Origin of the sequence: Streptomyces varsoviensis (assembly GCF_000718635.1) — a bacterium.
Taxonomy (GTDB): Bacteria; Actinomycetota; Actinomycetes; order Streptomycetales; family Streptomycetaceae; genus Streptomyces; species Streptomyces varsoviensis.
Window position 1 is genome coordinate 1 of the sequence record NZ_JOBF01000005.1, and the last position, 112,851, is coordinate 112,851.

General features: G+C 72.8%; 102 protein-coding genes and 1 riboswitch (1 of these 103 only partly in view). Of the genes, 63 read left to right on the forward strand and 39 right to left on the reverse strand.

Annotated elements, in window-relative coordinates; translation table 11 throughout:
• Both IF55_RS10035 and IF55_RS10040 read right to left on the reverse strand, forming a co-directional pair.
• On the reverse strand, positions 1–208 hold a 208-nt coding region (locus IF55_RS10035; RefSeq protein WP_048831833.1), incomplete at its 3' end, for a hypothetical protein.
• 1,106 nt (positions 209–1,314) lie between these two features.
• Entirely contained in the window at positions 1,315–2,361 is a 1,047-nt protein-coding gene (locus IF55_RS10040; protein WP_078644046.1) for an EamA family transporter, read from the reverse strand.
• Between the two features lie 69 nt (positions 2,362–2,430).
• Here IF55_RS10040 and IF55_RS10045 point away from each other — a divergent pair, with 69 nt between their 5' ends.
• From IF55_RS10045 to IF55_RS10060, 4 genes are all read left to right on the forward strand, one after another.
• Positions 2,431–3,291, forward strand: coding sequence for a LysR family transcriptional regulator (locus IF55_RS10045; RefSeq protein WP_030880954.1), 861 nt, complete (start codon positions 2,431–2,433; stop codon positions 3,289–3,291).
• Between the two features lie 1,099 nt (positions 3,292–4,390).
• A complete protein-coding gene (locus tag IF55_RS10050) occupies positions 4,391–5,305 on the forward strand; it encodes an NADP-dependent oxidoreductase (RefSeq protein ID WP_030880958.1) in 915 nt (304 codons plus the stop codon).
• 732 nt (positions 5,306–6,037) lie between these two features.
• A complete protein-coding gene (locus IF55_RS10055; protein ID WP_030880960.1) occupies positions 6,038–6,517 on the forward strand; it encodes a MarR family winged helix-turn-helix transcriptional regulator in 480 nt (159 codons plus the stop codon).
• Positions 6,518–6,984: 467 nt separating this feature from the next.
• The gene (locus IF55_RS10060; RefSeq protein ID WP_030880962.1) at positions 6,985–8,073 is read left to right on the forward strand and encodes an alkene reductase; all 1,089 of its coding nucleotides are present in this window, start codon (positions 6,985–6,987) and stop codon (positions 8,071–8,073) included.
• 146 nt (positions 8,074–8,219) lie between these two features.
• Here the strand turns inward: IF55_RS10060 and IF55_RS10065 are convergent, their stop codons facing one another.
• Entirely contained in the window at positions 8,220–9,119 is a 900-nt protein-coding gene (locus IF55_RS10065; RefSeq protein WP_030880965.1) for a LysR family transcriptional regulator, read from the reverse strand.
• A gap of 263 nt (positions 9,120–9,382) precedes the next feature.
• On the opposite strand from IF55_RS10065, the gene IF55_RS10070 reads away from it, so the two are divergent.
• The 3 genes from IF55_RS10070 to IF55_RS10080 all read left to right on the forward strand — a co-directional run bounded on the left by IF55_RS10070 (position 9,383) and on the right by IF55_RS10080 (position 13,063).
• Complete coding sequence (locus tag IF55_RS10070; RefSeq protein ID WP_030880968.1) at positions 9,383–10,273, forward strand: NAD-dependent epimerase/dehydratase family protein; 891 nt, start codon at positions 9,383–9,385, stop codon at positions 10,271–10,273.
• A gap of 96 nt (positions 10,274–10,369) precedes the next feature.
• Positions 10,370–11,578 (forward strand): DMT family transporter, encoded by a 1,209-nt coding sequence (locus IF55_RS10075; RefSeq protein WP_245661137.1) that lies wholly within the window; start codon positions 10,370–10,372, stop codon positions 11,576–11,578.
• A gap of 114 nt (positions 11,579–11,692) precedes the next feature.
• The gene (locus tag IF55_RS10080) at positions 11,693–13,063 is read left to right on the forward strand and encodes an amidohydrolase family protein (protein ID WP_030880973.1); all 1,371 of its coding nucleotides are present in this window, start codon (positions 11,693–11,695) and stop codon (positions 13,061–13,063) included.
• A 98-nt stretch (positions 13,064–13,161) separates the two neighbouring features.
• On the opposite strand, the gene IF55_RS10085 is transcribed toward IF55_RS10080, so the two are convergent.
• Complete coding sequence (locus IF55_RS10085) at positions 13,162–16,056, reverse strand: FAD-binding and (Fe-S)-binding domain-containing protein (RefSeq protein ID WP_078644050.1); 2,895 nt, start codon at positions 16,054–16,056, stop codon at positions 13,162–13,164.
• A 157-nt stretch (positions 16,057–16,213) separates the two neighbouring features.
• Between IF55_RS10085 and serC the strand changes: the two genes are divergently transcribed.
• From serC to IF55_RS40010, 4 genes are all read left to right on the forward strand, one after another.
• Positions 16,214–17,332 (forward strand): phosphoserine transaminase, encoded by a 1,119-nt coding sequence (gene serC / locus IF55_RS10090; RefSeq protein ID WP_030880980.1) that lies wholly within the window; start codon positions 16,214–16,216, stop codon positions 17,330–17,332.
• Between the two features lie 193 nt (positions 17,333–17,525).
• The gene (locus tag IF55_RS10095) at positions 17,526–18,206 is read left to right on the forward strand and encodes a GDSL-type esterase/lipase family protein (protein ID WP_030880981.1); all 681 of its coding nucleotides are present in this window, start codon (positions 17,526–17,528) and stop codon (positions 18,204–18,206) included.
• 124 nt (positions 18,207–18,330) lie between these two features.
• Positions 18,331–19,071, forward strand: coding sequence for an RNA polymerase sigma factor (locus IF55_RS10100; protein WP_398244803.1), 741 nt, complete (start codon positions 18,331–18,333; stop codon positions 19,069–19,071).
• Entirely contained in the window at positions 19,068–19,637 is a 570-nt protein-coding gene (locus IF55_RS40010; protein ID WP_063763935.1) for a hypothetical protein, read from the forward strand. The genes IF55_RS10100 and IF55_RS40010 overlap by 4 nt, the downstream gene beginning before the upstream one ends.
• Before the next feature lie 23 nt (positions 19,638–19,660).
• On the opposite strand, the gene IF55_RS10110 is transcribed toward IF55_RS40010, so the two are convergent.
• The gene (locus tag IF55_RS10110; RefSeq protein WP_063763940.1) at positions 19,661–20,356 is read right to left on the reverse strand and encodes an eCIS core domain-containing protein; all 696 of its coding nucleotides are present in this window, start codon (positions 20,354–20,356) and stop codon (positions 19,661–19,663) included.
• Between the two features lie 904 nt (positions 20,357–21,260).
• Between IF55_RS10110 and IF55_RS10115 the strand changes: the two genes are divergently transcribed.
• A complete protein-coding gene (locus IF55_RS10115; RefSeq protein WP_030880990.1) occupies positions 21,261–22,259 on the forward strand; it encodes an aldo/keto reductase in 999 nt (332 codons plus the stop codon).
• A 270-nt stretch (positions 22,260–22,529) separates the two neighbouring features.
• On the opposite strand, the gene thpR is transcribed toward IF55_RS10115, so the two are convergent.
• Positions 22,530–23,096, reverse strand: coding sequence for an RNA 2',3'-cyclic phosphodiesterase (gene thpR, locus IF55_RS10120; RefSeq protein ID WP_030880993.1), 567 nt, complete (start codon positions 23,094–23,096; stop codon positions 22,530–22,532).
• Positions 23,097–23,115: 19 nt separating this feature from the next.
• Here thpR and IF55_RS10125 point away from each other — a divergent pair, with 19 nt between their 5' ends.
• Entirely contained in the window at positions 23,116–23,616 is a 501-nt protein-coding gene (locus IF55_RS10125) for a GNAT family N-acetyltransferase (RefSeq protein ID WP_106980351.1), read from the forward strand.
• Between the two features lie 522 nt (positions 23,617–24,138).
• On the opposite strand, the gene IF55_RS10130 is transcribed toward IF55_RS10125, so the two are convergent.
• Complete coding sequence (locus IF55_RS10130; protein ID WP_030880999.1) at positions 24,139–25,515, reverse strand: MFS transporter; 1,377 nt, start codon at positions 25,513–25,515, stop codon at positions 24,139–24,141.
• A gap of 29 nt (positions 25,516–25,544) precedes the next feature.
• Positions 25,545–26,015 carry a MarR family winged helix-turn-helix transcriptional regulator gene (locus IF55_RS10135; RefSeq protein ID WP_048831834.1) on the reverse strand — a complete coding sequence of 157 codons (471 nt, stop codon included), beginning with the start codon at positions 26,013–26,015 and terminating at the stop codon, positions 25,545–25,547.
• Between the two features lie 142 nt (positions 26,016–26,157).
• Between IF55_RS10135 and IF55_RS36970 the strand changes: the two genes are divergently transcribed.
• Entirely contained in the window at positions 26,158–26,346 is a 189-nt protein-coding gene (locus IF55_RS36970; RefSeq protein ID WP_078644053.1) for a ribbon-helix-helix protein, CopG family, read from the forward strand.
• Between the two features lie 54 nt (positions 26,347–26,400).
• On the opposite strand, the gene IF55_RS10140 is transcribed toward IF55_RS36970, so the two are convergent.
• Positions 26,401–27,867, reverse strand: a complete 1,467-nt coding sequence (locus tag IF55_RS10140; protein WP_030881004.1) for an NCS2 family permease — start codon at positions 27,865–27,867, stop codon at positions 26,401–26,403.
• Positions 27,868–28,140: 273 nt separating this feature from the next.
• Between IF55_RS10140 and IF55_RS10145 the strand changes: the two genes are divergently transcribed.
• The 3 genes from IF55_RS10145 to IF55_RS10155 all read left to right on the forward strand — a co-directional run bounded on the left by IF55_RS10145 (position 28,141) and on the right by IF55_RS10155 (position 32,295).
• Positions 28,141–28,413, forward strand: a complete 273-nt coding sequence (locus IF55_RS10145; protein WP_030881007.1) for a DUF2530 domain-containing protein — start codon at positions 28,141–28,143, stop codon at positions 28,411–28,413.
• Positions 28,414–28,594: 181 nt separating this feature from the next.
• Positions 28,595–30,982: a cation-translocating P-type ATPase gene (locus tag IF55_RS10150; RefSeq protein ID WP_030881011.1), complete on the forward strand. Its 2,388-nt coding sequence runs from the start codon at positions 28,595–28,597 to the stop codon at positions 30,980–30,982.
• 125 nt (positions 30,983–31,107) lie between these two features.
• Positions 31,108–32,295 (forward strand): GDSL-type esterase/lipase family protein, encoded by a 1,188-nt coding sequence (locus tag IF55_RS10155; protein WP_078644115.1) that lies wholly within the window; start codon positions 31,108–31,110, stop codon positions 32,293–32,295.
• A 137-nt stretch (positions 32,296–32,432) separates the two neighbouring features.
• Here IF55_RS10155 and IF55_RS10160 read toward each other — a convergent pair whose 3' ends face one another.
• From IF55_RS10160 to IF55_RS10170, 3 genes are all read right to left on the reverse strand, one after another.
• Positions 32,433–33,917, reverse strand: a complete 1,485-nt coding sequence (locus IF55_RS10160) for a helix-turn-helix domain-containing protein (protein WP_030881017.1) — start codon at positions 33,915–33,917, stop codon at positions 32,433–32,435.
• Positions 33,918–34,716: 799 nt separating this feature from the next.
• A complete protein-coding gene (locus IF55_RS10165; RefSeq protein ID WP_030881020.1) occupies positions 34,717–37,929 on the reverse strand; it encodes a sacsin N-terminal ATP-binding-like domain-containing protein in 3,213 nt (1,070 codons plus the stop codon).
• 529 nt (positions 37,930–38,458) lie between these two features.
• A complete protein-coding gene (locus tag IF55_RS10170; RefSeq protein WP_030881024.1) occupies positions 38,459–39,436 on the reverse strand; it encodes a DUF3027 domain-containing protein in 978 nt (325 codons plus the stop codon).
• A 532-nt stretch (positions 39,437–39,968) separates the two neighbouring features.
• Between IF55_RS10170 and IF55_RS10175 the strand changes: the two genes are divergently transcribed.
• From IF55_RS10175 to IF55_RS10190, 4 genes are read left to right on the forward strand one after another with little or no spacing between them, the layout of a single operon-like run.
• Positions 39,969–41,414 carry an MFS transporter gene (locus IF55_RS10175; RefSeq protein WP_030881027.1) on the forward strand — a complete coding sequence of 482 codons (1,446 nt, stop codon included), beginning with the start codon at positions 39,969–39,971 and terminating at the stop codon, positions 41,412–41,414.
• A gap of 26 nt (positions 41,415–41,440) precedes the next feature.
• On the forward strand, positions 41,441–41,938 hold the full coding sequence (locus IF55_RS10180) for a hypothetical protein (protein WP_030881029.1): 498 nt from the start codon (positions 41,441–41,443) through the stop codon (positions 41,936–41,938).
• A gap of 23 nt (positions 41,939–41,961) precedes the next feature.
• Positions 41,962–42,807, forward strand: a complete 846-nt coding sequence (locus IF55_RS10185; protein WP_037964263.1) for a futalosine hydrolase — start codon at positions 41,962–41,964, stop codon at positions 42,805–42,807.
• Positions 42,804–43,664 carry a 1,4-dihydroxy-6-naphtoate synthase gene (locus IF55_RS10190; protein ID WP_030881033.1) on the forward strand — a complete coding sequence of 287 codons (861 nt, stop codon included), beginning with the start codon at positions 42,804–42,806 and terminating at the stop codon, positions 43,662–43,664. The genes IF55_RS10185 and IF55_RS10190 overlap by 4 nt, the downstream gene beginning before the upstream one ends.
• A gap of 68 nt (positions 43,665–43,732) precedes the next feature.
• Here the strand turns inward: IF55_RS10190 and IF55_RS41175 are convergent, their stop codons facing one another.
• Positions 43,733–44,116: a cold-shock protein gene (locus IF55_RS41175; RefSeq protein ID WP_030881035.1), complete on the reverse strand. Its 384-nt coding sequence runs from the start codon at positions 44,114–44,116 to the stop codon at positions 43,733–43,735.
• A 192-nt stretch (positions 44,117–44,308) separates the two neighbouring features.
• Here IF55_RS41175 and IF55_RS10200 point away from each other — a divergent pair, with 192 nt between their 5' ends.
• Positions 44,309–44,581, forward strand: a complete 273-nt coding sequence (locus IF55_RS10200; protein ID WP_030881037.1) for a hypothetical protein — start codon at positions 44,309–44,311, stop codon at positions 44,579–44,581.
• Here IF55_RS10200 and IF55_RS10205 read toward each other — a convergent pair.
• Complete coding sequence (locus IF55_RS10205) at positions 44,560–45,153, reverse strand: HAD family hydrolase (RefSeq protein ID WP_037964265.1); 594 nt, start codon at positions 45,151–45,153, stop codon at positions 44,560–44,562. The two genes, IF55_RS10200 and IF55_RS10205, sit on opposite strands and share 22 nt — an antisense overlap.
• A gap of 314 nt (positions 45,154–45,467) precedes the next feature.
• Here IF55_RS10205 and IF55_RS10210 point away from each other — a divergent pair, with 314 nt between their 5' ends.
• The 7 genes from IF55_RS10210 to IF55_RS10240 all read left to right on the forward strand — a co-directional run bounded on the left by IF55_RS10210 (position 45,468) and on the right by IF55_RS10240 (position 54,167).
• The gene (locus IF55_RS10210) at positions 45,468–46,496 is read left to right on the forward strand and encodes a FecCD family ABC transporter permease (protein WP_030881041.1); all 1,029 of its coding nucleotides are present in this window, start codon (positions 45,468–45,470) and stop codon (positions 46,494–46,496) included.
• Positions 46,497–46,539: 43 nt separating this feature from the next.
• A complete protein-coding gene (locus IF55_RS10215) occupies positions 46,540–47,625 on the forward strand; it encodes a FecCD family ABC transporter permease (protein WP_030881042.1) in 1,086 nt (361 codons plus the stop codon).
• 296 nt (positions 47,626–47,921) lie between these two features.
• A complete protein-coding gene (locus IF55_RS10220) occupies positions 47,922–48,809 on the forward strand; it encodes an ABC transporter ATP-binding protein (protein ID WP_037964268.1) in 888 nt (295 codons plus the stop codon).
• A 210-nt stretch (positions 48,810–49,019) separates the two neighbouring features.
• The gene (locus IF55_RS10225; RefSeq protein WP_030881047.1) at positions 49,020–50,024 is read left to right on the forward strand and encodes an ABC transporter substrate-binding protein; all 1,005 of its coding nucleotides are present in this window, start codon (positions 49,020–49,022) and stop codon (positions 50,022–50,024) included.
• A 365-nt stretch (positions 50,025–50,389) separates the two neighbouring features.
• On the forward strand, positions 50,390–51,085 hold the full coding sequence (locus IF55_RS10230) for a type 1 glutamine amidotransferase domain-containing protein (protein WP_030881444.1): 696 nt from the start codon (positions 50,390–50,392) through the stop codon (positions 51,083–51,085).
• Between the two features lie 188 nt (positions 51,086–51,273).
• Positions 51,274–52,788, forward strand: a complete 1,515-nt coding sequence (locus tag IF55_RS10235) for an NAD-dependent succinate-semialdehyde dehydrogenase (RefSeq protein WP_211269974.1) — start codon at positions 51,274–51,276, stop codon at positions 52,786–52,788.
• Positions 52,785–54,167: a class-II fumarase/aspartase family protein gene (locus IF55_RS10240; protein WP_030881053.1), complete on the forward strand. Its 1,383-nt coding sequence runs from the start codon at positions 52,785–52,787 to the stop codon at positions 54,165–54,167. Before IF55_RS10235 ends, IF55_RS10240 begins: the two co-directional genes overlap by 4 nt.
• 229 nt (positions 54,168–54,396) lie before the next feature.
• Here IF55_RS10240 and IF55_RS10245 read toward each other — a convergent pair whose 3' ends face one another.
• From IF55_RS10245 to IF55_RS10255, 3 genes are all read right to left on the reverse strand, one after another.
• Positions 54,397–55,491: a hypothetical protein gene (locus IF55_RS10245; RefSeq protein WP_030881056.1), complete on the reverse strand. Its 1,095-nt coding sequence runs from the start codon at positions 55,489–55,491 to the stop codon at positions 54,397–54,399.
• A 199-nt stretch (positions 55,492–55,690) separates the two neighbouring features.
• Positions 55,691–56,089 carry a hypothetical protein gene (locus IF55_RS10250; protein WP_030881059.1) on the reverse strand — a complete coding sequence of 133 codons (399 nt, stop codon included), beginning with the start codon at positions 56,087–56,089 and terminating at the stop codon, positions 55,691–55,693.
• A 192-nt stretch (positions 56,090–56,281) separates the two neighbouring features.
• Positions 56,282–57,154, reverse strand: a complete 873-nt coding sequence (locus tag IF55_RS10255; protein WP_030881062.1) for an SAM-dependent methyltransferase — start codon at positions 57,152–57,154, stop codon at positions 56,282–56,284.
• A gap of 329 nt (positions 57,155–57,483) precedes the next feature.
• On the opposite strand from IF55_RS10255, the gene IF55_RS10260 reads away from it, so the two are divergent.
• The gene (locus tag IF55_RS10260) at positions 57,484–59,964 is read left to right on the forward strand and encodes a helicase-associated domain-containing protein (RefSeq protein ID WP_048831836.1); all 2,481 of its coding nucleotides are present in this window, start codon (positions 57,484–57,486) and stop codon (positions 59,962–59,964) included.
• A 55-nt stretch (positions 59,965–60,019) separates the two neighbouring features.
• On the opposite strand, the gene IF55_RS10265 is transcribed toward IF55_RS10260, so the two are convergent.
• Positions 60,020–60,565: a cupin domain-containing protein gene (locus IF55_RS10265; RefSeq protein ID WP_078644060.1), complete on the reverse strand. Its 546-nt coding sequence runs from the start codon at positions 60,563–60,565 to the stop codon at positions 60,020–60,022.
• A 187-nt stretch (positions 60,566–60,752) separates the two neighbouring features.
• On the opposite strand from IF55_RS10265, the gene IF55_RS10270 reads away from it, so the two are divergent.
• A complete protein-coding gene (locus tag IF55_RS10270) occupies positions 60,753–61,880 on the forward strand; it encodes a helix-turn-helix transcriptional regulator (RefSeq protein ID WP_157854329.1) in 1,128 nt (375 codons plus the stop codon).
• A gap of 42 nt (positions 61,881–61,922) precedes the next feature.
• Here IF55_RS10270 and IF55_RS10275 read toward each other — a convergent pair whose 3' ends face one another.
• From IF55_RS10275 to IF55_RS10285, 4 genes are all read right to left on the reverse strand, one after another.
• On the reverse strand, positions 61,923–63,224 hold the full coding sequence (locus IF55_RS10275; RefSeq protein WP_030881073.1) for a wax ester/triacylglycerol synthase domain-containing protein: 1,302 nt from the start codon (positions 63,222–63,224) through the stop codon (positions 61,923–61,925).
• 425 nt (positions 63,225–63,649) lie between these two features.
• On the reverse strand, positions 63,650–64,504 hold the full coding sequence (locus tag IF55_RS10280; protein WP_030881075.1) for a class I SAM-dependent methyltransferase: 855 nt from the start codon (positions 64,502–64,504) through the stop codon (positions 63,650–63,652).
• Positions 64,505–64,957: 453 nt separating this feature from the next.
• A complete protein-coding gene (locus tag IF55_RS36975) occupies positions 64,958–65,224 on the reverse strand; it encodes a hypothetical protein (RefSeq protein WP_078644065.1) in 267 nt (88 codons plus the stop codon).
• A gap of 112 nt (positions 65,225–65,336) precedes the next feature.
• Entirely contained in the window at positions 65,337–66,110 is a 774-nt protein-coding gene (locus tag IF55_RS10285) for a TetR/AcrR family transcriptional regulator (protein ID WP_106980361.1), read from the reverse strand.
• Between the two features lie 230 nt (positions 66,111–66,340).
• On the opposite strand from IF55_RS10285, the gene IF55_RS10290 reads away from it, so the two are divergent.
• From IF55_RS10290 to IF55_RS10315, 6 genes are all read left to right on the forward strand, one after another.
• On the forward strand, positions 66,341–69,379 hold the full coding sequence (locus IF55_RS10290; protein ID WP_048831838.1) for a Tn3 family transposase: 3,039 nt from the start codon (positions 66,341–66,343) through the stop codon (positions 69,377–69,379).
• A 22-nt stretch (positions 69,380–69,401) separates the two neighbouring features.
• Entirely contained in the window at positions 69,402–70,397 is a 996-nt protein-coding gene (locus IF55_RS10295) for a RimK family alpha-L-glutamate ligase (RefSeq protein WP_051776148.1), read from the forward strand.
• Between the two features lie 434 nt (positions 70,398–70,831).
• On the forward strand, positions 70,832–71,899 hold the full coding sequence (locus IF55_RS40495) for a tyrosine-type recombinase/integrase (RefSeq protein ID WP_030881088.1): 1,068 nt from the start codon (positions 70,832–70,834) through the stop codon (positions 71,897–71,899).
• Between the two features lie 77 nt (positions 71,900–71,976).
• Positions 71,977–72,429: a nitroreductase/quinone reductase family protein gene (locus IF55_RS10305; RefSeq protein WP_245661138.1), complete on the forward strand. Its 453-nt coding sequence runs from the start codon at positions 71,977–71,979 to the stop codon at positions 72,427–72,429.
• A gap of 34 nt (positions 72,430–72,463) precedes the next feature.
• Positions 72,464–72,946, forward strand: coding sequence for a nuclear transport factor 2 family protein (locus IF55_RS10310; protein WP_048831840.1), 483 nt, complete (start codon positions 72,464–72,466; stop codon positions 72,944–72,946).
• Positions 72,947–72,964: 18 nt separating this feature from the next.
• Complete coding sequence (locus tag IF55_RS10315) at positions 72,965–73,531, forward strand: DUF3291 domain-containing protein (RefSeq protein WP_030881097.1); 567 nt, start codon at positions 72,965–72,967, stop codon at positions 73,529–73,531.
• Between the two features lie 14 nt (positions 73,532–73,545).
• Here IF55_RS10315 and IF55_RS10320 read toward each other — a convergent pair whose 3' ends face one another.
• From IF55_RS10320 to IF55_RS10330, 3 genes are all read right to left on the reverse strand, one after another.
• On the reverse strand, positions 73,546–73,770 hold the full coding sequence (locus IF55_RS10320) for a DUF397 domain-containing protein (protein ID WP_030881099.1): 225 nt from the start codon (positions 73,768–73,770) through the stop codon (positions 73,546–73,548).
• A 175-nt stretch (positions 73,771–73,945) separates the two neighbouring features.
• Positions 73,946–74,158, reverse strand: a complete 213-nt coding sequence (locus IF55_RS10325) for a DUF397 domain-containing protein (RefSeq protein WP_030881102.1) — start codon at positions 74,156–74,158, stop codon at positions 73,946–73,948.
• Entirely contained in the window at positions 74,155–75,027 is an 873-nt protein-coding gene (locus tag IF55_RS10330) for a helix-turn-helix domain-containing protein (RefSeq protein ID WP_030881103.1), read from the reverse strand. The genes IF55_RS10325 and IF55_RS10330 overlap by 4 nt, the downstream gene beginning before the upstream one ends.
• A gap of 330 nt (positions 75,028–75,357) precedes the next feature.
• Between IF55_RS10330 and IF55_RS10335 the strand changes: the two genes are divergently transcribed.
• The 4 genes from IF55_RS10335 to IF55_RS10350 are packed head-to-tail and all read left to right on the forward strand — an operon-like array spanning position 75,358 to position 76,502.
• Positions 75,358–75,813, forward strand: a complete 456-nt coding sequence (locus IF55_RS10335; protein WP_245661139.1) for an ATP-binding protein — start codon at positions 75,358–75,360, stop codon at positions 75,811–75,813.
• Positions 75,797–75,997 (forward strand): hypothetical protein, encoded by a 201-nt coding sequence (locus tag IF55_RS10340; protein ID WP_030881109.1) that lies wholly within the window; start codon positions 75,797–75,799, stop codon positions 75,995–75,997. Before IF55_RS10335 ends, IF55_RS10340 begins: the two co-directional genes overlap by 17 nt.
• The gene (locus IF55_RS10345) at positions 75,994–76,236 is read left to right on the forward strand and encodes a hypothetical protein (RefSeq protein ID WP_030881112.1); all 243 of its coding nucleotides are present in this window, start codon (positions 75,994–75,996) and stop codon (positions 76,234–76,236) included. Before IF55_RS10340 ends, IF55_RS10345 begins: the two co-directional genes overlap by 4 nt.
• Positions 76,233–76,502 carry a hypothetical protein gene (locus tag IF55_RS10350; protein WP_030881114.1) on the forward strand — a complete coding sequence of 90 codons (270 nt, stop codon included), beginning with the start codon at positions 76,233–76,235 and terminating at the stop codon, positions 76,500–76,502. Before IF55_RS10345 ends, IF55_RS10350 begins: the two co-directional genes overlap by 4 nt.
• 71 nt (positions 76,503–76,573) lie before the next feature.
• Here IF55_RS10350 and IF55_RS10355 read toward each other — a convergent pair whose 3' ends face one another.
• Positions 76,574–77,254, reverse strand: coding sequence for a TetR/AcrR family transcriptional regulator (locus IF55_RS10355; RefSeq protein WP_245661140.1), 681 nt, complete (start codon positions 77,252–77,254; stop codon positions 76,574–76,576).
• Between the two features lie 173 nt (positions 77,255–77,427).
• Here IF55_RS10355 and IF55_RS10360 point away from each other — a divergent pair, with 173 nt between their 5' ends.
• On the forward strand, positions 77,428–78,282 hold the full coding sequence (locus tag IF55_RS10360; protein ID WP_030881119.1) for an NAD(P)H-binding protein: 855 nt from the start codon (positions 77,428–77,430) through the stop codon (positions 78,280–78,282).
• Positions 78,283–78,323: 41 nt separating this feature from the next.
• Here the strand turns inward: IF55_RS10360 and IF55_RS38365 are convergent, their stop codons facing one another.
• Entirely contained in the window at positions 78,324–79,337 is a 1,014-nt protein-coding gene (locus tag IF55_RS38365) for a hypothetical protein (protein ID WP_157854331.1), read from the reverse strand.
• 429 nt (positions 79,338–79,766) lie between these two features.
• On the reverse strand, positions 79,767–80,804 hold the full coding sequence (locus tag IF55_RS10370; protein WP_078644080.1) for an NmrA family NAD(P)-binding protein: 1,038 nt from the start codon (positions 80,802–80,804) through the stop codon (positions 79,767–79,769).
• 101 nt (positions 80,805–80,905) lie between these two features.
• On the opposite strand from IF55_RS10370, the gene IF55_RS10375 reads away from it, so the two are divergent.
• The 4 genes from IF55_RS10375 (at position 80,906) to IF55_RS10390 (ending at position 84,997) form a co-directional block, all read left to right on the forward strand.
• Positions 80,906–81,490, forward strand: a complete 585-nt coding sequence (locus tag IF55_RS10375) for a TetR/AcrR family transcriptional regulator (RefSeq protein WP_030881127.1) — start codon at positions 80,906–80,908, stop codon at positions 81,488–81,490.
• Between the two features lie 49 nt (positions 81,491–81,539).
• Positions 81,540–82,448, forward strand: a complete 909-nt coding sequence (locus tag IF55_RS10380; protein ID WP_030881129.1) for a bifunctional helix-turn-helix transcriptional regulator/GNAT family N-acetyltransferase — start codon at positions 81,540–81,542, stop codon at positions 82,446–82,448.
• A gap of 262 nt (positions 82,449–82,710) precedes the next feature.
• Entirely contained in the window at positions 82,711–83,082 is a 372-nt protein-coding gene (locus tag IF55_RS10385; RefSeq protein WP_030881131.1) for a hypothetical protein, read from the forward strand.
• A 268-nt stretch (positions 83,083–83,350) separates the two neighbouring features.
• Complete coding sequence (locus tag IF55_RS10390) at positions 83,351–84,997, forward strand: DNA repair helicase XPB (protein ID WP_245661141.1); 1,647 nt, start codon at positions 83,351–83,353, stop codon at positions 84,995–84,997.
• 30 nt (positions 84,998–85,027) lie between these two features.
• Here IF55_RS10390 and IF55_RS39715 read toward each other — a convergent pair whose 3' ends face one another.
• On the reverse strand, positions 85,028–85,201 hold the full coding sequence (locus tag IF55_RS39715; RefSeq protein WP_169767195.1) for a hypothetical protein: 174 nt from the start codon (positions 85,199–85,201) through the stop codon (positions 85,028–85,030).
• A 371-nt stretch (positions 85,202–85,572) separates the two neighbouring features.
• Here IF55_RS39715 and IF55_RS10400 point away from each other — a divergent pair, with 371 nt between their 5' ends.
• On the forward strand, positions 85,573–87,666 hold the full coding sequence (locus tag IF55_RS10400; RefSeq protein WP_398244880.1) for a HelD family protein: 2,094 nt from the start codon (positions 85,573–85,575) through the stop codon (positions 87,664–87,666).
• A 54-nt stretch (positions 87,667–87,720) separates the two neighbouring features.
• Here the strand turns inward: IF55_RS10400 and IF55_RS10405 are convergent, their stop codons facing one another.
• Together IF55_RS10405 and IF55_RS10410 are read right to left on the reverse strand one after the other, a co-directional pair.
• Positions 87,721–88,617 carry a helix-turn-helix domain-containing protein gene (locus IF55_RS10405; RefSeq protein ID WP_030881140.1) on the reverse strand — a complete coding sequence of 299 codons (897 nt, stop codon included), beginning with the start codon at positions 88,615–88,617 and terminating at the stop codon, positions 87,721–87,723.
• Between the two features lie 306 nt (positions 88,618–88,923).
• Positions 88,924–89,628 carry a copper homeostasis protein CutC gene (locus IF55_RS10410; RefSeq protein ID WP_030881142.1) on the reverse strand — a complete coding sequence of 235 codons (705 nt, stop codon included), beginning with the start codon at positions 89,626–89,628 and terminating at the stop codon, positions 88,924–88,926.
• A 58-nt stretch (positions 89,629–89,686) separates the two neighbouring features.
• Between IF55_RS10410 and IF55_RS10415 the strand changes: the two genes are divergently transcribed.
• The gene (locus tag IF55_RS10415) at positions 89,687–90,358 is read left to right on the forward strand and encodes an HD domain-containing protein (protein WP_030881144.1); all 672 of its coding nucleotides are present in this window, start codon (positions 89,687–89,689) and stop codon (positions 90,356–90,358) included.
• Positions 90,359–90,481: 123 nt separating this feature from the next.
• The gene (locus tag IF55_RS10420; protein WP_106980363.1) at positions 90,482–91,756 is read left to right on the forward strand and encodes a Cmx/CmrA family chloramphenicol efflux MFS transporter; all 1,275 of its coding nucleotides are present in this window, start codon (positions 90,482–90,484) and stop codon (positions 91,754–91,756) included.
• A 127-nt stretch (positions 91,757–91,883) separates the two neighbouring features.
• On the opposite strand, the gene IF55_RS10425 is transcribed toward IF55_RS10420, so the two are convergent.
• Positions 91,884–92,147 (reverse strand): DUF4031 domain-containing protein, encoded by a 264-nt coding sequence (locus IF55_RS10425; RefSeq protein ID WP_030881149.1) that lies wholly within the window; start codon positions 92,145–92,147, stop codon positions 91,884–91,886.
• Complete coding sequence (locus IF55_RS10430; RefSeq protein ID WP_048831846.1) at positions 92,144–92,536, reverse strand: hypothetical protein; 393 nt, start codon at positions 92,534–92,536, stop codon at positions 92,144–92,146. Before IF55_RS10430 ends, IF55_RS10425 begins: the two co-directional genes overlap by 4 nt.
• A gap of 94 nt (positions 92,537–92,630) precedes the next feature.
• Here IF55_RS10430 and IF55_RS10435 point away from each other — a divergent pair, with 94 nt between their 5' ends.
• The 9 genes from IF55_RS10435 (at position 92,631) to IF55_RS10475 (ending at position 101,414) form a co-directional block, all read left to right on the forward strand.
• Positions 92,631–93,557, forward strand: a complete 927-nt coding sequence (locus IF55_RS10435; RefSeq protein ID WP_078644132.1) for a MurR/RpiR family transcriptional regulator — start codon at positions 92,631–92,633, stop codon at positions 93,555–93,557.
• 265 nt (positions 93,558–93,822) lie between these two features.
• A complete protein-coding gene (murQ, locus tag IF55_RS10440; RefSeq protein ID WP_030881155.1) occupies positions 93,823–94,773 on the forward strand; it encodes an N-acetylmuramic acid 6-phosphate etherase in 951 nt (316 codons plus the stop codon).
• A gap of 96 nt (positions 94,774–94,869) precedes the next feature.
• A complete protein-coding gene (locus IF55_RS10445; protein WP_078644082.1) occupies positions 94,870–96,672 on the forward strand; it encodes a PTS transporter subunit EIIC in 1,803 nt (600 codons plus the stop codon).
• Positions 96,673–96,990: 318 nt separating this feature from the next.
• A complete protein-coding gene (locus tag IF55_RS10450) occupies positions 96,991–97,425 on the forward strand; it encodes a DinB family protein (RefSeq protein ID WP_030881161.1) in 435 nt (144 codons plus the stop codon).
• A gap of 60 nt (positions 97,426–97,485) precedes the next feature.
• Positions 97,486–98,100: a maltokinase N-terminal cap-like domain-containing protein gene (locus IF55_RS10455; protein WP_030881164.1), complete on the forward strand. Its 615-nt coding sequence runs from the start codon at positions 97,486–97,488 to the stop codon at positions 98,098–98,100.
• Between the two features lie 179 nt (positions 98,101–98,279).
• Positions 98,280–98,837 carry a GNAT family N-acetyltransferase gene (locus tag IF55_RS10460; protein ID WP_037964303.1) on the forward strand — a complete coding sequence of 186 codons (558 nt, stop codon included), beginning with the start codon at positions 98,280–98,282 and terminating at the stop codon, positions 98,835–98,837.
• Positions 98,838–98,936: 99 nt separating this feature from the next.
• A complete protein-coding gene (locus IF55_RS10465) occupies positions 98,937–99,614 on the forward strand; it encodes a class I SAM-dependent DNA methyltransferase (protein ID WP_030881170.1) in 678 nt (225 codons plus the stop codon).
• Positions 99,615–99,879: 265 nt separating this feature from the next.
• Positions 99,880–100,770 (forward strand): hypothetical protein, encoded by an 891-nt coding sequence (locus IF55_RS10470; RefSeq protein WP_245661142.1) that lies wholly within the window; start codon positions 99,880–99,882, stop codon positions 100,768–100,770.
• Between the two features lie 65 nt (positions 100,771–100,835).
• Positions 100,836–101,414: a Uma2 family endonuclease gene (locus IF55_RS10475; RefSeq protein ID WP_030881175.1), complete on the forward strand. Its 579-nt coding sequence runs from the start codon at positions 100,836–100,838 to the stop codon at positions 101,412–101,414.
• A 716-nt stretch (positions 101,415–102,130) separates the two neighbouring features.
• Here the strand turns inward: IF55_RS10475 and IF55_RS10480 are convergent.
• Positions 102,131–102,376 carry a hypothetical protein gene (locus IF55_RS10480; RefSeq protein ID WP_245661143.1) on the reverse strand — a complete coding sequence of 82 codons (246 nt, stop codon included), beginning with the start codon at positions 102,374–102,376 and terminating at the stop codon, positions 102,131–102,133.
• A gap of 109 nt (positions 102,377–102,485) precedes the next feature.
• On the opposite strand from IF55_RS10480, the gene IF55_RS10485 reads away from it, so the two are divergent.
• Positions 102,486–103,145, forward strand: coding sequence for a TetR/AcrR family transcriptional regulator (locus tag IF55_RS10485; RefSeq protein WP_048831848.1), 660 nt, complete (start codon positions 102,486–102,488; stop codon positions 103,143–103,145).
• Here the strand turns inward: IF55_RS10485 and IF55_RS10490 are convergent.
• Complete coding sequence (locus IF55_RS10490; protein WP_037964219.1) at positions 103,117–103,695, reverse strand: TetR/AcrR family transcriptional regulator; 579 nt, start codon at positions 103,693–103,695, stop codon at positions 103,117–103,119. The two genes, IF55_RS10485 and IF55_RS10490, sit on opposite strands and share 29 nt — an antisense overlap.
• Before the next feature lie 114 nt (positions 103,696–103,809).
• On the opposite strand from IF55_RS10490, the gene IF55_RS10495 reads away from it, so the two are divergent.
• Positions 103,810–104,859 carry a zinc-binding dehydrogenase gene (locus IF55_RS10495; protein ID WP_030881186.1) on the forward strand — a complete coding sequence of 350 codons (1,050 nt, stop codon included), beginning with the start codon at positions 103,810–103,812 and terminating at the stop codon, positions 104,857–104,859.
• Positions 104,860–104,979: 120 nt separating this feature from the next.
• Here IF55_RS10495 and groL read toward each other — a convergent pair whose 3' ends face one another.
• The 4 genes from groL to thrC form a co-directional block, all read right to left on the reverse strand.
• Positions 104,980–106,605 carry a chaperonin GroEL gene (gene groL, locus IF55_RS10500; RefSeq protein WP_030881188.1) on the reverse strand — a complete coding sequence of 542 codons (1,626 nt, stop codon included), beginning with the start codon at positions 106,603–106,605 and terminating at the stop codon, positions 104,980–104,982.
• A 353-nt stretch (positions 106,606–106,958) separates the two neighbouring features.
• A complete protein-coding gene (locus tag IF55_RS10505) occupies positions 106,959–107,162 on the reverse strand; it encodes a cold-shock protein (protein ID WP_005315736.1) in 204 nt (67 codons plus the stop codon).
• Between the two features lie 501 nt (positions 107,163–107,663).
• Positions 107,664–107,942 carry a ubiquitin-like small modifier protein 1 gene (locus IF55_RS10510; RefSeq protein WP_030881193.1) on the reverse strand — a complete coding sequence of 93 codons (279 nt, stop codon included), beginning with the start codon at positions 107,940–107,942 and terminating at the stop codon, positions 107,664–107,666.
• A gap of 38 nt (positions 107,943–107,980) precedes the next feature.
• Positions 107,981–109,273: a threonine synthase gene (gene thrC / locus IF55_RS10515; RefSeq protein ID WP_030881197.1), complete on the reverse strand. Its 1,293-nt coding sequence runs from the start codon at positions 109,271–109,273 to the stop codon at positions 107,981–107,983.
• A gap of 17 nt (positions 109,274–109,290) precedes the next feature.
• A riboswitch (SAM riboswitch) is annotated at positions 109,291–109,433 on the reverse strand.
• A 215-nt stretch (positions 109,434–109,648) separates the two neighbouring features.
• On the opposite strand from thrC, the gene IF55_RS10520 reads away from it, so the two are divergent.
• The 3 genes from IF55_RS10520 to IF55_RS10530 form a co-directional block, all read left to right on the forward strand.
• Positions 109,649–110,602 carry a glucosyl-3-phosphoglycerate synthase gene (locus IF55_RS10520; protein WP_030881200.1) on the forward strand — a complete coding sequence of 318 codons (954 nt, stop codon included), beginning with the start codon at positions 109,649–109,651 and terminating at the stop codon, positions 110,600–110,602.
• A 180-nt stretch (positions 110,603–110,782) separates the two neighbouring features.
• Positions 110,783–112,234, forward strand: coding sequence for an alpha,alpha-trehalose-phosphate synthase (UDP-forming) (locus IF55_RS10525; RefSeq protein WP_030881205.1), 1,452 nt, complete (start codon positions 110,783–110,785; stop codon positions 112,232–112,234).
• A gap of 193 nt (positions 112,235–112,427) precedes the next feature.
• Positions 112,428–112,851: the 5' portion of a cytochrome c oxidase assembly protein gene (locus IF55_RS10530; RefSeq protein ID WP_048831850.1), read on the forward strand. Its footprint extends 530 nt past the window's final position; 424 of the gene's 954 nt are visible here — the first part of the coding sequence; its start codon is at positions 112,428–112,430; its stop codon lies beyond the right edge, outside the window.

Below are 112,851 nucleotides of genomic sequence, written 5' to 3' on the forward strand. Positions count from 1 at the left end.
GCCGGGCCGCCGCCCCGGCCGGCGCGGCGCCGGCGTCGGCGGCCCGGGCCGTGGCCGGCAGACCCGCCGCGAGCACCCCCGCCGTGACCGCTCCGTACTGGAGCACGTTCCTGCGCCGTACGGTGGGTTCGGCCTCGGCCGCTTCCCCCGCGCCTTGCGCGTCCCCCGCGCCCGGGCCCCGTACGTCCAGTGGATCTGTCTTGCTCATGACATCTCCTCTTCCTTGAGGCGCCCCTGAGGCTTTCCTGAGGCTTTCCTGAGGCTTCCATGGGGCTTCCATGAGGTTCGTGACCGCCAGACCGTAGCCGCGCCCCCGCCACACCGGAACAGCGCCGCCCGTCAAAAACTGACGCCCCACCAGTTTCCGCGCCCGGCACACTGCCCGTACCAAACGCACCGCGCGTACCAAACGCACGGCGCCTACCGAACGCACCGCGCGTACCGCGACCGACGACGACAGGCCCGGGGCCGTCCCGCCCCGGGCGGTGCGGGGGCGGGTGCAGGCCGCACCACGCCCCGGGCGGTGCCGGGCGCAGGTCGCGCCCCTCCCCGGACGGCAACGGATCGGACACAGGCCCCCGTCACTCCCCGACGGCGCCGGGCAGAGGGGAGACCCGTCACATGCCCGACGGCACTGGTCCGGGCTCAGGCCGCATCGCACCCCCGACAGCACCAGGCCGGGGGCAGGCCCCCGTCACTCTGCGGACGGCGCCGGGGCAGGTGCAGGCCCCCTCACTCCCTCACTCTCCGGGCGGCATCGGGCCGGGCGCAGGCCGCGTCACATCCCGGACGACGCCGAGCCGGGCGTAGGCCGCATCACACCCCCGACGGTGCCGAGCCGCAGGCCACGTCACTCACCGGCCGACGCCGGGCCGGGCTAGGCCGCGTCACACCCCGGACGACGCCGGCCGGGTCGGGGGGCAAGCCCCGTCACATCGCGGACGGCACCGCATCGGCTGTATGTCGCGCGCCACCCCCGACGGCACCGGGCCGGGCACAGGCCCCCTCACACCCACGACGACGCCGGGCCGGGCGCAGGCCGCATCACACCCCCGACAGCAACGGGGGCAGGCCCCGTCACACCCCCGACGGCGCCGGGCAGGGGGGAGGCCCCGTCACACCGCGGACGGCACCGCATCGGCCGTATGCCGCGCGCCACCCCCGACGGCACCGGGCCGGGCACAGGCCCCCTCACACCCACGACGACGCCGGGCCGGGCGCAGGCCGCATCACACCCCCGACAGCAACGCGCCGGGCCGGGCACAGGCCCCGTCACTCCCCCGACAGCAACGGACCGGGCGCAAGCCCGCTCCGTCACTCCTCGGGCGGCACCGGATCGGGCGTGGGACGCGATGGTCCGCCCCGGCTCGAAGACGTGCGAACGGCGCCGACGCTCGCGACCACTACCAGGAGGATGGCGACGCCCTCGGCGGCGGACAGCGACTGGGAGAGGAGGAGGAAGCCGGCGGCGGCGCCCGCGGCGGGTTCGAGGCTCATCAGGACGGCGAAACCCGAGGCGGGCAGGCGGCGGAGGGCGAGGAGTTCCAGCGTGTAGGGGAGAACAGAGGACATCAGGGCGACGGCGGCGCCCAGCCCGATGGTCACCGGGTCGAGAAGTGCGGCACCCTTGCTCGCCACGCCGAGCGGGATGCTGAGCACCGCCGCGACGCTCATCGCCAGGGCCAGCCCGTCCGCCTTGGGGAAGCGCTGGCCGGTACGGGCGGACAGCAGGATGTACGAGGCCCACAGCGCCCCGGCCGCGAGGGCGAAGCCCGCGCCCGCCGGGTCCAGGGAGTCGAAGCCGCTGCGCCCCAGCAGGAACACCCCGCCCAGGGCCAGCGCCGCCCACACCAGGCTCACGAGCCGCCGCGAGGTGGCCACGGACAGCACCAGCGGGCCGAGGAACTCCAGCGTGACCGCCGCGCCCAGCGGAATCCGGTCGATGGCCTGGTAGAAGAGGGTGTTCATGCCCGCGAGGGCGGCCCCGAAGACGCACACCAGCAGCCAGTCGGCGCGCGCGTGGCCGCGCAGCCGCGGCCGGCAGGCCACCAGCAGCACCACGGCGGCCAGTACGAGCCGGAGCGTCACCACGCCGAGGGCGCCCGCGCGCGGGAAGAGCAGCACCGCGACGGCCGCGCCGAACTGGAGCGAGACGACCCCGCCGATCACCAGCGCCACCGACGTGAGCCGCCCGCCGCCACCGGTTGCGGCGGGGACGGCGGACGCGGACGCGGCGGAGGCGGCGGAGGCGGCCGACGAGGCGGTCGCGTCGGGAGCGGTGGACGCGGCACCCCCTGGCGGCTCGGGCAGGGGCGCCCCCGGGGCGTCAGCGGTACGGGCGTCGAGACGTGCACGATTCATGCACCCCACGCTAAGTACCGCCCGGCACCGCGTGAAATGCCTATTTCCCTGCCTTTATGCTCCATGGACATGACCATCGAGCTGCGCCACCTCCGGTGCTTCCTCGCCATCGCCGAGGCCGGCAGCGTCACCCGGGCCGCCGCCGGCCTGCACCTCACCCAGCCCGCCGTCTCGCGCACCCTGCGCCGCCTGGAGACGGAACTGGGCACCCGGCTCGTGGACCGTTCCACCCACCACCTCGAACTCACCGAGGCGGGCCGCGCCTTCCGCACCAAGGCCGCGGCGGCCGTCGCCGCCTTCGACGACGCGGTCGACGCCGGGCGGCTGCGGCCGTGGCCGCTACGGCTCGGCCACGCCTGGTCGGCGTTCGGCGCGTACACGACGCCGCTGCTCCTCGCGTGGGGCCGCGCCCACCCCGAGACGCCGCTCGAATTCCTGCGCATCGACGACCGTACGGCCGGCCTGGCGCGCGGTGCCGTGGACGTGGCCCTGCTGCGCGGCGAGGTACGGGCCCCCGGCCTGGTCACCGAGGTGATCCTCACCGAACCCCGGCTCGCGGCCGTACCCGCCGGCGACCCCCTGGCCGCCCGCGCCGAACTCACCCTCGCCGACCTCGCCGCCCGCCCCGTCGCCCTGAACACCGTCGCCGGCAGCACGACTCTCGACCTCTGGCCGCCGGACCGCCGCCCCACCGCCACGGTGACGGTCGCCAACAACGACGACTGGCTCGCCGCCATCTCCGCCCGCCGGGCGGTCGGCGTGACCACCTCCGCCACCGCCGTGATGCACCAGCACCCCGACGTCGTCTACGTCCCGCTCACCGACGCCCCGGAACTCCCCCTCTCCCTCGCCTGGCGCGACGGCCCGAGCCACCCCGCGATCCCAGAGCTAGTAGCCCTCGCCCACCAGGTCTCACTACGGGCCGACTGAGCGGCTGGCTGCCTGGCCGTCTGGTCGCCGGGCCTTCTGATCGCCTGGCCACCTGATCGCCTGGCCGTCTGGCCGTCTCGTCTCCGGATCGCCTGACCGCGTGGTCTCCTGACCGCCGGACCACCTGACCGTCAGGCCGCCCGGCCGCCGGGCCACCTGGCCGCCTAGCCGCCTGGCCGCCTGGTCGCCTGGTCGCCTGGTCGCCTGGTCGCCTGGCCACCGGACCACCTGACCGCCTGGTCGTCTTGTCGCCTGGCCGCCGGACCACCTGGCCTCCTGGCCCTCTGACCGCCTGGACACCTGACCGCCCGACCGTCCGACCGTCGGACCGCCTGGTCGTCTTGTCGCCTGGGCGCCTGACTGCCTGATCGTCCGACCGCCTGAGGGCCTGAGGGCCTGGCCCTCTGACCACCTGGCCGCTTGACCGCCTGGGCGCGCCGCCCGCAGCCGCACTCCACCCGCCGGCCGCACTCCCCACGGGCCGCCGGGCCCCGCCGTGCCGGCGCCCGACCCGTTGGCCTTGGCCGCCCATAGCGGCGCGTCCCTGACCTGCCGTGTCTCCGGCCCGGCTACCGCTCGTAGCCGCCCTGCGCTGCATGGCCGGACCGCCGGGCCCCGTCGCGTCGGCGCCTGAGCCCGACTGCCCCTGGCCACCACTCGTAGCCGCTTGCCGCTGCGCGGCCGGACGGTCCGGCCCTATCGAGGCGTCAGCCGCCGCACTCCACCCGTCGGCCGCGCTCCCCGCCCGCCGCCGCGCTCCCACCCGTCATCGCGCGCCGGCCCCGCCGCCGCGGGCTGCCTCCCGCTGCGTGCCGCCCGCGCCGCCGCACCCCCGCCTCCCCACCGCGCGCCGACACCGCCGTCGCGGGCTGCCCACGCCACACGCTGACCCGCCGCACTCCCCCGCCCCCCACCGCGCCCCGACCCGCCGCGGCACGCTGCCCCGCCGCCCCGCGGCGTACGGGACAGGGCCCCGCAATCACCGCCGCCGGGGGCATTACTTGGCTAGCCACACAACTGGTGTTAGCTTTTAAGTGGCTAGCCACTTAAAGCCATCCGGTACCGGCATTCCCTTGAGGAGACAGAGGAGAGAGCAGTCATGAAGGCCATCGTTTTCGACACGTTCGGCGGCACCGAGGTCCTGCACGAGGCGGAGATCGCGACGCCGGAGCCCGGCCCCGGACAGGTCCGCGTCCGCGTCAAGGCCGTCGGCGTCAACCCGGTGGACGGGAAGATCCGCTCCGGCGCCTTGGAGGCCGTCTTCCCGACGCCGCTGCCCGCCACCCCCGGCGGGGAGGTCGCCGGAGTGGTCGACGCCGTCGGTGAGGGCGTCGACCAGTTGAAGGAGGGCGACGAGGTGCTGGGCTGGCCCGACACCGGCGCGTACGCCGAGTACGCCCTGGCGTCGGCGGCCGTCCTCGCCCGCAAGCCGGCCGGCCTGGCCTGGGCGCACGCCGCCGCGCTGCCGGTGGCGGGCGACGCCGCCGACCGCGTACTTGACCTGCTCGGCGTCGCGTCGGGCGAGACGCTGCTGATCCACGGCGCGTCCGGCGGGGTCGGCACCATCGCCGTACAGCTCGCCGTCGCCCGCGGCGCCCGCGTCATCGGCACCGCCGGCCCGGCCAACCAGGAGTACGTCGCCTCGCTCGGCGCGACCCCGCTGGTCTACGGCGAGAACCTGGTCGAACGGGTCCGCGCACTCGCCCCCGAGGGGGTGGACGCCGTCTTCGACGCCGCGGGCAAGGGCGCGCTGGAGGACTCCATCACCCTGCGCGGTGGCACCGACCGGATCGTCACCACCGCCGACTTCCGCGCCGGCGAACTCGGTGTCGTCTTCGCCGAGGGCCCCCAGCGCCGCTCCGCCGCCCGGCTGGCCGAACTGGCCCAGCAGGCCGCCGACGGCACGCTGGTGACCGCGGTCGGCACCACCTACCCGCTGGCGGATGCCGCCAAGGCCCAGCAGGCCAGCGACGCCGGCCACAGCCGAGGCAAGATCGTTCTCACCGTCGGCTGACGGAACTGGCCCGGCTGAACCGGGCCGGACTGACCCGGCCGGACTGAACTGGCCGGAGTGGTCTGGCCGAACCGACCGGACTGAACTGACCGGGCCGGCCGGACTCAACTGGCCGAACCGGCCGGACTGAACCGGTCGGACCGAACCGGTCGAACCGGCCGGGGCGCACCGAACTGACCGGGCCGAACAGGCCGGACCGCCGAACACGCCGTACCGAACCAGCCGGACCACCGAACACACCGAACCCAACCAGCCGGACCACCGAACACACCGAACCCAACCAGCCGGACCACCGAACACACCGCACCGAACAGGCCGTACCGAACAGGCCGGACCCAATCGGCCGAACCACCGAACAGACCGAACCCCAACCGGCCGAACACACCGGAGCGACTGATGGGGGGCCGCCCCCGGGGCGGCTTGGCGGCGTGGCGCGAACCTTGCCTGGCACACGGCCCAGCCGCCTGCTCCCGCCGTCACACGCCCCCGACCTCCACGCCCCCTCACGCCCCCGGAGCCCTCACCCCCGGAGAGTCCTCGCCCCGGAGCCCTTACGCCCCGGACCCCTCACCCCCGGAACCCTCACCCCCAGAGCCCTTACGCCCCGGAGCCCCCGGCCCCGGTTCACACACGGCCCCCGCCCCCCGTGCCGTCGGCGCGCCGCACGACGATGGTCTGCGCCTGTCCCTCTCACTCAGATCTCACATTGGTCAAGGAGCAGCGATGTCCGCGATGCCCGACAGCACCTCGCCCGAACCGCCGGCCACGGCGCGCGACGCGCAAGTGAGCTACGCCATCTTCCAGCTCGCCCGCGCCCACCGCGGCCACGCCGCCGCCATGCTGCGCGCCATGAACCTGCACCCGGGGCAGGAACTGCTGCTGATGCAGCTCTTCGACCAGGACGGCCGGACGCAGGCCGAGCTGCTGGAACGGGTCGGCCTCGACCACTCCACCGTTTCCAAGTCGCTGCGGCGCATGCAGGAGTCCGGGCTGATCACACGGGAGCCCGCGCCACACGACAGACGGGCCATGGTGGTCAGCCTCACCGACGCCGGCCGCGCCCTCCGGCAGCCCATCACCGATATGTGGCGCGCCCTGGAGGACATCTCCGTCCGCGACCTGACGGCCGAACAGGCCGAGATGTTCACCACGGCCGCGTACACGATAGAGAAATCGCTCCGGGACCACGGCCGCCAAGCCCCGGCCGAATAGCCGGATACCCGCCCAAAGGCAAGTGTCCGCCGAGTAGTTGAGCGCCCATCGATAGTCAAGCACCCGCCAAATAGCCAGGCACCCGGCCGAATAGCCACGCACCCACCGAATAGCCACGCACCCGCCGAATACCCGGGCGCGGCCGACCCCCTCGCGCCCCGCCCCGCACCACCGATCCCGCGCCCGCCCCCGCACCACCGATCCCGCGCCCGCCCGGCGCCCGCCCCGCACCGGCCCCGCCCCCGGCGAGGGCGCCCCAAGGCTGCTCCCCGCCGTCCGCGGCGGCACGGCGGCATGCACTGCGCCCCGTAACGCGTTATGCGACGCACGGCCCTCGCTTCCCTGCCGGCCGCGGCTTCATCAGAACAGCCCGCCGAGCGGCCCGGGAACGCCGCAGCCACCTGCCCCCTTCCCTTCACTCCCCAACTCCCCAACTCCCCATCCATCGTGACCACACGGAGATTCCCATGACGAACCCTTTCGCCAAGATCGACGTGGCCGGACGGCCGCTGGCCAACCGCATAGTGATGGCTCCGATGACCCGTAGCCGCGCCTACGGTCCGGGGGCCACCCCGACCGACTTGATGGCGACTTACTACAGCCAGCGCACGAGCGCCGGCCTCATCGTCACCGAAGGCATCCAGCCCTCCGCGGTCGGCCAGGGGTACCCCGACACGCCGGGCCTGCACTCACCGGAGCAGGTGGCCGCCTGGCGGAAGGTCACCGACGCCGTCCACCGCGACGGCGGGGTGATCTTCGCGCAGTTGATGCATACGGGCCGTATCGGCCACCCCAGCCTGCTGCCGGACGGCCTGAGCCCCGTCGCGCCGTCGCCCGTCGCCGCGAAGGGGCAAGTGTTCACCCACCAGGGGCCGTTGGACTTCGTCACCCCGCGGGAGCTGGACGCCGCCGCCATCATCCGCACCATCGGCGACTTCGCCGACGCGGCGCGCAACGCGATCGCCGCCGGGTTCGACGGCGTGGAGGTCCATGGCGCCAACGGCTACCTGATCCACCAGTTCCTCGCGCCCAACTCCAACCGGCGCACCGACGGCTGGGGCGGCGACGCCGCCGGACGGGTCCGCTTCGGCGTGGAGGTGGCCGCCGCCGTCGCGGCGGCGATCGGCGCCCACCGCACCGGCTTCCGCATCTCGCCCGGCAACCCCTTCAACGACATCGCCGAGACGGACGCGGCAGACGTCGAGAACACATACACCACCCTGGTCACCCGGCTAGCTGAACTGAACCTCGGCTACCTGCACATGGTCGAGGGAGCCGACCGGACACTGACCACCCGTCTGCGCGCGGCCTGGCCCGGGCCCTTCATCCTCAATCCGTTCACCTACCCCGAGCCCACCGGCCCGGAGACGCTCGCCCTGATCGAGGACGGCACCACGGACATGGTCGCCTTCGGCGCGCTGTTCCTCGCCAACCCCGATCTGCCCGCCCGCCTGGCCGCCCAGGGCCCGTACAACACGCCGGACCGCGCCACGTTCTACGGCGGTGACCACCGCGGCTACACCGACTACCCGTACCTGTCCGACGCGCCGGCGTAACCGGCCGAGCCCGCCCCCGCCGGGCCACTCACCCGCCCCCGGCCACTCACCCGCCCCCGCCCGGCTGCCGGGCGGGGGCGGATCAGAACGCCCTGGGGGCGGATCAGAACGCCCCGGGGGGCGGAAAGGCACGCCCCGGGGGCCGATCAGAACGCCCGGTCCCGCCGGATGTGATGCGGGATGAGGTCGAGGAACGCGTGCAGCGCGCGCGTCGGGGGCCGGGTCGCCGACGCGACGACGCTGAGGGGCCAGGTGAGCCGGGCGTCGGCGAGCGGTACGGCGCGTACCGCGTCCCCGGCCCGTTCCGCGAGGTCGGGAGGGAGCAGCGCCACGCCGAGGCCGTGGGCGACGTAGTCCGCGATGGTGGTGATATCGGACACCTCGATGCCGACCCGGCGGGACAGGCCGGCCTTCGTGAAGGCGTCGTCCACGAGCTGCCGCTGCCCGAACCCTTCCGGCATGTCGACGAACGTCTCCGCGGCGATGTCCCTGAGCCGCGCCTTCTCCCGCTGGGCCAGCGGGTGCCCGGCCGGGACCAGCAACTGCACGTGGTACCGCTTGATGGGCCTGGCCCTCAGGTGCTCGTCCCGGATCTCGGCCCCGGCGAAGGCCACGTCCACGTGGCTCTCCTTGATCCGGTCGAGCAGCCCCGCGGTACCGCGCTGCGACGTCTCGGTGCGCAGCAGCACTTCGGGGTGGCGCCGGTGGAACTCCCCCGCGAGGGCGGGGACGTCGACGACGGTGAGCCCGCTGAGCACGCCCACGGTGAGGCTTCCGCGCAGCCCCGTGGCCAGTGGCTCGACCGCGGCCCGTGCCCGGTCGAGGGCTTCCAGCGCGGTACGCGCCTCGGGGAGGAAGGCCGAACCGGCCCCGGTGAGCCTGACCGAACGGGTCGAGCGGGCGAGCAGTTCGACCTTGAGGTCCGCCTCCAGCGTCTTGACGCCCGCCGAGAGCGTCGACTGCGTGATGTGCAGCCGCTGGGCCGCCCGCGTGAAGTTCAGCTCCTCGGCGACCGCGATGAAGTACTCCAGCCGCTTCTGATCCATCCGCCGCACCCGCCCTCATTCTCATCCATCGCGCATGCCACTTATCGCGAATGGCGATTACGTCTTCGAAAACATTCGTTGGACACGATAGCCCGCCGCTGTGACCTTTGACGTACGGGCCGCCACCGGCGCCCAGCCCGCCCCGGCCAGGACCGGCCCCACCCGGCCGAGACCGGCCCCACCCGGTCAGGACCGGCCCCACTCGGCCGACCCCCGCCGGGGCCGGCAAGGAATCCGTACGGAAGAGGAAGAGAAAAAAAACCATGCGCGTACTGCTCACCGGCGGCACCGGATACATCGGATCGTCGGTCCTCGACCGCCTCGTCGCGAAGGGCCACCAGGTGACCGCCGTGGTGCGCACCGCGGATAAGGCCGCGGCCGTCCAGGCCAAGGGGGCCGCACCGGCGGTCGCCGACCTGTCCGACGGCGCGACCCTGCACGGCCTGGCGGCCGCGAGCGACGGCGTCGTACACGTGGCCTCGCCCGGCGACGGGACGAGCGCGGCCGTGGACGAGACCGCGGTCACCGCGTTCCTCGACGCCCTGCGCGGCAGCGACCGGCCCTTCGTGCACACCACGGGCGTCTGGGTGCACGGCAGCGGTTCGGCGATCAACGAGTCGTCCGCCATGAACGCCCCGCGCCTCGCCGCCTGGCGGGTGCCGCTCGCCGAGCGGGTACGCGAGGCGGCGGGCGTCCGCACGTCGGTGATCGCGCCGGCGGTGGTGTACGGGCGCGGCGGCGGCCTGCTGAACCTCGTCGCCGCCGGCGCGCGGACCACGGGCGAAGCCCCCGCGCTCACCATGATCGGCCCCGGTGACCAGCACTGGAGCACGGTCCACGTGGACGACCTGGCCGAGCTGTACGCGCTCGCCCTGGAGCAGGCCCCGGCCGGCTCGTACTTCCTCGGGGCGAGCGGGCTCAACCCCACCGTGCGCGAGATATCGGAAGCGGTCAGCCGTGCCCTCGGCCTCTCCGGGCGGGTCGAGCCCGAGCCCGTCGTCCAGACGCTCGACCGCCTCGGGCTGCTCGGCGAGGCGCTGCTGCTCGACCAGCAGGCCACGGGCGACACCGCGCGCCAGGTGCTCGGCTGGGCCCCCGAACAGCCGTCGATCCTGGACGACATCGCGCGGACGCGCTTCACGACGGCCCTCTGACGCGGGCCGCCTTACAGGGCGGCCCCGGCCCTCTCCCCCTCAACAGCCCCCAGATGGCGGCCTCCTGAGAAGCCCCGCCCCTTCCAGAGGAAAGACATGAGTTCTCCCACCGCACCCACGGGGCCCGGCAGACGATCTGAGTCCGGCGCCCCAGGTGGCGCCCGCCCCCGTGGTACGGACTCCACGCCTCGTGCGGACTCCCCGCCTCGTACGGACCCCACGCCCCGTACGGACGACGCCACACCCCATACGGACGCCAATCCCCGTACGGACCCCACGCCCCGTACGGACGACGCCACGCCCCGGCCGGGGTCGGCCGCCGCCCGGCGCGGAACATGGCCCGTCGTCGCGGCCGTGGTGGCCGGCATGGTGATGCCGGTCCAGGCCCGGCTCAACGGCGAACTGAGCCATCGGCTCGACGACGGGATCGCCGCGGCGGCCATCAGTTTCTCGGGCGGCCTCGTCCTCATCACCCTGATCGCGGCCTTCTCGCCTCCGCTGCGCGCGGCGCTGCGCACGCTGGGCGGCGCCGCGCGGGACCGGCGGCTGCCCAGGCGTTATCTGCTGGCGGGTGTCCTGGGCGGTACGTTCTCGCTCGCGCAGTCCACCGCCGCGCTGGCCACCGGCATCGCCGTGTTCACCGTCTCCGTCATAGCGGGCCAGACGCTCGGCGGGCTCACCGTGGACGCGCGGGGCATCGGCGGCGGGCCGCGCCGGCGGCCGGGCGGGCGCCGGCTGCTGGGGGCCGCCGTCATCCTCGTGGCCGCCGTGGTCTCGGCGCTGCCCCGCCTGGCCGGCACCCCCGCGCCCGCCACCATCCTGCTGCCCGCGCTCGCCGCCGTCGCCGCCGGTTTCCTGCTCGGTCTCCAGCAGTCGCTGAACGGGGCTGCCACGGCCGCCTCGGGTTCACCGCTGGCCGCGACCTGGCTCAACTTCCTGGTCGGAGCCGTGTTCCTGGGCGCTGCCCTGGGCGTGAAGACCCTCTTCCAGGAGGGGCAGGGCGGGGCGGGCCTGTCGGGCCACGCGCTGCCGGCCGACTGGTGGGTCTACCTCGGCGGCGCGTGCGGCGTGCTGTTCATCGGCGCGTCGGCCTTCCTCGTACGGCGCATCGGGGTACTGCTGCTGAGCATGGCCTTGATCGCGGGGCAGTTGGCCTGCTCGATCACGCTGGACTTCGCCGTACCGGCCGGCAGCCGCTCGCCCTCCCTCCTCACCGTTCTCGGGGCGCTGCTCACCTTCCTCGCCGTCTGGATCGCTTCCCGGCGCCCAAGGGGAGCCACCGCGCGGAGCGAGGGGCGCCCCTGACCACCCGCCTCCCCCAACTCCCCCAGCTCCCCCAGCTCCCCGGCAAGCTCAACCCACAAGAAGAACAAGAACCCGAGCAAGACAGTGCCGCACCCGGCGCGAAAGGAACCTCCGTTGTCCCCCAACCAGCCGCAGCACAAGGACCGCATCCTGATCAAGGGCGCGTACGTGATGACGCAGGACGACCAACTCGGCAACCTCGTAGGCGACATCCTGATCGCCGACGGCAGGATTCTCCGGATCGGCCAGGACCTGACCGACGACCGGGCCCGCGTCGTCGACGGCGCGGGAAAGGCCGTACTCCCCGGCTTCATCGACACCCACCGCCACAACTGGCAAGGCGCGCTGCGCAACCTCGGCCCCGCCTGGACCTACCAGGAGTACCGCGACCAGGTGCAGATCGGCCTCGGCCAGCACTTCGAACCCCGGGACGTCCACATCGGGAACCTCGCGGCGGACCTGCTGTCCCTCGACTCCGGGGTGACGACCGTCCGGGACGAGTCGCACATCAGCAACAGCCCCGAGCACTCCGACGCGGCGATCGCGGCGCACTGGGAGTCCGGCATCCGGGCCGTCTTCGACCACGGCTGGCCGTCCACGGAAGCCGAGCAGTGGCAGTTCGGCAGCGACCGTACGCACCCCGAGGACATCCGGCGCATCCGCGAGGAGGTGCTGTCCGACGACTCGGCGCGGGTGACGCTGAACGCGATGCTGCGCGGCCCCGAGCTGTCGACCGCCGACGTCGCGGCGCGGGACATCCACCTCGCCCGCGAGCTCGGCCTGCGCATCAGCATGCATGTGGGGCTCGGCGAGTGGGGCGCGGAACAGCAGGCCGTACGGCAGCTAGCCGAGTCGAAGCTGCTGGACTCGGACATGACCTTCATCCACCTCTGCACGTCGACCGATGACGAACTGCGGATGCTCGCCGCGCACGGGGCGACCGCCTCCGTGGCCGGGGCGCTGGAGGTCTTCATGCCGGGGCTCGGCCAGCCGGCGACCAATCGGCTGCTCGCCGCCGGCGTGCGCCCGAGCCTGAGCGTCGACACCGAGACGATCGTGAGCGGCGACATGTTCGGCGTCATGCGGGCCACCCTCGCCTACCAGCAACTGGTCGTCGCCGGGGCCGCCGGGCCCATGGACCGTGCCCCCGGGCTGCCGACGTTCGACGCCGCCGACCTGCTGTCCTTCGCGACCATCGAAGGCGCGCGGGCCTGCGGGATCGACGACCGCACCGGCAGCCTGACCCCGGGCAAGGAGGCCGACCTGATCATGGTCCGCCTCGACCACCCCAACCTCCTCCCCGCGACGGACGTGGCGGCGTCCATCGTCGCGGGCGGGCACGCCGGCAACGTCGAACTGGTCGTCGTGGCCGGCGAGGTCCGGAAGGAGAACGGGGCGCTGAAGAGGGCCGCCTCCGTCTTCGCGGAGGCCGCGGCCTCCCGGGACCGCCTCTTCCACGCGGCCGGCCTCCCGCTCCCCTCCTGAGCCTCCCCTCCTGAGCCCTCCGGCTCCCCTCCTGAGCCTCCCGCTCCCTTCCTGGCCTTTTCCCTGCTTCCCTGCCCCCTCCCGAATCGCGACGGCGGCTACGCCCCGCGCGCCCCCGGTTCCAGCCCCTCCGCCAGTACCTCGGCCAGGTGGCGCCCCCGCACGTTCCCCAACTGGCCGAGCTGCGTGCGGCAGGAGAATCCGTCCGCCAGGACTTCGGTTCCGGGCGCCGCGCCCCGCACGGACGGCAGCAGTTGCTCTTCCGCGCAGGCGGCCGAGATGGCGTAGTGGCCGCGTTCGAAGCCGAAGTTGCCGGCGAGGCCGCAGCAGCCGCCGCTCAGTTGGCCTGTCAGGCCCGCTCGTTCGCGCAGCCGGCGGTCGGGGGCGTCGCCCAGTACGGCGTGCTGGTGGCAGTGGGTCTGGCCGGCGACGGGGCGATCGATGCGGGGCGGGGTCCAGTCGGGGGCGTACTCCTCCAGGGCCTCGGCGAAGGTTCGTACCGAGGAGGCCAGGCGGGCGGCGGCGCGGAGGTCTTCCGGGCCCAGGAGTTCGGGGAGGTCGGTGCGGAGGGAGGCCGTGCAGCTCGGTTCGAGGCCGACCACCGGGGCGCCCTCGGCCAGGGCGGGGGCCAGGGTGCGCAGGGTGCGGCGCATGACGCGGCGCGCGCCGTCGAGCTGGCCGGTCGACACCCACGTGAGGCCGCAGCAGACGGGGCGCTGCGGCACCACGACGCGCAGGCCCGCCGCCTCCAGGACCGCGACAGCCGACCGGCCCACCGACGGCGTCAGGTAGTTGGTGAACGTGTCCGGCCACAGGACCACCGTCCGGCCGTCGCCCGTCGCGGGGGATTCCCCGCGCCTGCGCCACCACCTCGTGAACGGCTCCCCCGCCAGCTTCGGGATCGTACGTTCCGCAGCGATGCCGCCCGCCCGCTTGGCCAAGGCCGCCAACGGCCCCACCCCCGCAGCCGCGTTGGCCGCCCCCGTCAGCCGCAGCGCCGCCGCCCCCCGCAGCCACAGCGGCAGCCGGCCCATGGCGTAGTGGGCGGCCGGGCGGGGGCGCCCCGCGTAGTGGTGGTGCAGGAACTCCGCCTTGTACGTGGCCATGTCGACGCCCACCGGGCAGTCGCTGCGGCAGCCCTTGCAGGACAGGCACAGGTCGAGGGCGTCCCGTACCTCCTCCGAGCGCCAGCCGTCCGTGACGACCTCACCGGCAAGCATCTCGTGCAGCAGCCTCGCCCGGCCCCGCGTCGAGTGCCGTTCCTCCCCCGTGGCGCGGAAGGACGGGCACATCACATCGGCGCCGGGCGACGGGGCGCGGCACTTGGCGACGCCCACGCACCTGCGCACCGCCGCCCCGAAGTCCCCGCCGTCCTGCGGGTAGCCGAACTCCACGTCCACCGGGCGGCTCGGCAGCACGTCGAAGCGCAGGTTCTCGTCCAGTCGCGCCGGGCGGGCCAGGACGCGGGGGTTCATGCCGCCGTCCGGGTCCCACAGGTCCTTGAAGCGTTCGAAGAGCCGGACCATCTCGGGCCCATACATCCTGGGCAGCAGTTCGGCACGCGCCATGCCGTCGCCGTGCTCGCCGGAGAGGGAGCCGCCGTGCGCTACGACGAGTTCGCCGAGCGCTTCGGAGAAGTCCCGGAACCGCCGTACGCCCTCCGCGCTCAGCAGGTCGAAGTCGATACGGACGTGGATGCAGCCGTCGCCGAAGTGCCCGTACGGCGTGCCGCGCAGCCGGTGGTCGACGAGCAGCGCGCGGAAGTCGCGGAGGTACGCGCCGAGCCGGGCTGGCGGCACCGCGCAGTCCTCCCAGCCGGGCCACGCCTCGCTCCCGTCCGGCATGCGGGTCGCCGTGCCGCTGGCGTCCTCGCGGATGCGCCACAGGGTGCGCTGCGCGGCGGGGTCGGTGACGACGAGGCGGTCGACGGTGCCGTCGGCGGCCCGTACGAGCGCGTCGGCGTGCGCCCGCGCCGCGTCCGGGGACTCGCCGCCGACCTCCACGAACAGCCACGCCCCGCCGCCCGGCAGCCCGGCCGCGTCCCGTACGAGGTCGGTGGCCATGCCCTCGACGGTCAGCGGCCCGTACGGCAGCAGCCCGGCCGCCGCCTCCGCCGCCGCGCTCTCGTCGGGGTAGCCGAGGACGGCGAGGGCCCGCGCGCGGGGCGCCTCGACCAGCCGGACGGTCGCCTCGGTCAGGACGCCGAGGGTGCCCTCGGAGCCCGTGAAGGCGCGCGCGACATCGGCGCGCTTCTCCGGGAGCAGTGCGTCGAGCGCGTAGCCGGAGATGCGGCGCGGCAGTTCGGGGAAGCCGGTACGGAGCCGGGCGAGGTCCCCGTCGACCAGGCCCCGCAGCCCGTCGCGGAGGCGTGGCGGGAGGCTGTCGAGGCCCTGACCGAGCCGCAGCCGCTCCCCGCCGTACGTGAGGACGTCCAGTTCATGGACGTTGTCGGCGGTGGTGCCCCAGGCCACCGAGTGGGAGCCGCAGGAGTTGTTGCCGATCATCCCGCCGAGGGTGCAGCGGCTGTGCGTGGAGGGGTCGGGGCCGAACGTCAGGCCGTGCGCGCCCGCCGCCGCCCGCAGGTCGTCCAGGACGACGCCGGGCTGGACGACTGCGGTACGGGCCTCAGGGTCCAGCGCGACGATCTCGCGCATGTGCCGGGTGAAGTCGAGAACGACGCCGACGCCGGTCGCCTGCCCGGCGATGGACGTGCCGCCGCCGCGCGGCACGACGGGCACGCTGCGGGCCCGGCAGACGGCCAGCGCGGCGGCCACGTCGTCGGCGTCGCGCGGGGCGACGACGCCGAGGGGCACCCGCCGGTAGTTCGAGGCGTCCATCGTCGCCAGGGCGCGGCTCGCGGCGTCGAAGGAGACCTCGCCGCGCACGGCGGCGCGCAGCTCCCCCTCAAGCTCCCGCTCCAGGGCCCCCTCCAGCGCCCCGGCAGCACCGGCGCCCGGCTCACGTCCCTCTCGTCGCACACCCATGCCAGTCATGGCACTGAGCCTGCCCACTGATCGCCGCCCTCATCGCGCCCCGTCCGCCGTCCGCCGTCCGAGGGCGACACGGGACACCCTTCGGCCGCCCGCGGGAATCCGTCTCGGGAGATGGACCCCGGTATGTCCCCGGCCCCGGACGGATTACGCTTCGCCCGTGGCCGAGATCCAGATTCCCGCTGACATCAAGCCCGCCGACGGTCGTTTCGGCGCTGGCCCGTCCAAGGTACGTACGGAGGCGCTCAGCGCCCTTGCTGCCACCGGCACCTCACTGATGGGCACGTCGCACCGCCAGGCCCCGGTCAAGAACCTGGTCGGCAAGGTGCGTGACGGCGTGCGCGACCTCTTCTCCCTGCCCGAGGGGTACGAGGTCGTCCTGGGCAACGGCGGTTCCACCGCCTTCTGGGACATCGCGACCCACGGGCTGATCGAGAACAAGTCTCAGCACCTCACGTTCGGCGAGTTCTCGTCGAAGTTCGCGAAGGCCGCGAAGCTCGCCCCCTGGCTGGCCGAGCCGTCCACGATCGGCTCGGAGCCCGGCAGCCACCCGGAGCCGGCGGCCGAGGCGGGCGTGGACGTCTACGCCCTCACCCACAACGAGACCTCGACCGGCGTCGCCGCCCCCATCAAGCGGGTCGCGGGCGCCGACGAGGGGGCGCTCGTCCTGGTGGACGCGACGTCCGGCGCGGGCGGCCTGCCCGTGGACATCGCCGAGACCGACGTCTACTACTTCGCGCCGCAGAAGTCCTTCGCCGCCGACGGCGGCCTGTGGCTGGCGGTGTTCTCGCCCGCCGCCCTGGAGCGCGCGGCCCGCGTGCACGCGTCCGGCCGGCACGTACCGGAGTTCTTCTCGCTGCCGACGGCCATCGACAACTCCCGCAAGAACCAGACGTACAACACCCCGGCGCTGGCCACCCTCTTCCTCCTCGCCGACCAGCTCGACTGGCTGAACGGCCAGGGCGGCCTCGACTGGGCCGTGCAGCGGACGGCCGACTCCTCGTCGCGGCTGTACGGCTGGGCGGAGAAGTCCGGCCACGCGAGCCCCTTCGTCACCGACCCGGCCAAGCGCTCGCAGGTCATCGGCACCATCGACTTCGCCGAGTCCGTCGACGCGGCGGCCGTCGCCAAGGCGCTGCGCGCCAACGGCATCGTGGACACCGAGCCCTACCGCAAGCTGGGCCGCAACCAGCTCCGGATCGCGATGTTCCCGGCGGTCGACCCGGCGGACGTCGAGGCGCTCACCGCGTGCGTCGACTACGTGATCGAGAAGCTGTAGCAGCAGCCGCCGCTTTACGGGCGTGAGTACGGGCCTCCGGCGCCGAGCCGGGGGCCCGTACGCGTGCGCGGGCGGATGGGGGACGGGACGGCCGCGTGGGCAAGGTCACGTACCGGCCCGGCTGCCGCATCCGGAATACTCCGATACGCGGCCCCCGTTCCCGCTCCCACCCCCGACCAGGAAAAACACCACCGTGCGCATCATGTTCGTCGGCGACTCGCAGACCATCGGGGTCGCCGGTGACTTCACCTGGCGGTACCGGATGTGGCAGCACCTGGAGGCCGCGTACGACGGCCCGTACGAGATCGTCGGCCCGCGCCACGGCCTGTACGACAGGGCGGCCGACGCCCCCGTCTCCCACGACTACGCGGACCCGGCGTTCCCCCGCTCCGCGCGGGCGCACCTCGCGGGGTGGGGCGAGGGCTGGCTGCACATGGCACCGGTCATCGGCGACGCGGTACGGGCCGGGCGCGCCGACACACTGCTGGTGGCGCTCGGCCTGATCGACCTCGGCTTCTACACGGACGCCGACCAGACGGCGGCCAACGTCCGCCGCTTCCTCGCGGCGGCCCGCGAGGCCAACCCGCGGCTGCGGGCCGTACTCCTGCCCGTCATCCCCAACACCCGCGCCGAGACGGACCCGCCGTTCGCCGCCGCGTGCGAGCGCTTCAACGAACTCCTCGCCAAGACCGTCGCCGACCTCTCCTCCCCCACCTCCCCCCTCCTCCTGGCCTCCCCGCCCACCGACTACGCCCTCCCCCACGCCACCTACGACGGCACCCACCCCAACCCCCACGGCGAACACCGCATCGCCGCCGCCTTCGCCACCGCCCTCCACCAGGGCTGGGCCGTGGGCGGCCCGTACCGTTCCTGAAGCGACGCGTGGCGCTCCGCCGTCGGTCGGTTCGTTGGAAATCTCTCGGTGGGTGGCCGCAACCGGGGGGCGGGTTGTGCGTCTGGTGGGGTGAAGGCGCCTTCGACCGAGGTGAACGAGGTCTATGCACCCCATATCCGTGCCGTCCGCGCCGCTGCTCCTGTCGGAGGCGGCGGCGCCGGCGGGTCATGCCCCGTGCGGCCGGGGGATTCTGGCCCGGGCCCGGGCGCTGCTGCGGCGTGCGCGTGTGGCCGAGGAGCGGCCCGGGCCCCGGACGGCCGCCGAGACGCCCCTGTACGGGCGCCGGCTGCGGGCCATGCGGCGGCCCGCCGAAGGCGACGGGCCGGGAGAGGGCGACGGGCCGGGAGAGGGCCGGCGGCCCACGCTGGCGGATCTCTACCACGCGCGGCGGCTGGAGATGGTGCGGCTGGCGGTGTTCCTGGTGGACGACCGGCACACGGCGGAGGACGTCGTGCAGGACGCGTTCACGGCGGTGTGCCGCCGGCACGGCGCGGCGCTGGACGATCTCCAGGACGCGGCCGCGTATCTGCACACGGCGGTGGTCAACGCCGCCCGCTCCGTACTCCGCCGCCGCCGTACGGCACGGGCGTACACGCCGCCGCACGAGGGGTACGGGCCGCCCGTCGACGAGCGGCTGCTGCTCGCCGAGGAGCACCGGGAAGTACTGGACGCCCTCGCCGAGCTGACCGAGCGTCAGCGCGAGGTGCTGGTGCTGCGTTACTGGTCGGAGCTGTCCGAGGCGCAGATCGCGGAGGCCCTCGGGCTGTCCCGCGGCACCGTCAAGTCCACCGCGAGCCGCGCGCTGGACGCACTGGAGAGAAGACTGCTGGAGGCGGACCGTTGAGCCCACGCCACCCCGGCGCGGCGGCCGACCGCCACGCCGAGACCGAAGCGCGGCTGCGCGCGGCCCTGGAGGCCCGTGCCGAGCTGATCACCCCGCACGACCTGGCGCCCGCACCCCCGCCGGCCGGCCGGGCCTGGGGCACGCGCCGGGTGCGGCGGGCCGTCCTCGCCGCCGTCGGCGCCGTCGCGGCGTCCGCGGCCCTGTGGCTGCTGCTGCCCGGCAGCCCGCTGCGGACCCACCAGGCGCCGCCCGCGTACGGTCCGGCCGCCACGCCCACGCCCCCGCCCGCCCCGAGCGACGCGCCCCACCCGAGCGCCGACCCCGCCGCCCCCACCCGGGCCAGGCCCAGCGGCTCCCCGCGCTCCACCGCCGACCCGACCCCGACTCCGGGCCGGGGCCGGGACGCGGACTCCGATTCGGGCGCGGGCTCGGACGCGGGCTCCGATTCCGCCCGGGTCCGCCGCGACCTCGACCGCCGTACGGGCTCGGGCCCGGGCCCGGATCGTACGAGCCCCGCCGACGGCGGTACGGGCCGTACGGATCGCGCCGGTCAACAGCGCGGGTGATCGCACTCCGACCCCCCGGCGTCCTAACCCAGCATCCGCGCCACGGCCCTGTTGCCCGCCACGCCCTGCAAGGAGCGCATCCGCGCCACCGCCGCCCCGTCGACCGAGCGCTGGACGGACGGCGCCGTCTCGGCGCCGGCGGCGAACGCGGCGCCGTCGGCCTCCGCCGTCCGCTCCGAACTCTGCCGCGGGTCGGTCACGCTGACGCCGGCGCCGTTGTCGTTCCCGGTCTCCCGGATGCCGCGCAGGTTCTTGTCGACGTGGCCCAGCTCATGGCCCATGACCGCCTTGTTGCCGGCCGCCCCCCGCCCCAGGAAGACGTGGGAGCCGACCGTCATCGCCTGCGCGCCCATGGCCTCGGTCGCACGCTGCGCGACGGGGTTGTCGTGAACGCGGGCGGCGGAGAAGTCGTTCTGGTAGAAGGAGTCCGCCTCGGCGCGCAGTCCGCCGGACAGCGGACGGCTGGAGGAGGACATCGCCGCGTTCAGCAGCTCGCTCTGCGCGGCGGCGCCGCCGTCGTCCCCGCCGTGCCCGCAGCCGGCGCCGTGCACGTGCTGCTCCCGCTCGGAGGAGCGGGCGACGGTCCCAGAGGCGGCCAGCCGCTGGATCGACGTGACCTCGGCCGCGGTCAGCGGGCGGAGGTCGGCCGCGCTCCGGGCGGGGCTCCGCCGGTTCGCGCCCGGAGTTCCCGCGTCGGCCTTTTCCGACTGCGACCGCATATGGTTCCGCCTCCGTGGGTGGTGGGTGAGGTTATACCTCGTTCCATTCCTTCACTCACGGCCCAGCGGCACCAGGGTCTGCCGGGCATCGGCTCGGGCAGAGAGCGGTGCCCCATAGGCCCCTTGCCAGACGCCGTACGCGAAGCGGCGCGCCTACCCGCGCCGGGCGACTCGGCAGGCGGCGAGCCGGCAAGGCTCCCGTACCGCGCGTAAGACGCACCGCACCGGCACGGGAGCCCCGTCAGTCACCCGCCCATGAAGGACGGGCCTCATGGAGGACAGGCTCAGCGCATCCACTCCGCGTAGAGGTTGGGAAGGCCCTGCTGGGGGGCGCTGACGCAGGTGGCCTCGTGGTACTGGGGGTTGAGCTTCAGGTCCTCCTGCATCTGGTCGTAGCACGCCTGCCAGGAGTCGTACGACTCGGCGCCGACCTGCTCCCAGCCGTCACCGGCCGGGGGGGTCGGCGGCGAAGGCGGAAGAGGCGGTCAGCGGGACGGCGATCACCGCGGCGCCCACGGCGAGACCGAGGGCGATACGAGTACGCATCGACTTCATGGATTCCTCCATCGGTTGTCTTAATGATGTTGTCGTCGTGACGTCCTCGCACAGTTCGCCCGGCGCCCGCCGGGGCCGAAAGCCGCCTGTCCCCCGCGCAGTTCACCAGGTTCTGTGCGTCATGCACCCGGTTGGATGCGCGCACCGGGTCGCGAGTTCACCGGGTGACGGGAGTTTCGGAAGCTCGCGCTCCGGAGTGCGCGGCGGGTCGGTTCGCGATGCACGGGCGGGCAGCCAGGAGCGCCCGGCCGCTCCTTGACCGTGCGGCGGCGGAACGGCCGGGGCGCCGCACCCGCCACGGCATGGCTGTCTTGATTCGAGTGTGCTCGAAGGCGTTGGCTATGGCCCCATGGAGTACACGCAGCTCGGACGCACTGGTCTCAAGGTCAGCCGCCTCGTCCTCGGGACGATGAACTTCGGCCCTCAGACGGACGAAGCGGACAGTCACACCATCATGGACGCCGCGCTCGGCGCGGGCGTCAACTTCTTCGACACGGCCAACGCCTACGGCTGGGGCGCCAACAAGGGCCGTACGGAGGAGATCATCGGCAGTTGGTTCGCGAAGGGCGGCGACCGGCGGGACAAGACCGTCCTCGCCACCAAGGTCTACGCGAACATGTCCCTCGACGACGGCCCCGCCTACCCCAACCACGACAAGCTCTCCGCCGTCAACATCCGCCGCTCGGTCGAGGCGAGCCTCAAGCGGCTCGGCACCGACCGCATCGACCTCTACCAGTTCCACCACGTCGACCGGGACACCCCCTGGGACGAGATCTGGCAGGCCATCGACGTTCTCGTGCAGCAGGGCAAGGTCCTCTACGCGGGGTCCAGCAACCACGCGGGCTGGCACCTCGCCCAGGCCAACGAGACCGCCCGGCGCCGCGGCTCGTACGGGCTGGTCAGCGAGCAGTGCCTATACAACCTCGCCGAGCGCCGCGCCGAGATGGAGGTCGTACCGGCCGCGCAGGCGTACGGGCTCGGCATCATCCCCTGGTCCCCGCTGCACGGCGGGCTGCTCGGCGGCGCGCTCCGCAAGGAGCGCGAGGGCGGCACGGGCCGTACGTCCGCCGGGCGGGCCTTCGACGCCCTCCAGGACCCGGCCGTGCGCGAGCGCGTCCAGGCGTACGAGGATCTGCTGGCCAAGCACGGTCTGGAACCCGGCGAGACGGCGCTGGCCTGGCTGCTGACCCGGCCCGGCGTGACCGGCCCGATCGTCGGCCCGCGCACCACCGACCAGCTCGCGTCCGCGCTGCGCGCCGTCGAGCTGGAGCTGTCCCCGGAGCTGCTGTCCGCGCTCGACGAGATCTTCCCGGGCCCCGGCCCGTCCCCGGAGGCGTTCGCCTGGTGACCCGGCGGGCGGGCCCGGCCGCGCGCCGCGCCCGCCCCACGCCGCTTCCTGTACGCCGCCCCGTACCGCCCGGTCAGCGCGTCACTTGACCGCCGCCATCACGACAACGACGACGAGCAGCACGGCGAGCACACCGGTCATGATCCGGTTGCGGGTCTTGGGGTCCACACCCCTGAGGTTAACCGGAGCCCCGGGCAACCGGACGCCGAGGCCCCGCCGGGCCCGGCCCTCCGGCGGTCCGGCCCGTCCCCGCCCGTCCCCCCGCCCCCGTCAGCGGCTGCCCAGCCGCCACACCGCCAGCGCCTCGTAGCGCGGCCGCTCGCCCTTGATCCCGGAGGCGGGGAGGTGGCTGCGTACGAGCGTGAGTTCCCGCGCCGTCCACGGCGCGCCCTCGAAACGGGCCAGCTCGCTGACGTACGGGCGCAGGTCGGCGTCCGCGCGGTTACGGGCGAGGGTGAGGTGCGCGCGGAACGCGCGGGCGTCGGCCGACAGGGCGGCGGCCCGGCGGCACCCCGCCGCCACGGACTCGGCCAGCCGCCCGAGCGCCGCCGTCTCACCCGCGGCCCCCGCCCACAGGGCCCGGTCCCCGAACCGGCCGCCGCGCGAGAGCCGCAGCCCCGGCGGCCGGTGCCGCGCCGCCGCCCGCCCCAGCCGCTCCCGCAGCTCCGGCAGGACGGCCTCGTCGGTCTCGCCGAGGAAGGCCAGCGTGAAGTGCCAGCCCGCGGCCTCGGTCCAGTGCAGCCGGTCGGCCCCCGGCAGGGCCTTCAGCCTGCGGACCTCCGCGGCCAGTTCCGCGACGATCTCGGCGGGAGGAATCACGGCGACAAACAGCCTCATGCGGCTTAGTCTGACGCAAATGGAGATCAGGGAGGGCGGGGCCGAGGACATCCCCGCGATACTCGCGATGATGGACAGCGCCGTGGAATGGCTGGTCGCGGAGGGGCGTACGGGCCAGTGGGGCACCGAGCCGTTCTCGTCGCGGTCGACGTCCGTGGACAAGATCAGGGAGACGGTGGGGTCCGGCCCCACGTGGATCGCCGAGGTCGACGGCGAGGCGGCCGGCGCGATGACGATCGCTTCGCGCCCGTCGCCCTACATCGCCCCGGCCGACGAGCCCGAGGTGTTCGTCCGCCTCCTCGTCACCGACAGCCGCTTCCGCGGCCACGGCGTGGGCAGCGCGCTGCTCGCCCACGCGGTCGAGGAGGCCCGCCGCCAGTCCGTCCGCCTGCTCCGCGTCGACTGCTACGCGGGCGGCGAGGGCCGCCTCGTCGACTACTACCGCCGCAACGGCTTCACCCCCACGGAAACCTTCGACGTCAACGGCTGGCCGGGCCAAGTGCTCGCGCAGCGCGTCTGACGGCCGGGCACTCGCCTTACCCTCCCCCGGACGCCGGGGCCCCACACCGTACGGGCACCCGCCCAAGGAGAGGGCCCCGCGCCCGCACGGCCGCTGAAACCAACGGCCCGTCCGTACCATCGCCGAGGCCCGCCCATGGGCCCCACCCGTACGCCACCGCACAAGCCACGGCGCCCACTCGCGAGCCACCGGCCCGGCCCCCGTACAGCCGCCGATGACCGCCCGTAGGCCGCAACGGTCTCCCGCCAGCCGCCGCCCCGGGCGGCATCGGCACCGGTCCCGCGCCCGTAACGCCCCTCCGTAGCAACGCCAATGGCCGGGGCCCCTCGCGAAGGACTCGCGATGAAGGGCCCCGGCCATCGGCGTCGTACGGCGGAGCGGGGACGAACAACGCCCCGCTTTCAACCGACCGGCCCGCCGCCAGGCGAACCGACATCAGCCAACCCGCCGTGAGACGACCCGCCGTCAGGCGAACCACCGTCAGCCGGCCCGACATCAGCCAACCCGCCGTCAGGCGAACCGTCAGGCGACCGTTGCCAGTTCCTCCTGCCGGCCGGCTGAGGCTGATCGTGCTCGGGGGACGAAGGCCACGTGGCGGTGGCCGGGGCGGAGGTCTATGCGGAGGCGGAGGCCGCCCACGCGGGCGAGGGCGAGGCCGACGCCGACCGCGGCGAGGAGGGAGATCAGGCCGCCGGTGAAGAAGCCGACGCGCGCGCCGAACTGGTCGGTGACCCAGCCGACGAGCGGTGCGCCCACCGGCGTGCCGCCCATGAAGACCATCATGAACAGGCTCATCACACGCCCCCGCATCGCGGGATCGGTGGCGAGCTGCACGCTGGAGTTGGCGGTCACGTTGACCGTGAGGCCGACCATGCCGATCACCACCAGCAGCACGGCGAAGACGCCGAAGGAGGGCGACAGCGCCGCTGTCATCTCCAGCAGGCTGAAGATCACGGCCGCGCCGACCAGCAGCCGCAGCCGCGAGGTGGTGCGCCGGGCCGCGAGCAGCGCGCCGGCCAGCGAGCCGGCCGCCATAAGGGTGTTGAACAGGGCGTACGTACCGGCGTCGGAGTGGTAGACGTCATTGGCGAACGCGCTGAGCCACACCGGGAAGTTGAAGCCGAAGGTCCCCACGAAGCCGACGAGGACGATGGGCCAGATCAGTTCGGGGCGCCCGGCGACGTACCGCAGGCCCTCCTTCAACTGGCCCTTGCCGCGCGGCACCTGGTCGACCTTGTGCAGCTCGCTCGTGCGCATCATCAGCAGGCCGGCCAGCGGCGCGACGAACGAGACGCCGTTGAGCAGGAACGCCCAGCCGCTGCCGACGGCGGTGATCAGCGCGCCCGCGACGGCGGGGCCGATCAGCCGGGCGGACTGGAAGTTGGCGGAGTTGAGGCTGACCGCGTTGCGCAGGTCGTCCTGGCCGACCATCTCGACGACGAACGCCTGGCGGGCGGGGTTGTCGATGACGGTGACGAGGCCGAGGACGAACGCGGTCACGTACACGTGCCAGACCTGGACCTGGCCGCTGAGCGTCAGGGCGGCCAGGGCGAGGCCGGTGAGGCCCATCGCGGACTGGGTGATGAAGAGAAGCTTGCGCTTGGGGTAGCGGTCGGCGAGGACGCCGCCGTACAGCCCGAAGAGCAGCATGGGCAGGAACTGCAGCGCCGTGGTGATGCCGACGGCCGTGGAGGAGCCGGTCAGGCTGAGTACGAGCCAGTCCTGGGCGACGCGCTGCATCCAGGTGCCCGTGTTGGACACCACCTGTCCGGTGGCGAAGAGCCGGTAGTTACGCACCCTCAATGAGCTGAAGGTCCCGCCCCGTGGCTTTGGCTCGGCGGGTATGTCGTCGTCGGTGTTCGGTGCGGGTGCGGAGTCTGCTCCGTGTCCCGTACTCAAATGGGGTCGCCTCCTACGGCATGGTCGTCTTACAGATGCGCGAGCTTCTCCAGTACGGGCGCGGCGGCGCGCAGCGTCGCCCACTCGTCCTCGTCCAGCTCCCCCACCAGCTCGGCGAGCCAGGCGTTGCGCTTGCGCCGGCTCTCCATGAGCATGGCCTCGGCCTGCTCGGTCTGGGTGACCACCTTCTGCCGGCGGTCCTCGGGGTGCGGTTCGAGCCTGACCAGCCCCTTGGCCTCCAGGAGCGCCACGATGCGCGTCATCGACGGCGGCTGTACGTGCTCCTTGCGGGCCAGCTCACCGGGGGTGGCGGAGCCACAGCGGGCGAGCGTGCCGAGCACCGACATCTCGGTGGGGCTCAGCGACTCGTCGACCCGCTGGTGCTTGAGCCGACGGGACAGGCGCATGATGCCGGAGCGCAGCAGGCTCACGGCTTCGACGTCGTCCGGGGGGTCGGGGGTCTCCTCCGCCACGGGGAGGGGGCTGGACAGTTCCGGCATGGTCTTTAGCATAACTCATTACTCCGTCTAAGGAAAACCGGAAAAGGCCGGGGCCCGGCATGTCACGGCGGCTTCACCCGTACGGGTGAGCGCACGCGGGAAAAGAGCCGTCGGACCGGCCGCCCCCTGGACCCTGGCACGCATGGGATCAAGGGTGCTCAGCCTGCGGATGGACGGCGACCTGCTGGACCGGGTCCGGCAGCACGCCGAGAAACGAGGAATGAGCGTCCAGGACTACGTGGTCCGGACGCTCATTCGGGACGACTTCGACGAGCGGTTCCAGCGCTCGGTCGACGCGACGGAGGCGTTCTACTCCGCCCCGCCGCCGTGAGGGACCTCTCGCTCTCCCCTGCTCCTGCTCCTACTTCTGCTTCCGCTTCTGCTTCTACTTCACGCCGAGCACCTGCTCGATCGGGTTGAGCAGGAAGTAGACGAGGAAGCACGCCCCCACCACGTTCAGCAGCCACGGGATCTCCCGCGCCCGCCGGTCCGCGATCCGCAGCAGGATGAAGGCGAGCACGCCGAGCCCGATGCCGTTGGTGATGCTGTACGTGAACGGCATCGAGATGATCGTCAGGAACGCCGGGATCGCGATGGTGAAGTCGCTCCAGTCGATCTCCCGGACGTTGGCCGACATGATCAGGAAGCCGACGACGAGCAGCGCGGGCGTCGCGGCCTGCGAGGGCACCACCGTCGCCAGCGGCGTGAAGACCAGCGCCAGCAGGAACAGCCCGCCGGTCACGAAGTTCGCCAGGCCCGTACGGGCGCCCTCGCCGACACCCGCCGTGGACTCCACGAAGCAGGTGTTGGCGGAGGCCGACCCGAGGCCGCCGGCCGCGACCGCGACGCCGTCCACCATCAGGATGCGGCCCATGCCCGGCAACTGGCCGCGCTCGTCCGTCAGCCCGGCCTCCTCGCCGACGCCGATGATCGTGCCCATCGCGTCGAAGAAGCCGGACAGCAGCACGGTGAAGACGAAGAGGCAGCCGGTGAGGATGCCCACCTCGTGGAAGCCGCCGAACAGGCTGATGTCGCCGATGAGCGAGAAGTCCGGCGCGCCCACCACGTTGTCCGGGACGGTCGGCACCGACAGGCCCCAGCTCGCGTCCGGGATGGTGGCGATCGAGTTGATGATGATCGCGACGACGGCCATCGCCACGATGCCGATCAGGATCGCGCCGCGCACCTTGCGCACGGTCAGTACGAACATCAGCCCCAGGCCGATCACGAACACCAGCACCGGCCAGCCCTGGAGCTGGCCGCCCGCGCCGAGACCGAGCGGGACGGTGGTGTGCGCGGCGTCCGGGTTGCGCGAGACGAAGCCGGAGTCGACCAGGCCGACCAGCGAGATGAACAGGCCGATGCCGATCGCGATGGCCCGGCGCAGCCCGCCCGGGATCGCGTCCATCACCCGCTGCCGCAGTCCGGAGGCGACCAGCACGATCAGCACCAGGCCGGCCAGCACCACCATGCCCATCGCCTCCGGCCAGCTCATCTTGGGCGCGAGCTGGAGCGAGACGACGGCGTTGATGCCCAGGCCCGCGGCGCAGGCGATCGGCACATTGCCGATGGCGCCCATCAGGATCGTGGTGAGCCCCGCCATGAGGGCGGTCGCGGTGACGAGCTGGGCGTTGTCGAGCTGGTGGTGGAACTTGTCCTGGCCGCTGCCCAGGATGATCGGGTTCAGGACGATGATGTAGGCCATCGCGAAGAACGTGGCCAGCCCGCCGCGCAGCTCGCGGCCGACGGTCGAGCCGCGCTGGGAGATCTTGAAGAACGCGTCGAGCCAGTTCTTGGGCGGCGTCGGGAGCGGCGGCTTGGCGTCGACCGGAGCGGTGGCCGAGGGGGACATGCGGGACCTCAGTCGTACGGGCCTCCGGGGAGGCGCGGAAAGGCGAGCGGGACTGCGGAGACCGATAGCGCCGATAACTCTGCACACTCTGGAAGCCGAACAGACCCTGTTTGGATGATCCAACGAAAGAAACAAGTCAGATACGAGCGGTTTCAGTATGAATAAACAAGGCATCAATTGCTATCTCCGCGCGTAGACCCCTATGAACCACCGGTTCCGCTCGTGTCCCGGCCACGCGGGGCCCCCGCGACATCACCGTCTAGGCTGGAGCCCATGACGAAGTGGACACCGCGGCACGAGGCGCCGGAGCCCTACGAGGGCAATGTCGTCGCCACCATCACCGGCGGCACCATCGCGTGGTTCATCCTCTTCCTCGCCCAGCTCCCGTTCTACGGGTGGTTCCACGACAACGGGCACCTGTGGTGGGTGTGGACCTGCCTGGCGGGGGCGGCGCTGGGGCTGCTGGGGGTCTGGTACGTACGCAAGCGCGACGCCGCCATTCGTAGGCACTCGGCCAAGGCTGCGGAGTCGCGGGAGGACGCGTAGTTCTCGGGGCTCCGCCCCGGACCCCGGTCCTCAATCGCCGGACGGGCTTGGAGTGGCCGGACTCCCAGGTTGCGAGTGCGGGACGCTCAGCGCCGGTGGGTGGTTGATGAGATGTCTGCCACGCCGCCGAACGCGTATATCCAAGGGGTGAACCGGACGTGAGCCCCGTACCGTCGTTGGCATGACCGATCCGGCGCAGACCGCAGTCGAAGAGCCCGTACCACCGTCCGCGCACCCCGGGCTGACCACCGCGCAGGTGGCCGAGCGGGTCTCGCGCGGGGAGGTCAACGACGTACCGGTCCGGTCCTCGCGCTCCACCACGGAGATCATCCGCGCCAACGTCTTCACCCGCTTCAACGCCATCATCGGCGTCCTCTTCCTGATCATCCTGATCGTCGGGCCCATCCAGGACGGCCTCTTCGGCTTCGTGATCGTCGCGAACACGGCGATCGGCATCATCCAGGAGCTGCGGGCCAAGAAGACCCTGGACAGCCTGGCCGTCATCGGCGAGTCCCGGCCCACGGTGCGCCGGGACGGCAGGGCGGCGGCGATCCCGACCGGGGAGATCGTCCTCGGCGACACGATCGAGCTGGGGCCCGGCGACAAGTGCGTGGTCGACGGCGAGATCCTGGAGGCCGACGGGCTGGAGATCGACGAGTCGCTGCTGACCGGCGAGGCGGACCCGGTGCTGAAGCACCCCGGCGACAAGGTGATGTCGGGGTCCTTCGTGGTGGCGGGCGGGGGTGCGTTCACCGCGACGAAGGTCGGCCGGGAGGCGTACGCGGCGCAGCTCGCCGAGGAGGCGTCCCGGTTCACGCTCGTCCACTCCGAGCTGCGCACCGGCATCAGCCAGATCCTCAAGTACGTGACCTGGATGATGGTCCCGACCGCGATCGGGCTGATCGTCAGCCAGCTCGTGGTGCAGAACCACGACTGGCGCGAGGCTGTGCGCCGGGTGGTCGGCGGCATCGTGCCGATGGTCCCCGAGGGGCTGGTGCTGCTGACGTCGGTGGCGTTCGCGATCGGCGTCATCCGGCTCGGCCGCAAGCAGTGCCTGGTGCAGGAGCTGCCCGCCATCGAGGGGCTGGCCCGCGTCGACGTGGTCTGCCTCGACAAGACCGGCACCCTCACCGAGGGCGGCATGGACGTCACGGAGCTGCGGCCGCTGGACGGCGCCGAGGAGCCGTACGTACGCCAGGTGCTCGGCGCCATCGGCCAGTCCGACCCCCGGCCGAACGCGTCCCTCCAGGCGATCATCGACGCCTACCCCGCCCCCGACGGCTGGCACTCCACCAACGCGCTGCCGTTTTCCTCCGCCCGCAAGTACAGCGGCGCGGCGCTCGGCGGCCCGGACGGCGAGGAGAGCACCTGGCTGCTGGGCGCCCCCGACGTGCTGTTGCCGGACGGCGACGCGTCCCTCGCCGAGATCGACGACCTGAACGCGCAGGGGCTGCGGGTGCTGCTGCTGGCCCGTACGGAGCGGGCACTGGACGATCCGCGCGCCGCACAGGGCGTACGGCCCGCCGCGCTCGTCATCCTGGAGCAGCGGCTGCGGCCGGACGCCGGGGACACCCTCGCCTACTTCGCCGAGCAGAACGTGGCGGCGAAGGTCATCTCGGGCGACAACGCGGTGTCGGTGGGCGCCGTCGCCGGGAAGCTCGGCATGTCCGGCGCGGAGCGCCCCGTCGATGCCCGGCGGCTGCCGTCCGAGCGGGACGAGATGGCGGCCGTACTGGAGGACGGCGCGGTCTTCGGCCGGGTCAGCCCGCAGCAGAAGCGGGACATGGTGGCGGCCCTCCAGTCGCGCGGCCACACCGTCGCGATGACGGGCGACGGCGTCAACGACGTGCTGGCGCTCAAGGACGCCGACATCGGCGTCTCGATGGGCTCCGGCTCCGAGGCGACGCGGGCCGTCGCCCAGATCGTGCTGCTGAACAACAGCTTCGCGACGCTGCCGTCCGTGGTGGCGGAGGGCCGCCGCGTCATCGGCAACATCACCCGCGTCGCGACGCTCTTCCTGACGAAGACCGTGTACTCGGTGCTGCTGGCGATCCTCGTCGTCTGCTCCCAGGTCCCCTACCCCTTCCTCCCCCGCCATCTGACGCTGCTGTCCACGCTGACCATCGGCGTGCCCGCGTTCTTCCTGGCGCTGGCGCCCAACAAGGAACGGGCCAAACCGCACTTCGTCCGCCGGGTGATGCGCTACTCCGTGCCCGCGGGCGTCATCGCGGGCGCCGCCACCTTCGCCGCGTACCTGCTGGCCCGGCACTACTACACCGGGCCGGGCGCGCTCGACGCCGAGACGAGCGTCGCGACGCTGACCCTCTTCATCGTCTCCATGTGGGTCCTGGCGATCATCGCCCGCCCGTACACCTGGTGGCGGATCGGGCTGGTCCTGGCGATGGGGGCCGGGTTCCTGATCGTCCTCATCACTCCCTGGCTCCAGACGTTCTTCGCGCTCAAGCTCGTCGGCACCACCATGCCGTGGGCCGCCGTCGCCATCGCGGCGATCGCGTCCGCGGTGCTGGAGGTCGTCTGGCGCTGGGTGGGCCGGCGCTTCCCGGTCTGACGGCCCTCGGCCCGACGGCACCGGCCTGACGGCCCGCGTCAACGGCGTGCCCGCGCCTGACTCGTTGGAGGGGCGGCGCGGGCGGCGGCACATATCCGCCGCCCGCCATGGCAATCCAGCACCTCATGACAATTTCTCGGGTACGAGGCCGGCGCCGCCTCGCCGTCGCGACCGCCGCCGTGGCCGCCCTCTGCGGGGCCGGGCTCACGCAGGGCGGCGCCGTACAGGCGCAGGGCAAGGCCGCGGAAACACCGTGGGTGGTGTCCGTCGGCGACAGCTTCATCTCCGGCGAGGCGGGGCGCTGGGCGGGCAACAGCAACGACAGCGAGGGCGGCTACTCCGGCACGGACCGCGCCTTCGACGCCACCGACGGCACGACGGACGAGCACCGGGTGTACGGCACGTCCTACGACGACCACTGCAACCGCTCCGACAGCGCCGAGGTCCACTCCGCGCGGCCCCAGGCCCGGGCCCAGCGGCTCAACGTCGCCTGCTCCGGGGCGACCTCCACCGCGATCCTGCTGCCCGAGCACGGCGGCAGCCCCTTCAAGACCGAGCCGTCCCAGGCCCAGCAGCTCCAGGACGCCGTCACCGGACACCCGGTGCGGGCCGTCGTCGTCTCCGTCGGCGGCAACGACCTCGGCTTCGAGGACGTCATCACGGCCTGCGCCAAGAACTTCCTCCAGCCCATCGGCGCCACGCCCTGCGCCCCGGACCAGGCCCCGGAGGTCAAGAAGCGGCTGCCCGCGATGCGCACCGCGGTCGTCAACACCCTCGCCGACGTCACCACGGCCATGGCCCGGGCCGGCCACCGGGCGGGCAGCTACCGGCTGATCCTCCAGTCCTACCCCTCGCCGCTGCCCGACGGCGCGCGGGTGCGCTACCCCGGGGACGGGTACGACCGCCTGACGCAGGGCGGCTGCCCGTTCTTCGACAAGGACCTCACCTGGGCCCACGACGAACTCGTCCCCGAGATCAGCACCACCCTCGCCTCCGCCGCCCGCGCGTCCGGCGCCGAATTCCTCGACCTGTCCCGCTCCTTCGAGGGCCGGGAGGTCTGCGCCTCCACCACCGCCCAGGCCGGCCCCGACCAGCGGCCGTCGGGCCGCACCAGCGAATGGGTGCGCTTCGTGACCACCGGCCACGGCCAAGGCCAGCGCCAGGAGTCCCTGCACCCCAACTACTACGGGCAGCTCGCCCTCGGCACCTGCCTCGGCCTCCAGCTCGACCGGGCGCCGGGCGACCGGCGCTGCACCAACACCGCCGGGGCGGGCCCGCGTGACATGCGGCTGAGCCCCGCGCCCACGGCCTGAGCCGCCGGGGCCGCGCCCGTATCGCCCATACCTCACGTATCGCCCGTACCGTACGTACGCACCGCCGACAGCCGCGGCCGTCCCGCTCCCCGCGGGGCGGCCGCGGCTCAGTTCTGCGCGAGGTGCTACGTGAGGTGCTACGCCAGGAGGCCCGTGGCCCGGAAGGCGAGCCACAGGTCGTGGCGGGCGCTCGGGGCGTGCAGCAGGGAGCGTTCGAGGAGCGCTTCGAGGCGGGTGAGGCGCTTGCGGGCGCCGGGGATGGAGATGCCCAGTTCGGCGGCGGTCCGGCTGAGCTGGGCGTCGTGCTCCAGCCAGGTGCGCAGCGTCGACGACGGGTCGGCCGGGCAGCCCTCGGCGGTCAGCGGCCGCAGTTGGATGCGGGCCCAGCGCTGGACGGCGGGGCGGTTCAGCAGGTCGTCGAGGGTGTGGGCGGGCTCCGTGTCCGGGTCGCCGGGCCGGCGGTCCGGCGGCGGTACGGGCGCGGCGTGCACGCGCAGGGCCAGCGCGAGGGCCGACTGGTCGGCGAGCCGGTCGAGGTCCATGCCGAGCAGGTGGCCGATCAGCCGCAGCCGGGCGGCGAGGGTATTGCGGTGGATCTTCAGGTGGGCGGTGGCGCGGGAGAAGAACGCGAGCCAGGACGAGGCCGTCGCGATCAGCTCCTGGCCGCTGGGGTCCTGCGGCCGCTTGGGGGCGTGCGAGGTCAGCGGCGCCAGCAGCGCCCGGGCCCAGGGCGCGGCCACGCCGCCCGCCACCAGGGCCAGTTCGGGAGCGGCGCCGAAGCTCGCGTAGCGGTCGGCGTGGGCGCGGGCGATGGCCAGGGCGTGGAACGCCTGCGCGTAGCCGACGGCCGTCTCCCGCAGCGGCACGTCGTCGCTGACCCCGACGACGCAGTCGCTCGCCATGGAGGTCAGCGCCCGGTCGAGGGGCCCGGCGGGGCCGGGCGGCGGGGGCGAGAGCGCGATCACATGGCCGGAGTAGACGGGGCAGCGCACCACCCAGGCGCGCCCCTCGGAGGCGTCCGCGCACATCCGCACCACCTCGTCGCGACGGCCCGGCGGGCACTCGGCCACGTACACCCGCATCAGCTCGGGGAGCCGGGGCCGCAGCGCGCCCGCGATCTGGTGGGCGGTCGCGAGCTGCCCGATCATCAGCAGGTGCAGCACCGCCTCGCGGCCGCGGGACTCCGCGAGGTCCACCCGCCGCCGCTTGCGCTCCGCGCTCTCCGCCTCCCAGCACAACGCCAGCGGCAGCGTGACATCGGCGAGCAGCGCGGACAGCCGGTCGGGCAGCGGCCCGGCCACGACCACGCCGAGGGCGAGTCCCTGCTGGTGGCGGGGCCCGCCGAGCGCTAAGAGGACGGCCGTCCCGGCGTCCCCGTCGAGGGTCACCGAGCGCAGCCCCCGCTCGGTGAGCTTGCGGGCCGCCCCGGCCGCCAGGGCGGTCGCCTGGCCTCCGGACGCGGCCGCGCCCTGCCCGTCCGCCGCCCGTATCGCCGTGCGGTGGTGCATGGCCGCGCACAGCACGGTGCCGGAGGAGTCGAGCAGCCCCGCCCAGCCGCCGGCCCGCGCGGCGAGCCAGCGCAGCAGCGCCCGACTCCCGCCGGAACGCGCCAGGCTCTGCATCCGCAGCACGTCCTCGGCCCGTTCGACGCGCCGCCGCGCCCCGACCGCGCCCCCGGTGTCCGTACTCTCCCGCGTCTGCACCCGGCCTCCCGATGTTGATGAATGTGGTTTCTGAAACCCGCGGCCCGCCCCGCAGTGCAAGGTGAACCTCGTCGCCGCGCCCGCCCCGCCCTAGGGTGCTGAGCCAGGTGATCCGGCCGCCGGCGCCGGCCAACAGTGGCTGACGGGGGTGGTCACTGCGGCCGAGGCGCCACGGCGCTGGATCACCCGCGGACCCCCGCGGGCGCCCACGGACGACGGGCGCGCGGGCGAGCACCTGTGAGCGTGTGGTGAACAGGGAACATCACACGCTCACAGGGCTGTTCACTTTTTCGTACACACGTACACGGACGCGCCGACAGACGCAACGCCAGGGGGCGGCGGGGCCGCGACGGGGGCGGCCAGGGACGTGGCCGTGCGGACGGGCCCCGGCCCGCCCCCGTGCCCTGGCCGCCGGCCGGGCCGACGGTCGGCCTCGGCCCGTTCCCGCGGCGCGGAAGAGCCGCTGATGAGCCTGGCCGGCCTCAGTCGGCTCACGCGGCTGCCCCGCCGGCCGGCCCAGCCCGCCGACCTCGGCCGGCACCCGCGGATGCCCCGCCGGCGGGACCGGCCCCCGCGCCGGGAGCTCCACGCGAACGAGCGGCCCTCGGCCGGCTCCGCTGCCCGGGCCATCGGCCGAGCTCGCCCCGGAGTCGACTGGCTCTGCCCGAACCGCCGGTCGAACCAGCAGGCCGCCCGGCCGGCGGCCGTCTCCCTGCCGCTAGTCGAACCAACGGGCCTCGGCCAGTTCTTCCGTCCGGGAGGGGTCTTCCAGCAGCGCCGCCGCCTCGAAGCGGCGGTTCCATTGGCCGGCGGCCCAGGCCAGGCCGGCGGCGACGCCCTCCAGGGTGGAGGCGTGGAGGACGTTGTCCGGGCCGTAGCGCCAGTCCAGTTGGACGCCGTCGACCGTCAGTTCTTCGTGTTCGATGTACGCGTCCGGGGCCCCCGGGAGGAGGACCCGTACGCCCTCCGGGACCTCGCGCCGTTCGCCGCCGGTGGGGGCGGGGGCGGTGAACTCCTCGCTCAGCCGGGGCACCTGGAGCAGGTCGGCGAGGTCGGCGGCGAGCGCGGGGCGTACGGGCAGCAGCGCGCGGCCCGCCGTCAGGGGCAGCAGGTCGGGGGCGTCGGCGATCAGCGCGTCGGCGGCGTCCACGACCCGCACCTCGCCGTCGACGACGGCCCGCAGTTCGTCGGGGAGGGTGACCTGCTCGGGGTCGAGGGCGGCCAGCGCGCCGTAGAGGCCGTGCAACTGGGCCGCGCCGACCGGCAGTCGGCTGTCCGCGAGCCGGGCCAGCAGCTCGGCCGCGCCGCCGGGCTCGTCCAGGAGGGAGGCCGCGGAGGTCCGTACGCCCAGGGCCCGCAGCACCTGCTCGTCGCCGCCGCCGAGGAGCTCCGCCGCGTCGGCGGCCTCGTACAGCCCCGCCAGCAGCGGGTCGCCGCCCGCAGCCCGGAGGCCGGCCGGGCGCCGGCCGTCCAGAACGGGGTGGCCGCGCAGCCACCACGCCGTGTACGGGCGCACCGACTCCGTCGTGCCGTCCGGCAGCAGAACCCGTACGGGCGCGGTCAGCGCGTCCCGCAGCGGCGGCCGGGCGAGCATCCGCAGCGCCCGCGGCCACGCGTCGTCGTCGACGAGGTCCAGGTCGCGCACGGCGACGATCTCGGTGGCGACCGGCGGCACCGCGGTCTGCGGCAGCCCGTCGAGCACGTCCTCGCACCACACGTCGACGGCGTCCAGCAGCCCGGCGTCGTCCGGCTCCGCGTAGTCGCCGTCGCGGGGCTCCAGTTCGTCGGGGTCCAGCACGACGTCCGTGGCCCGTACGAGCGCGAAGGTGGCGAGCACGCCCACCGCGGTCAGCGGCTGCTCCCCCCACCGTTCGGCCAGCTCGGCATCGCAGGCGGCCAGCTCACCGGCGCGTACGACCTGCTCGAACGCGCTGCCCGGCAGCATCAGTTCGCCGGCCGGCGCCAGCTCGCCGTCCTCGTCGGGCAGGGCCAGCGCGGCCAGCCACGGCTCGTCGCCGGGGGCCAGGCCCGCGTCGCGTACGAGCGCCAGCACCGTCTCCGCCAGCTCCTCGCTGCCCGGCGCGTCGCCTTCGAGCAGCCCGTACGCGTCCTCGTCGGCGTCCAGCGAGGCCGCGACCGCCGCCCGTACCTGAGGGGTCGTCAGCACGGCGCGCGGGGACGCGGGGAGCGCGCCCAGCTTCTCCAGCAGCGGATGCGCGGCGTCGGGGTGTGCGACCTTCAGCCCGAGCCGGGCGAGCGCCGCGTGCCGCTCCCCGTCCTCGCCGCCCGGCAGCAGCACCTGGCGCGGACCGATCGTCGTACGGCCGTCCGCGAGCGGCACCGGCAGCCCGGAGAGCCGGTCCGGGTCGACCCCGGCCAGCGAGTCGTACAGCCGCCGCCACCAGGCGGGGTCCCGCTCGACGCCGGCCAGCCGGTCGACCATCTCCCCCAGCGGCACCCGCTCCACGCCGAGGACCCGCAGCTCGACCCGCCGCTCCAGCCCGGCCGGCAGCAGGCTGGGGAACAGTTCGGCCAGCACGGCGACGGTGTCGGCCCCCGCGCCCTCCACGATCTCGGCGTCGGCGGGGCGCAGGACGTACGCGCTCCCGGCGGCGGCCCCGCTGAGCGCGGTCGGATCGTCGAACGCGGCGTCGGGAACACGGTCCGCCGCGGGCTCCCCGCCCTGTTCGGCCGCCGCGCTGGGCAGGAACGGCACCCTCGGCAGCCGCTCCAGCAGCAGCCGGCGCAGCTCGCCGTCGAGTTCGCCCTTGCCCAGCGGGCCGGGCACCAGGTCGACGGTGCCGGTGCCGACCGGCCGCCAGTCGCCCAGCAGCTCCGCGTACCCCTCGGCCGCGCGCGCCGCCAGGAAGTCCGTCAGCGCGCCGGGCGCGGTGTGGCGGCGGGTGGGCTCCAGCGGGAACGAGGCGATGAGCAGGGCGGGCAGGCCCAGCGGCTCGTCCGTCGGGGTGGGCGCGTGCAGCACGGGCGCGGTCGTCGGCCGTACGGGCGCGCCGTCCGCGTCCACCGGCACCGCCCACGTCACCGACCAGCTCGGGCGCAGCCGCTCCTCCACCGGCCGGCCGGCGAGCAGCGCCGCGTCCAGCGGGCCGCCGGTGCGCGCGACGCGCCAGCGGGCGGGGGCGGGGCGGGCGCTGTCCTCGATGACGGTGTACGGTCCGTCGGCGCGGCGGGTCACCGTCCGCACGCCGTCCGCCGTCTCCACGACGACCTCCGACAGCCCCGGCAGGGTCAGCAGCAGCGCGTCGTCGACCTCCGCCAGGAGACGCGCCGTCAGGTCCTCGGCCGCGCCGTCGCGCAGCGGCAGCACGACGACGGTGTCGTACCCCTCGGGCGCGGTGCCCTCCGCCGGCAGCGGCAGCCGCAGCAGCGGTACGTGGCCGTCGCGGCGGCGGATCTCCGCGCCGAGGCCGGGCGCCGACGCGGCGGCGTCCGCCGCGATCAGCCGGGCCTCGGCGAGCGAGAACCGGACGCCGCCGGACCGGCCGACGACGGCGGGCTCGTCGCTGACGGCGAGCACGGCGGAGAACCCGACCCCGAAGCGCCCGACGGCGCCGCCGCTTCCCTCCTCGTCCCGCTTCGCGCTCGCCCTCAGCGTGGACAGCGACTCCACCCCGGCGGCGTCGAGGGGGGCGCCGGTGTTGGCGGCGGCGAGGACGGCGGGCGCGCCGTCCCGGCCGGGGTGGAGGGTGAGCCGCAGCCGGCCGGGGACGCCGGCGCGGGCGGCGGCGTCGGCGGCGTTCTGCGCCAGCTCGACGACGAGCCGGTCGCGGTAGCCGCCGAGCGCCAGGTCCTCCTCGGCGTTGGCGTCCTCCCGGAACCGCGCGGGCGACGCGGCCCAGGCGTCCAGCACCCCGCGCCGCAGCCGTCCGGTCCCGAACGCGTCCGCGTCCTCGCCCACGCCTCGCACCATCGCCGCGCCGCTCACGTGTCGTCTCCCCTGCTAGCCGCCGCACTCCTGCCGCGAAACGTACAGCGCTTCCGCCCCTACCTGCTCTCCACACCCCCACACCGCAAACAGCGAGCCCCCCGCAGAGCCCGAAAGAACCGGTGATTTTCCGGGCACTCCACACCACACCCATAAGGGCGCGGGGACGCTGCGATCAACCACGCGCGACCCCACAGGGGCGCGGGGGCGGCGCGATCAACCACGCGTGGCCCCACAGGGGCGCGGGGAACTGCGCGCCCAGCCGAAACCGACCCGGCGGCCGACCGCCACCCCCCGGCCACCCCAGGGGCGCGGGGAACTGCGCGCCCAGCCGAAACCGACCCGGCGGCCGACCGCCACCCCCCGGCCACCCCGGGGGCGCGGGGAACTGCGCGCTCAGCCCCCACCGGCCGGCGGCCGACCAACAACACCCGGCATCCCCAGGGGCGCGGGGAACTGCGCGACAAACCCCCACCGGCCCGGTGGCCGAATCCGAAAAGCGACGGCTACGCCGTCAGGAGTGCCCCAACTCCTCGGCAGGAGCGTCCGGCTCCACGGACCCACCCGTCCGATCCGGCCGCAACGGCAACGGATCGACCAACGTCTCATCGATCACCGGAGGCGCCGGCCGCAAAGGCTTAGGCATGACGGCGGCCTCGGAATGCCCCCCGCACCCGAACCCGAGCGACACGACATGCCCGTCCGCCGGCCCGAACTCATTGGCGCAGACGCCGAACGCCTGCCGCAGCGACCCCGCCAGCGGCACCAGGAACCCGCAGCTCGCGCAGGAGGCGGGCGCGGCCTGCGCCATGGCCGTCTTGGGCCCGTACAGCTCGTCCCAGCGGTCGGCGGCGACGTGGAGCCCGTAGCGGGAGAGGACCCGCGCCCGCCGCATGCCCAGCTCCTCGGCGACGGCGGCGATCCGGCCGCGCTCCGTGGTGACCGCGGGTCCGGCGGCCGGGGCGGCGCCGCCCGAGGCGGCCTCGGCGGACGACTCGGCCGAGTCGTCCGTGAGCTCGGCGTCCTCCGCGTCCGCGAGATCCGTCAGCCGCCGCCCGGCAGTGGCCTCGTCCGCGAGGACGGAGCTGGGCGGCGGCGCGTCCTCCCCGGAGAACCCCGGCTCCAGCCGCAGGTCATCGGCGTCGGTGGGCAGCAGGTCCCCCGGTCCCATGTCCCCGGGGCGCAGCCGCTCGCTCCACGGCACCCATTCGGGGGCGAGCAGCGCGTCGGGGCCGGGCAGCAGCACGGCCTCGTCGAGGGTGACGATCTTCGCGCGGGAGGCGCGGGCGACCGTCACGGCCCAGCGCCAGCCCCGGTAGCCGGGTTCCCGGCAGGCGAAGAAGTGGGTGACGACGCGGTCCCCCTCGGCGGCGACCTCGACGTGTTCGCCGACCATTCCGGGGAGCGCCGCTTCCTCGGCCGCCGCACGGGCCAATTCGACCGCCTCGGCGCACAGGCGGTCAGGGGTCCGGCTTCGCATCGCAGCACTCACAGGATCGATTCTCTCTTCCACGCCGTCTCACGAGTGCGCCGGCCGTACGGCCGGGTCGGCGGACGGAGCGGACCTGGGGACCGCGTCGACGTCCGCGCCCGAACGGTCAGGGGCGCACCTTGTATGACCCATTCTGCGGGATCGAGACTCGGCGCGCGGCCAAGAACGACCGCCGGAGGCGCGCTACGCACGCTACCCCGCTCGGCCGCGCCGGGGATAGCCGGGCCGCGGCGAGCCTCACTTCCGTATGCGGCCGGGCCCGTGCCCGTACGGCCGTACCGGCCCGTACCCGCCGGGCGCCCCGGTGGAGATCTCCCCGTGCCCGACCTGATACGGAAAGGACACCCGCGAAGCGGACACCCCGGCGAAACCCCGGCGAAACCCCGGCACCCCCATGAGCACGCGCCCCGGCCGGCGACCGGGCGGCGACCGACCGACGACTGGACGGCGACCGGACGGCGAATGATCGTGTCCTGACCGACAGATAGCCGGAACACGCCATCTTCCGCACGACTTGGGGCAGTATGGCGTGGTGGGAGCCATCCGGTCCGCTCATGGCAGCCCGCTCCGCCGGGCGGGACGGGCTGCCGGACACGCCCTGCGCGCGCCGTTCACCGGGGCGGCCCGCGGCATCCGGCGGGCCACGCACGCGCACGGCGCGGGCGAGTCCGGACTCGGCAAGCTGATCGAACTGCACGCGGTGCACTCGGCCGGCGACATGCTGATCACCGTCGCGCTGGCCTCCACCGTCTTCTTCTCCGTCCCCACGGACCAGGCGCGCGGCCGGGTGGCCCTCTATCTGGCCGTCACCATGGCCCCCTTCGTGCTGCTCGCGCCGGTGATCGGCCCGCTCCTGGACCGGTTGCCGCACGGCCGCCGGGCCGCGATGGCGAGCGCGATGCTGACCCGCGCGCTGCTCGCGCTGACGATGACGGGCGCGGTGGCGAGCGGCGGTCTGGAGCTGTATCCGGCGGCGCTGGGCGTGCTGGTGGCGTCCAAGGCGTACGGCGTGGTGCGGTCGGCCGTCGTGCCGCGGCTGCTGCCGCCGCGGATCTCGCTGGTCAAGGCGAACTCGCGGGTGACGCTCGGCGGGCTGCTGGCCACCGGGGCCGCCGCGCCCATCGGCGCGGGCCTGCATCAGTTGGGCCCGGCCTGGCCGCTGTACGGGGCGTGTGTGCTGTTCCTCGTCGGCATGGTGCTGTCGTTCTCGCTGCCGCACAAGGTCGACTCGGCGAAGGGCGAGGCGCGGGCCCGCCTGACGACCCGCGAGCACCTGCCCGTACGCGCCCCCGCGCTGTCCCTGGCGAAGCGGGACCGACGGGACCGGCGAGACCGGCGAGACCGATGGGAGCGGCGACGGCAGCAGCGGCGGCCGCGGCCGCTGGGGCTGCGTACGGTCGGCTCGTCCGTGCTGCACGGGCTCCAGGCGAACAGCGCGTTCCGGGTGCTCTCCGGCTTTCTCACCTTCTTTCTGGCGTTCATGCTGCGCGAGCATCCGATGAGCGGGCTGAGCGCGGCGATCTCGCTGGGTGTCGTCGCCGTCGCGGCGGGCGCGGGCAACGCGCTCGGCACGGCCATCGGCGCGCTGCTGCGCTCCCGCGCCCCGGAGTCGACGATCGCGCTGATGCTGACGGCCGCGCTGGCCGCGACCGTCGTCGCCGCCGTCCTCTACAGCCCGGTGGCGCTCGCGGTGGTCGCGGCGACGGCGGGCATCGCGCAGGCGCTCGGCAAGCAGTCGCTGGACTCGATGATCCAGCGCGATGTGCCGGAGGAGGTCCGTACGTCGGCGTTCGCGCGCTCGGAGACGCTGCTCCAGATGTCGTCGGTGCTGGGCGGGGTGATCGGCATCCTGCTGCCGCTCAACGGGGTGCTCGGCATGTCGGTCGCCGCGGCGGTCGTCGCGCTGGGTGTGGCGGCTTCCGTACGGGGCCTGCTGGCCGCCGCCCGGCGCGGCACGCCGCACCCCCGCGTGGCGTGAGCGGGGGCGACCGATAACCTGCCCGCATGACCGCTCTGTTTTCCCGGGGTAAGGGCCGCCGCGCCGCTGCCGCCGTCGGTGCCGTGACCTTGGGGCTTGTCGCCCTTACCGCCTGCGACAAGCCGACTCCGCTGGCCACCGTGACCGTCGGCTCGACCTCCGTCAGCTCCGAGGCCACCGACGGCTGCTTCGGCGACGGCAAGGCGCTGGACAAGTCCGTCATGGAGAAGTGCCTGTCGAAGAAGGACGGCAAGACCGTCAAGGTCGGCGCCGGGGAGAAGGTGCGCATCGGCGTCGAGCCGAAGATCGCCGACACCGGGTGGGTCGTCGTGGCGGGCGGGCCGGTCATGCCGGAGCCCACCAACAACACGTACCGCACCTTCGACACGGACACCCTCTTCACGCAGAAGAACCAGATGGGCCAGGCCACCCTGATGGACAAGGTCACCGTCACGGTCATCGAGCTGAACAAGGGCGAGGCCAAGGGCATGTGGCACTTCAACCTGGAGCGCGACGGCTCCTGACGCGGGCCGGGGTGCTGGAACTGATGCGCGTACTCGTCGTCACCGCCGTCACCGCCGAGCGCGACGCGGTCGTGCGCGGCGCGTCGCCCGCCGGGGACCTCCAGGAGGTCCCCGTGCCGGGCGGGCTGCTGCACCGGGTGCACCACCCCGCCGGGCCGGTGTTCGACGTGCTGGCGGCGGGCGTCGGCCCGGGCGCCGCCGGGGCCGGTGCCGCCGCCGCGCTCGCCGCCGCGGAGCTCCGCTCGCACCCGTACGACCTCGTGTTCTCCGCCGGGATCGGCGGCGGCTTCCAGCCCGCCGCGCCGGTCGGTTCGCTGGTCGTCTCGGCCGCGGTCGTCGCCGCCGACCTGGGCGCCGAGACGCCCGACGGATTCCGCTCCACCGCCGAACTCGGCTTCGGGGCCGTGGCGCACCAGGCTCCCGAGCATCTTGTACGGGCCGTGGCCGAGGCGACGGGCGCCGCGCCCGGCACCGTGCTGACCGTCTCCACCGCGACCGGTTCCGCCGAGCGCGCCGCCGAGCTGGCGGCCCGTCACCCGGGGGCGCTCGCGGAGGCGATGGAGGGGTTCGGCGTCGCCGAGGCCGCCGCCGCGCACGGCGTGCCCGTGCTGGAGCTGCGGGCCGTCTCCAACCCGGTGGGCCCCCGCGACCGGGCGGCCTGGCGGATCGGGGAGGCCCTGGCCGTACTGGGCCGGGCCTTCGACCGGCCGGCGGCGGGCCTCGCGGACCTGCCGGACCCGGCAGACGCTGCGGACACAGCGGACGCTGCGGACGCGGCGGACGCGATGGACGCGATGGCGGACCGTCTCGAAGCGGACCCGGCGGACCCGGCGGCCCGTCCCGAAACCGAAGAGGAGAGGATCCCATGAACGAGCCTCTGCAGATCGCGTACTCGCCGTGTCCGAACGACACCTTCGTCTTCGACGCGTGGGCGCACGGCCGCGTCCCCGGCGCGCCCGCCCTCGACGTCACGTTCGCGGACATCGACATCACCAACGGCATGGCGGAGCGCGGCGAGTTCGACGTGCTCAAGGTGTCGTACGCGGTGCTGCCCTGGGTGCTCGGCGACTACGCCCTGCTGCCCTGCGGCGGCGCACTGGGGCGCGGCTGCGGCCCGCTGGTCCTGACCAGGGAGTCCGCGGACGCCGGGGAGCCGGCGAGCCTGCGCGGGAAGACCGTCGCGGTGCCCAGCGAGCGCTCGACGGCGTATCTGCTCTTCCGGCTCTGGGCGGCCGCCGAGGTGCCGGGCGGCGTCGGCGACGTGGTCGTGCTGCCGTTCCACGAGATCATGCCCGCCGTACGGGACGGCAAGGTCGACGCGGGCCTGGTCATCCACGAGGCGCGGTTCACCTACCAGGACTACGGGCTGCACCGCCTCGCCGACATGGGCGAGCACTGGGAGGCCACCACCGGCCTGCCGATCCCGCTCGGCGCGATCATCGCGAAGCGCTCGCTGGGCGCGGAGCGGCTGCGCGAGCTGGCCGAGGCCGCGCGGACGTCCGTACGGATGGCGTGGGACGACCCGGAGGTCTCCCGCCCGTACGTGCTGGAGCACGCGCAGGAGATGGACCCGGCCGTCGCGGACCGGCACATCGGGCTGTACGTCAACGAGTTCACCGCCGACCTCGGCGAGGACGGCTACGCGGCGGTGCGCGGGCTGCTCACGCGCGCCGCGGCCGAGGGGCTCGTACCGCCCCTGGGCCCGGACGCGCTCGCCTTCGCGTAGACGGGAAGCCGCCGCGTACGCGGGGAGCCCTCGCGTACGCGGAAGGGCCGCGGGTCGGGTCGGTACAGCTAGACGTCGAGCTGGTCCGCGACCGCCCGCAGCATGCCGGCGATCTTCGCGCCGTGCGCCTTGTCGGGGTAGCGGCCGCGCTCCAACTGCTGGGTGACGTTCTCCAGGAGCGTGGTGAGGTCCTGCACGATCGACGCCAGCTCGTCGGGCTTGCGGCGCTGCGCGGCCGCGACGGACGGCGCGGGGTCGAGGAGCGTCACCGTGAGCGCCTGGTCGCCGCGCTGGCCCGCCACGACGCCGAATTCGACGCGCTGGCCGGGCTTGAGCGCCTCGACTCCGTCCGGGAGTACTGAGGAGTGCACGAAGACGTCGCCGCCGTCGTCGCGGGAGAGAAAGCCGAAGCCCTTCTCGCTGTTGAACCACTTGACCTTGCCGGTAGGCACGTCTGTCCTCGTCCTCGTACTCGTCGGGAAGCAACTGAAAACGGCTCTGGATAGCACTACAGCGGGCCGCAGGACCCGCCAGTGCCAAGGCTAATGGTCCCGGGCCCGGTGACAAGACGTCCTCGGGTGGTTCCGCTGTGCTTTGGCCCATGGGGACAAACGCCCCGGGGCTAGGGGACCTACCCTGTTCAGGTGAGTGATACTCCTTCCGCCGGGGGCCGGGCCCCCGCGCCCGACAGCCCCGCCCGCGCCGGTGACCTGCTCGTACGGATCGGCGCCATCGTCTTCCTCGTCGGCGCGGTGGCCACACTGGCCACCGTCGCCCCGCTGTTCCTCGGCCTGCGCCCGCTGCCGTCGATCGCCTATGCCGTCTGCATGCTCATGGGCGTCGGCTTCGTGATCGCCGCGGCGGGCGTGCTGCGTTCGATCGCGCAGGAGCGCCGTCAGGCCCGCTCCCTGACATAGCCGACGTGGCCGCGCACCCATTCGGGGAACGCCGTCAGGTCGTCGAGGACCACGTCCGCGCCCGCCGAGCGCAGTTCGTCCGCGCCGCACGGCCCGGTGGCCACCGCCACGGACAGCGCACCGGCCGTACGCGCCCCGCGCACGTCGCCGGTGTGGTCGCCGACGTAGACGCCCGCGCCGTACTCGCGCAGCGCCTCCGCCTTGGCCTCGGCCCACAGCGAGCCGATCACGGCGTCCGCCTCGATGCCGAGCCGCTCCAGGTGCAGCTTGGCGTTGGGCTCGTACTTGGCGGTGACGACGATGGTGCGGCCGCCCAGCGCCCGGACGGCGGCCAGCGCGGCGCGGGCGCCGGGCATGGCGAGCGTCGGCTCGATGGCGTGCTCGGGGTACAGCGCGCGGTAGCGGTCGGCGACCGGCTCGATCTGGTCGGCGGGGAACCAGTGCGCGAGCTCCAGTTCCAGCGGCGGGCCGAGCCGGGTGGTGGTGAGGTCGACGTCGATGTAGACGCCGGTCTCGGCGGAGAGCGCCGAGAACGCGGCCCGGATGCCGGGCCGGGAGTCGATCAGGGTCATGTCGAGGTCGAAGCCGACGGTGAAGGCGGGGCCGCTGCTCTTCGTACGGCCGGTGTCGGCGCCGGTCTCCGTACGGCCGGTCTCCGTGCGGCCGGTGCTGAGGCCCGTGAGGCCGGCGGGGCGGGCGGGGTTCTCGTGGTGCGAGGTATGCGGGGACATGCCGAACATTGTGCCGCGCCCCTGCCCGTACACTTAGCCTCGCCTAACCACAACTCCCAGCCGCGTCGACCGACGCGATTCAGCCGATCGGCGGGTGTCCAGAAGCCCGGCGCGGGGCGCAGCGCCGACCGCACCGAAACCGCGAAGTGGAAGCGATGCCAGCCGTTCCGACCAGCAGCCCCAGATCGCGTCTGGTGCGGCGCCGCGTCGGCCGGACGGCGGCCGCCGTCGCCGCCCTGCTCGTCGCCGTCCTGCTCAGCCTCTCCATCGGCAGCAGCCAGATCGCGCCGGCCAAGGTCGTCGACGCGCTGCTGCACGGCGGTACGAGCGACAGCGCCGAGATCGTACGGTCCATGCGGCTGCCCCGTACCGTCGTCGGCCTGATGGTCGGCGCGGCCCTCGCCATGGCCGGCACGGTCCTCCAGGGCATCACCCGCAACCCCATCGCCGACCCCGGCGTCCTCGGCATCAGCCAGGGCGCGTCGGTGGGCGTGGTGCTGGCCATCGCCTTCGCCGGGGCGCACACGCTCACCGGCTATGTGTGGTTCGCCTTCGCGGGCGCCGGGATCGCCTCCGTCGCGGTCTACGCGGTGGCCACGAGCGGGCGCGGCGGCGCGACGCCGGTGAAGCTCGCGCTCGCGGGCGCCGCCATCAACGCGCTGCTCGCCTCCGTCTCGCACGCCGTCCTCACCACGCGGGCGGCGGCGCTGGACGAGTTCCGCTTCTGGCAGGTCGGCTCGCTCGCCGGCCGGGACGCCGCTCTGGTCGGCCAGGTCTGGCCGTTCCTGCTGGTGGGCCTGGTGCTGGTGTTCTCCGTGGCGCGCGGCCTCGACGCGCTGGCCCTCGGCGAGGACGTCGCCAAGGGCCTCGGCCAGAACGTCGCCGTCGTACGGATCGTGGGCGGCCTCGGCGCCACCGTCCTCACCGGCGTGGGCGTCGCGGCGGCCGGGCCCATCGCCTTCGTGGGCCTCGCCGTGCCGCACATCGCCCGCGCGATCGTCGGCACCGACCACCGCTGGGTGCTGCCGATGGCGGCCCTCGTCGGCCCGGTCATGCTGCTCTTCTCCGACGTCGTCGGCCGGATCGTCTTCCCGCCGAGCGAGGTGCCGGCGGGGGTGATGACGGCGCTGATCGGGGTGCCGTTCCTGGTGACGCTGGTGCGCCGGAAGGCGGTGGCCTCGTGACGACGGCCTTCCCGGCCCCGGCCCGTCGAAAGGCGGCGGCCTCGTGACGACGGCCCCCACGACGCCCTCCGCTCCCCCCTCGGCCGCTCCGGTGCGCCCCGCCGGGTACACGCTCGTACGGGCCGGGCGCGGCTCCTTCCTGCTGCACCGGCGGGCGGCGGCGACCGCCGTGGCGCTGGCCGTGCTGCTGGCGGCCGGGTGCGTGGCGTACCTGTGCGTCGGCGAGTCCTTCGTGGCGCCCGGCGAGGTGGTCAAGGTCCTCCTCGGCCGGCCGTCGCCCGACGAACTGGTCGTCGGGACGCTGCGGCTGCCGCGCATGACGGTGGGCCTGCTGGTCGGCGCGGCCTTCGGGATCGCCGGGGCGCTGATCCAGACCGTGGCGCGCAACCCGCTCGCCAGCCCCGACATCATCGGCGTCACACAGGGCGCGAGCGCGCTGACGGTGGGCGCGATGACGCTCGGCGTCACCTCGTACGCGGCGCTGCCCTACCTCTCCGTCGCGGGCGGCCTGGTGGCGGCCGCGCTCGTGTACGTCTTCGCCTGGCGCGGCGGGCTGCACGCCGCGCGGTTCGTCCTCATCGGCATCGGCTTCGCGGTCGCGCTGCGCTCCGTCACCCAGCTCTTCCTGACCAAGGGCGACTACCTCGTCGCCCAGCAGGCCCAGGTGTGGATGACCGGCTCGCTCAACGGGCGCGGCTGGGACGAGGCGGCACCGCTCGCCTGGGCGCTGCTGGTGCTCAGCCCGTTCGTGCTCTGGGCGGCCAGGGCGCAGCGCACGGTCTCGATGGACGACGACACCGCGACGGCGCTGGGCGTACGGCTCGGCCGGGTCCGGCTCGGCCTGGTGGCGCTCGGCGTGGTGCTCGCGTCGATGGCCACGGGCGCGGCGGGCCCCGTCGACTTCGTCGCGCTGCTCGCCCCGCAGATCGCCCGCCGCCTGACGCGCACCGCGCAGATCCCCCTGCTCTGCTCGGCCCTGCTCGGCGCCTTCATCGTGGTCCTGGCGGACCTCCTCGCCCGCAGACTGTTCGCCCCCACGGAACTCCCCGTCGGCGTACTGACGGCCGTCATCGGAGCCCCCTACCTGATCTGGCTCATCATCCGCAGCCGCACCGGAGGAAAAGCGTGACCGAGAGCCCGAACAGCACCGCCGCCGGGCCCGAGCCCGCGGCCCCGGCAGCCTCCCCCGTCACCCCCGGCACCGCGAGCGCGACCGGACCGACGGACGAGAACGCGGGCACGGGTACGGGCGGGGGCATGGGCGTGAACGGGCCGACTGGCCGGGACGGACGCGTGGCGGACACGGCGGACCACACCGCGGGCGCGAGCCCGAGCGGACCGGCGGGCGACACCACGGTCGCGAACCCGAGCGGAGCGGCTGGCGGCGGCGCGGCGGCGGATGCGGGCCCGGCCGGGGCGCGGCCCGTGAGCAGGCTCGGGGCCCGGGGGCTGACGCTCGCCTATGAGGAGCGGACGGTCGTCGACGGGCTCGATCTGGACGTGCCGGACGGCGAGGTCACCGTCATCGTCGGGCCGAACGCGTGCGGCAAGTCGACGCTGCTGCGGGCGCTCGGGCGGCTGCTCAAGCCGCGCGGCGGCGCGGTGCTGCTGGACGGGGCGGAGCTGAGCCGGATACCCACGCGGAAGATCGCGCAGGCGGTCGGCCTGCTGCCGCAGACGCCGGTGGCGCCCGACGCGATCACTGTGGCGGACCTCGTGGCGCGCGGCCGCCAGCCGCATCAGCACTGGTGGCGGCAGTGGTCGGACGAGGACGAGCGCGCCGTCACGGACGCCATGGCGCGTACGGACACCACGGCGCTCGCCGCCCGGTCGGTGGACGAGCTGTCGGGCGGCCAGCGCCAGCGCGTGTGGATCGCGATGGCGCTGGCGCAGGAGACGGATCTGCTGCTCCTCGACGAGCCGACGACCTACCTGGACATATCGCACCAGGTGGAGGTCCTGGACCTGGTCCGCCAGCTCAACCACGAGCGCGGCCGCACCGTCGTCGCGGTCCTGCACGACCTCAACCAGGCGGCCCGCTACGCCGACCACCTCGTCGCCATGAAGAACGGCCGGATCGTGGCCTACGGCCGCCCCTCGGAGGTCGTCACGGCGCGGCTGGTGCGCGAGGTCTTCGGCCTGGAGTCGGTCGTGGTCCCCGACCCGGTCACGGGCAGCCCCCTGGTGGTCCCGGGCGCGCCCTGGCAGGCGGGTGCGGGCGCCCGTACGGCCGTACGGGACGGAGCGGGCGCGGACGACGCAGCGAGCGTAGAGGGCGCAGAAGGCGTAGAAGGCGGCGGTCTGCCGGGCTAGGCGCGGCGCGGGCCACGGTAAGGCGGCGGGCAAGCCGCGTACGGCCCGGCGCACGGCGCCGTAGCCGAATGGCCCGGCGCGGGCCGCGGTGAGGCGGCGTACGGGCCGCATACGGGCCCAGCGCGCGGCGCCCCAGCCGAATGGCCCGGCGCCGGCCGGGGCAGCCTCAGCTCGCGGCGCGCAGCCCGCCCCACCGACGAGAGGCCCCGGATGGACACGCAGCGCACTCTCCGCCGTCGCGGCGCGGCAGCCGGCTTGCCGGTCCTGGCCGCCGCCGCCCTCGCACTGTCGGCCTGCGGCGCGGGCTCGGAGCCGGGGTCGGGGTCGGGCAACAGGACGACCCCCGGCCCCGGCACGCACACCGTGCGTACGGCCATGGGGGACGTGACGGTCAAGGACCACCCCCAGCGCGTCGTCGTCCTCGACACCGCCGAACTCGACTCCGCGATCACCCTCGGCGTACGGCCGGTCGGCGCGACCCACGCCGACGTCGCGACCGGGTTCCTCGACTACCTGCCGAAAGACAAGGTCTCCGGCATACGGGACGTCGGCAAGATCGCCGCGCCCAATCTGGAGGCCGTCGCGGCGCTCAAGCCGGATCTGATCCTCACCAACAAGGACCGGGACGCGGCGCGCTACCAGGAGCTGTCGCGGATCGCCCCGACCGTGATGACCGGCGCCACGGGCTTCCCGTGGAAGGCCAACTTCGCCACGCACGCGGCGGCGCTCGGCAGGACCGGCGAGGCGCGGAAGGTCGTCGCCGACTACCTCGCGCATGCGAAGCGGGTCACGGCGGCGCTGGGCGGCACGGCGAAGGCGGAGGCCACGGAGGTCAACGTCGTACGGTTCGTGGAGGGCGCGAACATCCGCGTCTACGGCCGGCAGAACTACATCGGCACGCTCCTCGCCGACGTCGGCCTCGGCCGCCCCGCCATCGTGGACAAGGCGAAGGACGGGTTCTCGTACGACATCAGCCCCGAGCAGATCGGCCGGGCGGACGCCGACGCCGTGTTCACCGCCACCTACGGCGACCCGGAGAAGTCGAAGGAGACGCAGGTCACCGGCGGCGCGCTCTGGAAGAACATGAAGGCCGTGCGGAACGGCAGAGTCTTCAAGGTCGACGACCAGTTGTGGATCCAGGGCATCGGCTACACGGCGGCCGGCAAGATCCTCGACGAGCTGCGGACGGATCTGACGGCGAAGAGCGAGCGGTAGGCGGCGCACGCGTCGGGCCCGCCGCCGGGCCCCCCGCCTCCGCCGCCGGGCCCCCGCCTCCGCCGCCGGGCCCCCCGCCCCAGCTTCCACTCTGTCTCCGCCCACGCCTCCGGCCCCGCCTCACCGCCGAGCCTGGCCCTCCGCGTCCTAGGCAGCCGAGTCCCAGGTTCCGCAGGGCGCGAGATGGGCCCCCGCGGCGGCCCCCGCCCCGGCACGCTGGAGCCATGTCCGAAACGGGCCCGCCCGGACGGCACGGCCGGACCGGTGGCCCGACCGGGCGGCCGGACGGCGTGCCCCCATGGCACGCGCATGGCACGGCCCGTACATCGGCGCACATCGTCAACAGACAACACAGGAGACTTTTCGTGAGCAAGGTCCTGATCGTCATGTCCGCAGCGAACACCTGGGAGCGCACCGACGGCTCCTCCTACCCGACCGGCTACTGGGCCGAGGAACTGGCCGCGCCGCACGAGAAGTTCGTGGCGGCCGGCTACGGGGTCGACTTCGCGTCCCCCGGCGGTGTGCTCCAGGAGCTCGACAAGCACAGCGCCGACCCGGCGCTCGCCGGCCCGGACTGCGCCCGTTATGTGGCGCACGCCGAGAAGGCGCTGCGCGAGTTCGGCCCGCTGCTCAAGCTCGACGAGGTGAGCATCGACGACTACGTCGCGGTGGTGCTGCCCGGCGGCCACGGCCCGGTGGTCGACCTCTTCCAGGACGCCGACCTCGGCCGTCTGCTCTTCGCGGCGGACGCCGCCGGGAAGCTCATCGGCGCCGTCTGCCACGGCCCGGCCGCCCTGCTGTCCGCCGTGGACGAGGACGGCAAGTGGCTGTTCGCCGGGCGCGAGCTGACGGCGTTCACGGATGAGGAGGAGCAGATCTTCGGTACGGCCGAGGGCGCGCCGTGGCTGCTCGCCAGCCGGCTGCGCGAGATGGGTGCGAAGCACTCCGGCGGCACCGCCTACGAGGCGTTCACCATCCAGGACGGCAACCTCTTCACCGGCCAGAACCCCGCGTCGAGCGCCCCGATGGCCGACGCCATGGTCGCCGCCCTGGGGAAGTGACCTCCGTGGCCACCTCCACATCCGAGGCACCCGACGCGCCCCAGGGCCCCGACGCGTCCCAGGGGCACGTCGCCCAGGGGCACGTCGCCCAGGGGCACGTCCCCCAGGCGCCCGGCGCTCCCCAGGCGTCCGGCGCTCCCCAGGGACCCGCCGTTGCCGTATCCGACCTGCCCGACGTCGTCGGCCGGGTGGAGAAGCGTCTGCTCATCGCCGGCCAGTGGCGCCCGGCCACCGGCGGCGGCACCTTCGCGGTGGAGGACCCCGCCACGGGCCGTACGTTGTGCGAGGTGGCCGACGGAACCCCCGCCGACGCGATGGCCGCCCTCGACGCGGCGGACGGGGCGCGGGCGGCGTGGTCGGCCGTGCCCCCGCGCCGCCGCGCCGCGATCCTGCGCCGCGCCCATGACCTGCTGATCGAGCGCCGCGAGGAGTTCGCGCTGCTGATCACGCTGGAGATGGGCAAGTCGCTCGCCGAGTCCCGGGCCGAGGTCGACTACGGCGCTCAGTACCTGCGGTGGTTCGGCGAGGAAGCCGTCCGGATCGACGGCGGCTGGAAGGTCAGCGAGGACGGCTCGGCCCGCGTGCTGGTCATGCGGCAGCCGGTCGGCCCCTGCCTGCTGATCACGCCGTGGAACGCGCCGCTCGCCATGCCGGCCCGTAAGATCGCGCCGGCCGTCGCGGCGGGCTGCACCATGATCGTCAAACCGGCTCCGCAGGCGCCGCTGACGACGGCCGCGCTGGCCGAGGTGCTGATCGAGGCGGGCCTGCCCGCCGGGGTGCTCAACATCATCCCCACCCTGGACGCGGCCGGGGTCACCGAACCGCTGCTGCGGGACGGGCGGCTGCGCAAGCTGTCCTTCACCGGGTCCACCCCCGTCGGCCGGCTCCTGCTGGCCCAGGCGGCGGACACCGTCCTGCGCACATCGATGGAGCTGGGCGGGAACGCGCCCTTCGTCGTCTTCCCGGACGCCGACCTCGACGCGGCCGTGGACGGCGCGATGACCGCCAAGCTCCGCAACATCGGCGAGGCGTGCATCGCCGCCAACCGGTTCCACGTGCACGCCGACGTCGCCGAGGAGTTCGCGGCGAAGCTCGCCGCCCGCATGGGCGCGGTCACCCTCGGCCCGGGCACCGACCCGGCCGCCGGGCTCGGCCCGCTCATCGACGGGCGCGGGCGGGGCAAGGTCGCCGAACTGGTCGACGACGCCGTCGCGGCCGGTGCCCGGGTCCGTACCGGCGGCCATGTCCCGGCGGGGCCGGGGTACTTCTACCCGCCGACCGTGCTCACCGACGTGCCCGCGGGCGCCCGTATCACCCGGGAGGAGATCTTCGGCCCGGTGGCGGCGATCCAGACGTTCACCACCGAGGCCGAGGCCCTACGGGCCGCCAACGACACCGAGTTCGGCCTGGTCAGCTACGTCTACACCCGCGACCTGGGCCGTGCCCTGCGGGTGAGCGAGCGGCTGGAGACGGGCATGGTCGGCCTCAACCGCGGCTACGTGTCCGACGCCGGGGCCCCCTTCGGGGGGATGAAGCAGTCGGGCACGGGCCGGGAGGGCGGCCGTACGGGCATCGACGAGTACCTGGAGCAGAAGTACATCGCCGTCGACGCCCCGCCGGAGCCCGACATGGACGGTCCGGAGGGGGCGGCCGCCGACGGTGCGCGGGGCCCGGCCGCCGGCCGTCCGGAGGGCACGCGATGAGCAGCACCGTCTTCGACTCGTTCCTCTTCCGGGATCTGTTCGGAACGGCCGGGATGCGCGCGGTCTTCGCCGACGACGCGTACGTACGCGCCGTGGTCCGCGTCGAGGTGGCGCTGGCCCGTGCCGAGGCACGGGTCGGCGTCATCCCCGGCCCGGCCGCCGACGCCATCGCCGCGTCCTGCGACGCCGCCCGCCTCGACCGCGAGCGGCTGCGCCGGGACACCGACACCGTCGGCTATCCGATCCTGCCGGTGGTCACCCAACTCGCCGAGCAGTGCGGCGAGGCGGGCGGCTATCTGCACTGGGGCGCCACGACCCAGGACATCATGGACACGGCGACGGTCCTCCAGTGCGCGGAGGGCCTGACGCTCGTCTCCGACGCGCTGGACCGGCTGCGGGAGCGGCTGCGGGACGTGGCGCTGGCCCACGTCGACACCGTTACCGCCGGGCGCACCCACCTCCAGCACGCGCTGCCCGTCACCTTCGGCTACCGGGCGGCCGTCTGGCTGTCGGCCCTGGACCGCCACGCCGAGCGGCTGGCGGCGGCCCGGGAGCGGAACCTGATGGTGCAGTTCGGCGGCGCGGCGGGCACCCTGGCCTCCCTCGGCCCGGGCCCGGAGGGGCTGCGGGTACGGGCGGCGCTCGCCGAGGAACTGGGCCTGCGGGACCCGGAGATCACCTGGCACGTCGCCCGCGACGGCTTCGCCGAGATCGTCGGCCTGCTCGCCGCGATCGGCGCGTCGGTCGGGAAGATCGGGGTCGACGTGGCGGCCATGACCTCGACCGAGTTCGGGGAACTGGCCGAGCCCTTCGTGCCGGGGCGGGGCGCCAGCTCCACCATGCCGCAGAAGCGCAACCCCATCTCCAGCGAACTCATGATCGCCGCCGCCAGGCTGCTGCGCGACAAGTCCTCGGCCATGCTGGACGCGATGCTCCAGGACTTCGAACGCGCCACCGGCCCCTGGCACATCGAATGGGCCGTCGTCCCGGAGGCGTTCCTCCTGCTGTCCTCCTCCCTCGACCAGGCCGAACACACCATGTCCGGCCTGCACGTCGACACGGAGCGGATGCGCGCCAACCTGGACCTCACCGGCGGACTCATCGTCGCCGAGGCGGTCATGATGGCGCTCGCCCCGGCCCTCGGCCGCCAGCGCGCCCACGAGGTCGTCTACGCCGCCTGCGCCCGCGTCCTCGACTCCGCCCCCGGCGCCACCGACCTCGCGTCCGAACTACGCGCGGAACCAGAGGTCCTGGCCAGCCTCGGCGCGGACCGCATCCGCCGACTCTGCGACCCGGCCGGCTATCTGGGCAGCGCCCAGGCCATGGCCAGGTCGGTCGCCGAACGGCGACCGCCGGAGGATGAGGCAGGCGTGAGGTAGAGGTAGAGGCCGCCCTGCCGGGAGGGCGGCGCGGCGGGGTCCGCGGGCCCCGGCGGCATCCTGCCGGGAGGGCGGTGGCGGAGGCCGCTGGGCAGGCGGGCATCCCTGCCGGCGGGGGCCCACTGGGCCGCGCGGCCCGGCGGCGTCCTGCCGGTCCAGCCGCCGTGGCCGCGCTGCCCAGTGGGCCCCGCCGGCCCGGCGGCCGAGGCCGCGCGGCCCGGCGCTGGTGTCAGACCTGTCGGCGGGCGCGCCAGACGAGGAAGGCTGCCGAGGCGATGGCGGCGACTCGTACGACGACGGGCCAGGTCTCGGAGAGGGCCGGGCCCATCTGGCCCTGCGGTATCGGGGCGCCCCAGTGACCGGCGGAGCGGCCCCAGAGCCATACGATTCCGCCCGCCGCCGTGAGCCCTGGTACGACCATCACGGCCCACTGCGACTCCGTACGGGAGAGCCGGCGCGTGGTGTAGGCGAGCAGCCAGCCCAGGCCCAGGACGATCCAGTTGCCGAGTACCGCGCCCACCACGAGGAGGACGGCGGCGAGGACGATCAGCGGGCTCATCCGGACGCCGGAGCCCTCGCCGCGGCGCGGCAGGATGCGCAGCCGCCGCCGGGCCGCCGTCTCCTCGGCCGCGCCTTCGGCCTCGTCCTCGGCGTCCGCCGCCTCGTCGTCCTCGGCCGGCGCCTGCTCTACGGGCCCGCGCCCCGAGGCCGTCGCCTTGGCCCCAGCTTTGGTCCCAGCTCCCGGTTCGGAGTCCGGTTTCGGCGGGGGTTTGAGTATCTCGGGTATCTCGATGCCGCCGACGAAGCCGTGTACGGTCTCGCCCTCGGTGAAGGGCCCCGGCTCGATCCGCCACCAGTCCGGGGCGGCGAGGCCCGGCCCCAGTTCGTCCTCGCCCGCGAGGTGCGGCGGCAGCGCGGCCGTAGGGGAGCGCTCGGGCTCGTCCTCGACGCGCGGCGTAGGCACCTTGGCCGCGGAATCGCCGCGTCCGCCGCGCCCCGCGAGGCCGGTGAGCCCCGACAGCTTCTCGCGCGCGGAGGTCCGCGGCCGTCCCGTGACGGGCGAGTGCACGGGCGCGGCTCCGGCGGCGCCGGCGGTGCCGCCCTCGCTCTCCACGATCTTCTCGGGGGCGCCCAGCTTGGCCAGGATGCGCTTCACAGCGCTGGGGTTCTCCGCCATGCCGAGCGCCGCGCGCTGCTGATCGATGTCCGTACGCAACCGCGCGACCAGGCGCATCCGCTCGCCGGACGGCAGTCCGCGCTGCTGAGCCAGGTCGCCGACCCGGCTCAAATAGTCATAAACGAGCTGATCGCTCTCGATCCCCACCAAAACCCCTATGGGCCCGTCCGGTTGCCGCCCCCGACGGTATCGCGCCCACCCCGCCCCCGCAGTGCCCACCACGCCACCCGGCGCGCCCGCCGGCCGCGCTGAAGTGCCGGTTCCCGACAGCCGCGCCCCCCGGCGCGCACGCCGAGGGCCCGGCCGCCCCGCGAGAACGCGGAGCGGCCGGGCCGCCGGGAAGCCGTCAGTCCCAGGTGATGGTGTAGTGGGTGAGCGGCTGGCCGTCCTCGAAGAAGTAGACGATGCAGTTCACGCCCTTCGCCGTCGGCAGGAAATCGGCGTCCTTCCAGGTGGTGCCGGCGGCCACCCGCTGTTCCTTCTTCGCGGTCCGGCCGTCCATGTACTCGATCTCGACGCGTACCGTGCGGTCCTCGGTACAGCTCACGTTCCACTCGGTGAGCGCCCGCCAGCCGTCGGCGGTCTTGGCCTCGTTGCCGTCGGCGATGGCCTCGCACACGGTCGCGGCCCGCGCCTGGGGGGCGTTGGCGGGCGAGGCGTTGGCGGGGGAAGCGCCCAGCATGGCGGCGGAGGCCAGGGCGAGGGCGGCGGCAGGGGCGGCGACTAGCGACGTGATTCTCTGCATGGTCGTGAACTCCTCGGTGCTGGGCCGGGGTTCAGGTTTCCCCCGGCCGTCGCCGACAGCCTTGCAGAAGCGAATCGAGGCAAGTTCAACGCTGCTTCGAGGCGAACGCCGGATATGGCGCCGCCCGCGCCCCCTCAGCCCCGAAGCCACACTCGGCCCCGGAGGCCCCACGAGGCCCCAGAGAGCCCCCCCTCAGTCCTTGCGCAGCAACAGCAGGTAGTAGTCCACGTGGTCCCGGCAGAAGTCGCGGAACGGCCGCATCAGCGGGTCCGTGCGGAAGGTCGTCTCCTTCCCGTACCGCTCCTCGATCTCGTCCCGCCGCTCCCGGTAGAGCGCGTGCATCAGCTCGCCGGACAGCACCGCGTTGGACGTCATGCTCTGGACCTTCGTGATAAGGAACCCGGCCTCCGCCACCTCCGTGAGGAGCTGCGGGAAGGGCCGGGGCGGCGGGCAGGTCCACAGTTCGGAGTAGGCGGCCACACCCGCCGGGTCCGGGACGCCGCGCAGCGCGAACTCCGTCATCAGGAAGCGGCCGCCGGGGCGCAGCACGCGGTACGCCTCGCGCAGCCCGGCGGGGCGGTCGGAGAGGTGCGGGAAGCAGTCGATGGACCAGGCGGCGTCGAAGGAGGCGTCCGCGTAGTCGAGCCGCATGGCGTTCGCCCTGGCGAACTCCACCCGTCCCGCCGCCGTCGACTCCCGCAGCCGCTCCTCGCAGCGGGCGAGCTGCCCCCGGCTGACGGTGATCCCCGTGACCCGTCCCCCGGTGCGCTCCGCCAGCCGGATGGCGGGCCCTCCCGTGCCGCAGCCGATGTCGAGCAGGTGGTCGTCCGGGCCGAGGTCGATGGTGTCGATCAGGAACTCGGTCTGCTGGTCCTGTCCGACGTCGGCCAGGCCGATCAGCGAGGTGACGGGCGGCCGGTCGCCGTGCGGTACGTACATGCCGATGTGCACGGCGGACCCGCCGAGCAGCATGGCGAGCATGTCGCCGAACTCGTCGTACATCTCCCCGACCTCGTCGGGGGTGGGGCCGGAGGTGTTGTCTGCGCCGGGTGCTGCCGCTGGCATGGTCAATCCCCTCAACTCGACGTCGGGCCCCGATCAGAACTCGATCAGAACTCGATCAGAGCGCCATCAGAGCGCGATCAACGGGGCCGGAACGTGGTCGGAACCTGGTCGGGACGTGTCAGAACCAGGGAGTGCGAAGGTGCGCGCGTGCCACAGGCGACGCTAGCCGAGCGCCACCGTCGCGAACACCCCGTGCGGTCCGTACGAGGGTGCTCCCGGCCACCGCCGCCCCGCTCCCCGCCCGCCAGGGGCCGGAGGCCCGGCCGCGAGCCCCGCCCGCTCAGCGCGAACCCCCGGGCCCGACGGGGTGCTCCGGTACCGTTGGCAGAATGACCACCGCGCGGCACCGGGACCCCGCCCACAGCGCCACACCCCCAGGCGCGCCCCGCACGCTCGCCGAAGAGCTGCGCACCCGCCCCGACGACGGCCTCGCCACGCTGCTGCACGCCCGCCCCGACCTCCTGACGCCCGTGCCCGGCGACCTGACCCAACTGGCCACCCGCGCCGGGACCCGCGCCTCCGTCGTACGGGCGCTGGAGCGCCTGGACCGGTTCGCCCTCCAGACCGCCGAGGCGCTGGCGGTGGCCCCCGACCCCTGCTCGTACGGACGGCTCGCCGCGCTCATGACCGGCGAGGACCCCGGACCGGACGCGGCGGAGACGGCCCGGCGGCTGCCGGAGGCCGTGGCGGCGCTGCGCGCGCGGGCGCTCCTCTGGGGCGCGGACGACCGCCTGCGCCTGGTCCGTACGGCCCGTGAACTGCTGTCGCCGTCCCCCACCAGCCCGTCGCCGACGGGGCTGGGCCCGACCGTGGCCGAGGCGACGTCCGGGATGTCGCCGGGGCGCCTCCAGTCGATCATCGTGGCGGCCGGGCTGCCGCCGACGCACGACCCGGTGTCGGCGGTCGCGGCGCTGACCGAGCTGTTCGAGGACCGTACGCGCATGGCGGCGCTGCTCGGGCAGGCGCCGCCGCAGTCCGCCGAGGTCCTGGACCGGCTGGTGTGGGGCCCGCCGTACGGTTCCGTGACCGCGCGCCCGGCCCCGCACCTCCAGTGGCTGCTCGACCGGGGCGTGCTGCTGCCCGCCGCGCCCGGCAACGTGGTGCTGCCGCGGGAGGCGGCGCTGCACCTGCGCGGCGGGCGGGCGCACCGTGCGCCGGAGCCGACGCCGCCGGAGCTGGTGCCGGCCGCCGAGTACGGCGCGGCGGCGGTGGACGCGTCGGCCGCCGGCCAGGCGTTCACGGCGCTGGCCACGGTCGAGGAACTGCTCAAGGAGTGGGAGACGGGCGCGGGCCCCCTCGTGCTGCGGGCGGGCGGCCTGAGCGTGCGCGACCTCAAGCGGACGGCGGCGGCCCTGGACGCGCCGGAGCCGGTGGCCGCGTTCTGGGCCGAGCTGGCGTACGGGGCGGGGCTGCTGGCCTCGGACGGCGAGGCCGACGAGCGGTACGCGCCGACGCCCGCGTACGACGACTGGCTGGCGCTGCCCGCCGAGGAGCGCTGGCTGCGGCTGGCGACGGCGTGGCTGGCGGGAACCCGCACCGCCGGGCTGGTGGGGACGCGCGACGCGAAGGCCCGTACGCTCGCGGCGCTCGGCCCGGACCTCGACCGCTCCCCGGCGCCGGAGGTACGGGCCCGGGTGCTGCGGCTGCTCGCCCAGGCGCCGGAGGGCACGGCGGTGACCCCGGATTCGCTCCTGGACCGGCTCCGCTGGGAGCGCCCGCCGCGCGGCGGGGCCGCCGCCGCGCAGACGCCGGACCTCCGCTCGCGCCTCGCGCGCTGGACGCTGACGGAGGCGGAACTGCTCGGCGTCACGGGCCGGGGCGCGGCGACGGCGCACGGCCGGGCGCTGCTGGGCCCGGACCCGCGGGAGGCGGCCGAGCGGCTGGCCCCCCTGCTGCCGACCCCGCTCGACCACGTGCTCCTCCAGGCCGACCTGACCGCCGTCGCGCCGGGTCCGCTGGAGCGCCCGCTGGCCGCCATGCTCGGCGTGGTCGCCGACGTGGAGTCGAAGGGCGGGGCCACGGTCTACCGCTTCACGCCCGGTTCGGTCCGGCGGGCCCTGGACGCGGGCCGCACGGCCGCCGACCTCCAGTCGTTCCTCGCGGAGCACTCCCGGACGCCGGTGCCGCAGCCGCTGGCGTATCTGATCGACGATGTGGCCCGTAAGCACGGCCGGCTGCGGGTCGGCGCGGCCTCCGCCTATCTGCGCTGCGACGACGACGCGCTGCTCGCCGAGATCCTGGCCGACCGCCGCTCCGCGAACCTGCGGCTGCGCCGCCTCGCCCCCACGGTCCTGGCCGCGCAGGCCGCCCCGGACGCGCTCCTGGAGGGGCTGCGGGCCATGGGGTACGCGCCGGCCGCCGAGTCCGCTGAGGGCGACGTCGTGGTCGCCCGCGCCGACGCGCACCGCACCCCGGCCCGTACCGCGCCCACGCCCGTACCGGACGGCCCGCCCGTACCGGACGAGACGCTGCTGGCCGCGGCCGTACGCGCCATCAGGGCCGGAGACCTCGCGGCCACCGCCGAGCGCAAACCGCCCCAGACCCCCGCCGCGCCGCCCCCGGCCGACGGCCGCCTCCCCCGCACCACCTCCGCCGAAACCCTCGCCACCATGCAGGCCGCCGCCCTCACCGGCTCCGCCGTCTGGATCGGCTACGTCAACGCCGACGGCGCGGCCAGCCAGCGCGTCATCGCGCCGGTACGGGTGGAGGGCGGCTTCGTGACGGCGTACGACCACACGGCCGACGAGGTCCGTACGTACCCGCTGCACCGCATCACGGGCGTGGCGGAACTGGCGGACGACCCGGCCTGAGGCGCGGGAGCCGGCGGTTTGTGATCGTCGTCGGCGGTCGTGGTCGGCGGCGGGCTCACATCGTCTGTTCGAGCCGCTGCCCGTCGATCAGGATGGGCTCGGACTCGATCATCGAGACGACGAACCGGCACGGGGTGTCCTGGCTCGGGTTGCGCCAGAGGTGGTTGGTGCCGCGCTGGACGGCGACATCACCGGGGCGCAGCCGTACGACGCTGCCGCCGTCCAGTTCCAGCTCCAGTTCGCCGGAGAGCATGGCGATGTAGTCGATGGACAGGGTCCGGTGCATGAGCGAGGTGAACCCGGGGCCCAGCTCCGTCACCCGCAGCACCGACCCCCCGGAGAGCGTCGCGCCGGACGGCCGGTCGCCGCCCACCAGGTCGCCGGCGTTGTCCGCCGGGACGGCGCCGGTCGTCCAGAGGACGGCGCTCCTGGCGTCCCACTCGGAGGCGCCGGGGAAGTCGGCCATCGGGACCTGGTCGTCCGTGTGCACGACCGCCTTGCCGTCGGCGTCGTGCGTGGTGACCACGCGTCGGATCGTGTCGCGAACGTCGCTCGTCTCGCTGTTCGCGCTCGTCTCGCTGGTCGCGTTCGTCTCGCTCATCGTCGCTCTCTGCTTTCTGGTCCGTGCCGGCGCGGTTCGTCGCGAAGCCCGCCGCGAAGGCGCCGACCGGTGGTGTGACCTGCGGTTTCGTCGCTTTCGACAGTAGGAAACGGAAGACCGGGGCGCCATACCAGAAACCTGGTATCCGGGCTCGGGGCGCCGCGGGGCGTGCCGTAGCCTTGCGGCCATGGCTGGGCACATATCCGACAGAGCGGTCGACGCGATCGCCGGCCTGGCGAGGGAGCCGCGGGACCCGGTGTCCTTCTGGCGGGCGTGCACCGCCGTCGTCGCCGATGTGATCCCCCACTACAAGTCGCCCTGCTGGCTCACCGTGGACCCGGAGTCCCTGCTGGTCACCGGCCACTTCCACGAGGAGTTGCGAGCGGTGCCGCCGGACTGGCTCGCCACCGGCTACGCGGACGACGGCGCCGGGCGCGGCCTGGGCATGCTGAAGTCCGGTACGGGCGTGACCACGCTGCACGAGGCGACGGGCGGCGACCCGACGCACAGCCCCCGCTGGCACGTCAACATGCGCATCGGCGCCCATCAGGAGATGCTCACGCGCCTGGGGCTGCCGACGGGCGAGGTATGGGGCGCGCTCGGGCTCTACCGCGAGCAGGGCACCGAGATGTTCACGGACGCCGACAAGGGCTTCCTGGCGGCCGCGGCACCGTATCTGGCCGAGGGCACCCGGCGCGCCGTACTGCTGGGGCAGGCGTCGGCGGCGAGTCCGCCGGACGCGCCCGCCATGGTCGTGCTGTCCGAGGGGTGGGAGATCCGTTCCCGCACGCCCGGCATCGAGTACTGGCTCGCCGACCTGCCCGGCGGGGACCCGGGCGCGGGGCAGTTGCCCTCCGCGCTGGCGGCGGTGGCGGCCCACGCCCTGCACAAGGCGCGTACGCCCCAGTCCCGGGACGGCAGCGGGCCGGCGCGGGCGCGCGTGATGGGGCGCAGCGGGAACTGGGCCGTCGTGCACGGTTCGCCCCTCGAATCGTCCCTCGACTCGCCCTTCGACTCGTCCCTCGGATCGTCCCTCGGATCGTCCCTGGACGAAGGCGGCGAGCGGCGCGTCGCGGTCATCGTCGAACGGGCACGCCCCCAGGAGCTCTTCCCGATCCTGATGTCGGCCTACGAACTCACGCCCCGCGAGCGGGACATCACGCGCCTGGTGCTGGACGCGGCGACGACCGCCGAGATCGCCCAGTCCCTGTTCATCTCGCCGCACACGGTGCAGCAGCACCTCAAGAACATCTTCGCCAAGACGGGCGTACGCAGCAGGCGGGCCCTGGTCGGCAAGGTCTTCTCCCACGCCTGAGCGGGGCGGGCGCGCGTGCCGTCCCGCTCAGGCCGCAGGAACTCACCGACGGATACGGGGAGTTGGCGGGGGCAGCGTCGGCGGCAGGGGGCTGCGGGCCGTGGCGGCCTGTTCGTGGACGATCCGCTGCCAGTGCTGGTGGGCCTTGTCCATGCCGGGGAGGGCCGGGTCGCTGACGAAGACGGCCGAGGCCCGTTCCTGATAGGTGATCAGGAGGACGGAGAGGGGGACTCCGGGCGGCAGGGCGGTCACGCCGTCCACCGCGTGCACGGGGTCGTCGCGCCACCGCAGGGGGTTGCGGAGCACGAAGTTGGAGCACAGCACGGCGGCCCGTTCCGGGCTGAGGAAGGCGCGCGCCGACAGGTCCATGAGCCGTGGCGGCAGGCTGCGGACCAGCCGCTGCGAGCCCCGGACGAGTCGCCGCACCGCCGCCCGGCGGGCCGGGGACTTCAGCGGCGCGGTGCCCCGGAGCGTGGCGGCGAAGACCTGTTCGGGGGAGGCTTCCTGGCCCGGCAGCATCAGCCGGCCGCTCACGACGTGGTTCCCCAGGATGTCGGCCTCGCCGGGGCTCCGGAGGTTGACGGCTACGTTCATGGGGACGCCGCGCCCGTACGCGTGTGGGGCGTACTCGGCGAGCCACGCGCCCGTGACCCGTGCGAGCGCCGCGATGTAGGCGTCATTGCAGGTGCCGCCGTAGGGGCGGGCTCCGTCGCGCAGCGCGTCGCGGGGCACGTCGGCCCAGGCGTAGGCGCGCTTGGCCGAGAACGGGTGGTCCGGATGGGGCCAGACCCCGGACTTGGCGGTGGCACCGGCGAGGAGGCGGGCCGCCACGACCGCGTGCCGGGCCGTCCCGCCGGGGCTCCCCTCCAGGCCGCGCGCCACGGCGGAGGACCGCTCGGGCGGCAGCGCCCCGGGGCCGAACAGCGCCTCCACGGCGTGGGCGACCCCGCCCATGTCCAGCACGCCATGGCTGACGCGGTAGACGAGCGCGTAACGGCCGGGCGCGTAGCCGTACAACAGCGTCATGTCCCACGGCGGCCCGCCCCGCGGGAACTCGGCATCCGCGAGACCGCTCACCGCGTCCTCCACCGCGCCACCGCCCGGCAGCTCCAGCCCCCGCACATGCGCGGCCAGATCCAGCGGCAACCGCGCCCAACGGGGGCCCCGGCCACGGTCGTTGCCGTTGCCATTGCCATTGCCGCTGCCGATGGCCCCGCCGATGGCCGCCGAGAGGGCGGGAATGCAGCGCGCCCGCTCGGCGATATGGGCCCGCAACTCGGGCAGGCTCAACGGTTCGCCGGTGAAGTGGAGAACTATCCCGATCTTCAGTATCTGCGTGTGCATGACGCAGTCCAGTGGAGAAGGACGGTGGTGATCGCGGCTGCCCAACAGACCCATCAGACCCTTCTTCCCGCGCCTCTTCCCGCGCCCGGGGGCACCGAGGACCTGGCGCCGTTTGGGTCATTTCCACGGATGATCGCCGTGAAACAGCTCTTTTACGGGAGAAGTCGGATTCGTCATCAGAATCACCCCGAGGAGTCGCCCCAACATCACACAGCCCGGCCCGCAGCCAGCCCCACCCCTGGCCACCACGGAGCACAGCAAGTCCCATCCCTGGCCACCACGAGCACTGCTCCGCCGGAGTGGTGGGCGGGCTTGGGGCGCGCTGTTCGCACCTACACCCGGCCGGCGGCCCACGGCGACCTCCAAGCTCCGCTCTTGGGAGCAGCCTGTCGGGCCCACAGCCGCCAGATCGATTGGCGGATCAGCTACCGGGCTGGAGCCGCCTGGCGGGTGGGGACGCTCGCGCGGGCGAGGACGGACAACTCGAACGGGCGGAGCGCGTCGGTACGTTCCCACTCTGCGGGGTCGATCATCTCGCGTTGCCGGGCGTACTCGATCGGCTGGAGCCGGTGCTCAAGCAGGAGGGCGTCCATCTGCTCGATGCTGAGGAACGTGCGCCAGGGCTCGCCCTGCTCGGCCGCCGCCGCCATGACCAGCTCCGCATACGACTGACCTGCCTCGTCGCGGAGTCCGGCGGGGAGGAGGTGCTCCACGATGAGCTCTGTGCCGGGCGCGAAGCCGCTGATGACGGCCAGAGTCTGCCTGATCGCCTGCGAGGTCAGGTACATCGTGACCCCGAGCCAGCCGACGAGCGAGGGGCGACCCGGGTCGAAGCCGGCCCGGACGAGGTGATCGGTAAGTGACCGGGCGGACTCCTTCTCGAAGTCGACCGGGACGAAGAAAGCGGACGGTGGCACCGTCGTCCCCGTCTCGGCCAGCAGCGCCCGCTTCCAGTGCTGGGTCGCCGGCTCGTCCACCTCGAACACCCGGACGGCGTCGGCAAGTTCCGACCGATAGGCGAAGGAGTCCAGCCCCGCACCGAGGAGCACGTACTGGTCGACGCCCCGCCCGGCCAGCTCGGCCAGTCGGTCCTCGACGTAACGGCTACGGGTAACGGCCGTCGTCCGCGCACCGGACAGGACCGGGTGCCCGCCATAGGACCGGTGGTAGCCGAGGAGTTCTTCAGCACGCTCACCGAGGAAGGTCTGCGCCAGGGTGTCGGTGAAGATCGGGGGACTCTCGTCGACGAGGAGGTGCGCCGCGCGTGCCGCGGCCGACATGAGAGCTGTCTGGCTGGGTTGACCCTTGTTCATCATGATGGCGGACATTAACCCAACAATTTGACAGAATATCACAAAAGCAAAACTTTCGGAAGGGCTTCCGAGTCCTGTTTTGGTAACGAATGCGACCTCCGCAAGAAGGCCAACGACCAAATGTCGCCCGGTCAATTACGGGACGACCTACGGGGCAGAACCACTAGCTTCACCCCGCCCTGGAGCCCCCTTTAGACGCCGTCGTTGCATTTAGCGCCGACGGGCAGCGTTCGGGCGCGAAGACTGCGGAGCGTCTGGTCCCGGACAGGCTATGGGAGCTGTTTCAGCGGGTGGTGCCAATGGCGGCGCCAGTGCGTCCGTACGGCGGCGGTGGTGCCGGTGGCGGCGCCAGTGCGTCCGTACGGCGGCGGCCGACAGCGTTACGGAGAACGGTAGGCACTGACCGCGGTCTTGTTCGGGTCAACGCCATTCGGGAGGCAAGTCGGCCATCTGCTTCAGCAGGTCCCAACCTTCCGGCTTGTCCTCTGGGTGAAACCACGGCGCACCCTGGCCTATCCAGTACCCCCGCAGCTCACGCACGCCTTCCAGCAGGTTGTCATTGAGGCCGGACTGGGCTGCGCACGCACGGCAGATCACGCTGCAGGCGCATCCGTTCACCCATCGAGGTTCGCCTTCGTCATATCCGCAGACCCGGCAGATGGTCTCGATCTCGTCTTCCATGCTCATCTCGGCAGAAATCTATTGGCAGGCACCAAACGCAACAACGCGTTGACGCGCGCATATGGGAGCCGTCGAATGCGGCCCGGAAGAAGCCCGGGGCGGGCGGCAGGCCGTACGTTCACCGGCGGTCCGGGTGGTTGGCGCCCCGGTGGCCGGCGTCCGGGGCCGGTGCGGCGGCAGGGTTCCGGGCAGCGGCAGGGTTCCGGGCGGCGGCAGGGCCCCGGGCGGCGACAGGGGCCCGGGTGGCGACAGGGCTCGGTACGGCGTCCGTGGGGAGCGGATCGCGGTGGTCGGTGCGCAGGCCGTCGAGGGAGACGCGGAGCAGCCTGTTCCACATCTGGGGGCGGCACTGGTCGGTGAGATGGACGGCGTGTCCCAGTGAGACCAGCAGGAGCAGCAGGTCGTCGGTGGTCACGTCGGGACGCAGCAGCCCGGCGGCCGCGGCGCGGGCGCACAGTTCGTCGATGACGAGGCGAAGCTGCTGGATGCCCTCCAGGTTGGGGGACGACCAGGTCAGCGCGAAGTTCTCCATGATCGCGCATTGGCGTGCGTACCCGGTCAGGGCCTGCTCGTAGAACTCGGTCAGCGCCGCCCAGGGGTCCTCGGCGTCGATCGCCGCGCGGCGCGCGGACTCCGCCCATTCGGTGAATTCGTTGCGCAGGACCGTCTGGACGAGATCTTCCTTCTTCGGGAAGTGCCGGTAGAGGGTGCCCATACCCACCCCGCTACGGCGCGCGATCTCCCGTACGTCCACCGCGGTGCCCTGCGCGGCCAGCACTTCGGAGGCCGCCTCGATGATCGCCTCGCGGTTGCGGATCGCGTCCACGCGCGGCGCACGGCGCCGGGCGGTCTGCTCCGGCCGTTCGGCCACTGCTCGTTCAGCCTCTGCCATGCGGCCGAGCATATCGGCCTTATCCGGAGCACGCGCTCCACCTCGTGCTACTTTGTGGAGCACCTGCTCCGCTTAGCGAAGGAGACGCCATGCCAGACCCCTCGGGGTGCCGGTAAGAACGCTGTCACCAGCCGCAAACGGCGGTGATCTTGCGAGGGTGTCACTCGTGTGGGTGAGTCCGAGGCCGTACGGCTGCGGCGGGTGAAGCTCTGCGAGGACGATCGTCGACCGTGGCCCGTACTCCGCTGGACCTGGATGAACTCGTCGAACACTGGACGCTCTTGAAGGACGAGCAGGCGCTCGTGTCCGGCAAGCGTGGTGCGACGCGCCTGGGCTTCGCCGTGCTGCTGAAGTTCTATACGCAGTACGGCCGGTTTCCCCGGGGCCGCGCCGAGTTGGCGGGTGAGGCGGTGGAGTTCATCGCCCGGCAGGTGCAGGTACCCGCCTCGGAGCTGGGCTTCTACGACTGGACGGGCCGCACGGTCGAGTACCACCGCGCGCAGATCCGGGAGCACCTCGGGTTCCGTGAGTGCAGCGTCGCGGATGCGGAGAAGCTGACGGCGTATCTGGCCGAGCACGTCGCGCACAAGGAACGCAGGCCCGAGCAGGTCCGGGTGGAACTGCTGGCCCGCTGCCGCACGGAGAGCATCGAGCCGCCCACGGCGGGCCGGTGCGACCGCATTGTGGGGGCCGCTCTGCGGGCGGCTGAGGAGTCGCTGACGGCCCTGATCTCCTCTCGGCTGACCGTGGAGAGCGTGGAGCGGATCGTGGCGCTGGTGGCCGGCGGCGTCGACCAGGACGATGCCGGACCCGGGGGTGGCGGTACGGAGGGCGAGGACGCGCCGCCGGTGCTGGCGAAGGTGAAGGAAGCGCCGGGCAACGTGAGCCTGGAGACGATGCTGACCGAGATCGACAAGCTCCTGGCGGTGCGGGCGATCGGCCTGCCACGGGATCTGTTCATCGACGTCGCGCCGAAGGTGGTGGCTGGCTGGCGGGCGCGGGCCGCGGTGGAGTCGCCTTCCCACCTGCGGACGCACCCGGTGCCGCTGCGGGTCACCTTGCTGGCCGCGCTGCTGCACGAGCGGGAGCGGGAGATCACCGACACGCTGGTGGAGCTGCTGATCTCCACGGTGCACCGGATCGGTGCGCGGGCGGAGAGGAAGGTCACCGAGCAGCTCATCAACGCGTTCAAGAAGGTGTCGGGCAAGGAGAACATCCTCTTCAAGCTCGCCGAGGCGTCGCTCGGCACCCCGGAGGGAACCGTGCGGCAGGTCGTGTTCCCGGCGGTGTCCGGGGGCGAGGCGACGCTGCGGGAGCTGGTGCACGAGTTCAAGACCCGAGGGCCGGTCTACCGGCGCACGGTGCAGACCACGTTGAAGGCGTCGTACACCAATCACTACCGGCGCGGGCTGATCAGGCTGCTGGACGTGCTGGAGTTCCGTTCCTCCAACCACACACACCGGCCGGTGATCGAGGCGTTGGCGCTGGTGGCGCGGTACGCGAGCGCGGGGAACACCACGTACTACCCGCTGGGCGAGACGGTGCCGGTCCACAAGGCGATGGGCGGGGACTGGGCGGAGGTCGTGCACCGCACCGACAAGCGGGGCCGACGCCGGGTGGTGCGCATGGTCTACGAGGTCGTCGCCTTCCAGGCCCTGCGCGATCAGCTCAAGTGCAAGGAGATCTGGGTGGTCGGCGCCGACAAGTGGCGCAACCCGGACGAGGACCTGCCGTCCGACTTCGAGGCCCGGCGGGCGGAGAACTATCGGGAGCTGCGCAAGCCGCTGGACGCCGCGGTGTTCGTCGACGAGCTGCGGGGGCAGATGACGGCCGAGCTGACCCTGCTCAACGACCAGATGCCGAAGCTGTCCTGGCTGGACATTGCCGAGCGGAAGTCGGGGGCGATCCGGCTTACGGCGGCCGAGGCCCAGCCCGAGCCGCGCAACCTGCGCAGGGTCAAGGCCGAGGTGCAGAGGCGTTGGGGCATCGTGCCGCTCGTCGACATGCTGAAGGAAGCGGTGCTGCGGACCGGCTGCCTGGACGCGGTCACCTCTGTCTCGGGCGGCGGCAGCCTCGCGCCTGAGGTGCTGGCCGAACGCCTGCTGCTGGTGATCTACGCGTACGGCACGAACACCGGGATCAAGGCCGTGGCGTCCGGCGGCCACGGCCACACCGAGGATGAACTGCGCTACGTGCGCCGCCGCTACCTGTCGGCGGAGGCCGCCCGCGCCATCGCCGTCCAGATCGCGAACGCCACCTTTGCCGCCCGCAGCACCGAGTTGTGGGGTCAGGGCTCGACCGCGGTCGCCTCCGACTCCACGCACGTGCGTGCCTACGACCAGAACCTGTTCACGGAGTGGCACTCGCGCTACGGCGGCCGTGGGGTGCTCATCTACTGGCACGTGGAGAAGAAGTCGCTGGCCATCCACTCTCAGCTGATCAACTGCACCGCGTCCGAGGTCGCCGCGATGATCGAGGGCGCGATGCGGCACGGCACCACCATGGACGTGGAGGCCAACTACACAGACAGCCATGGCCAGTCGGAAATCGGGTTCGGCGTCACGAGGCTGCTGAACTTCGACCTGCTGCCGAGGATCAAGCGGATCAACAAGGTGAAGCTGTACCGGCCGGTGGCCGGCGAACCGGACGCCTACCCGCAGCTGACCCCGGCACTGACCCGTCCAATCCGCTGGGAACTCATCGCCCAGCAGTACGACCAGATGATCAAGTACGCCACCGCGATCCGGACCCGTACCGCGTCCACCGAGGCGATCCTGCGCCGCTTCACCCGCAACGCCTCCCACCCCACCTACGCGGCGATGCTGGAGGTCGGCCGCGCCCAGAAAACCATCTTCGTGGCCCGCTACCTGCGGCTACGGGATCTCCAGCGGGACATCGAGGAGGGCCTGAACGTGATGGAGTCCTCCAACGGCGCGAACTCCGTGATCGCCTACGGCAAGGGCGGTGAGATCGCCTCGAACCGGCGCGACGAGCAGGAGATGTTCGTGCTGTGCCTGCGGATTCTGCAATCGGCCCTGGTCTACGTGAACACCCTCATGCTCCAGGACATCCTCGGCGAACCGGAGTGGGCCGACCTCCTCACGCGAGCCGACCGGCGCGGCCTGACCCCGCTGTTCTGGTCCCATGTCCGGCCCTACGGCGAGGTAAATCTCGACATGGGCGCGCGCCTCGACCTTGCCGCGGCAACCATTCCCCGCCCCCGGGCCCCTGCCGACAGGGCCGAGCGAGCAACCGTGGCGGACGAATGAACTCGGGCTGGACCGCAAAACCATGTTCAACCAGCTCAAGAAGTCAGCCCAGTGGGGCGATCTGTTCGAAGGAGGAATGCGCGTGTCGGTTAATGACTGTGGTGCCGAGTCCGTATGGCTGGTGTTCGGACCCGGGCTCGACCAGAACCGGACGTCGGAGGAGTTGAAGGATGGCTTCCGTGCCCGGTTCGGGAAGGCGTGCGAGATGGTGCGCATGCAGGACCTGTTCCTGGGAGTCATTGCGGGGCGGCTGTCCCTGTTCGACGGCCAGGGCCGGGAACTCGCCGCGCCGCGGGTGGCCTACGCGCGGCTGTCGACGCCGGTACTGTCCCTAGAGCGGGAGATCACACTGCTCCGGCACCTGGAGGCCATGGGCACCGTTCTGGTGAACCCGATCTCCTCGGTACTCAGCTGCGCCAACAAGTTCTGGCATCTGCAGGACCTGGCCGCTGCCGGAATCCCGGTTCCTGACACCCGCACTCATCTGGACGCCACGCTGGAGTCGCTGGTCGCGAGCGGCATGCCCGAGCCGTGCGTGGTCAAGGCCGTACGTGGCCACCGCGGCAAGCAGGTCTTCCTAGCCCCCGACGCCGCTATGCTCCAGGGCGTCATGGGCAGTCTGCGCACCGAGGTTCCTTATCTCATGCAGGACTATATTGCTTCCTCCCACGGCCGGTCCTTGCGAGTGGTGGTCGTGGACGGGCGGGCAGTGGCGGCGCAGTCACATCGGGCCACCGGCGGGCGCATGGTCTCGAACCTGGCCCAGGGTGCAGAGGTCACCGTCTGCCCAGGCCAGTACCCTCGCGGCGAGGAACTGGCGATCGAGGCAGCGCGGATCCTGGGCATTAGAGTTGCCGGCGTCGACCTGATGTTCCTGCCCAGCGGTGAGTTCCTGGTCTGCGAAGTCAACCCCAACGTCACCTGGAACGCCGACCTCACCACAGTCACCCCCGCCATCGTCACCGCCTGCAACGAACTGCTGCAGACGGGGGCAGCAATGCAACCCGATTCGGTCTGACGCCCCCTGCCGCAGCTCACGCCCGCATACCCGGAGAGGCCGACCTGTACCTGAACACCGTTGTCCGGTCTCAACCAAGGTGACCCACGATCACGGCCTGACCTGCGGTGGTTCAGGTTGAGTGAGACGTTCCGTACGGCGGCGTCTCACTCAACCTGAACCACCACCGCGAACTCTGAAACCGGCGCGGGCCGAGGGCCTGCGACGTCTCAACCGACCTGGGCCATCAAGGGCAGATGGTCCGGATCGACTGCGACTGGCCCACGTTCAGCGAGACCGGACAACCGTGCCGTCAGGGTGGGATGCCGCAGTAAATGCCGGATTTACTGCGGCAGGGCCTCTACGGTGATCATCGCGACCTGCGGCGGGGCATCCCGGCCGCCGGGGCGAGGTGTACGCATTTACTGCGACAGAGCCGGAGGGGCGGGACAGGTATGACGATCGAACCGGCGACCGAACTCGGGAGCGGGGGCGTACTGCGTGTGCCGCGCGCCCGGGTGGTGCCTCTGTCCGCCCCGCCCTCGTCGTACACCGCGGCGGTCGAGCGGTACCTCACCGGAGCGGGCATCGCGAAGTCCTCCGCACGGATCTACCGGATCTCGCTCACGACGTGGGGGTGGATGCTCGCCGGCGAACCGGCGCCGACCGGACCCGCCCGCCGCGGCGCGAAGCCGCCCGTCTTCCCCGTGGCCGCGATCGACGACCCGGCACTGCCTGAGGTCTTGGCCGAGCTGGCGGCGGCGCGGGCCGACGAGATGGACGCCGACACCGTCAACCGGGAGCTGTCCATCGCGCGTAAGGCGATCGGCTGGTGGCAGCGCCAGGGCTGGATCGAACGCGATCCGACGATCGGCATCGAGCGGCGGCCGGCCCCGCCCGACCGCACCAAGGCCCTGGCCGAGAACCAGGTCGCCGCCCTGTGGCGCCTGGACGTCGAGCTCAGAGAGAAGACGTTCTGGAAGCTCCTCTACGAAAGTGCCGCACGGGCAGATGAGGTGCTGTGCCTGAACGTGGAAGACCTGTACCCGCAGGACAAACGCGGGAAGATCACCGCCAAGGGCGGGGCGACCGAATGGATTCACTGGCAGTCCGGCACCGCCCAGCTCCTGCCCCGCCTCATCGCCCGCCGCACCCGCGGCCCACTGTTCCTCACCGACCGCAAGGCCCCTGCCGGAACGCCGACCCTCGACGTCTGTCCGGAGACGAGTCGGGCCCGGCTCTCCTACCGCCGGGCCGAGGAGATCTTCGAGGAGAACACCCGGCTGCTGGCCAACCCCCTCGCCTCACCCGAGGACATCGAGGACCTGGACGGGTGGACGCTCCACCGCCTACGGCACAGTGCCCTGACGCACGACGCGGAGGACGGCACCTCGACCCCGATGCTGCTGGCCCGCTCCCGCCACGCCTCCGTCCGCTCCCTGGAGCGCTACGCCCGTCCCGGCGTCGACTCGGTCGCCCGACACGTCGCCGAACGCGACCCCGCCGCACGTCGCCGGACGTGACCCTCGTCGTTTGCGGCTGGTGACAGCGTTCTTACCGGCACCCCATCATCGCCGAATTCCGAGCGAACGGCGGCTACGTGCCCTGGAGCAGCGAAGAGGAATTCGCCGCGGGCCGCCCCGTCCCGCCCCGGTTCCCCGGATTCGACGAGCGAGGAATGCCGCTCATCCTGGTACACCACACCGGGGCCAGGACCGGGCGCGAGCGAATCAACCCGTTGTTCTACCAGCCGGTCGACAACGGGTGGGCCGTCTTCGGAACCCACGGCGGCAGCCCGCGCCACCCCGTCTGGTACGGGAATCTCATGGCGAACCCGCACGTCACCGTCGAGGTGGGCACGGAGAAAGTCCCGGCCCTCGCGCGGCTCGCGGAAGGCGCGGAGCGTGAGCGGCTCTGGGCCAAGGAGATAGCGCTCGTACCCAAGTTCGCCGAATTCGAGGCGGCATCGGGCCGGCAGGTCCCCGTCGTCGTACTGGAGCGCACCCACGGGCAAGCCGGCGAAATGCACCGGGCCACAACACCAAAGTGTTGATACGCGCTCTTCCACCCCGAAGGAGAGAACCGCAATGGGCACTACTTCCGTGGAATCCGGTCCCGTCCGAGAGCTCCTTGACCGGGCCGCCATCACCGAGCTGATATACACCGTCGCGCGCGCCATGAACGCCCGCGACTGGGATCTCCTCGCGACCTGTTACGCCCCGGAAGCCGTAGGCGACTGCAGCAACGCCACCGCCGACGGACGCGAGGCGATCATCGCGGGGGCCAAGGCGTTCCTCGACCCCTTCGACGCCACCCAACACCTCGTGGGCAATGTTCAGATCACCGTCGATGCCGACACCCGCCCCGGCACCGCCACCGCGCACGCCACCTTCATCGCCCAGCACGTACGCGCGGAAGCCACCGGCGGCGGGCACTACATCCTCGGTGGCGACTACGACGACAACCTCCGCCGTACGGACGAGGGCTGGAAAATCACCAGGCGCCGAATCCGAGGAACTTGGGGCGACGGCGACTCCTCGGTGCTGTCCCTACCCGTACCCGTCGCCTGACGAGGCAGGGAGCAGAACATGTCCCATCTCGCTCTGTACACGTTCGGCACCCTGAAGGCGCCTCTCACCGACCCCGGTCCCCTTACGCGCGAATTCCACGTATCCAGCGAGGGCGCTGACCGGGAAATCCGCCGCCACCCCGGCTACATCGCTCAAGCCGAACCGGCTGACGCCGACAACAGCCAGGGAACCCTGTTCGATCAGGACTGGGGCGAATGGGGAGAGTTCACCGCCCCCGCCTGGTACGAGAAGGGCCGCACCGCGGAAACCACCGCCATGATCGCGACCCTCTCCCTCTGGACCGACCTGAACTCCGCCTTCGACGCCGTCTACACCGGCCCGCACCGCACCGCCCTCAACAGGCGTTACGACTGGTTCGAAAGGGATCAGCACCCGGGCTACGTCTTCTGGTGGGTCCTCGACGGCACGGTACCCACCTGGCAAGACGGAGTCACCAGACTGGAACACCTCCACGCCCACGGCTCCGCCCCCGACGCCTTCACCTTCCACCACGCATTCGCCCCATCCGGAACACCGACCAAGCTACGGCCCGGCCTTCACCGCGCCAGCAACCAACACCCGTAGCCGTCAAGCCGCGCCTACCGGCCGCGCCATACGTCCCCGAACTCCCCGCGCTTCACGGCACGCACGAACTCCGCCCACACCGCCGTGGGGAACACGAACGCGCCCAGGCCGCGTTCCTTGCTGTCTCCCACAGCAACCAGGCCTTCGTCAGTGACTTGGGTTTCTATGCAGGTAGGGCCTTGGTCCGCGCTGTAAGAGGACTTCTTCCATCGACCCTTGGGAAGGCCGGATCGGGTCATAGGACGGCTCCTCACCACTCGTCGAAGTCTCGTGCGCCCGGCGAGATCAACTCAAGGGATCGCTGGAGCGTTCCGTGGCGGCACGTGCCCAAGCGGCCGAAGCAAGGTGCGGCCCTCACCGCCGCGCGTCGCGGGCTTGGCGGCATCGGTCGGCCGCCCCTCAAATGGCAGCTCGCTATATGTCGCGGAAGTTGCCGTGCTTCACGGCACGCACAAAGTCTCCCCATGCCGCAGGCGGAAGGACGAGCGCGCCCAAGCCGCGCTTCTTGCTATCCCCCACGGCGATCAAGCCGTCAGCCGTGCACTGCGTCTCAATGCAATCGGATTGCTGTGAGCCGCTGTAGGAGGACTTGGTCCAGTTCTGCTCGGGGAGGCTGTGGCGTATCACGAAGGGTTCCTCTCAAGTTCTTGCACGACCGATGAGATCAATTCCATGGATTTCTCTGGCGACAGCGCTGCTGACCTCAGCGCGTCAAACGTCTCTCGGTACCTGGAGACCGTGGCGTCCTCTTGCAGGAAGAGCGTGCCATCCAGATATTCGACATAGACGATGTCGAGGTCCATGGGGTCGGGGTACGTGAAGAGCACGAACGCGCTCCCGACGTTGACAAAGGGGCCTCGGAAGGGGATGACCTGGACGGTAATGCCGGAAGCTTCGTTCATGTGCATGAGGTGCCGGAGCTGGCCGGCCATTACTTCGGGTCCACCGACTACTTGACGTACGACCCCTTCCGTCACGTAACACTGGTACTGCGGAGGTTCTTTCCGCCGAAACACCCCCTGGCGCTCAACGCGCAAGGAGACGTAGAAATCGATCTCCTCTGCCGAAAGTTGCTCACCGCATCCCCCAATGATCGCAGCGGCGTACTCCTCGGTCTGAAGGAGCCCCGGAACGACCAGCGGCTGGAAAGCCGCGATCCGCACGGTGTCGGACTCCAGTGAAAGCAACTCCTTGAGGCCCGGCCCCAACGCGTCAGCGTGCTGCCGCCACCAACTGCGCTGTCGGCCCTGAGCCGACAGCGCGATCAGCCGCTTCCGGAGCTTGTCCTGCTCCGGGACGCCGTAGAGGTCGAGCAGCGTTTCCAGTTCAAGCCGCGAGCCGCGGTAGCTCCCCGTCTCGATTCTGCTGATCTTGGAATTGTCGCCGTGAAGCTTGCGTGCAGCTTGCTCCACGGACACGTCCGCGCTCTCTCTGAGCGCCCTCAGTTCCGCGCCCAACCTGCGGCGACGTGCTGTACGGAGTGTCGGCTGACTCACGGTGCTCTCCCCCTCGCTGGCCGGTGAATGCCCGCCGCACAGTACGGCACCTCCCAGCATCCTCCTCGGTCGTCGATAGCGAATCACCCCTAAGGGTGTAGTTCCGAGATTTGGCAGCCAACAACTTGCAGAAAAGCCGGACTTGGACCCATCGTATGAGCGTCGCGCCAGAGCAACCGGAGGACGGTTCGCCGGTGCGGCAGAGAAGCACCAACCACCGTGCCAAGTCACGGAGTTGGCGCTCACCACGGGGCCCCGAAACGGCGCACAGCCGACAACGTCAGGGCCACCAACCCCTCGGCAGTGAGGCGGCAGCCAGTCATGGCGACGATGAACACAGACGCATCGGCGGTACGGGCGAATCTCGTGCGGGAGATACAGAGTTGGGGGCTGGAGTACGCGCCGCAGCGGCTGCCGCTCGTCAGGGAGATGGTGGCGGACCAGATGCGCCGCTGGGGGCTGGAAGGGCGCGTCGAAGACGCACGGCTCGTCGCGACGGAACTCGTGGGCAATGTCAGACACACGGGCGACAAGCACTTCCGGCTGACCATGCGCCGGCGCCCCGAGGCGATCATGATCGAGGTGCGGGACTTCTCGTCGGTGCTGGTGAACTTCCCTGAACCGGCAACGGACTTGACCGCACTGGGCGACCTGCGCGAACTGGCCGAGCACGGGCGGGGGTTGAGCTGTGTGCGGAGCTTCGCGGACGGCGTCGGGGTGCGGCCCGTACGGAACGGCAAGATCGTCTGGGCGAAGCTGAGGTACCCGCATGCGTGCCGGCCGTAGCGGCAGCGCGCCGCTCAGGCCCGTAACGGTGGCGGCGCGGACCGTGGTGGGCCCGCGGGGCCGCCCCGGCGGGCGGCTGGTCGAACTCGACGGCCGCGTACCGCTGAACCTCGACGACAGCGCGCCGTACGAGGCCAAGCGCGCCCGGCGCGCCCGGCGCGCCCAGAGAGGCCCGAACCGGTGACCGCCGAGGTCATGAGCGAGCCGGAGGAATCCGAGAACCCGCTGCCCGACGCGGGAACGCACTGCTACATGTGCCGCCGCGCCCTCCCCGAAGAGGACAGAGCCCTCCAGGGGGCCGTCATCCTCGGCAAGGGGTGCGAGGTGCCGGTGTGCTGGTGCCAGAAGTGCATGGAAGTGCTCTTGGCGCACCACCGGCAACAGCCAACCCACCGGCAGCGCCCCCACGGTCGTACGTCATGACGCCGGAAGCCCTCTGGGCGCAGGCGTCCTGGACGGAGGGGTACTGCCACCGGTGCGGCGGCGAGAGCGTGGTCGCCGACACCGGCGAGGAGACGGGCCCCTGGGGCGAACGGTCCACCCTCTACGCCTGCCCCATCTGCTACTTCGCGATCTGGCAGATCCTCTGGGGACACCCCATCCTCGACCACAGCCCTGGGGCTGGGCTCGGAGCCGGTTCCAGAGCTACCACCACGGTCGCCGGCCTGACTTCCGTTCCTCTCCCCTGACCCCGGCCCGACCAGTAGGGCCAGCCTCCAGCCCCCCTGCGAAGCGCCGGGCATCCCGCGATGCCCGGCGCTCAGGGCCGTCCGGAGGCCGAGGCGCGGATGCCGTCCAGGAGGTACGTGGTGCGGCGGTCGTAGGCGTCCCGGGGAGGCAGTTCGCCGTGCTTGAGGGCGAGGGCGGTGTCGATGACGAGCGCGTGAAGGTCGTCCGCGGTGAACTCCGGCCGTAGCACGCCGCAGGTCCGCGCCGTCGCGATGATCTCTTCGTTGGCGTCGCTTCCGACCCGGCAGATCTCCATGAGCTGCCGCGAGTCCGGATACGTCTGGAGCAGCACGTCGTTGACGGCGGGCTGGCGGTACTGGAGGTCGCGGAGGGCGGTGAGGTAGTACGCGATCCGCTCGCCGCTGTCGCCGATGGTCCGCGCGCGGTCGATGACGGCGAACAGTTCCGCCGCGACGACCTCTTCGATGACGGCCTCGATGAGGCCGATCCGGCCGCCGAACCGGTTGAAGATCGTCGCCTTGCTCACCCCGGCCGCCTTGGCGACCTCCTCCAGCGGCACCGTCAGGCCCCGCCCCTGGAAGGCGCCGATCGCGGCGGAGCGGATCTGCTCGGAATTGCGCCGGGCGTCGGCACGCAGCCGGGCCTCGGCACGCGGTTCAGCGTCAGCGCGCGGTTCAGCGTCAGCGCGCAGCCGGGTGTCAGCGCGCGGCCGGGATTCCGCGGACACCGCGTCCGCCATGGTCTCCACCACCTCTTCCACCTCTTCCTGACCTCTCCCCGCCACGTGCGGCATAACTTGACTCGCGGAGTCAGCTTACCTACCGTCGACAGCGAAAGAGAAGCTGACCCATCTGGTCAACTTATGGTCCGCCCACCTCCGAAACGGTCACCGTGGGCGCATAGGAGCAGAAAGAGGCCGAGAAAATGATCGTTGTGACCGGCGCCACCGGCGGGCTGGGCGGCACCACCGTCGAGCACCTCCTCAAGCGCGTACCCGCCGACCAGATCGCCGTCAGCGTCCGCGACACCGCCAAGGCGCGGCACCTCGCCGACCGGGGCGTGCGCGTGCGGCAGGGCTCGTACGAGGACCCGGCCGCGCTGCGCGACTCCTTCGCCGGCGCCGACCAGGTCCTTCTGGTATCCGGCAACGACCCCGCCGCCGACATCGTCGGCCTGCACCGCAACGCCATCGAGGCGGCCGTGGCGGCCGGCGCCCGGCGCATCCTCTATACGAGCCAGCACGGCGCCGCCCCGGGCAACCCGTACGGGCCGTCGGACTTCCACATCGCCACCGAGGCGATCCTCGCCGACTCCGGAGTCGCCTGGACCGCGCTGCGCAACGCCGCCTACGGCCCGCTCGGCCAGGTGCTCGGCCCCTGGCAGCAGACCGGCGAGATCGCGCAGCCGCAGGACGGCCCCGTTCCGTACACCGACCGCGCCGACATCGCCGAGGCCACCGCCATCATCCTCGCCGGCACCCGCTCCTACGACGGCCCCGTCGACCTCACCGCGCCGACCGCCGTCACGTTCGACGACTTCGCCGAGATCGCCTCCGACCTCACCGGCCGCACCATCAAGCGCACCGTCGTGGACGACGACCAGTGGGTCGCCGCCCAGCTCGCGAACGGCTGGCCGGAGCAACTGGCCCGACTGATGTTCACCTGGTACCAGGCCGCCCGCGCCGGCTACTTCGCCGAAGCGAGCCCCCTGCTGACCGAACTCCTCGGCCGCGCCCCCCGCACCGTCGCCGACCGACTCGCAGCCGACCTCGACACCTGAGGCACTGCTCCCGGGCCGAAGACGACTCACGTCACGCCACCTCACGCGGTGGACAGGCTCCACGCCCCGGCCGAGCGCACCTGGTAGTAGCCGCGGCCCGGCCACTGGAACGGGTACTCCCCGGCACCGCTGCCCTCGGCGACCGTCACCCGGTAGACGAGCCGGTCGTCCAGGGCCTCCAACTGGATCACGCTCGGCCCCTCGTACCGCAGCACACCCCGGCCCGGCTCCCCCCGGTAGTGCACGACATCGGAGCCGGCGCCGTTGATCTCGCCGTGGAAGCGCGGGGCTTCGCGCAGCGGGGCCGGGCCCGCCGTCCACGACCCCCCGCCACCAGCGGCGAACACCTGGAAGGCCACCGCCTTCGCCGCCCCGGAGGGCAGCGGAACCCGGGCGACCACGGGGGCGCCGCCGCCCGTCAAGCGATAGAGGCGCGAGGAACGCCCCGCCCCGTCCTCGAAACGCAGATTGACCAGGGCCCGCTCATGCGTCGAGAAGACCATGAGGGCCGGCCGGTACGTCGGCATGGCGAGCCGATGCGTCACCGCGCCACCGCTCCCCTCCCCGCTGACCTGCGGCTGAGGGGCGCTCAGCGGAGCCGCCTCCGGGAACTTGGCCGCAGGCGCCCGTACGCCGGAGAGCAGCGGCTTGTTGCCGGACTCCGGCGCCGGCCGCGGAGCGATCCGGCCCGGCCCCGACGCCGGCCGGGTACCCGATCCCGGACGCGGGCTCGGCCTCGGGCTCGGGCTCGTTCGCGGGCGCTCCGCCAGGCGCACCGCGTCCGCCGCGCAGACGGCGATGTCGCGGGCAGTCCCCCCGGGCGGCGCCCACCTCACCAGGCGGACGGCCCGCCCGTGCCGGTCGTCGAAGAAGCACGACGGCATCCGCTCGGGCAGCGGCTCGTCGGCGAGCAGGGCATCCAGGCAGGCCAGCGCGTATCTGCCGTCATCCAGGGCGCGCAGGACGTCGAGTGCGCCCGCCCGGCTCCGGCCGCCGTCGGCGTTCCGCCTCGCCTGCTCGTACGCGTCGAGGGCGCGCGCCAACTCGGCACGCATCGCGTCCGTGGCACCGGGCTGGCCGGGGCTGAAGGGATGAGCGTTCAGGGCCTCGCCAAAAGCGGTGATCTCGGCCTCGGTCTCCGCATCGGCCTCCGCCTCCCTCTCGCCCCCGGCCCCGACCTCGGCCGACGCTGACTCGTCTCGTCCGCGCCCCGGCCGCAACCGGCGGAGCCCCCCGCCCTCACCCCTCCGCATGGCGGTCATCATGCCGTACGTATGCCGTACGTACGTGCGTGCGTACGCATGACTCCGTCGGCGTCGGCCCACCACGGCCCTCACCCACGCCCCCCGTACGGGCCGGGCCGCCCAGCCCCTCCGGCCCGTACGAGACGAGGGGCGCCTCGTCCGTACAAGGCGAGGGCGCCCCCGTCCGTACGAGGCGAGGGGCGCCCCTGGCTCGTACGGGACTCACGCCGACAGCGCGCGTCAGGCGTCGGCTCGCATGTGCTCACGGGCCCAGTCCTCGAAGGTGGTGAGGGGAAGGCCGAGGGCCTTGGCGTACTGGGGACGGGCGGGCTGGCCGGCGGCGTTGAGCCACTTGTGGGAGGCGCCCATAGGGGGCATGCCGGCGGCGACGGCCTGTTCGTCGGTCATGTCGGGGACGGGCAGCGGCGTGTCCAGGACGCGGGAGAGGGTCTGGGCGATCTCCGTCATCGACAGGTAGTCGCTCGCCAGCTCCAGCTCCACGCCGTGGAACCGTTCCGGTGCGGTGATGGCCGCTGCGGCGGCCTGGCCGATGTCCTCGACGGCGGTCAGGGAGAGCCGGGTCTGGGGGTCGAGGATGGTGACCAGGCCGCCTTCGATGCCGCGGGGGAAGAGGTACCGCATGGAGGGCAGGAAGTTCTCCATGAAGAACCCGGGCTTGAGCAGGGTCCAGTGCTCGAAGCCCGCCGTGCGGACCCGGTCCTGGATCGCGGTCTTGGCGCCCATGACCGGTTCCATCCAGGCCCACTCGCCCTCGGCCCAGCCAGGGGTCTCGGTGTGCCGGCCCGCGCCGCTCACGGACGTGTGCACGAACTGCGTCACTCCGGCGGCCTTCGCGCCCTCGATGAGGTTGGTGCCCTGGGTTATCTCCCCTGCGAAGTCGGGGCCGTCCGCGTTCATGCCGGGCATCTGCACGGAGAAGACGGCGCGGGCGCCGGCGGCGGCGCGGACCACGGAGTCGCGGTCCTGGAGGTCGCCGGTGACGAGTTCGGCGCCGAGTGCCGCGACGGCCTTGGCCCGGTCGGTGGCGGGGTCGCGTACCAGGGCGCGGACGGGTACGCCCGCCGCGAGCAGGGCACGGGCGGTCGCGCCGCCCTGCCTGCCGGTGGCGCCGGTGACCAGCACGGGCGCGGATGCGGAGGGGAACCCAGATGGGGATGCGGGCGCGGACGCGGGTACGGACGCGGACGCGGGTACGGACGCGGACGCGGGTACGGACGCGGACGCGGATACGGGCGCGGATGCGGGTTCTGTGGACATGACGCTCCTCGGGCGCTCACACACTAAACGGCGGGGCCCGCCGTTTCTCTTCCCGTACGATATGGCGGGCCCCGCCACTTAGCAAACACGGAGGTGACGCCATGCCCGGCCACCAGCGCGCCGACGCCCGGCGCAACTACGCGCGCATCCTCGCCGTCGCCGAGGAGGAGGTCGCCGCGCACGGCGCCGACGCCTCCCTGGAACAGATCGCCCGCACCGCCGAGGTGGGCTCGGCGACCGTGCGCCGACACTTCCCCAGCCGCCAGGCCCTGCTGATCGCGGTCTCCCAGAAACGCATCGAGGCCCTGTGCGCCCGCGCCCGCGACCTGACCGGTGCGGGCGACAGCCGCGACTCCCTCCTGGAGTGGCTGAGCGAACTCGTCACCTACTGCGTCTCCGCCCGCGGGCTGGCGGCGGCCCTGAGCTACGACGGCGCCAGCCCCGACAGCGTGCACGAGAACACCTGTTCCGCCGTGCTGGAGGAGGCGGCGGGCCCGCTGCTCGACCGCGCCGCGCGGGACGGCGCGGTGGCGCCGGGCGTCACCGTCGCGGACCTGATCGCGCTGGCCGTCGGCATCACCCTCGGCACGGAGCACCACCCCGACCCCGGCGCCCAGGCGGAACGCCTCTTCCGGCTGGCCGTAGCGGGGTTCAGCCCGAGGCGGAGCCGGGCCGAGGAGGGCTGAAACAGCCGTGTCGTTTACTCCACAGTCATTCTCTGACTAAGGTCAGAGAATGACTGTGGAGCAGGTAGCGGAAGTTGAGCAGGTAGAACAGGTACGGCGCTTCAACCGGACGGTCGCCGAGCGCGTAGGCGTGCTGCACGACCGTTACCTCGGCGGCTCGCGGCCGTACGGGCAGGCGCGGCTGCTCTGGGAGATCGGCGACGCGGAGACGCACGACATCCGCAGCGTACGAGACCGGCTCGGCCTCGACTCCGGTTACGTCAGCCGGCTGCTACGGGCGCTGGAGCGCGACGGCCTCGTCGCCGTCGAGACCCACCCCCGCGACCGGCGCGTACGCACCGTGCGGCTGACCGAGGCCGGGCGCGAGGAGCGCGTACTCCTCGACGACCGCAGCGACGCGCTCGCCGCGTCGCTGCTCGATCCGCTCGACGCCCGCCAGCGCGACCGGCTGACCTCGGCCATGGCGGAGGTCGAACGGCTGCTGACCGCCTCGGTGGTCTCCCTCGAAGTGCTCGACCCCGACCACCCGGACGCCGTGGACTGCCTCCGCTCGTACGCCGCCGAGCTGCACGAACTCTTCGACGGCGGCTTCGACCCCGCGAACAGCCGGCTCCCCGACCCGGGCGAGCTGCGCGCGCCGCGCGGCCTGTTTCTCGTCGCCCGGCTGCACGGCGAGCCGGTCGGCTGCGCCGGGCTGAAGCTGCCCGCGGGCGCGCCCGCCGAGATCAAGCGGCTGTGGGTCCGCCCCAGCGCCCGCGGGCTCGGCCTGGCCCGGCGCCTCCTGGCCGAACTGGAGGCTCGCGCCGTCCGGCACGGCAGAGAGCTGGTGCGCCTCGACACCAACAAGGCCCTGGAGGCGGCCACGCGCCTCTACCGCGACAACGGCTACACCGAGGTGCCCGCCTTCAACGACGAGTCCTACGCCCACCACTGGTTCGAAAAGCGGCTCATCCCCTAGGTGTGAACGCGACAGCACGGAAACGGTAGAAACGAAGGCTATAGAAACGAAGGCGGCATCGACGCCGCTCGACAAATGACGTGAATCCACGCGGCCCATATCCGGCAACACCGGAGAATTCAGGCATCACAGAATGGCGGCAATCGGAATATCCCCTACCCGTTGCCCCGTGCGGCGACAGTGCGCAATAGTTCGGGCCGGCAGTCAGGAAAGGGAGACTGCACCGGTTTCGCCCTACAAAGCCGCACAAAGGGGAGACGTCATGAGGTTGAAGAACGCAGTCCGATCGACCGCGGGTCTGGCCCTCGCGTTGGGCGCAGTACTGGCGCTGGGAGCATCCCCGGCCTATGCGGCGGACGTAAATGTGGTCCTCAATGGCCGCGGCACCGCACACTTCAAGGACGACGGCGACAAATTCACGGTATGCGACACCAACGCGGACGGCCACGGTGTTCAGATGTCCCTGTACCGCGCCTCCGACAGAAAGCTCCTGTGGACGATCACCGACGGAGGTGACGGGGGCTGCGACAGCAAGACCTACAACGTCGTGGGGAGCACGAAATACTTCATGGACCTCTGTTGGAGTGTCCCCGGCGCCGCATGTGTGAAGTCTCGCGAATTCAGCGAGAGCTGATCGGCTCGTATCTCTCGGTTCGTAGCCGTTCGCCGGCGTTGTGAGCCCCCCGGTCCCGACTGGTGGGGCTCACAGCCGTACCCGCCGTACCCCCATGGCCTCCTTCGGGGAAGCGGCCCCGCCCTCCTCCCGCGATGAGCGACCATGGAGGGTGGCGCGCACCCCGGCGCGTCGGCCGGGACACCCTTCCGGCGTCGGGCGCGGGGCATATCCCGTGCCGTGACAGATGTTGTTCCTGTCGCGAGACGACCTATCCATGGAGGAATGTGTGTCCTGCCTCATCGTCCAGAGCGACAAAACGCTGCTCCTGGAAGTGGATCATGAGCAGGCGGAGGCCTGCCGGCGGGCCATCGCGCCGTTCGCGGAGCTGGAGCGCGCCCCCGAGCACATCCACACATACCGCGTCACGCCGCTCGGGCTGTGGAACGCGCGGGCGGCCGGGCACGACGCCGAGCAGGTCGTGGACGCGCTGGTGCAGTACTCCCGCTACCCCGTGCCGCACGCCCTCCTGGTCGACGTCGCCGAGACCATGGCGCGGTACGGGCGGCTGAAGCTGCTCAAGCACCCGGTGCACGGGCTGGTCCTGGAGTCCACCGACCGCCCCGTACTGGAGGAGATCCTCCGTTCCAAGAAGGTGCAGCCGCTGGTCGGGGCGCGGATCGACCCGGACACCGTCGTCGTGCACCCCTCCGAGCGCGGGCAGATCAAGCAGACGCTGCTCAAGCTCGGCTGGCCGGCCGAGGACCTGGCCGGTTACGTGGACGGCGAGGCGCACACCATCGACCTCGACGAGAGCGGCTGGTCGCTGCGCCCGTACCAGAAGCAGGCCGTGGAGGGGTTCTGGCACGGCGGCTCCGGCGTCGTGGTGCTGCCCTGCGGCGCGGGCAAGACGCTCGTCGGCGCCGGCGCGATGGCCCAGGCGAAGGCGACCACGCTCATCCTCGTCACCAACACCGTCTCCGCCCGGCAGTGGAAGCACGAACTGGTCAAGCGCACGTCGCTCACCGAGGACGAGATCGGCGAGTACAGCGGTACGCGCAAGGAGATCCGTCCGGTCACCATCGCCACGTACCAGGTGCTGACGACCAAGCGGAAGGGCGTCTACCCGCACCTGGAGCTCTTCGACTCCCGCGACTGGGGCCTCATCGTCTACGACGAGGTGCACCTGCTGCCCGCGCCGGTGTTCAAGTTCACCGCCGACCTCCAGGCCCGCCGCCGCCTCGGGCTGACCGCCACGCTCGTACGGGAGGACGGGCGCGAGTCCGATGTCTTCTCGCTCATCGGGCCGAAGCGGTTCGACGCGCCGTGGAAGGAGATCGAGGCGCAGGGCTACATCGCCCCGGCCGACTGCGTGGAGGTGCGCGTCAACCTCACGGACTCGGAGCGGCTCGCGTACGCCACCGCCGAGACCGAGGAGAAGTACCGGTACTGCGCGACCACCGACACCAAGCGCCACGTCACCGAGGCGCTGGTGCGGCGGCATCAGGGCGAGCAGACGCTCGTCATCGGCCAGTACATCGACCAGCTCGACGAGCTGGGCGAGCACTTGGGCGCGCCCGTCATCAAGGGCGAGACGACGAACGCGCAGCGGGAAAAGCTCTTCGACGCCTTCCGGGAAGGCGAGATCAGCGTGCTGGTCGTCTCGAAGGTCGCGAACTTCTCCATCGACCTGCCCGAGGCGACGGTCGCCATCCAGGTCTCCGGAACGTTCGGGTCCCGGCAGGAAGAGGCACAGCGGCTCGGCCGCGTACTGCGCCCGAAGGCGGACGGGCACGAGGCCCGCTTCTACTCCGTCGTCGCCCGCGACACCGTCGACCAGGATTTCGCGGCCCACCGCCAGCGGTTCCTGGCGGAACAGGGCTACGCGTACCGGATCGTGGACGCGGACGAGCTGCTGTCGGGGGACGGAGTCTGACCCCCTCGCAGAGGGGCGGCGCCCCGGCTTCTACTTCTCGTCGGCGTAGTTCCCGAGGAGGACGACGCTGATCGCCGCCCCCGCGAAAACCTTGATCGCGCGAAGGGTGCCGCCCAGCCCGTGGCGCTGCTGGTCGGCGGCGGAGTCGATGGTGGCACCTCGGCGGGCGCCCTGGCCGGTGTGGGTGAAGGTTGCGGTGCTCATGTGTTCCATCATGGTTTTCGCGGGGCCGCCGCACATCGCCCTGCTGGTGTAACCCCGGCGGCGCGGCCGTACGACTCCAGGCCCATGCCCACCCCTACGGGAGAGGGACGGCGCCCCTGAGTACGGGCCCGGGGCCGTGGGGGGCGCCGCGATCGCCGGGCCATAAAACCATTAGCGCCCGGCATGAGTGCTGACTACAATCGCCGACTTCCCGCCTCCCACGCCATCGAGCCGCCGGGAGCGCCTCCGTCCGGACGGAAACCGGCCGGTATCTCGCTCGCTACCCACTCATAGACGGAGGCAGCACCGTGCTCTCGCACGCCCAGGGGCAGAACTCGGCAGAGACCCAGGTACCGGCCCCGGACCCGGAGCTGGGTCTGGACCCGGCCTCGGAGACCGACCAGGCCCAGGCCCAGACCCCGGAGACCAACCCGCTGGACCGGGAACGGGCCCACCTCACCGCGTCCCGCGCCGCGCTGCGGGCCATGCGCGCGGACGTCGAGTCCCTCGACATCAAGGACGTCACGGCGAACTGGGTCAACGCCGAAGTGCTCCAGAACCAGATCGAGGACCGGATCAAGGCGCTGGCCGACCTGGCCCACACGCCGCTGTTCTTCGGCCGCCTGGACTACGGGCACGCGCCCGGCACGGAGCTGGCCGAGGGGGCGGAGGGCGAGCAGTTCTACATCGGCCGCCGGCACGTCCACGACGCGGACGGCGACCCGATGGTCATCGACTGGCGCGCGCCCGTCTCCCAGCCCTTCTACCAGGCGTCGAAGAAGAACCCGCTGGATGTGCGGCTGCGCCGGCGCTTCGGCTACACGGGCGGCGAGCTGACGGCGTACGAGGACGAGCACCTCACCGACCGCACGGAGGCCGAGCAGGCCAGCAAGCTGCTCCAGAGCGAGATCGAGCGGCCGCGCGTCGGGCCGATGCGGGACATCGTCGCGACGATCCAGCCGGAGCAGGACGAGATCGTACGAGCGGGGATCGGCGGCACCGTGTGCGTGCAGGGCGCGCCCGGCACCGGGAAGACCGCCGTCGGCCTGCACCGCGTCGCGTACCTCCTGTACGCGCACCGCGACCGGCTCGCCCGTTCCGGCACTCTCGTCATCGGCCCGAACCGGTCCTTCCTCCACTACATCGAGCAGGTGCTCCCGGCGCTCGGCGAACTCAACGTCGCGCAGGCGACGGTGGACGATCTGGTCGCCCACGTGGAGGTGCGCGGTACGGACCCGGCGACGGCGGCCCGTATCAAGGGCGACGCGCGCATGGCCGAGGTGCTGCGGCGGGCGGTGCGCTCCGGGGTGACGATGCCGACGGAGGCGGTGGTCGTCGTCCGCGGCTCGCGGCGCTGGCGCGTACCGGCGTACGAGGTGGAGGAGATGGTCCAGGAGCTGCTGGCGCGCGACATCCGGTACGGGGCCGCCCGCGAGGCCCTTCCGCGGCGCATCGCGCACGCCGTGCTCGTACGGATGGAGGAGGCCGGCGAGGCCCCCGACGACCGGGTGCAGGACTCCGTGGCGCGCAACGCCGCCGTGAAGGCCGCGGTCAAGGCGGTCTGGCCGCCGGTCGACCCCGCGAAGCTGGTGCTGCGGCTGCTGGGCGACGCGGAGTTCCTGGCGGAGCACGCGGAGGGGGTGCTCACCCCGGAGGAGCAGAAGGAGATCCTGTGGGCGAAGCCCGCGCGCGGCGTGAAGTCCGCCAAGTGGTCCGCCGCGGACGCCGTGCTGATCGACGAGGCGCAGGACCTCATCGCCCGTACGCACTCGCTCGGGCATGTCGTACTCGACGAGGCGCAGGACCTGTCCCCCATGCAGTACCGCGCGGTGGGGCGGCGCTGCACGACGGGCTCCGCGACGATCCTCGGCGACCTGGCGCAGGGCACCACGCCGTGGGCGACGAACAGTTGGGAGGAGGCGCTGACGCACCTCGGCAAGCCGGACGCGACGGTCGAAGAGCTGACCCAGGGCTTCCGCGTGCCGCGCCAGGTCATCGCGTACGCCTCGCGGCTGCTCCCCGCCATCGCGCCGGGGCTGGCCGAGGCCACCTCCATCCGCGAGGCGGCGGGCGACTTCGCGGTACGGGCCGTGGCCCCCGACGACCTGGACGCCTCCGTCGTCACCGCCTGCCGCGAAGCGCTCGCCAAGGAGGGCTCCATCGGCCTCATCGCCGCCGACTCCCGCCTCCCGGCCCTGACCGAGGCCCTGACCCTGGCCGGCCTGACCCCCCTTGCCCCCGGCGACGAAACCACCCCCGAGGCCCGCCTAACCCTCGTCCCCGCCACCCTCGCCAAGGGCCTCGAATACGACTACGTGGTCCTCGACGAACCCACCGCCATCATCAACGCCGAACCCGACCAACGCACCGGCCTCCGCCGCCTGTACGTCTCCCTGACCCGAGCCGTATCGGGCCTGACAGTCCTCCACTCGGCCCCACTGCCGGAGCAGTTGGCGGCGATCTGAGCAGGACTGTGAGCTGGGGCCGGGGGCGGCGCCGCGCCGAAAGGACGGAATTCTTCAGCGTGCGGGGCCGTGCTCCGCGATGAGGGCTTCCACGAGCCAGCAGTGCGCCGCTCCGAGGGTGGGCTCGGCGTCCGTGGTGATGGTCTTCAGGTGCTGCCAGTAGCGGCGGAACATGGGAATGGTGGTGCGGAACTCCGCCGCCACGGAAGCGCGGAACGCGGGGGTGTTCTCCGCGCCGCGGCCGCGGGCACAGGCGCCGGAGAAGATGCTCAACGCCTCGCACCTGTGCGGCGCGCGGCCCGCCGCGACAACGGGGGCGGCGCCTTCGGACGCCTCGATGAGCGCCGCGTACAGCGATGCCTTGTCCCGCACATAGGGCGCGGCCCAGTAGGACAGGAACGCCGGCTCCACTACGAGGGTGTGCAGCTCCGCGTAGGCCAGCACGGTCTCTGGCGTGGGGGCGCGGGGCGGTTCGGGAACGGCCTGCGCGGTGATGGCGTCGGTCAGGCGGGCGGGTACGGACGCGGGCACGACGCGCTCCCACGCCCGCGCGAAGTCCGCGGCGGCTTCCGGCAGGCGTTGGACTCGCGCCAACAGGTGCAGCCGGCGCAGCCGCTCGGGGCCGGTCCCCTCTTCGACCGCCTGCAACGCGGCCTCGCGCCAGCGGAGTTCGGTCATCTGAGCCCGGGTGCCGGCCAGTTGTTCCGCCACCACGTCGTCGAAGGCGCGGTCCCCGGCCGCGACCCCGGCGATGGCCGCGATCGGGATGTCCAGCGCGCGCAGGTGCCGTACCAGCCGCAACTGCTCCAACGCCCTCGGCGGGTAGCGGCGGTGGCCCCCGTCGCTGCGCCGGGCCGTCGGCAGCAGGCCGATGTCGGAGTAGTACCGGATGGTCTTCACCGACAGCCCCGCCCGGGCAGCCAACTCCCCAATCGACCAAGTGATGCTCATCACACCCCCTTGATTCTCCCGTGCGGTGGAGGTCTTAGCGTACGAAGCACCGGGCCGAAGAAGGAATGGCACAACACGGCCGGGACCCGGCTCCGGTGGCCCGCGGGGGAGCCCACCGGAGCCCACCCGGCCCACCCCCAGCGGTAGCTGGGGGCGCTTGAGGGCACAGGAACGGCCGGGACCACCAGCCCGCACCAAACCGACCCGCGGAGCCAAATCAGCCCGCCCGGCGCTTGAGGGCACAGGAAGGGCCGGGCCCACCGGCCCGCACCAAGCCGGCCGGCGGGCCCCGCAAAGCCGTGGAGACTAAGCGTCCAGCGCCCGGCGCCAGAGGCGTACCGCGTCGGCGTCGACCGGGGCTTCCCAGCCGGCGGGGCGTGACGCGACGCCGATGTGGAAGGCGTCTACGCCGGCGGCGCGGAGGGTGGGGACGTGTTCGAGGCGGAGGCCGCCGCCGACGAGCATCTGGGGTTCGTAGCCGGGGTCGCCGGCGGCGTGGCGGGCCTGTTCGGCGAGGAGGGTTTCGAGGCCGTCGCCGACGCCCGTCGGGGAGCCGGCCGTGAGGTAGGTGTCCAGGCCGGGCTGGTCGGCGAGTTGTTTGCGCAGGGCGTCGCGGTCGGCGGCCCGGTCCACGGCCCGGTGGAACGTCCAGCGGGCCGCCGGCCCCATCGCCTCGGCGAGGGCGTCCACCGCCGCCAGGTCCGCCCGCCCGTCCGGCGTGAGGAAGCCGAGGACGAACTCCTCGGCCCCCTCCTCGCGCAGCGCCCGCGCCGCGCCGCAGAGCGCGTCGAGCGCCGCCGCGTCGCCGGCCGAGAAGCCGTCCGTGGCGCGCAGCATCACGCGCACCCGCAGGGACACGGCGGCGCGCACGGCGGCGAAGGTCTCGCGGGCGGGGGTCAGGCCGTCGGCAGCCATGTCAGCGACCAGTTCGAGGCGGTCCGCCCCTCCGGCCTCGGCCGCGATCGCGTCCTCCGTACTGAGGGCGATCACCTCAAGCATTGGTCTAGACATGTAGCACAGCGTGCCACAACCGCGACCACCAGCGAAAGCTGTACCCCACAATTGGCTCATGGCTGCCTCCACCGAGCACCCGCCCGGCCCCTCCCCCGCGCTGCTCGCGCGCTGGTCCGACCTGGTCGCCTCGGCGCGCGGCGACGCCGAGGGCCCCGACCCCCGCCCGTACGGCGAGAACCTCCTCACCCGTTGGGCCGAACCGCAGCGCCGCTACCACACCACCGCCCACCTCGCCGTCGTCCTCGACCGCGTCGACGAGCTGTCCGCCCACGCCGAGAACCCCGCGACCGTGGCCCTCGCCGCCTGGTTCCACGACGCCGTCTACCGCCCCGACCGCTCCGAGAACGAGGAGCGCAGCGCCCGTCTCGCCGAGCGCGCCCTCCCGGAACTCGGCTTCGACGCGGCCCGTACGGCCGAGGTCGCCCGGCTCGTACGGCTCACCGCCACCCACGCCCCGGAGCCCGACGACCGCAACGGCGCGGTCCTGTGCGACGCGAACCTCGCGGTGCTGGCGGGCGCGCCGCAGGAGTACGCGGCGTACGCGGCGGCGGTACGCGCGGAGTACGGCTTCGTCCCGGACGACGCGTTCCGCGAGGGGCGCGCGCACGTCCTGCGCCGCCTGCTCGCGCTGGAGCGCCTGTTCCGTACGCCCCAGGGGTACGACCGCTGGGAGCACACGGCCCGCCGCAACATGGCCACGGAACTGGAGCTGCTGTCGGCGCGCTGAGGCCGAACCGGAGCGCCGCACCGCCCCCGCAGAGGCTCATCCACCCCACGGGAATACTCCGCCCCATAGGCGACGCTGGCTCCCAATATGCCCAATGCCCTGCCCAACACCCCTACGTCCCGCATGCCCGTCGCCGTCTACGTGCTCGGGCTGTCCGTCTTCGCACTCGGAACCTCTGAATTCATGCTCTCGGGGCTGCTCCAGCCCCTGGCACGCGACATGGGCGTATCGATTCCGCAGGCCGGTCTCCTCGTCTCCGCCTTCGCGATCGGCATGGTCGTGGGCGCCCCCGTACTGGCGGCGGCCACGCTGCGGCTCCCGCGCCGCACCACCCTGATCGCCCTGCTCGCCATATTCGGCCTGGGCCAGGTCGTCGGCGCGCTGGCCCCCTCGTACGCGGTGCTCTTCGTCTCCCGCGTCGTGAGCGCGCTGGCCTGCGCCGGTTTCTGGGCGGTGGGCGCGGCCGTCGCCGTGTCGCTGGTGCCGGTCACCGCGCGGGCGCGCGCCATGGCCGTGATGGTCGGCGGATTGTCGATCGCGAACATCGCCGGCGTGCCGGCGGGCGCGTTCCTCGGACAGCACGCCGGCTGGCGCGCGGCGTTCTGGGCCGTGGCCGGTCTGTCGCTGCTCGGGCTCATCGGCGTGACCGCGCTCGTACCCCGCACCAAGCCCGCCACGGGCGCCGACGCGCCCCGGCTCCGTACCGAGCTGTCCATCTACCGCGACCGCCAGGTGTGGCTCGCGCTCACCGCCACCGCGCTCAACGGCGCGGCCGTCTTCTGCCTCTTCTCCTACCTCGCGCCGCTGCTCACCGAGACCGCCGGGATGAAGGAGAGCCTTGTCCCGATGGTGCTGGCGCTCTTCGGCGTCGGCGCGCTGATCGGCACCGCCGTCGGCGGCCGGGTCGCCGACGCGCACCTCTTCGGCACGATGTACGCGGGCATCACCGCCTCCACCGTCGTCCTCGCGATCCTGGCCCTGACGGCGCACAGCGCCCCGGCCGCCGTCGTACTGGCCCTGATGCTCGGCGTCTCCGCCTTCACGACCGCGCCCGCGCTCAACGCCCGGATGTTCAACGTCGCCGCCGCCGCGCCGACGCTCGCGGGCGCGACCACCACCTCCGCCTTCAACATCGGCAACACGCTCGGCCCCTGGCTCGGCGGCCTCGTCATCGGCGCGGGCTGGGGATACCCGGCGGTGGCCTGGACGGGCGCGGCGCTCGCGGCGGGCGCCGTGGCCACGACGGCCGTCGCCTCGCGCCTGCACCGCGCGAGCGCCGCGGGCACCTCGTCGTCCCGGCTGGTCGCCTCCTCCGCGGACTCGGCGCACGCGGCGCCCTCACTGGAGAAGGACTCGCTGGAGAAGCCGGCCTGCGCCACGACCGCCACGACCGACTGAGACGGACCCGCCGCTGAGACGGTCCCGCCGCTGAGGCGGACCCGCCGCTGAGGCGGACCCGCCGCTTTACGCGCAGGGGCCCGGGCTTACGCGCAGGGGCTTACGGCCACGGGCCGGGGATCGCGTTTCATCCCCGGCCCTTGGCCCGCCGCAGCCCCGCTGCCGTCAACCGCCGCACCAGTTCCTTGCTGCCGACCTCCACGGCCCCGGCCCGTACGGCGTCCGCGTACCGCGTCGACGGCAGGTCGTAGTGGTCCCGGTCGAAGGCGCGCGGCGGGCACCCTATGCCCGCCGCGAAGGCGTGCAGTTCGTCGTACGACACGTCGCTGACCAGGTGCGACCACAGCCGCCCGTGCCCCGGCCAGGTCGGCGGGTCGAGGTACACGGTCACGAGGGCCCGCCGCCCGGCTCGTCGGCGGGGCCCCGCCCCAGCCGTCCGACGGGCGCGACGACCACCCCGACCTTGCCGCAGACCCAGTGCGGGTCCGGGCCCAGCTCGGGCTCCACGTCCAGCGCGTGCGGGCTGCCGTCTCCCACGCAGACCGGGCACAGCGGCCACCGCCCGTACCGCTCCAGCAGCGCGTCCTGTACGTCCTGGGCGACGAGCCCGGCCACGAACTCGGCGCCCTGCGGCCACTGCTCGACCCACCACCGGCGGTGCGCGACGGCGTCCTCCACGAGCGATACGACGTCGGCCTCGGCGACCTCACCGGCCACCAGGTCGGCGAGGATGAGCGCCCGCGCCGTGTGCAATGACTGTTCGAGCTCCATGCCTTCCATTGTCGCGCGGACGCCTCACCCGGGGCGAAAGTCCCCTTCGTCGCGCTGTCCACAGGGGGTTGACGGGGCCCCGCCCTGAAAATATCTTTCAATGGTGAGCAGTGAACTGAAGGAAACTTTCGCAGCAGCCGGTTCCACGCCGCCACCCCCGGCGACCCTGGCGGCCAGGGTCCGCACGCTCGGGCCCTCCATGACCCGCTCCATGCAGCGCGTCGCCGAGGCCGTGGCCCAGGACCCGGCCGGCTGCGCCGCGCTCACCGTCACCGCCCTCGCGGAGCGCACGGGCACGAGTGAGGCCACGGTCGTCCGGACGGCCCGCACGCTCGGCTATCCCGGCTACCGCGATCTGCGGCTGGCGCTCGCCGCCCTCGCCGCGCAGCAGGCGGCCGGCCGCGCCCCGGCCGTCACCGCCGACATCGCCGTCGACGACTCCATCATCGACGTCGTCGCCAAGCTCGCCCATGAGGAACAGCAGTGCCTCGCCGACACCGCCGCCGGGCTCGACACCACGCAGTTGGAGTCCGCGATCGCGGCGCTCGTCGGGGCGCGGCGCATCGATGTGTACGGCATCGGGGCGTCCAGCCTCGTCGGCCAGGACCTCGTGCAGAAGCTGCTGCGCATCGGCCTCATCGCGCACTCCCACTCCGACCCGCACCTGGCGGTCACCAACGCCGTGCAGTTGCGCGCCGGGGACGTCGCCATCGCCATCACGCACTCGGGGCGGACGACGGACGTCATAGAGCCGCTGCGCGCCGCCTTCGACCAGGGGGCCACCACGGTCGCGATCACGGGCCGCCCCGACGGGGACATCGCGCAGTACGCGGACCACATCCTCACCACCTCCACCGCGCGCGAGAGCGAGCTGCGCCCGGCCGCCATGTCGAGCCGTACGAGCCAGCTCCTGGTCGTGGACTGCCTGTTCATAGGGGTGGCGCAGCGTACGTACGAGACGGCCGCGCCGGCGCTGTCCGCCTCGTACGAGGCGCTGGCCCACCGCCGCGACCCACGCGCGGGCCGCTGAGGCGGCCGGCATCGGGGCGCGCCGCAGCCGGGCCCGTACGAGCGGTACCGACACCCTGTCCGTACGAGAGGCACGGCCCCCGGGCCCGTACGAGCACTACCGCCGCCCGCCCGTACGAGCACTACCGCCGCCCGGCCCGTACGCGACAACAGCGCCCCGCCCGTAACCCGCCCACCGACACCCGACACCCACCACCGACGCCCCTCCCCCCACGCCCGTACCAAAGATGTCGCCAGCAGAGAAGCAGAGAAAGAGCCGCACTGCCATGACGCCCTCCGTCACCCCTCCCCCCGCTGACTACGCACGGCTGCGGGCCCAGCTCGACACGCTCGCCACCGAGGCGTTCCGCCCCGAGCTGGCCGAGATCGACCGGCTCCCCACGCTCGACATCGCGAAGATCATGAACGGCGAGGACGCGACGGTCCCCGCGGCCGTGGCCGCCGAACTGCCGCGCATCGCCGCCGCCATCGACGCCACCGCCGAGCGGATGGCCCGCGGCGGCCGGCTGGTCTACGCGGGCGCGGGCACGGCGGGGCGGCTCGGCATCCTCGACGCGAGCGAGTGCCCGCCGACCTTCAACACGGCCCCGACCGAGGTCGTCGGCCTCATCGCGGGCGGTCCGCCGGCGATGGTCACAGCCGTCGAGGGGGCCGAGGACAGCAAGGAGCTGGCGGCGGCCGACCTCGACGCGCTGGACCTGCGCGCCGAGGACACCGTGGTCGGCATCTCCGCCTCGGGCCGCACGCCGTACGCGATCGGGGCCGTCGAGCACGCCCGCGCGGCCGGGGCGCTCACCATCGGGCTGTCCTGCAACCCCGACTCGGCGCTCGCGGCCGCCTCCGAGCACGGCATCGAGGTCGTCGTCGGCCCCGAACTCCTCACCGGCTCGACCCGGTTGAAGGCGGGCACGGCGCAGAAGCTCGTCCTGAACATGCTCTCGACGATCACGATGATCCGGCTCGGCAAGACCTACGGAAACCTGATGGTCGACGTGCGGGCCTCCAACGAGAAGCTGCGGGCCCGTTCGCGGCGCATCGTCGCGCTGGCGACCGGGGCCGCGGACGCCGAGATCGAGGCGGCGCTGGCCGCGACCGGCGGGGAGGTGAAGAACGCGATCCTCGTCATCCTCGGCGGCGTGGACGGCCCCGCCGCCGCCCGCCTCCTCGCCGAATCCGGCGGCCATCTGCGTGCGGCGCTGCACGCGTCGATGGCCTGACGGCCCTCGGGCGGCCCGGCGTCCCGGGCCCCGAAACCCAGCCCGGCCCCGCGCGCCCATCGCGCGGGCCCCACACCAGAACAAGGCACCCGCACCATGGCAACAGACGACAAGAACCGCGCCACCGCCGCCGCGATCCTCCCGCTCGTCGGCGGCGCCGAGAACATCGACACCATCGCCCACTGCATGACCCGCCTCCGGCTCTCGCTCCGGGACCGTTCCCTGGTGCGGGAGGAGGAGCTGAAGGCGCTGCCCGCGGTGATGGGGGTGGTGGACGACGACACGTACCAGATCGTGCTCGGTCCGGGCACGGTTGCGAGGGTCACGCCGGAGTTCGAGGCGCTGGTGGCGGAGGAGCGTACGGCCGCCGATCAGGCGACCCCGCCCGCCGGGCAGGCATCGGCCTCCGCTCCGGCGTCGGCTGCCAAGCCCACATCGGCCCCCAAGCCCACATCGGCCGCCGAACCGGCATCCGCCGCCGCTCCCGACGAGGGCGCCGCTCCGGGCGAAGGCTCCGCTCCGGGTGAGGGCTCCGCCCCCGGACCCCGCCCGACGACGGCCGACGAGCTGGCGGCGCAGGGCGCGGCGATCAAGCAGCGGCAGAAGGCCCGTAACGCCACGCCGGTCAAGCTCTTCCTCCGCCGGATCGCGAACATCTTCGTGCCGCTGATCCCGGCGCTCATCGGCTGCGGCATCGTCGCGGGCATCAACGGCCTGCTGGCCAACCTGGGCTGGCTGCCCGGTATCGTCCCGGCGCTCACGGCGATCGCCTCGGGGTTCATGTCGCTGATCGCGGTGTTCGTCGGCTACAACACGGCGAAGGAGTTCGGCGGCACGCCGATCCTCGGCGGGGCGGTGGCGGCGATCATCGTCTTCGCGGGCGTGCAGAACGTCAGCGCGTTCGGCCAGAAGCTCGCGCCGGGGCAGGGCGGCGTGCTGGGCGCGCTGGGCGCGGCGCTGCTCGCCGTATACGTGGAGAAGCAGTGCCGAAGGTGGGTGCCGGAGGCCCTGGACGTGCTGGTCACGCCCACCCTCACGGTGCTGGTGTCCGGTCTGGTCACCCTCTTCGGCCTGATGTTCGTCGCGGGCGAGGTCTCGACGGCCATCGGCGACTTCGCGAACTGGCTGCTGGCCAACGGCGGGGCGGGCGCGGGCTTCGTGCTCGGCGGCCTCTTCCTCCCGCTGGTGATGCTCGGCCTGCACCAGGCCCTCATCCCCATCCACACCACCCTCATCCAGCAGCAGGGGTTCACGGTCCTGCTGCCCATCCTGGCCATGGCGGGCGCGGGCCAGGTCGGCGCGGCCGTCGCGGTCTACCTGCGGCTGCCGCGCAACGAATCGATCCGCAAGACCATCAAGTCCGCTCTCCCCGCCGGTTTCCTGGGCGTCGGGGAACCCCTCATCTACGGCGTCTCGCTCCCGCTGGGCCGCCCCTTCATCACCGCGTGCGTCGGCGGCGCGTTCGGCGGCGGTTTCGTCGGCCTCTTCAACCAGCTCGGCGACGCGGTCGGCTCCACCGCCATCGGCCCCTCCGGCTGGGCCCTCTTCCCCCTCCTCAAGGGCGACCACGGCCTCGGGACCACGGTCGCGATCTACGCGGCGGGGCTGGTGGCCGGTTACGTCGTGGGGTTCGTGGCCACGTACTTCTTCGGCTTCAGCAAGCAGATGCTCGTGGAGCTGAACGAGCCCAAGGCGGGAAGCGCGCCGGGCGCGACCGCTCCGGCCGGGGCGGACGACGCCCCGCCGGCCTCGGCCGCCGCGCAGACCACTGGACAGACCGCCGCCGCGAAGACCACGGGGCAGGCCGCCGCCGGGCAGGCCGCCGCCGGGCAGACCGCCGGAGAGACCGGCGCTGGGCAGACCGGCGCCGGAGCGGAGGGCGCACCGGCGACGGTCTAGGCGAGGGCCCGGCGCAGGCCGGGCGAGGGCCCGGCGCAAGCCCGAGCCTGGTCCGAGCCTGCGCCGGGGGAGGTCCAGGCCGGTCCGGGCAGGCTCGGGCCTCGCCCCGGCGAGATCCAGGCCGGTCCGGGCTTGGCCCCCGCGAGGTCCGGGCCTGGCCCCCGCGAGGTCCGGGCCAGGTCAGGCAAGGCCCAGACCGGTTCCCGGCCTGGTCTAGGGTGGCGGCCCATGGAGAAATGGGGCGCGAGTCTGTACGGAAATCCCTGTGCCGGTTGTGACTTCGAGTGGTCGCTGACCCCTCACGAGGCCGTCCGGAGCGTGACGGAACTGCCCGCTCGCTGCCGCGGCCTGCTGGCGGGCCACACCGGCTACGAGCGCCACCCGGACCTCGGGTGGACGCCCGCGGGTTACGTCAGCCACATCACCGACAACCTGCGCAACTGGGCCGAACGGCTCGCCGGGGCCCGGCTCTCGGGGGCCGTCGACGTGCCCGGCTACGACCCGGACCTGGTCGCCGAGGGACGCTCGTACAACCAGATCGCCCCGGCGGCGGCCCTCTGGTCGCTGGAGCGCGCGGCGGACGCCTGGGCGAGTTCGGTGACCGCCGCGCTCGACGCCGGGACCGTCCTGCGGCACGCCGAGCGGGGCGCGCAGCGCGCCGAGGACGTGGCACGCAACAACGCACACGACGGGCACCACCACCTCTGGGACATCCAACGCATCCTGCGCTATGCCGGGCGGCCGAAAGTCTGATCTCATTCGACCGAGAGGGGAGTCGCAGGACTGCCCGGACCGTGACGTGAGGGAGCTCGCATGGCGACCGTCTACCGCACCACCATGAAGCCCACCAAGCTCGAACTGCTCACCGACTGGCTGCCGAGGCAGAGCTGGTACGCGGGCGGCGCGGAGGCGCCCGACCTGAGCAGGGCGGGCGGGTTCCGGCTGGACGACCCGGAGGGCGCGGTCGGGATCGAGTTCATGGTCGCCGTGGACGCGGCCGGGCCGGAGCCGGTGGCGTACCTGGTGCCGCTCAGCTACCGCGGCGCCCCGCTGGAGGGCGCGCCCGACGAGGCGCTGATCGGCACCTCCGAGCACGGCGTGCTCGGCACCCGCTGGATCTACGACGGCGTCCACGACCCGGTGCTGATGGGCCAGTTGCACGCCCTCCTGCGCGGCGAGGCGACGCCGCAGCAGCAGAGCGTCAGCGACACCCCGGACCCGACCGTCACCGTGCACGGCACCACCCTCGGCACCGGGGCCGGCCCGGACGCCGGGGCCGAGGCAGCCGCCGGGGCCGAGGTCCACGTCCACCGCGTCCTCGCGGTGGCGGAGACCTCCGAGGAGTCGGCCGCGTGCGTCATCGCCGGATGGACCTGGCCGAACGGGATGGCGGCGCGCGGCGTCTTCGCGACCGTGACGCCAGGCTGAGCCGGGGGGCGCCGCCACCGGGCGGCGGGCCCCGGCTCGAACTGGCCCCGGACCGAGAGCCCGTCCCGGACCGAACCCGTTCCGGACCGAGCCCGCCCCGGGCCGAACCCGTCACCGATCGAACTGGTTGCGGATCGAACTGGTTGCGGATTGGCGCACCGCGAACAATCATGACCGCCATGGCGCGCCCCAGACGGATCATCGATTGCGGGGACTTCACCCTGCGCTGCTGGCGGGCGCAGGAGGACTTCGCCGCCGCCTTCACGCTGATCGAGGAGTCCTTGGAGCATCTGCGCCCCTGGGAGCCGTGGGTCGCCGGGCACAGCGAGGAGAGCACTCGCGCTCTCCTCGCGAACTGCGAGTCGAAGTGGGCGACGGGCGAGGTCTACAACTACGCGATCGCCAAGGACGGCGCCCCCATCGGCATGTGCCAGAGCTACCGGGCGCCCGAGCCCCGGGGCCGCTGCCTGGGCTACTGGCTGCACCCCGCCGCCACCGGCCAGGGCATCGCCACGAGAGCGGCGGCGGCCCTGGTCGCCGAGATGTTCGCGCTGCCGGCGGTCGAGTACCTGGAGATCACCCACGACTCCGCCAACGCCTCCAGCGCCGCCATCCCCCGTCGCCTCGGCTTCACCCAGCTCCGCCAGGAACCCGCTCCCCCGCCCGTAGCCCCCTCCGGCAGCGGCATCAACGTGACCTGGCGTCTGGCCCGCCCCGCACCACCCACCGCCCCCTGAGCCCCACGGGCTCAAGAACGGCGGGCCACGGCACGTAAGGACCCCAACCAACCGCCCCCACCGGCTGGTTGGCGGCGGCCTCGACTTTAGGGTGAGCCGATGCAAACACACCCGCAGCCCCCCATCGACCGCCCGGCGGACCTCGACACGGTCCGCGACTCGTACGACCGGGTGGCCGACAACTACGCCCACATGGTGGCGACCACGGGAATGGGCGACATCCGCCGCCACCCCTGGCTCAAGGCGTCGATCGACGTCTTCGCCGACGCGGTGCGCGGACTCGGGCCCGTACTCGACGTCGGCTGCGGCCCCGGCACGGTGACCGCCTATCTCGCGGAGCGCGGCATCGACGTATCCGGCGTGGACCTCTCCCCCCGCATGATCGAGAACGCGCGCCGCCTCCACCCGGAGTGCCGTTTCAGCGTCTCCTCCGTCACCGACCTCGACCTCGAAGCGGCGTCGCTCGGCGGCGTGCTCGGGTGGTGGTCGCTGTTCAACCTCCCGCGCGCGATCCTTCCGCAGGTCCTGGCCATGTTCGCGCGCGCACTGAAGCCGGGCGGCCACTTCATCACGGGAACGCACGTCGGCGACGGGGACATGGTGCGCACCGAGGCGTACGGAGGGGTGCCCGTCCGCTGGACCACGCACAGGTGGCTGCCGGAGCAATTCGCGGAACTGATCGAGCAGGCCGGCCTGCGCCCGGTCGCCGAGCTTCGGCTGCCGCCGAACGAACACAGCGGGCCGAGCGTGGTCATCATGGCCGAACGCCCCGCCTGACGCCGCCGCCCCGAAAGCCGCGCCCGACACCCCGGAGCTCAAGCCCCGCGGTTCGGGCGCTCTTTCCAAGGAAGGGCTGGGAGGACTTACCCACCCCCCTCCCAACTCCCGCGCGCGGCAGCCGAGATGACTAATCGCGATCGACTTGCCACGGCGTGTTACGGCGGTTTAGCGTTCGCGACAACAAACGGCCCCGGCCGGTGCTAGCAACACACGCCCGGGGCCTGACCCTCAAGATCGTCAATGGCTAAGGAAACCGACCTCAATGGCTACTGAAGACTTTAACGCCGCCTCCTCCCCGACCCCACACCCCATGGCGAGTCCGGGCTACGGAAAGCGCAGCGCACCCTCTCAACTCACCCGTACGGCCCACGACTTCGCGCACCTGCCGCGCCGCGAGGCGTCCGTGGCCGCGTACCTCGACCGGCTGCCGGACGGGGCGGACATCTCCGTGAAGACCCTGGCCAAAGTGCTGCCGGACTACGGGCAATGCGCCCTGCGCACGGCGCTGCGCCGCCTGTCGGAGGCGGGTCACCTGCGCCGCGTCGCCGAACACCACTGGGGCGAGGACGGCAGCCCGCGCTGGGTGACCCGTACATACTTCTCCCGTACGGCACGGGACGACGCGTGGTGGATGGCCTTTTGCGCGGGCAACGTACCCGACGCGGAACCGCCCCGGACCGAACCCGAACGGGCGACGCGCAGCGAGGCGTACGACAGCCTGGCCGCCCTCGGCCGCGCCGAACCCCGCCTGACGCTCTCCGCCAACGACTGCGCGTCCCTGGAGGCGCTGGCCGCCGAGTGGTTCGCGCGCGGGGCGACGCCCGCCCAGTTCCTGCACGCCCTCACCGACGGGCTGCCGCCCGCGATCCGGCACGCGGGCGGCTTCACCCGCGCCCGCCTCATCGAGAAAATGCCGCCCCCGCCGCCCTGGGAACCGGCCGGTACGCGCCCCGCCCCTCTGCGCACCCTCGAATGCACCGTCTGCGGCCTCCCCAACCCCGCCAAGGCCCTGCCCGGCGGCGTCTGCGGCCCCTGCCGAGGCGAAAGCCCCCCGGACCGCCACCCGCCGGCCCTCCCGCCCGCACGCGTACACGCCCACGCCGACAAGGCGCGGGCCGCCGTCACCCGCTCTCCAGAAAGGAGTCACGCATGACCATGATCAAGGAGGGACCCACCCGCACCCGAGGCAGGGCACCATGTAAGGAAGGAGGCGACACCATGACCCCCAGCACCGCGAAGCAGCCCCAAATGGCAGTCGAGGACTTCGAGCAGATCGCCCACGAAGCCCCCGAGACAGTGACGCTCGAATTCATCGACGGAAAGCTTGAGGTCAAGCCGGTGCCCGACGGCGATCACGACGAGATCATCATGTGGCTGCTGGAGCAGTGCATGCAGCAGCAACCAGCGTTGCGGCTGTACCCCGAGCGGGGGCTGCGCGTCGAGACGTACCGCAAGGGCCGCGCCCGCCCGGACGGCGTGCTCGCACCCCGTCGGCACTTCGCGGGTCAGGGCGAGTGGGCCGAGCCCGACGGCATCCTGATGACCGTCGAGGTGACCTCCTACGACGCCGACACCGACAATCGGGACCGCCACGAGAAGCGGTTCGCCTACGGGGACGCCGGCATCCCCGTCTACCTGCTCATCGACCGGGACGCCCACACGCTCGCCGTCTACAGCGAGCTGAAGAACGGCAACTACAAGAAGCGCCTCACGTACGACTACGGCGACACCGTCGAACTGCCCGCCCCCGTCAGCATCACCCTGGACACCGAGGAGCTCAAGGACTACGTGCGCTGATCCGCGTACGTCCGTAACCACCCTTGAGGGCGCACGCGGGCAGGTCGGGCCCGTAGACATGAGCAAGGTGGGCTGCGCCTCCACGCCTCCGGGCCTCCACGCCTCCGGGCAGGGGCTGGGCGGCTGCCGCGTAGGGCGGTATTCGGCGTGGGTGGGTGCGGGTTTCGTCTCGGACCCTTCGGGCCCAAAGCGCCGGCAGCGGGAGGGAGGGGGCAGGCTGGGGAGCGTTCACTGCCTGTCGGATGGGTGCGTGGCTGAGGCTAAGGCCGGCTCCGCTGCGCTCCGTAGCTGGCCGCTGCCGCGATGAGGCGGGGGCGGGCTCTTCGGGTGCGGGCGCGTCTCGGGCCTGCGACCCACCGCAGCCGAAGCGAGGCGGCGAGGCGGCGAGGCGCACTATGGTCCGTTGCCTGCGGGCGAGGTCGCAGCCGGGCCGGTGACGGCGCGCTGCGCTGCGCCTCGGTGCCCATTTCCGCCCGGGGGAAGTTGCCGCCCGTCAAAGACGGGTCCCACGGTTGGGGAAACCCCACTCTGACGACGAGCGCGCCCGGTATGCCCGATGCGTCAGGTCCGCTGTTCAACAGAGTGCGGTTACCGCCCGATTCCGCGCCCCAAAAGGCACTTTTGTCGGGCGGCAACCGCGCCCTACCTACCAGTAGCCAACCGCGGAGAGAGCAGCGGAGCCACACACGCCGCTCCGGCGAGGACGGGGAAGGTCCTTACCGCGTCGCCTTGGCCTTCTTCACCTGGTCAGCCGCCCAGCCCGCCAGCACGACGCCGATGGCCGTGACGGCGAGGTAGCTGATCAGGTGGACCGCGAAGCCGCCGGGGACCCACGCGAGCAGGCCGTAGCGGTCGTGGTCGATCAGGAGCCGGATGGCCCCCTGGCCGCTCAGGGCGACCAGGATCATGCCCAGCACCTGCCACAGGACGTACTTCATCGCTCGTTCCTCCCCGTTGTTCACTGCACCGTTCCTCTTATTGATACGATCGAACCATAACCGAGCGCAACCCCGCCACTAGAGTGGAGCAGCAGTCGAACGGACACCCCTCGCGAGCGCACAAGGACCACCCATGCCCCGACAGGCCGACCACGACCAGCGGCGCCACCAGATCGCCGAGGCCGTCTGGCGGCTGGCCGCCCGCCGGGGGCTGGAAGATGTGACGCTGCGACAGGTGGCGGCGGAGGCCGGGGTATCGGTGCGACTGATCCAGTACTACTTCGGCAGCCGGGACGCGTTGCTGCTCAAAGCGCTGGAGATCCTCAACCACGACGCGCAGCTCCGCGCCCGCGCGCGCGTCGAGGCGCTGGACGACGCGAACACCCCGCGCGGGGTCGTGCGCGGGGTGCTGATGGAGATGCTGCCGATGGACGAGGAGCGGCGGACCCGGCACCTCGTGCACGTGGCCTACTTCGTCCGCTTCCTATGGGACGAGAACCTCGCCCCCATCGCCGCCGAAGCGCCCCCCGAACTCGAACGGCTCCTCGCCGACCTGATCACCTGGGGCCAGCGGGAGGGCCAGGTCCCCGCCGACCTGGACCCCCTCCCCGAGGCCGAGATCCTGCTGGCCACCGCCGACGGCCTGCAAACCACCGTCCTCCTCCGCCAACGCACCCCCGAGCAGGCCCTGGCCCTCCTCGACCGCCAACTCGACCGCCTCTTCAGCGCCGCGCCTGCGCCCACACGGACACCGGCGCCTACGCCTACGCCTGAGAGTCCCGAGGCCCCCTAGACACCCGCGAGCCGGCTTCCACCAAGGCCCGCGCCAGTTCAACGGCCTCAGGAAGGGTGTCGAGCGCGAGGGGCTGCGTGGCGATCGCGCCCTCGTGCAGTACGAGGAGCCGGGTGGCGAGGGCGGCCGGGCGCGGGCAGTCGGCCGCGGCGGCAAGTTCCTCGAACAGGTTCAGCAGCCAGAGCTTCTGGTCCGCGGCGACGCGGTGCGCGGGGTGCGCGGCGTCCGGGAGTTCGGCCAGCGCGTTGATGAAGGCGCATCCGCGGGTATTGGCCGCGCTCCAGGTCCGCAGCGCCTCGAAGGGGGCGACGACGGCCTCGGCGGGGGTGCCGGCGGCGTCGACGGCGGCCTGGACGAGCGCCCGCCACCGCTGGTCGCGGCCCGCGAGGTAGACCGCCACGAGGTGGTCTTTCGAGCCGAACTGGTTGTAAAGGGTGCGCTTGGTCACTCCGGAGTGCTCGGCGATCAGATCCACGCCGACCGCCGTGATGCCGCGGTTGTAGAACAGCTCCTCCGCCGCCGCGACGATGCGGCGGCCGGCCGGCGTCATGGGCCGCGCTTCCTGCACTGTTTCCCGCATCACTCGCCCTCTTCACTGATCGGTGTACGGTGGGAGATGTTCACAGATCAGTATACCCGCGAGGAGGTTCCAACGATGGCGACGATGGTCACGCCCCAGTTCATGCGAGCAGTGCGGATCACCAGGCACGGAGGGCCGGAGGTCCTGGAACCGACCCAGGTCGCCGTCCCCGCCCCGCAGGCGGGAGAGGTGCTGGTCAAGGTCGGCGCGGTGGCCCTGAACAACACCGACTTGTGGACCCGCGAGGGCGCGTACGGCCGTCCGGGAGACCCGAAGGCGACATCGGGCTGGCGCGGCCCGATCGACTTCCCGCGCATCCAGGGCGCGGACGTGGCCGGTCGCGTCGTGGCCGTCGGGGCCGGGGTGGAGGAAGACCTCACCGGCCGCCGCGTGGTCGTCGACCCCGCGATCTACGACGCCGAAGGCCCGGACGCCAACCCGGTGGGCCTGATGGGGAGCGAACGCGACGGCGGATACGCCGAGTACGTGACCGCGCCGGCGGAGCGCGTACACGACGTGACGGACTCCCCGCTCACGGACGACCAGCTCGCGGCGTTGCCGACCGCCTACGGCACGGCGCTGGGCATGATCGAGCGAGGCCGGCTGCGTAAGGGGGACACCGCCCTGGTCTCGGGAGCGTCCGGCGGCGTCGGCCTCGCGCTGGTGCAGATCGCCCGTGCGCGCGGCGCCAGGGTGCTCGCCATCAGCAGCGGACCCAAGATCGACGCGGTGCGCGCGGCGGGCGCGCACGCGGTCGTCGACCGCGCGGGAGACGTCGCCGAACAGCTCCGCGCCGCCGCCCCGGAGGGCATCGACGTCGCACTCGACGTCGTCGCCGGCGAGCTGGTGAGCGAGGGGCTGCCGCTGCTGGCCGAGGGCGGCCGGTGGGTCATCGCCGGTGCGCTCGGCGGATACGGCGTGAGTCTCGATGTGCGCCGCCTCTACCTGCACAACGCCCAGATCATCGGCTCCGCGATGCACACCCCCGCCCACTTCGGCCTCCTCATGGACCTGGCCCGCCGCGCCGAGATCCAGCCCGTCATCGCCGAGGTCTTCCCGCTGGAGGAGGCCGCCCGGGCACAGGAAGAACTCGCCCTCCGGGGGCACGTGGGAAAGATCGTCATGCGGCCGTGAGCGATGAGCGGCCCGGAAACGCCCGAGGGCGGCACCCCCGCGATGGGGATGCCGCCCTCGGTCCGTACAGCTACTCGTACAGCTATTCCTACAGCTGTGGACAGCCGATCCTCGGGAGGATCAGAAGTCCATGTCACCGCCCGGCATGCCGCCCGGAGCGCCCGCCGCGGCGGCCTTCTCCGGCTTGTCGGCGATGACGGCCTCGGTGGTGAGGAAGAGCGCCGCGATGGAGGCGGCGTTCTGCAGCGCGGAGCGCGTGACCTTGGCCGGGTCGATGATGCCCTCGGCGACCAGGTCGATGTACTCGCCGGTCGCGGCGTTGAGGCCGTGGCCCGGGGTCAGGTTGCGCACCTTCTCCACGACGACGCCGCCCTCAAGACCGGCGTTGACGGAGATCTGCTTCAGCGGGGCCTCCAGGGCCAGCTTCACAGCGGCGGCACCGGTGGCCTCGTCGCCTTCGAGGTCGAGCTTCTCGAAGACCGACACGGTCTGGAGCAGGGCCACGCCACCACCGGCGACGATGCCCTCCTCGACGGCCGCCTTCGCGTTGCGAACGGCGTCCTCGATGCGGTGCTTGCGCTCCTTGAGCTCCACCTCGGTCGCGGCGCCGGCCTTGATGACGGCCACGCCGCCGGCCAGCTTCGCCAGCCGCTCCTGGAGCTTCTCGCGGTCGTAGTCGCTGTCCGAGTTCTCGATCTCGGCGCGGATCTGGTTGACGCGGCCCTGGACCTGGTCGCTGTCGCCGGCGCCGTCGACGATGGTCGTCTCGTCCTTGGTGATGACGACCTTGCGGGCGCGGCCGAGCAGGTCGAGACCGGCGTTCTCCAGCTTGAGGCCGACCTCCTCGGAGATGACCGTGCCACCGGTGAGGATGGCGATGTCGCCGAGCATGGCCTTGCGGCGGTCGCCGAAGCCCGGGGCCTTGACGGCGACGGACTTGAAGGTGCCGCGGATCTTGTTGACGACGAGCGTGGACAGCGCCTCGCCCTCGACGTCCTCCGCGATGATCAGCAGCGGCTTGCCCGACTGCATGACCTTCTCCAGCAGCGGAAGGAGGTCCTTCACGTTGCCGATCTTGGAGTTGACGATCAGGATGTACGGGTCGTCGAGCGACGCCTCCATACGCTCCATGTCGGTGGCGAAGTAGGCGGAGATGTAGCCCTTGTCGAAGCGCATGCCTTCGGTGAGCTCAAGCTCCAGGCCGAAGGTCTGCGACTCCTCGACCGTGATGACGCCTTCCTTGCCGACCTTGTCCATGGCCTCGGCGATCAGCTCGCCGATCTGGGTGTCGGCGGCGGAGATGGAGGCGGTCGAAGCGATCTGCTCCTTGGTCTCCACGTCCTTGGCCTGCTCCAGCAGGGCGGCGGAGACGGCCTCGACGGCCTTCTCGATGCCGCGCTTGAGGGCCATCGGGTTGGCGCCGGCGGCTACGTTGCGCAGGCCCTCGCGGACCAGCGCCTGCGCCAGGACGGTCGCGGTCGTCGTGCCGTCACCGGCGACGTCGTCCGTCTTCTTGGCGACCTCCTTGACCAGCTCGGCACCGATCTTCTCGTACGGGTCCTCAAGCTCGATCTCCTTGGCGATGGACACGCCATCGTTGGTGATCGTGGGGGCACCCCACTTCTTCTCGAGGACGACGTTGCGACCCTTGGGGCCCAGGGTCACCTTGACGGCGTCGGCGAGCTGGTTCATGCCGCGCTCGAGGCCGCGCCGTGCCTCCTCGTCGAACGCGATGATCTTGGCCATGTGAAGTGGTCCTCCCGGACAGAAGCGGGTCCCCCCTACCCCTTGTAGAGCCTGGGGGAGCATTGCTCCGGATCGCGCTGGCGCCCGCGACGGACGGTCTGCAACCCTTGTGGTTCCTTGCCCCACCGGGGTGCGGACCTCACCGGCCCGATCCAAGTTCTGTCACTCTCACTGGGAGAGTGCTAAGCCCAATGATTAGCACTCGCCCCCCTTGAGTGCAAGCGGCTTCACAGAGCCGGGGCACGATCCGGAGGCCGCCGGGACGCGGTCCGGACCCTGGGCGCACGAAGGGCCCGTACCCCGGAAGGTACGGGCCCCACACGTGAGTGAGCCGGTGGTCGATCGCGCCGAGATCAGACGGCGAGCTTGACCATGTCCGCCTGCGGCCCCTTCTGGCCCTGCGAGATCTCGAACTCGACTCGCTGACCCTCCTCGAGGGTGCGGTAGCCGTCCATCTGAATCGCGCTGTAGTGGACGAATACATCCGCACCACCGTCGACCGCGATGAAGCCGTACCCCTTCTCCGCGTTGAACCATTTGACGGTGCCCTGAGCCATGCCTAACTCCCCTATTACTGGCCCTTGCGCAGGACCGCACTTCGCGGACCCGGGTCAGACCTCACCCCCTGACAGGTGGGGGTGTGCGCCGGAACGCGTCGACCGCGGCTGAATGTATCTGCACGGATGCCGTCTGCAACAGGTCAATCGGACGAGAATTCCGGCGGTGGCCGACCGGCGGTATCGGGGCGATCACCAGCAATCCAGGACAAGCCGGGCCGGGCATAGCGCAACATAACCGACAAATCGCACACAGTCTTTGCCCGTAACTTGACGGGTTCTCATATGCGTTCGGCACTCACGCCGGAGGGGGATCGTCCTCAACTGTATCGCCATTCAACTGACGGAATCGCCCCGTCCGTTTCCGGCCGGGGCGATTCGGGGACGATCCGGGGGCGATCCGCGGGCGCGTCCGGGTGTGCAGTCCGGACCGGCGCGGTAGGGGGTCGGGGCCGGGCTGCCCGTAACCGGTACGGCCGAGGGGTACGGGCGGAGCCGGCGTCAGCAGCCGCCCGCGACCGCCGGGATGATCGAGACGCCCGCGCCGTCCGGCGTCGCCGTCTCAAGGCCCTGCTCGAAGCGCACGTCGTCGTCGTTGAGGTACACGTTCACGAAGCGGCGCAGCTTCCCGGAGTCGTCCAGCAGCCGCGCGGCGATGCCCGGGTGGTTCCGCTCCAGGGAGTCGATGACCTCGGCGATGGTCGCGCCCTCGGCCGGCACCTCGGCCTGGCCGCCGGTGTACGTGCGCAGAATGGTAGGAATTCGAACGTTGACGCTCATGGCGGTTGGTTCCCTTCGGTGGTGGACGGGTGGGGGTGTCAGCCGGCCAGGCCAGCCGCGCGGAACGCCTCCAGGCTGGGGCGGATCGTGGCCGTGGGCCCGGTCGTCGGCGCCACCGCGTCCAGCGTCTTGAGGCCGTCGCCGGTGTTCAGGACGACCGTGGTCAGGGCCGGGTCGATCAGCCCGTTCTCGATCAGCTTCTTGGTGACGCCGACCGTCACGCCGCCCGCGGTCTCCGCGAAGACGCCCTCCGTACGGGCCAGCAGCTTGATCGCGTCCACCACCTGCGCGTCATTGACGTCCTCGACCGCGCCGCCGGTGCGCCGGGCGATGTCGAGCACGTACGGGCCGTCCGCCGGGTTGCCGATGGCGAGGGACTTGGCGATGGTGTCCGGCTTCTGCGGCCGTACGACGTCGTGGCCCGCCTTGAAGGCCGTCGAGACCGGCGAGCACCCCTCGGCCTGGGCGCCGAAGATCTTGTACGGGCGGTCCTCGACCAGCCCGAGCCGGATCAGCTCCTTGAGCCCCTTGTCGATCTTGGTGAGCTGGGAGCCGGACGCGATCGGGATGACGATCTGGTCCGGGAGCCGCCAGCCGAGCTGTTCGCAGATCTCGTACGCGAGGGTCTTGGAGCCCTCGCCGTAGTACGGGCGCAGGTTGACGTTGACGAAGCCCCAGCCCTCGCCCGCCGGGTCGCCGATGAGCTCGGAGCAGAACCGGTTGACGTCGTCGTAGTTGCCCTCGATGCCGACCAGTTCGCCGCCGTAGACCGCGGCCATGACGACCTTGCCCTGCTCCAGGTCGTGCGGGATGAAGACGCAGGAGCGGAAGCCGGAGCGGGCCGCCGCGGCGCCGACCGCGCCCGCGAGGTTGCCGGTCGAGGAGCAGGAGAGGGTGGTGAAGCCGAAGGCGCGGGCGGCCTCGACGGCGATGGCGACGACGCGGTCCTTGAAGGAGTGCGTCGGGTTGCCGGAGTCGTCCTTGACGTACAGGCCGCCGGTGACGCCCAGCTCGCGGGCGAGGCGGTCGGCCTTGACCAGCTTGGTGAAGCCGGGGTTCAGATTGGGCTTGCCGGCCACGTCGGCGGGAACCGGCAGCAGCGGCGCGTACCGCCAGATGTTGTCGGGGCCGGCCTCGATGCGCCGGCGCAGGGCCTCCGGGTCGCCCGTCGGCAGGTCGTACGCGACCTCAAGGGGGCCGAAACACGCCTCGCAGGCGAAGATCGGGCCGAGGGCGAAGCGCTCGCCGCACTCGCGGCAGGAGAGCGCCACGGCGGGGCCGAGGTCTACGGGGGTGGCGGAAGCGGTGGGTTCTGCGGCTTGCACAGCCATGGAGGCGAGGCCCTTTCTCCTCATCTTCCCCGCGGCGCATCTCGCCGCGAGCCGGAATTGGCACCTTCCCCACCGGGAGCCTCGCGAATATGTCGACGAGACCGGCGGGAGGGTTGCCGGGGCTTCAACGGGCCGTTCCCTCTGCCCCTCTGGATGAGCGGTATGGCGCTGGGCGGGGCCCAGGCGTTTGTCGGCGCGCGACCCCGACATGCGACGGGCATCCGCGTTGTTCAAGACTGTAACCGAAGCCTCGGACGGTCGAGACAGTCGTCCGAAGCGCGAGATGGGTCACATGCGCAGCGCATACAGCTCGCATACGTACCGCATTCGTATCGCGTACGTACCGCATACAGAACGCAGAAGGAGACTTTCGACGTGCTGGAAGAGGTCGAGCACTGGCTGAAGCAGCGCTCCTGGTCCGCCGCCGACCGCCCGCTCGACCAGTTGCTCGCCGCGAAGGGCGCCGCCGGGGCGCGCGGCACGGTGAGCGTCGTGCTGCCCGCCCTCGACGAGGAGGCGACGGTCGGCGCGATCGTCGCCACCATCCGCCGCGAGCTGATGGCCGGGCCCGTACCGCTGGTGGACGAACTGGTGGTGATGGACTCCGGGTCCACGGACCGGACGGCCGCCGTCGCGGCGGCGGCCGGGGCGCGGGTCGTGCACCGGGACGCGGTGCTGCCGCGGCTGCCCACCCTGCCGGGGAAGGGCGAGGTCCTGTGGCGGTCGCTGCTGGCGACCAGCGGCGAGATCGTCTGCTTCGTCGACGCCGACCTGCGGGAGTTTTCCGCCGACTTCGTCTCGGGCATCGTCGGACCGCTGCTGACCGACCCCGAGGTGCACTTCGTCAAGGCGATGTACGACCGGCCGCTCGGCAACGCCGCGGGGCAGGGCGGCCGGGTCACCGAGCTGGTCGCCCGCCCGCTGCTCAACCTGCACTGGCCGCGGCTGGCGGGCTTCGTCCAGCCCCTCGGCGGCGAGTACGCGGCCCGCCGCTCGCTCCTGGAGCGGCTGCCGTTCCCCGTCGGCTACGGCGTGGAGCTGGGCCTCCTCGTGGACGCCCTGCACACCGTCGGCCTCGACGCCCTCGCCCAGGTGGACGTGGGGGTGCGCCTCCATCGCCACCAGGACGGGCAGGCCCTCGGCCGGATGGCCGCCGCCATCTACCGCACCGCCCAATTGCGCTTGGCGCGCGGGCATTTGGTGCGGCCGGTGCTGACGCAGTTCGACCGCGGGGAGGACGGGTTCGTGGCGCGGACGCACCCGATCGACACCGAGGAGCGGCCGCCGATGGCGGAGATACCGGAGTACGTGGAACGCCGGGCGGCGTAGCCCCTGCCGGCGGGCCCGGGCACCGGCGGTGGTGCCACGGCCGGAGTACGTGGCACGCCGGGCGGCGTAGCCCCCACCGCCGGGGCTCGGTCCCCCCGATGGGCGTCGGCTGCCGCTCGGGCGCTGGTCCGGATGGCGTGCGCGCGTTTGAGCGCTCGCGCCAGTGGCTAGGCTCGCCGCATGGCCTCCCAGCACGGTGCCCAGGTCCTGGTCGCGTCCAACCGCGGCCCGGTCTCGTACGCGCGGGGCGACGACGGGTCGCTCACCGCCAAGCGGGGCGGCGGCGGCCTGGTCTCCGGGCTGTCGGCGATCGGGCCGGACGCCGGCGCCGTGTGGGTGTGCGCGGCGCTCGGGGACGGCGACCGGGAGGCCGTACGGCGCTCCGAGGGCGGCCATCTGCCGGCCGACGACACCGGCGGACAGCGCGTCCGGATGCTGGACATCGCGCCGGACGTCTTCGCCGCCGCGTACAACGGCATCGCCAACTCCGTGCTGTGGTTCGTCCACCACCTGCTGTACGAGACCCCGCTGGAGCCCGTCTTCGACGCGGGCTTCCGCGAGCAGTGGCGGGCGTACGAGGCGTACAACGCGGCCTTCGCGGACGCGCTGGCCGCCGAGGCGGCCGAGGGCGCCGCGGTGCTGGTGCAGGACTACCACCTCACGCTGGTCCCCGGCATGCTCCGTGAGCGCCGCCCGGACCTGCGGATCGGCCACTTCTCGCACACGCCGTGGGCCCCGCCGGACTACTACCGGCTGCTGCCGGACGATGTCGCGGCCGAGGTGCTGCGCGGGGTGCTGGGCGCGGACCGCGCGGCGTTCCTGACCCGGCGCTGGGCGGACGCGTTCATCGCCTGCTGCCGCGATGTGCTGGGGGCGAGCGCGGCCGGCGACGGCGGCTCCGTCACCTTCGAGGGGCACACGACGCGCATCGGCGTGCACGGGCTCGGGGCCGACGCCGACTTCCTGCGGAAGCGCTCGCACGAGGCGGACGTCGAGGAGCGGATGGCGGCGCTGCGCGAGCAGATCGGGGGACGGGGCCGCCGGACCATCGTGCGCGTGGACCGCACGGAGCTGTCCAAGAACATCGTGCGCGGCCTGCTCGCCTACCGGCTGCTGCTGGAGCGGCGCCCCGAGTGGCGCGGCGAGGTCGTGCACGTGGCGTTCGCCTATCCGTCGCGGCAGGACCTGGCGGTGTACCGCGACTACACGGAGCGGGTCCAGGCGGTCGCCGACGAGATCAACGCGGAGTTCGGGCGGGAGGGCTGGCAGCCGGTCGCGCTGCACGTCAAGGACGATTTCGCGCGCTCGCTGGCCGCGTACCGGCTCGCGGACGTCGCCCTCGTCAACCCGATCCGGGACGGCATGAACCTGGTGGCGAAGGAGGTCCCGGTCGTCTCCGACGAGGGGTGCGCGCTGGTGCTGTCGCGGGAGGCCGGGGCGTACGAGGAGCTGGGCCAGGACGCGATCACGGTCAATCCGTACGACGTCGAGGACACGGCCCGCGCGCTGCACGAGGCGCTGGCGCTCCCCCGCGACGAGCGGGCCGAGCGCACGAAGCGGCTGGCCGCGGCGGCGACGGCGCTGCCGCCGGCGCAGTGGTTCATGGCGCAGCTACGGGCGCTGGAAGGCTAGGGAACCGCTCGGTTCGCGCCGGACCGGGGCCCGCCCGCAGGATCGTATACACACGGGTCTACCGTGGTTGGGCGTGACAGCGACAGCGTTTTCGGGAGCTTCCGCACCCTTGGAACCCTTGGCACCCTTGGCTCCTTTTGCACCTCATGGGGTCACCTCCGCCTCGGCGCTGCCCGAGCCGACGGTCGGGCGCATGATCACGAGCTGGCAGCTCGATCCGTACGCGCTCGTGCTGGTCCTCGTCCTCGGCGGGCTCTACGCGTGGGGCGTGGCGCGGGTGGTGCGGCGCGGCGAGCGGTGGCCGGTGGCGCGCGGCGCGGCGTTCGCCGTCATCGGGCTCGGCGCGATCGTGGTGGCGACGATGTCGGGGCTGGCCGTCTACGACCATGTGCTGTTCTGGCCGGCCGCCGTGCAGAACATCGTCCTCGACCTGATCGGCCCGCTCGGCCTCGCCCTGGGCGACCCGCTGTCGCTGGCGGCGCGGGCCCTGCCGCCGGAGGGCCGCGCGGCGCGCCGCCTCCAGGGGGCGATCAGCGGGCGCGTACTGCGCGTACTGACGTTCCCGCTGGTCAGCACGGCGCTGGTGTTCGCCTCCGAGATGCTGATCTACTTCACGC

Excerpts from the sequence above, each read along its gene's own strand:
- IF55_RS10160 (WP_030881017.1), bottom strand. The coding sequence starts at position 33,917 with ATGCAGAGCCTGGCGCGTTCCGGCGGGAGTCGGGCGCTGCTGCGCTGG.
- IF55_RS10310 (WP_048831840.1), top strand. The coding sequence starts at position 72,464 with ATGGGCACTACTTCCGTGGAATCCGGTCCCGTCCGAGAGCTCCTTGAC.
- IF55_RS10110 (WP_063763940.1), bottom strand. The coding sequence starts at position 20,356 with ATGCGGTCGCAGTCGGAAAAGGCCGACGCGGGAACTCCGGGCGCGAAC.
- IF55_RS10085 (WP_078644050.1), bottom strand. The coding sequence starts at position 16,056 with ATGACTGGCATGGGTGTGCGACGAGAGGGACGTGAGCCGGGCGCCGGT.
- IF55_RS40495 (WP_030881088.1), top strand. The coding sequence starts at position 70,832 with ATGACGATCGAACCGGCGACCGAACTCGGGAGCGGGGGCGTACTGCGT.
- IF55_RS10065 (WP_030880965.1), bottom strand. The coding sequence starts at position 9,119 with ATGGATCAGAAGCGGCTGGAGTACTTCATCGCGGTCGCCGAGGAGCTG.
- IF55_RS10320 (WP_030881099.1), bottom strand. The coding sequence starts at position 73,770 with ATGACCCGATCCGGCCTTCCCAAGGGTCGATGGAAGAAGTCCTCTTAC.
- IF55_RS10505 (WP_005315736.1), bottom strand. The coding sequence starts at position 107,162 with ATGGCTCAGGGCACCGTCAAATGGTTCAACGCGGAGAAGGGGTACGGC.
- IF55_RS10275 (WP_030881073.1), bottom strand. The coding sequence starts at position 63,224 with ATGCACACGCAGATACTGAAGATCGGGATAGTTCTCCACTTCACCGGC.
- thpR (WP_030880993.1), bottom strand. The coding sequence starts at position 23,096 with ATGAGGCTGTTTGTCGCCGTGATTCCTCCCGCCGAGATCGTCGCGGAA.
- IF55_RS10525 (WP_030881205.1), top strand. The coding sequence starts at position 110,783 with ATGGCCTCCCAGCACGGTGCCCAGGTCCTGGTCGCGTCCAACCGCGGC.
- IF55_RS10225 (WP_030881047.1), top strand. The coding sequence starts at position 49,020 with ATGGACACGCAGCGCACTCTCCGCCGTCGCGGCGCGGCAGCCGGCTTG.
- IF55_RS10420 (WP_106980363.1), top strand. The coding sequence starts at position 90,482 with ATGCCCGTCGCCGTCTACGTGCTCGGGCTGTCCGTCTTCGCACTCGGA.
- IF55_RS36970 (WP_078644053.1), top strand. The coding sequence starts at position 26,158 with ATGGGATCAAGGGTGCTCAGCCTGCGGATGGACGGCGACCTGCTGGAC.
- IF55_RS10485 (WP_048831848.1), top strand. The coding sequence starts at position 102,486 with ATGCCCCGACAGGCCGACCACGACCAGCGGCGCCACCAGATCGCCGAG.
- IF55_RS10270 (WP_157854329.1), top strand. The coding sequence starts at position 60,753 with ATGGCTGGGCACATATCCGACAGAGCGGTCGACGCGATCGCCGGCCTG.
- IF55_RS10475 (WP_030881175.1), top strand. The coding sequence starts at position 100,836 with ATGACCCCCAGCACCGCGAAGCAGCCCCAAATGGCAGTCGAGGACTTC.
- IF55_RS10070 (WP_030880968.1), top strand. The coding sequence starts at position 9,383 with ATGCGCGTACTGCTCACCGGCGGCACCGGATACATCGGATCGTCGGTC.
- IF55_RS10465 (WP_030881170.1), top strand. The coding sequence starts at position 98,937 with ATGCAAACACACCCGCAGCCCCCCATCGACCGCCCGGCGGACCTCGAC.
- IF55_RS10125 (WP_106980351.1), top strand. The coding sequence starts at position 23,116 with ATGGAGATCAGGGAGGGCGGGGCCGAGGACATCCCCGCGATACTCGCG.
- IF55_RS10470 (WP_245661142.1), top strand. The coding sequence starts at position 99,880 with ATGGCTACTGAAGACTTTAACGCCGCCTCCTCCCCGACCCCACACCCC.
- IF55_RS10260 (WP_048831836.1), top strand. The coding sequence starts at position 57,484 with ATGACCACCGCGCGGCACCGGGACCCCGCCCACAGCGCCACACCCCCA.
- IF55_RS10190 (WP_030881033.1), top strand. The coding sequence starts at position 42,804 with ATGAACGAGCCTCTGCAGATCGCGTACTCGCCGTGTCCGAACGACACC.
- IF55_RS10180 (WP_030881029.1), top strand. The coding sequence starts at position 41,441 with ATGACCGCTCTGTTTTCCCGGGGTAAGGGCCGCCGCGCCGCTGCCGCC.
- IF55_RS10370 (WP_078644080.1), bottom strand. The coding sequence starts at position 80,804 with ATGTCCACAGAACCCGCATCCGCGCCCGTATCCGCGTCCGCGTCCGTA.
- IF55_RS10495 (WP_030881186.1), top strand. The coding sequence starts at position 103,810 with ATGGTCACGCCCCAGTTCATGCGAGCAGTGCGGATCACCAGGCACGGA.
- IF55_RS10445 (WP_078644082.1), top strand. The coding sequence starts at position 94,870 with ATGGCAACAGACGACAAGAACCGCGCCACCGCCGCCGCGATCCTCCCG.
- IF55_RS10340 (WP_030881109.1), top strand. The coding sequence starts at position 75,797 with ATGCGTGCCGGCCGTAGCGGCAGCGCGCCGCTCAGGCCCGTAACGGTG.
- IF55_RS10255 (WP_030881062.1), bottom strand. The coding sequence starts at position 57,154 with ATGCCAGCGGCAGCACCCGGCGCAGACAACACCTCCGGCCCCACCCCC.
- IF55_RS10405 (WP_030881140.1), bottom strand. The coding sequence starts at position 88,617 with ATGAGCATCACTTGGTCGATTGGGGAGTTGGCTGCCCGGGCGGGGCTG.
- IF55_RS10410 (WP_030881142.1), bottom strand. The coding sequence starts at position 89,628 with ATGTCTAGACCAATGCTTGAGGTGATCGCCCTCAGTACGGAGGACGCG.
- IF55_RS10145 (WP_030881007.1), top strand. The coding sequence starts at position 28,141 with ATGACGAAGTGGACACCGCGGCACGAGGCGCCGGAGCCCTACGAGGGC.
- IF55_RS10060 (WP_030880962.1), top strand. The coding sequence starts at position 6,985 with ATGACGAACCCTTTCGCCAAGATCGACGTGGCCGGACGGCCGCTGGCC.
- IF55_RS10280 (WP_030881075.1), bottom strand. The coding sequence starts at position 64,504 with ATGTCGGCCGCGGCACGCGCGGCGCACCTCCTCGTCGACGAGAGTCCC.
- IF55_RS10075 (WP_245661137.1), top strand. The coding sequence starts at position 10,370 with ATGAGTTCTCCCACCGCACCCACGGGGCCCGGCAGACGATCTGAGTCC.
- IF55_RS10265 (WP_078644060.1), bottom strand. The coding sequence starts at position 60,565 with ATGAGCGAGACGAACGCGACCAGCGAGACGAGCGCGAACAGCGAGACG.
- IF55_RS10360 (WP_030881119.1), top strand. The coding sequence starts at position 77,428 with ATGATCGTTGTGACCGGCGCCACCGGCGGGCTGGGCGGCACCACCGTC.
- IF55_RS10415 (WP_030881144.1), top strand. The coding sequence starts at position 89,687 with ATGGCTGCCTCCACCGAGCACCCGCCCGGCCCCTCCCCCGCGCTGCTC.
- IF55_RS10115 (WP_030880990.1), top strand. The coding sequence starts at position 21,261 with ATGGAGTACACGCAGCTCGGACGCACTGGTCTCAAGGTCAGCCGCCTC.
- IF55_RS10385 (WP_030881131.1), top strand. The coding sequence starts at position 82,711 with ATGAGGTTGAAGAACGCAGTCCGATCGACCGCGGGTCTGGCCCTCGCG.
- IF55_RS10490 (WP_037964219.1), bottom strand. The coding sequence starts at position 103,695 with ATGACGCCGGCCGGCCGCCGCATCGTCGCGGCGGCGGAGGAGCTGTTC.
- IF55_RS10210 (WP_030881041.1), top strand. The coding sequence starts at position 45,468 with ATGCCAGCCGTTCCGACCAGCAGCCCCAGATCGCGTCTGGTGCGGCGC.
- IF55_RS10055 (WP_030880960.1), top strand. The coding sequence starts at position 6,038 with ATGCCCGACAGCACCTCGCCCGAACCGCCGGCCACGGCGCGCGACGCG.
- IF55_RS10455 (WP_030881164.1), top strand. The coding sequence starts at position 97,486 with ATGGCGACCGTCTACCGCACCACCATGAAGCCCACCAAGCTCGAACTG.
- IF55_RS10045 (WP_030880954.1), top strand. The coding sequence starts at position 2,431 with ATGACCATCGAGCTGCGCCACCTCCGGTGCTTCCTCGCCATCGCCGAG.
- IF55_RS10285 (WP_106980361.1), bottom strand. The coding sequence starts at position 66,110 with ATGGCAGAGGCTGAACGAGCAGTGGCCGAACGGCCGGAGCAGACCGCC.
- IF55_RS10140 (WP_030881004.1), bottom strand. The coding sequence starts at position 27,867 with ATGTCCCCCTCGGCCACCGCTCCGGTCGACGCCAAGCCGCCGCTCCCG.
- IF55_RS10335 (WP_245661139.1), top strand. The coding sequence starts at position 75,358 with ATGAACACAGACGCATCGGCGGTACGGGCGAATCTCGTGCGGGAGATA.
- IF55_RS10350 (WP_030881114.1), top strand. The coding sequence starts at position 76,233 with ATGACGCCGGAAGCCCTCTGGGCGCAGGCGTCCTGGACGGAGGGGTAC.
- IF55_RS10460 (WP_037964303.1), top strand. The coding sequence starts at position 98,280 with ATGGCGCGCCCCAGACGGATCATCGATTGCGGGGACTTCACCCTGCGC.
- IF55_RS10380 (WP_030881129.1), top strand. The coding sequence starts at position 81,540 with ATGACTGTGGAGCAGGTAGCGGAAGTTGAGCAGGTAGAACAGGTACGG.
- IF55_RS38365 (WP_157854331.1), bottom strand. The coding sequence starts at position 79,337 with ATGCGTGCCGAGTTGGCGCGCGCCCTCGACGCGTACGAGCAGGCGAGG.
- IF55_RS10430 (WP_048831846.1), bottom strand. The coding sequence starts at position 92,536 with ATGGAAGGCATGGAGCTCGAACAGTCATTGCACACGGCGCGGGCGCTC.
- IF55_RS10205 (WP_037964265.1), bottom strand. The coding sequence starts at position 45,153 with ATGACCCTGATCGACTCCCGGCCCGGCATCCGGGCCGCGTTCTCGGCG.
- IF55_RS10135 (WP_048831834.1), bottom strand. The coding sequence starts at position 26,015 with ATGCCGGAACTGTCCAGCCCCCTCCCCGTGGCGGAGGAGACCCCCGAC.
- IF55_RS10315 (WP_030881097.1), top strand. The coding sequence starts at position 72,965 with ATGTCCCATCTCGCTCTGTACACGTTCGGCACCCTGAAGGCGCCTCTC.
- IF55_RS10240 (WP_030881053.1), top strand. The coding sequence starts at position 52,785 with ATGAGCAGCACCGTCTTCGACTCGTTCCTCTTCCGGGATCTGTTCGGA.
- groL (WP_030881188.1), bottom strand. The coding sequence starts at position 106,605 with ATGGCCAAGATCATCGCGTTCGACGAGGAGGCACGGCGCGGCCTCGAG.
- IF55_RS39715 (WP_169767195.1), bottom strand. The coding sequence starts at position 85,201 with ATGAGCACCGCAACCTTCACCCACACCGGCCAGGGCGCCCGCCGAGGT.
- murQ (WP_030881155.1), top strand. The coding sequence starts at position 93,823 with ATGACGCCCTCCGTCACCCCTCCCCCCGCTGACTACGCACGGCTGCGG.
- IF55_RS10375 (WP_030881127.1), top strand. The coding sequence starts at position 80,906 with ATGCCCGGCCACCAGCGCGCCGACGCCCGGCGCAACTACGCGCGCATC.
- IF55_RS10165 (WP_030881020.1), bottom strand. The coding sequence starts at position 37,929 with ATGGTGCGAGGCGTGGGCGAGGACGCGGACGCGTTCGGGACCGGACGG.
- thrC (WP_030881197.1), bottom strand. The coding sequence starts at position 109,273 with ATGGCTGTGCAAGCCGCAGAACCCACCGCTTCCGCCACCCCCGTAGAC.
- IF55_RS10150 (WP_030881011.1), top strand. The coding sequence starts at position 28,595 with ATGACCGATCCGGCGCAGACCGCAGTCGAAGAGCCCGTACCACCGTCC.
- IF55_RS10050 (WP_030880958.1), top strand. The coding sequence starts at position 4,391 with ATGAAGGCCATCGTTTTCGACACGTTCGGCGGCACCGAGGTCCTGCAC.
- IF55_RS36975 (WP_078644065.1), bottom strand. The coding sequence starts at position 65,224 with ATGAGCATGGAAGACGAGATCGAGACCATCTGCCGGGTCTGCGGATAT.
- IF55_RS10250 (WP_030881059.1), bottom strand. The coding sequence starts at position 56,089 with ATGCAGAGAATCACGTCGCTAGTCGCCGCCCCTGCCGCCGCCCTCGCC.
- IF55_RS10295 (WP_051776148.1), top strand. The coding sequence starts at position 69,402 with ATGTTCAACCAGCTCAAGAAGTCAGCCCAGTGGGGCGATCTGTTCGAA.
- IF55_RS10100 (WP_398244803.1), top strand. The coding sequence starts at position 18,331 with ATGCACCCCATATCCGTGCCGTCCGCGCCGCTGCTCCTGTCGGAGGCG.
- IF55_RS10155 (WP_078644115.1), top strand. The coding sequence starts at position 31,108 with ATGACAATTTCTCGGGTACGAGGCCGGCGCCGCCTCGCCGTCGCGACC.
- IF55_RS10040 (WP_078644046.1), bottom strand. The coding sequence starts at position 2,361 with ATGAATCGTGCACGTCTCGACGCCCGTACCGCTGACGCCCCGGGGGCG.
- IF55_RS10185 (WP_037964263.1), top strand. The coding sequence starts at position 41,962 with ATGCGCGTACTCGTCGTCACCGCCGTCACCGCCGAGCGCGACGCGGTC.
- IF55_RS10510 (WP_030881193.1), bottom strand. The coding sequence starts at position 107,942 with ATGAGCGTCAACGTTCGAATTCCTACCATTCTGCGCACGTACACCGGC.